We start from the raw sequence: 115,343 nt of genomic DNA on the forward strand, positions 1-115,343 counted from the left end.
TTTCTGAGAGGTAGGGCAGGAGGTTATCCACAAAGCCGCTAGCGTCTGGCACGAGTGGCCACGCTAGTAGGTTGAGTACTACCGGTACGCTGATGCCGGTCGCGAGACTGCGCCATTGTAGCTTGACCAGGGGCAGGAAGAGCAACGGCGCAAATTGCGGCTTAATGACAATGGCCAGACCAATGGCCACGCCTGCCACCCAGCCCATCCATGGGGTGCGCTCGGCGCGCAAGAAAGACCACAAGAACACGGCCATGCATAGCAAGAGAATGCCGTTGATATTGGTAAATGCGAGCGTATTGGTCACCGATTCCGTGACAAAGGCCAAAGCGATAGATACTGGCCACACTGCCGAAGTAAGTGTGCGGCCCACCGTAAGGGTGAGCACCGCTAGCGCTGCCACGATTGCAGCCGCGTTGGCGACGATGAATAGTCCCCGTGCCAACGAAAAATCCATGTGCGCTAGTGGTGCGAGCAGCAACGTGGCTCCCGGGGTATACAGGTACAGCGGGTCAACGTGGTTATAAGCCTGCTCATAGACCGGCTGGCCAGTGGCCATGCGTATCACAGCGTTATACACGGTGGTGAAATCATCCGTCGGCGTGCCATTGCGCGCGATGATGAAAACGCGATGCACAACAAGCAGGATGGCCACGGGCCAGGCGGCGGCATTGATTCGGGAATTCACGGCCCCTTAGTCTACGGCCTAGCGGGCGCGGGAATACCGCAGAAACACCGTGCCATCCTGATCAGCCGCGACATTTTCTAACTGCATGCGGCGATGGGAATGCTCGCCCTTAAAGGTCGCCATGGGAGTTTCCACGCCGGTAGATAGATGTGGGTCCAGGGTCAAATACATCTGGTCGATGGCATCGATGTCTACCAGCTGCCCTATCATTCCTGGCCCGCCCTCGCACAGCACGCGCTTAAACCCGCGGTCCTGCAAGACGGATATGTAGTCCTGCACGGTTCCTTCGCCAGCATCGCAGACTTCCGCGCCTGTGGATTCGACGGTCGCAATGCGCTTTGCGAGCTCTTGATCGTCCCTGCTGCTATGGGGGACCAGGATGATGGGAGGGGTAGTAAAATCCGTGAAGAAGTCCGAGGTGACATCAAACTCAAGGCTGCGGGAAGGCACCGCAATCGGAGCCGGCCGCGAACCATCCCCGTTAGGTTCTACTCCGGAGTAGTCCTCCGCGCGCACCGTTTGCGCACCCACCAGCACGACGTCTGCCCAGTTACGTAGCGCAGCAAAAAGCTGCCCATCAGTGTCATTTCCCATGGCTTCGGAAACGTGGTTCATGGTTGCCGATCCAGTTAGTGTGCTGACCATATTTGTGCGGACGGTGAATACTTCACCGGAATCGGGGCCCAATAGCGAAGAGATATCCATGTCTTCCCAGCCTAGTCAAGGCACCAGATACCCAGCACGGCAAAGTACCGGGCATAGCCACAGGAGTGGGGCTTACACCAGGCGGATGAGTATTACGCCAACCAAGATCACTGCAATGCCGGCTACCTGGCGCATTGCGACTCGCGCACCCCGCAGGCGATCAATGAGCACGGACCCCACCATGGAACCGAGAAGGGTTGCCACCACAGTAAGCCCAGTGCCAATTTGTGGTACTAAGGCCGCGTTGCCAAAGACAAACATGGCTCCCAAGGCGCCGCCTGCCCACATCCACCACGGATTAGCCTTACCCTCGGGACGCTCAATGCGAGGGTGCCAGCGCAAAGCAATATTGAGCACTACCAGCGCGGAAACGCCAATGCTAAAAGAAACCAAAGCCGCACTAACAGGCGACCCGGTGATCTGACCAAGGTGGCCGTTAATGGCGGATTGGCTTGCGGTAAAGCAACCAAAGACAAAGCCGGCGAGGCGCCAAAGCCACAACGCCATAGCGCTGTCTTCTAGCTTCGTCGGCGCGCCGGGGCTGGCGACGATAGAAATCACTCCACCGAGAACAACCAGTGCCCCAAGGGCGCGAACCAGGGACAGTGGGGAAGTGGGGGAGTCAAACAGCCCAAAGTGGTCGATGACAAGGCCCATCATGATTTGGCCCGCGATGGGAAGGACTACGGTCTGAACCGCACCCAGATGAGGAAATAGCAGGATATTTCCAGTAAGCGCAACCACGCCGAGCAGACCACCGAACCAAATCCACAGCGGTTCCCCAAAGGCACGGGAAATGCCAAACTCGCCGCCGGTCACGGCTGTTGCAATGACAAGCAACGTCAACGTGCCCACGGCAAACGAGATGAGCGAAGAGGAAAACGGTGTGCCAGTAGACGCGCGAAGGCGCGTATTAACCAGGGTCTGAACGGGTAGAACGAGTCCGGCGATAATGCCTAAGAGAATCCACAACACGTCGGGACACTTTACAGACATATAAAGAAACCCGCCCAAGCCCCTATGGAGTGGAGCAGTGGGCGGGATATTGTGGTCCTAACTGGGATTGAACCAGTGACCTTTCCGGTGTGAACGGAACGCTCTCCCACTGAGCTATAGGACCTTGCGGTGGCTAAATCTACACCGCACCAAATTCAAACACCTAATTGGCTGGGCAGTGGTGCACATCAGAGGGAGGCGGCCTGTGGTCCACTGCCTTCGGAGAATCACACCAGTGTGTTTTGGGATGGCCCGAATGTGAAAAACGGGTGCCGGAAAGAATGCCGCTGGGCTGGGGATTTGGAAACTGGCGCGGAGCACGATAATGTTTCTTCTCGCACCGCAACGGTACAAAGTTTGCGGGGCAATGCGGATGTAGCGCAGTTGGTAGCGCATCACCTTGCCAAGGTGAGGGTCGCGAGTTCGAGTCTCGTCATCCGCTCCACGCTTTTCTAAGGGTTCGCCTGTGAAGAGTGATTCTAAATGAATAGCGCGCGATTAGCTCAGTGGGAGAGCGCTTCCCTGACACGGAAGAGGTCACTGGTTCAATCCCAGTATCGCGCACAAGGACTTTGTCCTAGAAACCGGGCTTGGTTTCGTATGCGGATGTAGCGCAGTTGGTAGCGCATCACCTTGCCAAGGTGAGGGTCGCGAGTTCGAGTCTCGTCATCCGCTCCAACACTGTATTGTGTGAGGCGGTATCGCCACGGTGGAATGGCCGAGTGGTGAGGCAACGGTCTGCAAAACCGTGCACACGGGTTCGATTCCCGTTTCCACCTCAACTTCTTAATGCCTTCGGGCATTAAGCGCGATTAGCTCAGTGGGAGAGCGCTTCCCTGACACGGAAGAGGTCACTGGTTCAATCCCAGTATCGCGCACGAGAGTCCTCTTTGGGACTCTGCAACAAACTCCGGTTTGTTATGCGGATGTAGCGCAGTTGGTAGCGCATCACCTTGCCAAGGTGAGGGTCGCGAGTTCGAGTCTCGTCATCCGCTCAGGTCAGCCGCCCTAGAAATAGGGTGGCTTTTCGCATGTCTAGCTAGGATCGCAGGGTGACCAGCGGGTTAAGCGACAAAATGTGTGTCTGCTATCGGCGTGTCGCGGGGTTAGATGTGGCCTTTTTGGATGCCGATTGAGTGTGTGTACTCGGTATCGATACCGTTGTCGTAGAGGGCTGGTTGTCCTGTTTCATAGTCGGCTTGGTTCTCGTTTCGGGTCAGGGTTGTAACTTTGGCGAGTTGGTTCTGGCCCCAGTTGGACTGTCTGGCGATTTCTATTGGATCGCCAGGCAGTTCCGTTTTCAGATACAGCCACCAATCCAGCATTTTGCGTTGGTGCTCACCGCGTCTGCCGCGATGAGTTCTTGCAAGGAGCTTCAGCTGGGCGTTGATGCCGCCTTCAAGACTGTTGGTGGTGGATTTGATCCGGTGCGGCTCGAGCACACCTTTCGGGGGCTTGAGGTAGACAAACAGCAGGTCATTGCGCCACAGGTGGTTGAGACTGTTGTAGGCCTTGCGCACGTTGACATGGGTCCACACGAGTGTGTCTTTTGCTGTTTTCGGGTCTTTGACCTGTGTCTTTTCGTTGAGCCAATCCTTGTAGAGCGTGTGAAACTCTTGCAGTTGTGCACCCCATTGTGCAGCCTCGTCCAGGGTGGTGATGCGGGTGAGTTTCAGCGCGAGTCGGTAGATGGTGCGGCCAGCATCAGTGCGTGGTCGTGAGGTGGTGTAGCGGCGTACTCTGCGTTGGGCGTGCACGAGGCAGCGTTGGATTTTGGTGTTTGGCCAGCACGTTTTAATTGCGCTTGTGGCTCCTCGGCCACCGTCGATCACAGCGATCAACGGTGCTTCGATGCGCTCGAGCAGGCGCTTGTAGTCGTGTGTGGTTTCTTGTTTGCACCAGTGCCAGGCGATGACGTGGTCGAGCGTTGCCGCCACGATCAGACAGCCACCTGCGGTGTAGGTGCCGTCGATGAAGATCTGGTCGTAGACCCTGCCTGTATGGCCGATGGTCGGGTCAGGCACGTCAACCAGCCAAAAGGCATCGAATTTGCGCTGCAGCGTACGTGTCGAGCAGCTCATGTTGCCGGCGATCGCCGCAAGACTGGTCCCGGCGGTCAGGTGCTGGATGAACGCACGAAATAGGGCTGCGTTGGTGATATCGCTGCGCTGCTTGGTCAGTGAAGCACCGCAGATTTTGCACCGCCACCGGGTCGTCCCGTTGCTGGTGGTGCCGTTTCGTTTCATATCGCCGCCACAATGGCAGCGTGGTCGGTTCTTTGGCATTGGGCAACCGAACCACCGCTCCGTAGCACACCATGGCAGCCACACCGGGGATTTTCGCAAGAGAGGGCCAATATATGCTTTTGGAGCATATATTTTCCGCAAACGCGGAGTTCAGAGCATGAAAATCAACGATTCCGGACACACATTTTGTCGCTTAACCCTGACCAGCTGTTGGTTGCAGTAGCCACAGTGGAAGGGGTAGCGATGTCACGCAATGTTTTAGTTCCGCTACTGGTGGGTGCCTCAGGCTGCCTGTCACTCTTGGTAGGAAGCGCACTATTTGCTGTGGGGCTATCGGAGGCGGATACCGGTGGCAATTCCGGTAACGCGATTTGGCCCTGCGCTCTCATCGTTGCAGGTACGGTTTCGATAGTCACTGCCTTGATGCTGACTGGTCCTGCATTTGAAAGTAGGCGTGCTGGGGAATGCTGAGGGAGGCAGCTCCAATTATTGAGTTGGCATTCCTTAAATAGTGATAAATGCCTCTTTTTATTCAAGGCGGGGAACTTGTGCGCACTACAGCCCGACATATGACTCGACGCGCTACTTATCGCGATTGCCGCTCCGGCAAACCGCGCGGCTAGTATGTCTGACAATTCAACTTGTGCATTTTCAACACAAAAGGAGCTATATATGGGCTACCGCGTACCTCGGCTGCGCCGCACAGCGGCAGCAGTCGGCACTGCAGCACTGGTTCTGGGCGGGTCGATGCCTGCCGCATTCGCGCACGACTCCGTTATTGGCGGTTCGGTCAAAGACGGCGACCAACTCGACGAGTTTCCGAAGGAAATCACCCTCGAGTTTTCTGGTATCCCCAAAGAAGACTTCAATACCTTTGCCGTGACCAACGTGGATACTGGTGAAAAAGTCTTTAGCCAGGAACCAAAGCTACATGAGCGGGATCTCACCATTGAAACTCCTGCGGATGTCCATCCTGGGCCGGGTAATTACCAGGTGGGCTTCCAGATCACGTCTTCGGACGGACACGCTACCCGCGGGGGAGTGGAATTCTCCGTCAAGGGTGACTCCACCGAGAGCACCGAGGCGGCTGAAGCTGATTCGGCGTCCCAGGATGGGGATGAGGGCCTGCCGACCGCGCTAAAAATCATCCTGGGGGTGGGCGGTGTTTTGGCAATCGCCGCAGTAGTTGCCCTATTTATTGCCAAGTTTCGTCGCATTGATTCGGAAGGTGAAAAATAATGTCCAAGATTTCTAGCATCGCCCTTGTGGGCTTGACTGTGGCCGGCCTCGCCCTGGCGGGTTGCTCACCACAAAACCAAAATGACTCCACCGAGTCGAAGGCAGATGCTTCCACTAGTGTCGGGAAAACATCCTCCGCTGCGGAATCTAAAGAACTGACCTTTGAGGACGCTGTCGTGCGAGCCAATGAGGACAAGGACATGACCGCCATCTTTGGCACCTTGGTCAACCATTCCGATAAGGACATCACCATCACTGGATTTTCCACCAGCCTCAATGCCAAGGTGAACCAAATGCATGAGACTGTCGATGGAAAGATGCAGGAAATGTCGAGTCCGCTGGTAGTCAAAGCTGGCGAGTCCCACGAGCTGGCACCTGGTGGTGACCACTTCATGCTCATGGAGATGGAAAACCACATCGCTCCCGGCGAATCCCTTGACCTCAAAGTGGAACTAGAGGGCGGCGAAGAGCTCGATCTGGGCGAGATTCAAACGCGCAGCATGCCCGCCGGCGATGAGGACTACGGCGATATGAAAGACCACCAGATGGAGGGACACGAACACTAGCTATGTCTGGATTCAGCAGAAGGGGGTTTCTCACCGGCGCTGCGGTATCGACCAGCGCCTTCGCGTTGGCTGGCTGCGCTGATCAGGGCTCTTCCCCGGATGCTCAGGCGCAGGATGGGCCTGCGCTTGCCGACGCCCTCGTGGCATTCGACGGTAAACATCAAGCGGGTATCGCTACCGCAGCGCAGGCCCACCTGAATTTGGTGGGGTTTGACCTTAAAAGGGACGTCGACAAGCGGGGGTTCGCCAGCCTCATGAAGCTGTGGACCGAGGATGCGCGCGCGCTGTGTACGGGGGAGGCGCCGCTGGGCACTTTAGAGCCGGAGATGGTGCAGCAACCCGCCAATCTAACTATCACCTGCGGTCTAGGCGAAGAGGTTTTTAACCTGCTCGGAGTGGACAAGCCCCAGTGGCTGGGAGATGTGCGTTCCTTTCAACGCGATGCGCTGGAGCCCAAGTGGGGACAAAGCGATATCGTCTTGCAGATCTGCTGCGATGATCCACTGATGAATACCTACGCCCTGCGGCACATGGTGCGCGCAGGTGAGCACTATGCCAGCGTGAAGTGGTTGCAGCAGGGCTTTATTAACGCCTACGGCAGCCAGGAAAAGGGCGCCACCGCGCGCAATATGTTCGGACAAAAGGACGGCACTGTTAACCCGCGCAGCGAGGAGGACTTCGCGGCCCAGGTGTGGATCGATAAGGGCCCGCAGTGGGCCAATGGGGGAACGGCGATGGTGGTACGCCGCATCCGCATGAACGTGGATACATGGGAAAAGCTGGATCGCTCTTCCCGCGAGAACGCTGTCGGCCGCAAGCTCGATACCGGTGCCCCACTTACCGGTAAGGATGAATTCGACGCTGCGGACTTCGATGCGGTAGATGACTATGGACTGCCGGTTATCGATAAGAACTCACACATGGCCGTGGCCGCCCCGCCCGCTGACCACCCAGAGCAGCGCATCCTACGCCGCCCGTATAACTATGAGTTAGCTCCCGATGGCAAGGACGGGCAGCTATCCAATATTGGGCAGGTTTTTATCTGCTACCAGCAGGATCCCACCAAACAATTTGAGCCTATCCAGGAACGATTGGATGAATCTGACCTAATGAATGAATGGCTGACCCATATTGGCTCCGCTATGTATTTCTGTCCGCCGGGCACCCTTGCTGCCGATGGGCGTGAATCATGGTGGGCAAAATCGCTCTGCGAGCATGCAGGGTTGTAGAATAGCTATCCGTAAATTTAAATAGCGGACGCGGCCAGGTATGCCGCCGACGCACGAGCGCATAAAGGAGCGCGATTATGGCGGAACTCATCCCCGCAGTACCGGTCAATTACGATTCCTTCACCGTGCCCGCCGGCCAGGCCGTGGGCGCAGCAATGCGAGAGCTCAACCTTCCTAATAAGGGCCCTGAGGCTGTCGTAGTCGTTCGCGGTGAGGACGGCACTCTCTTTGATTTGTCGCACACCCCAGACACGGAGTCCACCTTTACCCCGGTTGCCGCCAGCGAGGAAGACGGCCGTGCCGTCATCCGCCACTCCTGCGGCCACGTTATGGCCCAGGCCGTGCAGGCCGAATTCCCCGGCACCAAGCTGGGCATCGGCCCGGCCATTGAGAATGGCTTCTACTTCGATTTCCAGACCGCCGAGCCTTTCACACCGGAAGATCTCAAGGCGATTGAAAAGCGTATGAAGAAGATCATCAAGGGCGGCCAGCGCTTCGAACGCCACGTCTATGAATCCGCGGAGGAAGCGGAAAAGGCCCTCGCCGAGGAGCCTTTCAAGCTCGAGCTGGTCCAAGACAAGGGCAACGTTGACCCTGACTCCGACGAGGCCGCAGAAGTCGGTTCCGGCGATCTCACTCACTATGACAACATCAACCCGCGCACCGTGGAAGTAGAGTGGTTCGATCTCTGCCGCGGACCGCACGTGCCGACCACCAAGTACATCCCGGCTTTCACGCTGACCCGTTCTTCAGCTGCCTATTGGCGCGGTGACCAGTCCAAGGCTGGCCTGCAGCGCATTTACGGCACCGCTTTTGAGTCCAAGGAGGCGCTGGAGGCCTACCAAACCATGGTGGAAGAGGCTGAAAAGCGCGACCACCGCCGCCTGGGTCAGGAACTAGATCTCTTCTCCTTCCCAGATGAGATTGGCTCCGGCTTCCCGGTATTCCACCCGAATGGTGCGACCGTTCGCATGGAGATGGAAAACCACTCTCGCAACCGCCACGTACAGGCTGGGTACTCCTTTGTTAATACCCCGCATATCACCAAGGGTGACCTATTCAAGAAGTCTGGCCACCTGGACTTCTACGCCGACGGCATGTTCCCGCCGATGCAGCTCGATGGCGAATATGACGAAGAGGGCAATACCGTCAAGGAACCGCAGGACTACTACGCCAAGCCCATGAACTGCCCGATGCACAACCTAATTTTTGCATCCCGTGGCCGTTCCTACCGCGAGCTCCCGCTGCGTCTGTTTGAGTTCGGTACCGTCTACCGTTACGAAAAGTCTGGCGTGGTCCACGGCCTGACCCGTGCCCGCGGCTTTACCCAGGACGATGCTCACATCTACTGCACCGAAGAGCAGCTGGAAGAGGAGCTGACCAAGGTCCTCGACTTCATCATTTCTTTGCTGAAGGACTACGGACTGTCTGACTTCTACCTGGAGCTTTCTACCAAGGACCCGAATAAGTTCGTCGGTTCTGATGAGATCTGGGATCGCTCTACTTCTATCCTGCAGTCGGTCGCAGAAAAGTCCGGCTTGGAGCTGGTTCCGGATCTCGCAGGTGCAGCCTTCTACGGTCCGAAGATTTCTGTGCAGGCTCGCGACGCCATCGGCCGTACCTGGCAGATGTCTACCGTGCAGTTGGACTTCAACCTGCCGGAGCGCTTCGAGCTGGAATACACTGCGTCGGACGGCACGAAGAAGCGCCCAATCATGATTCACCGTGCGCTCTTCGGCTCCATCGAGCGATTCTTTGGCGTCCTGCTGGAGCACTACGCCGGCGCCTTCCCAGCATGGCTGGCACCGCACCAAGTGGTGGGCATTCCGGTGGCTGACGAATTCTCCCCGCACCTCGAAGAGGTTGCCGCCCAGCTGCGTCAGAAGGGTATCCGCGCCGATGTGGATACCTCTGATGACCGCATGCAGAAGAAGATTCGCAACCACACCACCGGTAAGGTTCCGTTCATGTTGGTGGCTGGCGCGCGCGACGTAGAAGCTGATGCCGTGTCCTTCCGCTTCCTCGACGGCACTCAGGTCAATGGTGTGCCGGTAAAGGAAGCTGTGGAGCTCATCGCCGCATGGGTAGCAGAGCGCAACAACGAGCAGCCGACCGAAGAGCTCATCAGTGCCCGACGCTAAAGAGACACACGAAACCGACAGCTCCGCCGTCGCTGAAAACCACGCTGCGGAGGAGACCTTCGTTGACTCAGGCGCTGGCGAGCCGGACCGCCTAGAGCGGTTATGGGCGCCTTATCGCATGGCCTATATTGCCAAGCGTTCTAAGGACCCCTTCGTCGAAGCGCCACAGGGTAGCGACGAAGACGGGCTCATCATTGCTCGAGGCAAGTCCGTCTATGCATTGCTGAACCTGTTTCCGTACAACGCCGGGCACCTCATGGTGGTGCCGTATCGCAAGGAATCGCAGCTGGAGAACCTCACGCAAGAGGAATCTCAGGAGTTGATGGCCTTCGCGCAAAAGGCCGTCCGGGTGCTCAAGCGGGTTTCACACCCAGAAGCCATCAATGTGGGCCTGAACCTGGGTCGCGCTTCGGGCGGCTCGGTGGGAGATCACCTGCACCTGCATGTGGTGCCAAGGTGGCCCGGGGATAGTAACTTTATGACTGTCCTCGATGGGACTAAGGTATTACCGCAGCTTCTGCAGGATACGCGCCGCGTGCTGGCAGAAGGATGGCGCGAGATGGAAGAGGAGGATTCGCGTGCTTAGCGTGCATGGGCGAAAGCCCGCCGCCGTGGTGGTGGAACCTATAGCGAAGGCCTTTTTAAAGCTGGGCTTGACCCCGAATGTGGTCACGGTTGTGGGTACCATAGTCACCATTGCTATTTCGGTGATCCTCATTCCTACCGGCCACCTTTTTTCCGCTGCCGTTTTGTCCGGCCTCTTCGCCGCTTTCGACATGCTCGATGGCACCATGGCGCGCTTGACCGGCAAGGCTACTGCCTTTGGTGCGACCTTGGATGCGTCCTGTGATCGCATCACCGACGGTGCCTTGTTCAGTGCTATTGCCTGGTGGCTGATTTATTCTGCGGATTCTTCCCGCATCACGGTTATTGCGTGCTTTGTCACCTTGGTATGTTCTCAGGTCATTTCCTATATCAAGGCTAGGGGAGAAGCGTCCGGATTCAAGATGGTCGGCGGCCTGATTGAGCGTCCCGAGCGGCTTATTTTGGGCTTGGGCGGCATCGGCCTCGAAGGCTTGGGAGTACCGCATGCCATTGAGGTAGCGCTGTGGATCTTGGCCGTTGGCTCCGTCTTCACCGTGTGCCAGCGTTTGGTTATTGCTGCCCGCCAAGAGCAGCAGTAACTCGTACTGCACCACCTAAAATCAGGAGGTTGTGACACCATGTGGGATAGAGAAGACCTCTCCGCGGCGGGTTACCTCGCGGGGTGGAAGGTGGTGCGCCGTCTGCCCGAGCCCATGGCGCGCACACTTTTTCGCTGGGGTGCGGACTACGCAAGTGGCAACGGTCGGGGAATGGAGGGCTTGCGCCGCAACCTAGCGCGAGTGGTGGGCTCGGAAAACGTTACCCGCGCGTTGGTGCGGGATTCCGTGCGCTCCTATACGCGCTATTGGATGGAGGCGTTCCGCCTGCCAGCTATCCACCGTGATGCCGGGCTGCATGAGCGCTTGCTCAGCGGCTTGGAAGGCCTTGAGCATTTTGATGCTTCGGCTCAATCCGGCCGCGGCACCATTTTGGCATTGCCGCATTCCGGTAATTGGGATATGGCGGGTGTCTTCCTCGTCGGCCATTATGGCCAGTTCACTACCGTTGCAGAGCGCCTTAAGCCCGCAGTGCTTTTCGACGCCTTTGTGGACTACCGCGAAACCCTTGGCTTTGAGGTTCTCCCCCTCACCGGCGGCGAAGCCTCGCCTTTCGCCCGTCTCAAAGAGGTGCTGGAAACCGGTGGCGTGGTCTGCCTGCTGGCTGAGCGCGACCTCACCCGAAGCGGCGTTACCGTGGATTTCATGGGGGAAAAGGCCAATATGGCCGCCGGTCCCGCACAGCTTGCCCTAGAGACTGGCGCCGCCCTGCACGTGGTGCACTCCTGGTTTGCAGGCGAGGGCTGGGGGCTCTCTGTGTCTCCTGAGCTCGAGGTAACGGACTTGCAGGAGACAACGCAGCGCATGGCCGATGGCTTCGCCGCCAATATCCGCCGCCACCCGGAGGATTGGCATATGTTGCAGCCGCAGTGGAATGTGGACATAGAGAGGCGTCGGCAAGCGCGGGCGGCCGAAAATGCCCGCAATGCCCGCCACACTGGGCCATCGCGGGAAGGGGGGAGCTAGTGCGCATAGGAATCGTATGCCCCTACTCTTTCGATGAACCAGGCGGGGTTCAAGCCCATATTCTTGACCTAGCGACTGTCTTCATTGAGCAAGGGCACCATGTACAGGTCATTGGCCCCGCTGCGGAATCCACCCAGCTCCCGGATTTCGTAGTCAAGGGAGGGCCGGCTTTCCCCATCGCGTACAACGGGTCGGTGGCGCGCCTGTCCGTGGGGCCCCATGTAACACGCAAGGTAAAGCAATTCATCAAGGAGGGCGACTTCGATGTCTTGCACATCCATGAGCCGAACTCCCCGAGCTTTTCCATGACCGCGTTGGCCGTGGCCCAAGGCCCACTGGTGGCGACGTATCACGCTTCTGCGTCTAGCTCCCTGGTGCTGACCCTGGCCAAACCTTTCCTCGTTCCCTTCTTGGAAAAGATCCGGGGTGGCATCGCGGTATCCGACATGGCGCGGCGGTGGCAGGTGGAGCAATTGGGCGGAGACCCGGTCCTCATTCCCAACGGCGTGGATACGTCGGTCTACGCCCAGGCTCGGCGCCGCAGCCCGGCCAAAGCCTCTGGCGATCCCCTGGAAGTTGTCTTCTTGGGACGTTTGGATGAACCGCGCAAGGGCCTCGATATCCTGCTGAGCGCGCTCCGCCAAGTACACCACGATATCCGCGTGACCATCATGGGCGGCGGCCGCGCCCGCGAGGTCGAGAGTGTGGATTTTGTAGGCCGGGTCAGCGACGCCGAAAAGGCAGAAATCCTGGGCCGTGCCGATGTCTACGTGGCCCCAAATACCGGTGGCGAAAGCTTCGGCATCGTGCTGGTAGAGGCCATGGCCGCCGGCGCAGCTGTCGTTGCTTCCGATCTTGAAGCCTTCCGTGCGGTGTGCAATGCCGATTCCGACGAGGTGGCCGGCGCACTTTTTCGCAATGAAGACAGCGAGGATTTGGCTCGCGTCCTCAACGAGGTACTTGATGATGCCGAGTATCGGGCCCAGTTGGTGCGCAATGGCGTCCAACGCGCCAGCACCTATGACTGGGACCATGTAGCGGCGGCCGTGATGCAGGTCTATGAGACTGTCCAAGACGGTACCAAGGTGAGAGTAAAGCGTTGATGGCCATTGAAATTGCTCTAGTCCTCTTCCTACTTATCATCGTCGGTTTGTGGGCGCTTTTTACCGCCCAGCGGCTTAACTCACTGCACATCCGCACTGATGCCTCGCTGGCCCAGCTGCAGGCGGCTCTAGACCGCAGGGCAGCGGTGACAGCGGCCGTAGCACCAGAGCTTGCGGCGATAGCTCAGCGAGCGGAATCTACCGAGCTCTATCAGGGTCATTTCGAACCACGCACGATGGCCGAGCGGGAACTATCTGCCGCCATAGTGAGGGAGTTTCCGGCGGACCGTCGCCCTGCCGCGCTTGCCGACGCCGAGGGCCGCATCCAACTTGCCCATCGCTTCTACAACGAGGCGGTCAGTGACACTCGCGCGCTGCGCTTGCGCCCTGCGGTACGGCTCTTTCATCTGGGCGGCACCGCAAAACTGCCGGAATATTTTGACTATATGCTGGCCGAGTAGCCAGCAGATCTACCTCAAGTTTCAGGAGGCAAGTGCGTGCCGGCCGCGTCGGCGACGGAATACCGGCTGTGCCTCGGTGCTAGCAGCCGCGCCATCGGCCGGGGAGGAAGGAGGCTGTCGCTGCTGCACATCTGCCCGCTCGATCTTCGAAGCCAGAGCCACCTCGACTGCAAACCAAACAAGTCCGATGATAGCCATGACAACGATGAGGATATTGCGGGCTACCAATAGGTAGACGGCGAACATGTTCTCGCCCACGTGGTTCCAGATGTAGTCATAGTTGAATGGGTAGACCAAGGTGCCCAGCACGGCGGCGATGATGGTGCAGGACGCTAACAAGGCTTGGAAATTCCGCAGGGAGGCGAATCCTTGCGGCAGGCGCTGGCGGATCACCACGGCAAGCAAGGGGCCCAGCCAGACGATGTATTGCGGGGAGAAAACCTTATTCGTCGCGATAAGAAGCAGGACCATAACGGTAAAAAACGCCATGGTCGTGCGGGTGGTCCATCCGCCGGCGCACAGGCGGTACAGCGCCCAGCCCACTGCGAAGAGGAGCATGGCAATGGTGGCAATAGTGCTCCACGTCATTGCGGTATCTACGCCAGGCCCGGAAATTTCAAAGCTCTTGGACGGCGCGTAGCCCAGGTGCCACCGCCCCGGAGAGCGATGTGCCTGCAGCAACAGGAACGTCGCCGGGATGGACTCCAACTGGAGACCGCGCACGCCCTGATAATTCAGCGGTGAAAGCAGGCGCTCGGTGCCAGAGGCAGTAATCGTGACGGTGCAGACCGCGACGATGGTGCAGAAAAACGCGAGTAGGCGCTGCCAGGTTGCGGAGCTGTTGAAGCGGCTCACCAAGCCGGCAGCGAGGACTCCTGGCCATAGCTTCATCGTGGTGGCAAATCCCAGTACCGCTGAGGCGATGAGCGGACGGGTAGCTAGAAGTGCAGCTGCCCCGGCCACGGCTAAGGCGGGGAATATATCGAGACGCCACACAAAGGTGTGGCCAGCTGCGGTGCCGAAGAGGACCCAGAACCAGGCGGCCTGGAAACTGCGCGGTTGAGTCGGGTGGTGGCGCAGGAGGAGGGCTAAAAAGGCGGCGTCAACAAGCAAGGTCATGATGGTGAAGCCGATATAGAATGCGGTGATATTCTCGCCGGTGAGCCATCCCAAAAGCACCGTGGGCCACGTGCCCGAGTGGGGGTATTCGGTCATCGTTGTCGGGTCATCGCCAAAGAGCCCGGCAAAATAATATGCGACATCGCCCCTGGGATTGTGGTTAATCTTGAGTAGGTAAATAAGGACGAGGCGGGCGATGACCCACCCAATCCATACTGCTGGAACAGAAGCGATGCGTTTCACTCAAAAGACTTTATTCAATGCGCGCCTACTTCGGTAGCGGACATAGTTTCTTCTAGAAAATTCCTCCACTTTTGCTCCCAGAAGTGGGGGACGAATTGAAAAACAAACTGACGGCTCGTCCAGTGAGTAGTGTGGACGGTAATTGCCTAGAAAGTGATGTAGGACATAGGGAGTGTGCAGATGGCATCTATTCGCGAGGTTCTGGCCGTCGAGGAAACGAAAGTGGCAGATGTCTTTAAAGGCCCTGCTGTGGAGTCGCGGATTGAACGTACCTTCGGCGGGCAGATTACTGCTCAAGCAGTGGCCGCAGCCCAGCGCACTGTGTCCGGCAAAGATATCCACTCCCTGCATGGCTACTTTGTCGGCCCTGGCGATGCGAGCCGGCCAATTGAGATCCGGGTCGAACGCATTCGGGAGGGGAGATCCTTTGCTAATCGGCAGGTGCGTGTCTACCAAGGTGACGTGCTCCTTTTTACTCTCATGGCTAGTTTTCACCGCGACGGTGACTATGGTCCGCAGCATCAGGACGCCGCGCCGAAGGTACTAGGGCCCGAGGAGGCAGCTCGGATGGGCGGTGGGGCCCCGTACTCCACCCGGATTATCCTCAAAGAGTGGGAGGAATGGGATATTCGCCTCGTGCCAGAAGAAGGACGCGATCCGGTGGCTGCAGAGCGCACCGGTGCAGGCTATCGGTATATCTGGTTCCGCAACACAGGTCATCTCCCAGCGGATTCTGCCTTTCACTGCGCTGCGCTGACTTATATGTCAGATATGACGCTGATTCGCTCGGCCCTTATTCCGCATCAGGGAGAAAAAGTGCAATTGGCCAGCCTTGACCATGCGATATGGTTCCTGCGCCCATTCCGCGTGGATGAGTGGTTGTTGTATGAGCAGGTATCACCCGCGGCGTCGAACGCAACGGCGGTTGCGCGTGGCAAAATTTTTACAGAGCAGGGTGAATTGGTGGCGTTGGTAAATCAAGAGGGCCTTACACGTTACTTAGATGAAAATTTGGGCAGCGGCTCTGCCCATGGCAATTGGCACAATGTATAAGAATGTCCCGCTTATAAGGGGGTCGCTTTCACGCGTTCGTGCAGCACACGTATAATTGCCACCAGTTTCAGCACCCGATTAGAAAGGGACTACATGTCAGGCCACTCGAAATGGGCAACTACCAAGCATAAGAAGGCTGCCAACGATGCCAAGCGTGGCAAGGAATTTGCCAAGCTGATCAAGAATATCGAAGTGGCGGCTCGGACCGGCGGTGGTGACCCAGCGGCTAACCCAACCCTTGATGACATGATCAAGAAGGCCAAGAAGGCCTCCGTCCCCAATGACAATATTGAGCGTGCTCGCAAGCGCGGTTCCGGTGAAGAAGCCGGCGGCGCCGACTGGGAAACCATCATGTACGAAGGCTATGGCCCGAACGGCGTAGCTATGCTTATTGAGTGTCTGACGGATAACCGCAACCGTGCGGCGACCGACGTGCGTACCGCGATGTCCAAGAACGGCGGCAACCTGGGTGAGTCCGGCTCTGTGGCCTACATGTTCACCCGTACCGGCTACGTCTTGGTAGAAAAAGGCGAGCTGACGGAGGATGACGTCTTGATGGCCGTGCTGGAAGCAGGCGCGGAAGAGGTTAAGGACCAGGGCGAGAAGTTTGAGATTGTTTGCGCACCGACAGATGTGCAGGCAGTCAAGGACGCGCTCAAGGACGCCGATATTGAGGTCGATGACTCCGACAATGACTTCCGTGCTTCTGTCGAGGTGCCGCTGGAGGCCAATGACGCCAAGAAGATTTTCCGCCTCATTGATGCCTTGGAAGACTCCGACGATGTGCAAAACGTCTACACCAATATGGATCTCTCCGATGAGGTTCTAGCCGAGCTGAACGAGGACTAATCCTCTTTAGCAGGAACGAATCTTAGCGCCGGTAGCGCTCCGTGGGGATTGCCCGCAGGAGACGTTGCCGGCGCTTTTCCATGGGTTGACTGGATGCTACGCTTGTAGAACACCTGTGTGTAGTCCATAATGGGGCGGTAGGCAGTGCACGGTAGTGCCGACATGACAATGGGGGAGAGATGAACCTAGAAGGAATGCGCGTGATGGGAATTGACCCAGGCTTGACGCGCTGCGGACTTTCGGTGGTTCAGGCTGGTCGTGGCCGAGCAATCCTTCCCGTTTCTGTCGGCGTGGTGCGCACCCCGAGCGATAAGGACTTGACGGAGCGCCTCCTGCGCCTTTCGGTGGCGGCGAAAGAGTGGATGGATGACTATTCGCCAGATGTGGTTGCGATCGAGCGCGTCTTCGAACGCGGCCAGGTATCCACAGTCATGCAAACGGCCCACGTCGTAGGGGTGCTGGTGCTGGCTGCGGCTGAACGCGATATTCCGGTGTACATGTACACCCCGTCGGAGGTGAAAAAGGCCATCTCAGGGAACGGACGCGCAGATAAGAAGCAGATGACCACCATGATTACCCGTATTCTGGGGTTGACTGAACCGCCCAAGCCTGCCGACGCCGCCGACGCTCTTGCGTTGGCAGTGTGCCACTGCTGGCGTGCCCCGGCCATTGTGCGGATGGACCATACCGGGCTCGGGCTTGGTGCTAAGACCAGCGGCGTGCGCGGCCAGGGCAACAAGCGCTAGGGAATTTTACTGAGAGTGGAAGGATAAGAAGCCAATGATTGCTGCACTGCGTGGAGAGGTAATCCATATTGGACTCGACCATGGGGTTATCGACTGTGCAGGCGTGGGGTACAAGTTTCTGGCTACCCCAAAAACACTGGGCACCTTGCGTCGCGGAGAACAGGCTACGGTTCTTACCAACCTGGTGGTCAAGGAAGATTCTCTGACTCTTTATGGCTTCAGCGCTGATGAGGACCGCGAGATGTTCCAAGTGCTGCAATCCGTGTCTGGCCTAGGGCCTAAGCTGGCCCTGGCGGCGCTGTCGGTCATGGGGGCAGGGGAACTTGCTGCCGCAATTGGCGCGGAAGATGTGAAGGCCCTGCAGTCTATCCCGGGCGTCGGCAAGCGTATGGCCCAACGCTTGGCTCTGGAGCTGAAAGATAAGGTAGCGGCCTTTGCGCCAAGCGAGCCCGCCGCCGCAGGCTCCGTTGATACCGCCATCGCGCCGGCCGGTGGTGCCGTGGTTGAAAGCGTGACTGAGGCGCTTGTTGGCCTTGGGTTTAGCGATAAGGCAGCGCGCCCCGTGGTGGAATCTGCCTACGCGGAAAATCCCGATGCCGATACGTCCTCTCTCTTGCGTGCGGCGCTGGCGCAGCTGGGCAAGAAGAAATAACCGGCAGGAAGGCTGACAATCATGTCCGATATTGAGCGCACCGAGTTCAATCTCTCTGAGAGCGTCGACGCGGCACACGCCACCCAGCGCAATAGCGATGTGGATGCCACCGCGCACTCCGAGGAGCATGATATTGAACGCTCCTTGCGTCCAAAGTCGCTCGAGGAGTTTATCGGCCAACCCAAGGTACGCGAGCAGCTTTCCCTTGTGCTTAAGGGGGCAAAGAACCGTGGGGTGACGCCCGACCACGTTTTGCTTTCGGGGCCGCCCGGTTTGGGCAAGACCACAATGGCGATGATTATTTCCCAGGAGCTGGGCACCTCGCTGCGTATGACTTCCGGGCCCGCTTTGGAGCGCGCCGGTGATTTGGCCGCAATGCTTTCCAACCTTATGGAAGGCGATGTCCTGTTCATCGATGAGATCCACCGCATTGCCCGGCCAGCAGAAGAAATGCTGTACATGGCAATGGAGGACTTCCGCATTGATGTCATCGTGGGCAAGGGGCCCGGTGCTACTTCCATTCCGCTAGAGATCCCGCCTTTTACCTTGGTCGGTGCGACTACGCGCGCCGGCATGCTCACGGGCCCATTGCGCGACCGCTTCGGTTTCACCGCGCAGATGGAGTACTACGACACGGCTGATCTCACCCAGGTGATCAAGCGCGCCGCCCACATCTTGGACGTGGAAATTGACCACGATGCGGCGGTAGAAATTGGCTCTAGGTCGCGCGGAACCCCGCGTATTGCTAACCGTTTGCTGCGCCGCGTTCGTGACTATGCCGAGGTCAATGGCACCGGGCTGATTGATCTCAGCGCGGCCCAGGGAGCGCTCGAAGTCTTTGACGTAGATGACATGGGACTTGACCGCCTCGACCGAGCGGTGCTCAATGCCCTGATTAAGGGGCACGGCGGCGGACCGGTGGGCGTGAGCACACTGGCCATCGCAGTGGGCGAGGAGCCCTCGACGGTAGAGGAAGTGTGTGAGCCTTACTTGGTGCGTGCCGGGATGGTTGCGCGCACGGGACGCGGCCGTGTAGCTACCGCTGCAGCATGGCGACACCTAGGGCTTACTCCGCCGGAGGGCGCGGCCGGGCTGTTTTAATTTAAGGGCTAGCCTGCTTGGCGATGCCCCCTTGGGGTTTCTGTGCGCACCGCCGTCTGGCACACTAGGGAGCTATGGAAATCATCATTCTCATCATTATTGGCATCCTCTTCGTCGTTCCCTCGTTTATGGCCATGCGAAAGCAGCGCCAGCGCCAAAATGAGATGCAGGCCCTCCAGAATTCCCTGCAGCCGGGCGACGCCATCGTTACGGCGGGCGGCGTGCACGGCGTGGTGCGCAGCACTGGCGACAAGGATGTGGATCTAGAAATCGCCCCTGGTGTGGTGGTTACTTTTGACAAGATGGCCGTCATTCGCACGGAGGAGGAAGCCAATAGCCTTGAGCGCCCTGCTGCTGGGGACGCCAAGAATGATGCGGCAGATAACCTGCCAGATGAGGAATATCCTCCGTTTGACGGCCAGGAGAAGAAATAGGCCGCTATTTCCTAAGAGTTGCCTTAACGTTTGCTAGGTGGGTGGGGCCTTCGGGGAGCGTAGACCCCATCACACTTTGAGTCTTTTCCGGACCTCGTTAAGGAAAATTCCGCTTGATGACGTACGATTGTGCGTTGTTAACGTGCCTGCGCCATGTGGCTGGGCCGTATTTAATGTTTAAACACCCTGTTATAAGCAGCACAGGAGATTATCGTTGTCCGCAAAAACCCGTGGCGCTATGAAAAATAGCAAACGCCAATGGCCGAAGCGCGCGATCGCGCTCTTCGTTCTCATTGTGGTTGTTATCTACGCGCTTATCTTTTTAACTGGTAACCGTCAAGGCACCCCGAAGCTCGGCATCGACTTGCAGGGTGGCACCCGCGTAACGCTGGCGCCGCAAGGCGAGGAACCCACCCAAGACCAACTCAAGCAAGCACGCAACATTTTGGAACAGCGTGTCAACGGCATGGGTGTTTCTGGTTCCGAAGTTGTCATCAACGGTAACACCTTGGTCATTACCGTTCCGGGAGAAGATGCCTCCCAAGCGCAGGCCGTCGGCCAAACCTCGCAGCTGTTCTTCCGTCCGGTGGCTAAGCCATCCATGCCGGATATGGAAAAGCTCAATAAGGAGCTGGAAGATATGGCCAACCGCTGGGTGAAGTACGACGTACTCAGCGCAGACGAGGCCAACAAGCAGATGGAGCAGATGACCCAGGCCATCGCCCAGCAAGAAGCGCAGATGACTGGTAAGGAGCCGAAGAAACAGAAAGCTCCCAAGGTCAGCGCCAAGCCGCTTGGGGAGCCAAGCAACTCTATTGAGCAGACTAAGCGTCGCGATGAAGTAACGGAAATGCTGCTGAAGGACCGTCAGTCCGAGGATCCGACCACCCAGGCTGCAGCTTCTGCGCTGATGACCTGCCAAGGCAGTACCGATCCCCTGGCCGGAGCCGACGATCCTGCCAAGCCATTTGTTACCTGTGACTACTCCAACGGCAACCCGTACGTACTGGAGCCAGCACCGCTTCTCAATGGCATCAAGGACGAAAACGGTACCCGCCTCACCGGTAACGAGATCGATACCAATTCTCCGATCGAAGGCGGTCTCAACGGCCAGTCTGGCCAGATGGAGATCAACTTCTCCTTCAAGACCGGTGATGGTCCGAACGGTTCTCAGACTTGGGCAGACCTGACGCAGGAACACCTTAAGGACCAGGTTGCCATCACGCTTGACTCTGCGGTTATTTCCGCACCGGTTATCCAGAGTGCAACCCCGGTAGGCTCTGCCACCTCCATTACTGGTGACTTTAGCCAGGAAGAGGCACAGAGTCTGGCAAATAACCTGAAGTATGGCGCACTGCCGTTGTCCTTCGCAGGTGAAAATGGCGAACCAGGCGGCACCGTCGAGTCCATTCCGCCCACACTGGGCAAGGCCGCACTGCAGGCCGGCCTCATTGCAGGCCTCGTTGGCCTAGTACTAGTGATGGCATACTCGCTGTACTACTTCCGCGCGCTTGCCGGCGTATCCCTCATCTTCCTCATTGCCTCTGGCCTCCTGACCTATGGCTCCCTGGTTCTGCTGGGCCGCTGGATCGGTTACTCGCTGGACCTTTCCGGCATCGCCGGTCTGGTCATCGGTGTGGGCGCAACCGCTGACTCCTTCGTGGTCTACTACGAGCGCATCAAGGATGAGCTCCTCGAGGGACGCACGTTCCGCTCCGCTACGCAAAAGGCGTGGGAGCGCGCTCGTGCCACCATTGTGACCGGTAACGCGGTGACCTTGATTGGCTCTGTTGTGGTCTACTTCCTCGCCATCGGCGAGGTGAAGGGCTTCGCCTTTACCTTGGGCCTTACCACGGTATTTGACCTGGTCGTATCCTTCCTGGTCATGGCGCCGCTGATGCAGCTGGTCGGCCGCCGTCCGGCTGCTGCTAAACCTTCGATGAACGGCCTCGGTGGTATCTACGCACTGGTGGAAGAGCGCCGTGAGCGCGGCTACTTCGGCTCGGGACGTCGTCAAGCACACGCTGCTGAGTCCGCGAGCGCGAAGGAGTCAGCCACCAAAGCAACGGCAGGAGATTCTGCCGCAAGTACCGCACGTCCCGTAGATGCTGCGGAAGATGAGGAGAAATAAGCATGGCTGTTTCGACTAAGCATAAGATTTCCCGGATGGACCGCCTCTACGAGGACGAGCGCGGTTATGACTTCATCGGCCGTACCAAGCTGTGGTACGGCATCACTGCAGCACTTATCGTGGCCGCAGTGGCCGCGATCCTCATTCGTGGTTTCTCGCTCTCTATTGACTTCGAAGGCGGCACCACGTTGTCGATGCCGGCAGGCGACCTCAAGGAAGATGAGGTAAGCCAGGTCTTCGAAGACTCCACCGGTGTAGAGCCCGAGCAGGTTCACATCGTGGGCGCTGGCGATTCCGAAACCTTGGAAATCGTTTCTGAGCGCTTGAGCCAAGAGGATGTGAATGCGGCCCGCGCGGCTATCTATGACAACTTCCAGCCGAAGGATGAAAACGGCAAGGCCACCCCAGACGCCATTGGCTCGTCCACGGTATCCGAATCCTGGGGTTCTTCTATTACCCAGCGCATGCTCATTGCCATGCTGGTCTTCTTGGTGGCTGCGACCGTCTACGTGGCCATTCGCTTGCAGAAGAACATGGCTTTCGCCGCGATCATCGCACTGATTGCAGACGGCGTAATCATCGCCGGCATTTATGCCCTCTTTGGCTTCGAAGTTTCCCCGGCTGTCATCATTGGTCTGCTCACCGTCCTGACCTTCTCCATGTATGACTCGGTCATCGTCTTTGACAAGATCAACGAGAATACGGAAGGCCTCGAGGGCCAACGCAAGAAGACCTATGCTGAGCTGACAAACTTGGCTATTAACCAGACCGTTATGCGCTCGATTTCTACCTCGGTTATTTCTGCGCTGCCTATCATCGCGCTCTTCGTGGTAGCTGTGTGGCTTATGGGTATCGGTACCCTCCGCGATTTGGCGCTCATCCAGCTCATCGGTGTGGTCGAGGGTATTTTCTCCTCCATCTTCTTCGCTACGCCTTTGGTTGTGACCTTCGCCAACATGTCTAAGAGGATCAAGCGTCACAACAAGCGGGTCACGGACTACCGTGCTGGCAAGGACGAGAATGCCGCGGCAGAATCTGGCGCAGCATCCTCCGCCCGCACCGTGGTCTCACCAGTGAGCGCAAAGTCCACCCAGGCTGAGATTGAAGATGATCCGTCCGAGTCCACTGGGCACCCTGGCGCAACCTGGCGCCCGGGCCGGTAACCTCCGGTAGTACAATTTTGGCGGACTTGTAGCTGAAGCGAGGGCAAATTACGGTGCTTAAATCAAAGAGCAGTTCTAGAAATCGACACTGGGGAAGGAAGGCTATTGCCTCGTGCGTTTCAGCTCTAGCTCTAGCTGCTTCTGCCTGTAGCGGGCAGGGCAGCGAGGAGGACTCATCTAGTGCTCCCCAGGAGCCAGAATCTTATGGATACTTTGGCTACCAAGTAAATTCCCGCCTGGCCACCACAAATGCTGGCACGTCTTTTGGTGATGCTACCTCCGCCGGTTTGTTGTCAACGCGGCTCTATCCGGGCCTTTTTGTGCCCGGCCCGTCCGGCGAGCTGATTCCCAATGCGGATCTAGTGGAGACGGAAGAGCTTCCGCCTGTAGCCGGCAGTGACCAGCGCAGCGTCCAGCTCACTTTGGAGGAGGATGCCGTCTTCTCCGATGGTGCCCCCGTTACTTGTGACGACTACTTCCTGGCGTATGTGGCCGGTACCCATCCAGCTGAATTTGCCTCCCATATGCCGTTGATGAATGACATCGCAGATTTTAGCTGTGAGCCCCAAAGCAAAACGTTCACCTTGACCTTTAACAAGGATCAGGGACAGCGCTGGCGCCACATGTTTGGCGCCGGCACGATCATGCCGGCCCATGCCCTAGCCAAAAAGCCCGGGTTGAGCGTTAAGGAACTCAACGCGGCGCTGACAGTAGAAGACATGCAGGCGCTCGCGCCGGTTGCTGAGGAATGGCGCTATGGCTTTTCCGTGGACAAGGATCAACTAGATCCCGAGCTGCAGGTCTCCTTCGGACCCTATGTCATTGACAAGGTAGGCGACGAAGGGGAGATCATTCTTAAAGCAAACGAAAAGTACTTCGGAGACGCCCCCGCCGAGGAACATGTTGTGGTCTGGCCTTCGGATGCTGACGCACAAAAGCTCGCAGATAATGGCGCGTTGCGCGTAGTGGATGCTGCAAGCGAAAATCCTGACTGGCTGGACAGCGCGAAGGATGAGTCAGGGGAGTCCCCCTACGAGGTCACTCCAATGGTTGGCGAGCTTACGGACACTCTCACGCTATCTGAAGCTGGAATATTCGCGGAGCCGTGGGCACGCGAGAGCTTTGCCGCTTGCGTCGATCAGCAGGCCGTTGCGCAAGCAAGCTCAGCGGCCTCAGGCGTGGAGGTGCCACCGGCCTACCTGCGTACCGTTTCCGCGACCAACCCGGTCGCCGGCGGTCTAGACAAGGTAGGTAAGGAACACCAAGGCACCGATTTAGCCAAGGCCGGCGACCTCAACGGTACAACCATCAAGGTCGGCTATTTGGGGCCAGACAAACGCTACGCCGCCATGGTGGAACAACTGCGAGCATCCTGTGAGCCGGCTGGTATCACCATCGAGGACGCGTCTGCGGAGTTCATGTCCCAGCACTACTTGGAAATGGATCCGGAAACCTGGGCGCCTACCGTCGATGCCTTCCTCGGACCGGTCGATCCCCAGACGGAGTATTCCACGGTGGAGTCGAGCATGAAGAACTCTGCGGAGCTGAAGAAAACAGAAGAGGCTCTGTGGAAGGATGTGCCATCCATTCCGCTCTCCGCGCAGCCGCGCGTCTTTCTCGTCCGCCGCGACGTGGAGGGTGTCCTGCCGTACACTGGCGTCTCGGGTATCGGTTGGAATATGGACCGCTGGCACAGCACCGTCCCAACGGACAAGGAATAGGCCCCGAATATCGGGCGTTTATGACCTCTCGCAATTATTTCTCAAGGAAGATTATGAGTTCGCACTACGAATCAGCAGCACAGGCACTCAAGGACAAGGTCCGCCTCGTTCAAGACTTCCCAGAGGAGGGCATCCTCTTTGAGGACCTCACCCCAGTCTTGGCGGACCCAGAGGCATTTCGCACCGTAGTGGACGGCTTGGCGGCCGCCTGCGAGGAATTGGGCGCAGATATGATTGGCGGCCTAGACGCCCGTGGATTCCTCCTCGGCTCGGCCGTCGCCTACAAGATGGGCCTGGGTATCCTGGCCATCCGCAAGAAGGGCAAGCTTCCCCCTCCGGTATATACCGAGGAATATGAGCTGGAGTATGGCTCTGCGGCGCTGGAGATTCCAGCCAGCGGCGTCGACATCAAGGGCAAGCGCGTAGTGCTTGTCGACGACGTCTTGGCCACCGGTGGCACCCTCCACGGTGCCAAGCTTTTGCTTGAGTCCGCAGGTGCCGAAGTCGCTGGCAATGTGGTGGTGTTGGAAGTCAAGGGTCTCAACGGTCGTGAGCGCTTATCCGGCCCGCCGCTCATTGTGTTGAATGCCACAGACTAAGATGGGATGCCTAAGCTAGATTCCACGATCTAGATGGACATGAGGCCACAAGGCCCGTGGCACTGTGAAGGGCGGTAGATTTGGCCATGGACAAACCCGTAAAGCGCCAGTCCGGCGGCGGAATGCGCAGCATGTCGGCTCGCCTCGCTCGTTCGCTTACCGGCGGTCGAGTCAAGGTGAATCCGGTGCTGGACCCGTTGATGTCCATTCACCGCAAGTTTCATCCCAAGGCCGATGCTGATTTGCTCAATCGCGCCTATGACACCGCGGAGCGGCTCCATGAGGGTGTCTTTCGCAAATCCGGAGAGCCGTATATCACCCACCCGCTCGCCGTGGCGACGATCGCGGCGGAGATCGGTATGGACACCACCACCATCGTCGCAGCACTGCTGCACGACACCGTGGAGGATACGGACTATTCGCTAGAGGACCTCACCCGAGACTTCGGTCCGGAGGTGGCTCGCTTGGTCGATGGCGTGACCAAGCTGGACAAGGTGGCACTGGGGTCGGCCGCAGAGGCCGAGACCATTCGTAAGATGATTGTCGCCATGGCCACCGACCCCCGAGTCCTGGTCATTAAGGTCAGCGACCGCCTGCATAATATGCGTACGATGCGGTTCCTTCCGCCCGAAAAACAGGCTAAGAAGGCGCGGCAAACCCTCGAGGTTATCGCGCCGCTAGCTCACCGACTCGGCATGGCCAGCGTGAAGTGGGAGCTGGAAGATCTGTCCTTTGCCATCTTGTATCCAAAGAAGTACGACGAGATCGTGCGCATGGTGGCAGATCGCGCCCCCTCGCGCGATCGCGCGCTCAAGGAGATCATTAGCCAGGTCAGTGGGGCGCTGAAGGAAAACGGCATTGAAGCCGAAGTTATGGGCCGACCAAAGCACTACTGGTCCATCTATCAAAAGATGATCGTACGCGGCCGGGACTTCGCGGAGATTTTTGACTTAGTGGGCATCCGCATCCTAGTAGAGGACGTCAATAGCTGTTATGCCGCAATTGGCGTGGTTCACTCGATCTACCAAGCTCTGCCCGGGCGCTTTAAGGACTATATTTCTTCGCCGCGATTTGGCGTCTATCAGTCGCTGCACACCACCGTGCTGGGCAATGGTGGCGCGACGCTAGAGGTCCAGGTACGCACCCACGAGATGCACTACAACGCTGAGTTCGGTGTGGCCGCTCACTGGCGCTACAAAGAAACCAAGGGCAAGAACTCGGGCCACCAGGAAGAAGTGGACCAGATGGCTTGGATGCGCCAACTTCTGGACTGGCAGAAGGAAGCCGCCGATCCCAACGAGTTCCTCGACTCGCTGCGCTACGACCTGACCGCCAAGCAAATCTTCGCCTTTACTCCGAAAGGCGATGTGGTGAACCTGCCTGCCGGTTCAACTCCGGTGGACTTTGCCTACGCAGTACATACTGAGGTGGGGCACAGGTGTATCGGCGCCAAGGTCAATGGCAAGCTCGTCGCGCTTGAATCGAAGCTAAAGTCCGGCGACAAGGTGGAAATCTTTACCTCCAAGGATCCCAATGCTGGTCCGTCCCGCGATTGGCAGGATTTCCTCGTGTCCGCTCGCGCCAAGACCAAGGTGCGGCAGTGGTTTGCCAAGGAACGCCGCGAAGAACACTTGGAAGCCGGCCGCGATGCCCTGGCTACCGAAGTCCAGCGCGGCGGCCTGCCTATGCACCGCCTGTTTACCGCCAGCTCCATGAAGCAGGTAGCCGAGCAGCTGCACTACGCCGACGTCGATTCGCTGTATACCGCCATCGGCGCGGGCCACGTTTCTGCTCAACACGTGGCCAACCAATTGGTTGCCATGTTCGGCGACCAAGACGATGCCATTGACACCCTGGCCTCGCGCACGCCACTGTCTGAGATTGAGCACTCCCGCGCCCAACACACTGAAGACTCGGCATCGGGCACTGGCATCTTGGTGGAAGGCAGCCCCGATGTGATGGCAAAGCTTGCCAAGTGTTGCCAGCCCGTGCCGGGCGATGCCATTTTCGGTTTCGTTACCCGTGGTGGGGGAGTCTCCGTGCACCGAGCCGACTGCACTAATGCGGAAAAGCTCAAGGCAGAACCAGAGCGCATGTTGGAGGTGGCCTGGTCTTCTGGTACCTCCGCAACGGGCGCTTTCTCGGCGACGCTGCAATTGGAAGCCCTCGACCGTCAGGGCCTCCTTTCGGAGCTCACTCGGGTAATGAGCGATGAGAACATCAACGTTTTGACCATGAACTCTAATCGTGGCGATGACCATATTGCGACGGTAAGGTTCACATTCTCCGTTTCGGATACCAAGCAATTGGGAACCTTGATGACCACACTGCGCAATACCGAAGGCGTCTTTGACGTTTACCGCGTAACCGCCTAAGGCGCTGTGCCCCACCCTCAAGGAGGGGCGGGGCAAGCAACGCAAAGGCATCGGGGAGGTTACTTGTGTGTGAATTCTTGACTGCTGCAAGGTAAAGCTCCAGCAAGCAAGCTTAATTTCTCCTGCCAAGTAGTTAGCGAAGCGATATAAATTATCCTGTCGCTTTCTACTATCTAGGAGTACTTCAATGCAGTTCCGTCGCATCGGCCAGCTTGTGGCCGCCACTACCGTTTCCGCTGTTGCTCTCTCCGGCGCGCAGGCGGTGGCACAGGAAAACAAGACCACCATCTCCGTCACCAATATCACCGATATTCACGGTCACTTGGAAGACAAGATTGGTGACCCAGCCAAGGCCGGTGATGAGATCGGCGTAGCTCGTCTGCAGACCCTCATTAAACAGGTAAATGAGGATCAGGAATTCAACCTGACCTCCTCGGGCGATAACGTGGGTGGCTCCGCCTTCGTATCTGCAATTTCTGATGACAAGTACACCCTTGAGGCTCTCAATAAGATGGGCATGAAGGTGTCAGCGGTGGGCAACCACGAGTTCGATAAGGGCACCAAGGATCTCACCGAGCGCATTCAGCCGAGCTCCACGTACCCCATCCTGGGTGCAAACGTGCTTAAGGATGGCCAACCCTTGCTCAAGCCTTCTCACGTTGAAGAGGTGGACGGCGTCAAGGTGGGCTATGTCGGAACCGTGACGGAAAATACCAAGTACAAGGTATCCGCGGCGAAGATCCCGGGCGTTACCTTCACGGACCCAGTAAAGGCAACGAATGAAGAGGCCACCCGCCTGAAGGAATCTGGCAAGGCGGACGTCGTCGTCGCGCTCTTCCACGAGGATGCCCAAGAATATGCCGAGGGCTTCAATAAAGACGTAGACGTGCTCTTCGGTGGCGATACTCACCAGCGCACCAAGGGCGAAATCCCGCGCGAAGGTGCCCTTCCATTGCAGTGGGCGCAGGGTCATGAGTATGGCAAGTTGCTCAACGACGTCGACATTACCTTTGACAAGTCCGCCAAGAAGGTAACCGAAATCAAGCTCAGCCAGTACGATGCTACGGATGCTGCCGATGTTGGGCCGGATGCCGAGATTGCGGACGTCGTTGAGAAGGCACAAAAGGAAGCCGAGGTAGAAGGCTCTAAGACTGCAGGAACCGTCAAGCAGGACCTGTTCCGTGGCTCTGACGAAGGCGCAGAGGCAGGCTCCAACCGTGGCGTAGAATCCACCCTCAATAACTTCATCGCAGAAGGCCAACGCTATGCCATGAGCAAGCAGGTAGGCAAGGATATCGAGATCGGTGTGATGAACGCCGGTGGTGTGCGGGCCGACTTGAAGGGTGGTGACGTTACCTACAAGGACGTCTTTGAGGTGCAGCCGTTTGGCAACTCCGTGATTACCGCAAAAATTTCCGGCGAGGAGTTCATCAATGCTTTGGACAACCAGTGGCAGGAAGGCAGCCGTCCACGCCTGGCCATGGGCCTTTCTAATAATGTTCAGGTTGTCTACGACCAGAAGGCTGGCAAGGGCGAGCGGGTAAAGTCCGTGACCATCAACGGTGAACAGATTGACCCGAAGAAGGATTATTCCATCGCGCTGTCTTCGTTCCTTGCTTCCAGTGACGAAGAAGCCGGCGGTGACGGCTACTTCAACGCTGGTTCCATCAAGGACAAGAACGATGTGGGCTACATGGACACTCAGGCCATGATTGATTACATCAAGTCGGGTGAATCGGAGATCCGCACGGGCCAGGGCCAGATCGGTGCACACATTGAGGGTGACGTGAAGCCGGGTGAAGAAATCACCGTCAATCTATCTAGCCTTAATTACTCCACCGAGGGCGAACCGATGGCCAAGAAGGCAACCGTGAAGCTGGGTGACGCTGAGCAGACCGTCGACATCGACAACGCTGCGCAAGAAGGCGATGCGCAATTTGGTGAGCGCGGTCGCGCAACGGTAAAGCTCACCGTTCCAGAGAACCTGAGCGGTACCCAGAACCTAGAAATCACCACCGACGCCGGAACTAAGGCAACTTTGCCACTCGAGGTAAGCGGCGAGGGCTCCGAAGAGCCGGGAGCTAAGCCTGCGCCAAAGGGCTCTTCCTTGTCCTCCAACGGCTCTTCCGTGGGCGGCGCAGTATTTGCCATCGTTGCAGCGCTGGTAGCTGGCGTTGCGGTTGTGGGCATGAACCCGCAGATTCTTCCTGCCCCAGCTCGCAAGATGATTGAGGACCTGCGCAAGCAGTTCCACATCTAGGACAGCACAGCACTAGGCGGAGCGGCTCTTCCTGAACGGGGGAGTGACGCTCCGCCTTTTCTGTATACCTCGCGGCTGCCGGGTAACCTAAGCAGTCGTGGATACTCTAGAACTCTTCCTGCGCGAGATTACTTATCAGCTGGGTATTGAATGGCACCGTATTCCCGTTGTCGTGCTGGCGACTTTGGGTATCTACCTATCCTTCATGATTTTGGTGAAGGTATTTGGCTCTCGCGTCCTTACCTCTATGACGGCCTCAGATGCCATCATCATCATTATGTTTGGCGCGGTTGCAGGCCGTGTCATTGTGGGTAATCCACCGACCCTGGCCGCCGGCGTCATCGGCTTGACTACCCTGATGGCTCTAGAGGCCGCGTTTGGTACTATCCGCAAAGTGGTGAAGTGGACTCGCTTTCTTGACCGGCGCCCAGTTCTCCTAGTCTTTCGCGGGAAGATGGTTGAGGAGAACTTAACCCTGGCACATATTACTAAGTCAGATATTTATTCTGCTGCCCGCAAGGCAGGCATTAGCCGCATGCAGGACGTCCAGATTATGATCCTTGAGCCCACGGGTCATATCTCTGTCATCAGGGTCGGTCAAATAATCGACCCAGAGCTTTTCAAGGATCTCGTAGGGGCCGAGTACATTGAGGACGCCAAAGAGTCCTAGATGAGTCTCTAGACCTTGAAAAACAAGCGTCGGGCAATACTTCCGATTGCTCAAAAGCCTATGAAAAAGCCGCTGCACTCCCTATTGGAATGCAGCGGCTTAAGAATCGCTATGAAGCGATGACCTTACTTGGTGCCGAAAGGCAGGTCGAGGTACTTGTTTGCGAATGCGAACAGGGTGCCCAGAGCGCCGATGACGGCGGTGAATACGCCAATCCAAGCCTTGATTTCATTTGGATCCAAGTCCTTGATGGAAGAGCCTTCCTTTGGCTCCTCAGACGGCTTGGTCTTGGTCGGGGTGCTTGCCGGCTTAGCCTCTACGGACTCGGTAGCAGTGGTTGGCTCAGCAGCGGTAGCTACAGTGGTGCCAGCAAAGGTCATGGACAGAGCGGTTGCGCCAGCAACAAGTGCCTTGCGGGAGAAAAGCTTCATTTTTTGATTCCTAACAAGCTTGGTGTGTTCAAAGACGTTTCAAATACTAGACAGGCTGACAGGCTTCCGCAACAGTATCGGCAGGTTTTTGCTCATTGGCTGAACTAGCTGAAAGCCCGCTGTGTGCTGCGTGTTTACTACTGTGATTCTTGTGATCTAGAGGAATTTTAGTGTTCTCCTGTTTCTGCAGCTTAACCCTCATAATCGGGCTCAGCATAATTTAAGGAAAGGATAAGCCCCGGCGCATTCATCTACGGAATGTGTGGTGAATGGCCGGGGCTTTGTGCCCGCCCCCGTTAGAGGGTGTGGTGCGGTGGGGCAAAGGGGGGCGTCGCCAAGCAGGGTTTTCCGCCGCTTAAGCCTTGACGGTTGCCTTCTTAATCTTGACTTCCTTTGCTGGCTTGCCATCTGGCTGGCCGCCTTCGACGCCGTTCTTGGCAATCTTATCCATCGTCTTCATGCCCTTGTCGGTGATGGTGGCGAAGTAGGTGTAGCTCGGGGCCAGCTCAGAATCGTCGTAGTTGAGGAAGAACTGGGAACCATTGGTGTCCGGGCCGCTGTTGGCCATGGCGACGGAGCCGCGCGGGTAGACAACAGGGTTCTGTGCGTCCTTCTCGTCCACCTCGTCGATGGGGTACTCATCGGGGAAGCTGAAACCAGGACCGCCGGAACCGGAACCGGTTGGGTCGCCACACTGCAGTACGTTGAGTCCGCCTGAGGTCATACGGTGGCAGACGGTGTCGTCGTAGTAGCCCGACTTGGCCAGCTCAGAAATAGCGTTGGTGGTACATGGCGCCTTGGCGCGGTCCATTTCCATCTCAATGGTGCCCTGGTTGGTTTCAAAGGAAACGGTGACGGTGCCCTTGGTGGAAATATCCTTGCCGTTCGGCTTCTTTGCGCCGTTGGATTCTTGCCCGTTGTCCTCATACTTACAGGTCACAGTATCCGGCAGGGCCTTAGCGCGCTTGTCAGCGATGGGCTGCGCCTGTGGGGTTTCCTGCGAGGTCTCAGCTGCGGAAGACTCCTCAGCCTGTACGTTTTCATCGTCGCCTTCGCGGGTGGACAAGAAGTAGATTCCGCCGACGAGGGCGAGAATTACTACGAGGGAGGCGGCAACAACGCCGAGCGGGCGTGCCTTTTGCTTGCGTTCGCGGGATTTCAGCTCGCGCTCGAGCTTGCTCAGCGCCTCTTCGCCGCGCTTTTGATTATTTGGCACCGGGAGTCAACCTTTCTAGCGATTATCGGTGGCATGATTCAACCTGACCGATTCTAGCGGTTGGATACTCTCGTGAGGGCGTCGGCATGAAAATAGGGCAAGTTAATAGCTTTTAAGCCCAATCATAAGTACTCTGGTTTCTATGGCTGAACCAGATTTCTCCGATCTGCCAACGCCCACCGTTGGTGAACTTCCCGCAGTGGGAGACCCGCTGCCCGAATTTGAACTTATCGGTACCGACCTGCGTCAGATTACCAATGAGACTTTTGCGGGCACGCGCCTTGTTATTTCCATCTTGCCCTCTATCGAAACCCCTATCTGTCAAGATCAGCTGCGCCGTTTTCATGAGCAGGTTTCGCAGCTAGATAACACTAAGCTTCTTTCCGTTTCTCTCGATTTGCCCTTTACCCTCAAGCGCTTTTGCGCGGCTGACGGTATTGATGATGTCATCGCTGCCTCCGCATTTCGCTCTGACTTTGGTGAGAAGTTCGGCGTGACTGTGCGCGATTCCGTCCTGGAAGGCCTGCTTGCCCGCTCCGTGGTGGTGGCTGATGAAAACCACAAGGTGATCCACACCCAAATGGTTCCAGGCGTTGTAACCCAGCTTGATTACGACAAGGTTTGGGATATTATGCGCTAAGCCTTCAGGCGGTTGCCGGCCTCTACTCATCCAGAAGATGGGGGAGACCGGCTCTTTTTCATGTGGGCAGCTAGGGTAGTGGGTATGGAAATTTACGGTTTTACTGGCGGTCCGTTTCAGACGAATACCTATGTAATTGCGGAAGGCCGCCGCGCCTTCATAGTCGATCCCGGCATGGATGCAGCGGGAAAAGTCCTTGAGCATGACTTGGACTATGAGGCCATCGTGCTCACCCACGGCCACATTGACCACACCCGGGATGCCGGCACCCTGGCGGCAGAGCTCGACATCCCTGTCTATATTCATCCCGCTGACAAGTTTATGCTCGACAGCGGCGAAGGAGTCTCCCCCCAGGCGCAAGAGCTTTTCGACGCCGCCCATATGACCCCCATCTCCGACCTCCGCGAGCTCCCTGACGGCGAAACCGTGGAGCTTATCGGTTATACCTTTGAGCTCAAACACGCGCCTGGGCACTCGCCGGGATGCGTGATGATTGTCTCCGAGGACTTTGCCCTCACCGGTGACGTGCTCTTTGCCGGCGCCATTGGACGCACCGACTTACCTCACTCGGACCCTAATGCCATGCAAAAATCTCTTGCCGGCCCGGTGTGGAGTTTGGCAGACAACCTAGACATTCTGCCCGGCCACGGTCCCACCACCACCATGCGCAAGGAGAGGGCGACCAATCCCTTCTTCGCAACATTGAGGGAGGTACTGTAATACCCGTGAGTAATAAGAAGCAGTTCCAAGCCCTGTCCGCCCCCAAAGGTGTCCCAGACTATTTCCCGCCGCAGTCGTCCGCATTCTATAAGGTGCGTCAGACCATGGTGGAGCAGGCACATCTCTCCGGCTTCCAGCACATCGAGCTGCCGATTTTCGAAGACACCGCGCTCTTTGCCCGTGGCGTGGGCGAGTCCACCGATGTGGTGTCAAAAGAGATGTACACCTTTGCTGATCGCGGCGACCGCTCCGTAACTTTGCGTCCGGAAGGTACCGCCGGCGTAATGCGCTCGGTCATCGAGCACAATCTGGACCGCGGCCAGCTGCCCGTGAAGCTCAACTATTTTGGCCCTTTCTTCCGCTATGAGCGTCCCCAGGCTGGCCGCTACCGCCAGCTACAGCAAGTCGGTGTAGAAGCTATTGGCGTGGACGATCCTGCGCTAGACGCCGAGGTCATCGCTTTGGCGGATCGCTCCTTCCGCGCGCTGGGGCTTAGCGGCTTCCGCCTTGAGCTCACCAGCTTGGGCGATCGCAATTGCCGCCCGGCTTACCGTGAGAAGCTGCAGGAATTCCTCTTTAAGCTCAACTTGGATGAAGAAACCCGCCACCGCGCAGAGATCAATCCTTTGCGCGTACTGGATGACAAGCGCCCGGAAGTCCAGGAGCAGCTTGCCGACGCCCCCTTGATGCTCGACCACCTCAATGACGAATGCCGTGAGCACTTTGAAACCGTTACCGGCATGCTGGACGATATGGGCGTAGCCTACGAGATTAATCCACGCATGGTCCGTGGCTTGGACTACTACACCAAGACCTGTTTCGAGTTCGTCCATGACGGACTTGGTGCTCAGTCCGGCATCGGCGGCGGTGGCCGCTACGACGGGCTGATGGCCCAGCTAGGAGGCCAAGACCTGTCTGGCATCGGCTACGGTCTGGGTGTCGACCGCGCCCTGCTGGCGCTGGAGGCTGAGGGCATTACCCTGGATCGCGTAGAGTCCCGCGTGGACGTCTTTGGCGTTGCACTGGGTGCTGCCGCCAAGCGCACCATGAGCACTCTGATCAATGACCTCCGCAAGGCCGGAATCTCTGCGGATATGTCCTTTGGAGACCGCGGCCTGAAGGGCGCGATGAAGGGCGCCGACCGCGCCGGTGCACGCTTCGCGCTGGTCTTGGGTGAGCAGGAGCTAGAAAATAGCACGGTTGCGCTCAAGGACCTTGCCGCCCATGAGCAGCACGACGTAAAGGTTTCTGACCTAGTATCCGTACTTGCTCGGGAAATGCACGTCGAGGCATAGATTTCTTTGGCCGGTGGGCATCGCGCTTAGGCGCGGTGCCCACTTTTTATGCCCGCCAAAAAGAGGTCAATTATCTTTTCCTGAATATCCGGCTGGTTGGCCTCAATATCAACCTCGCGGGGTCGCGCCAGGCTTAGCAGTCCCACAATGAATTGGAGGTGGGTGACCCCGGGGCCAATCTCGCCTTGCTCTTGGCCTAGCTCAATAAACCGTCGGCCGTTGCGCTCTAGGAGGTCGCGCTGGGCGGTTAATTCAGGGCTAAGAGAGTCCAAATCCTGAGGGACGAACGCAGGAATGAGTGTGTCTAGTCCCATGGTCAGGATATGGGTGGCGTAGGTCCGGACGTAGTCTTCTCCAGAATGCGTGGAGTTTTCAAAGTCCGCGATGAGGCGCTGTTGAAACTTGGCAAAGGCATGACCCATATATTCCGCGCACGCGCGGATAAGGCTCGCGCGGTTGGGGAAATTGCGGTAGACCGTAGCCACACTTACGCCAGCCTGTGTAGCTACTTTTTCCAAAGCGACATTATCGCCGTGGGTACGAAAGAGCTGGCAGGCCGCAGCGATAATGGTGGTGCGGCGGTGAAGAGCATCTGCGCGCATGGAGTCCTTTTTAGCACTCTACCTGCGAAACGCTAAAGCCCATGGTCTTGGCCAATCCGCCGAGGGAGGTCTCCTTGTACTTAGAGAGCATATCGCGGCCGGTTTCAGCCATGGTTTGTACTGCATTATCCAAGGTCACGTGGTGAGTGCCTTCGCCCATTTTGGCCATACGCGCGGCGTTGATGGACTTTACCGCGCCAATGGCATTGCGCTCGATGCACGGAATCTGCACCAATCCGCCGACTGGGTCGCAGGTAAGGCCTAAATTATGTTCCAAAGCAATCTCCGCGGCGTTTTCCACCTGCGCCGGGGCTGCACCCAGCAGTTCCGCCATGCCTGCGGCGGCCATAGCGGAGGCGGAACCCACCTCGCCTTGGCAGCCAACCTCGGCTCCGGAGATGGACGCGTTTTCTTTGATAATCATGCCAATGGCACCGGCGGTCAATAGGTACCGACGGGCAGTGGAACGGGTGAAGTCTGCGCGGAAATCGCGCGCATAATGCAGTACCGCTGGAATGATGCCGCACGCGCCGTTGGTAGGTGCAGTAATGACGCGGCCACCGGCAGCGTTTTGCTCATTAACCGCCAGGGCGTACAGGTTAACCCACTCCATGGCGGAGAAACCGCAGCTGGTATCGTCTTGGTTTTCTAGCAACTGGGCATACATCTTCGGGGCACGGCGTGGCACACGCAGGCCACCTGGAAGAAGGCCCTTGGTGGAAATACCCTCAGTCACACATTCACGCATGATGTCCCAGACCAAATCAAGGTGGCGCAGAACGTATTCCGCTCCGCCTTCATCGCGGTGCAAGGCCTCCTCGTTGGCAAGGACGAGGTCCCAAATTGCTTTGTCATGAGCCTCGCAGAGGTTGAGCAATTCTTCGCCCGTGGTGAACTTATAAGGAACGGAGTCATCTACATGGGCGGCGGCTACGCCGGCAGGAACCTCATTGCTTTCGGCGACTTCCGCATCGAGCTCGGCGCGGGAGAGAATAAAGCCGCCGCCGACAGAGAAGTACTCTTCCTTCTCTGCTAGGAGGTTGCCGCTGTCATCCCAGGCGCTAAAAATCATGCCATTCGGGTGCTGGGGCAGCGGTTCATTATCAAAGACGATTTCATAGTCCACCGTGCCCCGGGGACCAGAAATGGTTCCCTCGCTAGGGATAAAGCCGCCCGCGTGAGGTTCGGCGTCGATAGGCACGCTCAGCGGATCCCAGCCGGCGAGCCCAAGGATGACGGCGCGATCGGAAGCGTGGCCACGGCCGGTGGCGGAAAGCGAGCCGCGCAACTCCGTATAGACCTTAGCTGGGTGCTTCTCTAAGGAATCGAGGAATTGCCTAGCCGCGCGCATGGGGCCGACGGTGTGCGAAGAGGAAGGGCCAATGCCGATGGAGAAGATGTCCGTGACGCTAATTGTCATAATTAAGCTGTGCCGAACCTTTCTGAAGGGATAGCTATCGGGTGCTTGCTGTGCCGCTATTGCGGTCGAAGCTGGATCCAAAGGGTAGAGGCAGATTTTATATGACCAGGGTAGCGAAAGTCACACCTTCTATCAATCGTCGTCTATGCGTAGCACTGCTAGCGTTGTCGCTTATTTGCCGTACCCATTCAGGAGCTTGTCAAGGGGGATGAAGTTCTCCTTTGCTAGCCGGACGGTGGAGCGGCCTCCCAGCCCGGTGAGATCGCCGGCAATTCCGGGCACCCTGTCCTGCGGGGCAACTATCTGGTCAGCCAGCTGGATGGCAGAGCGCTCAATGCGGGCAGCAATGCGCTCTCCTTCCGGAGTTCCTAGATCTTCTGTGGCCTGAAACACTCCCGTCGGCACGACGTTTGCGTGGAGCTGGTTAAATAGCGGGCGCAGTGCGTAGTCCAAAATGAGGACATGGCGTGAAGAACCAGCCGTAGCTGCGATGATGGTGGGTAGGTTGTCGAGGCCATGGGGCTCCAAGGTGTCAAAGAACATCTTGAAAAGGCCCGAATAGCTGCCTTGGAATACAGGGGTGACGGCGATCAGGCCATCGGCATCGGCAACTTGCTGCTTGGCTCTAGCCAAAAGGGGCGTTTGCGCAGTTTGATCGGTTATGGCGGTAGCTAATTCGAAAGCGAGATCGCGAACCTCAATGACATCGATTTGGGCTCCTTCACCGCGCGCAGAGATTTTGGCGCGCGTGGCTTCTGCGAGCCTGTCTGCCAGCCTGCGAGAAGAAGACGGCTGCGATAGGCCAGCTGAGATAACGAGGAGGGAGCGCATAACTAGTTCTCCTTTCCTGGGCTGACTTGAAGGTGTGAAGGTTTAGGCTCAGAGAGCAAGCTTGCGTGCGTCGGCGGATCAGAAGGTACGTGGCTCGGACGGCGCTGCTCAAAGCGGCGTCGCAGCTCGGGGACAACCTGCGTGCCGAGGATTTCTATTTGTTTGAGAACTACTTCTTGTGGAAGTCCCGCGTGATCGATGAGGAATAGCTGACGCTGGTAGTCACCGGCCCAGTCCGCAAAGCTGAGGGTCTTTTCAATTACCTGCTCCACGGTGCCAACGGTCAGTGGAGTCTGCGCCGTGTAGTCCTCGAGGCTTGGCCCGTGGCCATAGACTGGGGCGTTGTCGAAGTAGGGGCGGAAGAAGTCTTTAGCTTCTTGTTCGGTTTCGCCAATGAAGACTTGGCCACCAAGTCCGACGATTGCTTGGTCCGCTTGACCATGGCCATAGTTTGCAAAGCGACGGCGGTAGAGATCCACCAACTGAGCGGTGTGCTCCTTATTCCAGAAGATATTGTTGTGGAAGAAGCCATCGCCGTAGTATGCCGCTTGTTCAGCGATTTGCGGTGAACGAATGGAGCCGTGCCAGACAAACGGCGGAATTCCATCCAGCGGTGCCGGAGTAGCGGTAAACCCCTCTAGTCCCGCGCGGAACTTTCCTTGCCAGTTAACAACGGGCTCGCGCCAGAGCCTGCGCAGCAGGTGATAGTTCTCAATAGCCAAAGGAATGCCCTGCTGGATGTCTTTGCCAAACCAGGGATAGACTGGGCCGGTATTTCCGCGGCCGAGCATGAGGTCTACGCGGCCGTTAGCAAGGTGCTGCAGAAAGGCGTAGTCCTCCGCGATCTTTACCGGGTCATTGGTAGTAATCAGCGTGGTGGCAGTAGATAGATGCAAGCGCTCCGTCTGCGCGGCGATATAAGCCAGGTGCGTTGTAGGAGAGGACGGTACGAAGGGTGGGTTGTGGTGCTCACCGGTGGCAAAGACGTCAAGGCCAACCTCTTCGGCTTTGAGGGCAATTTCCGTTAGATTGCGGATGCGTTCAGCCTCAGTGGGTGTCTTTCCTGAGATGGGGTCAGTAGTGAGATCCCCGATAGTGAAGATGCCGAATTGCATGGTTGCCTTTCTATGCGGTGCACAGGAGTGAAGATAGACGCAGTGCTGGCTGCAAGAGAAGCCGGCTGCGGGAGAATTATTCCCATTCTAGGGCATCAAAAAGAGCTGGTAGATCGGCCGGTGCAACGAGGCGCAGGGGTCTCTCATTGACTTTGCCGTGTTCTGTGATGACCGCTGCGCAAGGGCGGTGCCCTTGGCTATCGGTTTCTGAAAGAGCATCCACCGTCTCTTGCACGCTTACTGCGCGGGCAAGAAAGATAGCGCGATCACTGGGTTCTTTGTATTCCACAATGTCTGCGATGTCCGCGGCATCGAGCATGTGGTTATCGCTGAGGTCTCTTGCTACCCATCGCGCAATAGTGTTGGTGGTTAACAAAGCGGTGAAGCGGCCTTCATCGTAGATAGGGATTTGGGAAAAGTCCTTATCCTTTATGACGTTAAATGCCTCTATGATTGATGTGGCAGACGTCAAGGTGAATACCTTTTGTGGCTGCAAGACGCGGAGGGTGTCGGGCGGGGAAACCACTATGTCTCGGAGAGCGGAAATCTGCTTAACCACGGCCTCGTTCGGTTCTGCAATGGGCTCTGATTTGTAGTAGCGACCGTGGGCAATGGCATTGCGTAGGTTAGAAAAATCTTTGAGCGCTTCGGCTTGCTTACTGGAAAGCACGTGCTTGTCTCGTGCCTTGTCTACGATCCACCAGAAAGAATCTGAGTTCTCAGCGTTGAGAGCCGAGCGCAAGTGTTGTTCTATGTCGTTGAATGCAGCCAGGAATGCGGTAGCTCGGTGCGCGGTCATATGGGCCAGTGTAGAGAAGAGGGCGTCGCCAAGCAGGGTGTTTGTCCAAGCTACCCAATGGAAAACCCGCTAGCCCCGGCGCAATGGTCGGTGAGACTAGCGGATGTGGCGAGCTTGCCGAGGCTGAACCGAGAGGGACTGCCGTTAGAAGACTACGCGCAGTACAGACACGGTAATGGCGGCGATGACTGCGGCGGCTGGGAGCGTAATAACCCACGCCAAGGCGATAGGCTTCATCAGGTTCCAATTAGCTGCCTTGTTGACAATGCCCACGCCCAACACGGCGCCGATGAGGATGTGGGTGGAAGAAACCGGAAGGCCCAAGATCGATGAACCCATCACCACAGCGGCGGCGGCAAGCTCAGCAGCAAAGCCGGAGGAAGGGTGCATTTGGGTAAGGCCTGAGCCCACGGTCTGAATCACGAAGCGGCCGATGAACCACAAGCCAGAAATCAGGGCGACACCCATGGCAATCATGACGGCAACCGGCACGGCAGCCTCATCGTTTACTTGGCCGGTCTTGAGGACGTCAATAACCGCAGCGAAAGGGCCAATGGCATTGGCAATGTCGTTGGAACCGTGGGAGAAGGCGAAGGCCGAAGCGGTAAATACCTGCATCCAAGAAAAGAGAAGGAAGGTGGACTTAGCCAGCGACTTCTTCTTCAGGGAGCGGGCGAAAATGAAGACGGCCATCCACACCACTGCGCCGACCATGCCCATGACCAACAGGTTCTGAAGGACGCTGAAATCGAGTCCGGTGTGCTTGAGACCCTTGAACATCACCATGGCGGAGATGATGATGGCACCAATGGCGGCTAGTACCGGTACCCAGCTCTCCAGGGCGCGGTGAGCCTTGACATCATCCATGTCCTTGTTGAGGTTATACAGATCGCGGTAATACTCAGATTCCAGCTGATCCGGATCAAAGTCTTCTTCTGCCACCAAGGCGGCGTCCCGGGCCATGGCGTTGGTGTAGCTGATCTGCTGGATTTCATTGAGGCGAGCAAAGCGAGACTTGTGCTCTTGGCGCAGCTCCGCGCGGCGGGTCTTGATTTCGCGCAGCTTCTGGTCTGCTTCCTCGTTATAGACCAAGATGGAGGTCTTAATCCATTTGAACAGGATAAACGCGGCGAGACCGCCAAGGACAGGGGAGAGCACCCACGAGATGGCAATGGTGCCTATTCCGCCCCACTGCACCATGTCCAAGCCGCCCTTGCCGGTGACAAAGCCAACGGTGAGCGCGGCGCCGACGATGCCGCCAACGATGGAGTGGGTGGTAGACACCGGCCAGCCCATACGGGTGGCAACGAGGAGCCAGATGGCCGCACCCAAAAGGGACGACATCATGATGTAGACGAACTCCATGGGGTCGAGCCCATCAATGGCGTCAAGGTCGACGATGCCGGAACGCACGGTATCGGTAACCTCGCCGCCGGCGAGGATGGCACCGGAGACCTCGAAGATGGCGGCGACAACGAGGGCCTGCTTCATGGATAGCGTTCCGGCACCCACGGAAGTACCGAAGGAGTTGGCAACGTCATTGCCGCCAATATTGAAGGCCATGAAAAGGGCGAAGAGAATGGCGGTGCCAAGGAGAATGGGCTTAGAGCCATCGACGTAGTCGTGGCCCCAGATCATAAAACCGATGAGGGTAACGGCGGTAAGGCCGCCAAAGATGGCGTGCCAAATCCAGTCGTTGCCCTTGCCATTGACGGCCTCAATGTCCGTCATCTGGGTGGTAGGGGTAGACACAGGAAGAACCTTTCAGGAAAGCGTGCACGAGGGGTATGGCCGCGCTTGTCAGCGTGGTTAAGGGGATTCTCAAAAGAAATTCTTATGTAGAGAACGCACGCTCAGACTAAAGGCCCTAGGTTTCGGGAAAGTGAATTCAAGATGTGGAGTTCGTGAAAGCAATGTGGCTATTCGCGAACATAGTGGCCGCCGCTCTTGGTGACGGCCACGTTGTGAGTATTAGCCGCGGTAGGCGCCGCGCTCAAGGGTGTCGCACTGGGACATCTTGCCAGAGTTATATCCAGCAAGGAATGCCTTCTCACGCTGTTCGGAAGAACCATGCGTCCAGGAATCGGGCTCGACCTGGCCGCCGGAGCGGCGCTGGATATTGTCATCGCCCACCGCCTGGGCGGCCGCGACGGCGTCCGAGACCTGTTCTTTGGTGATTGGCTCAAGCAAGGGGTTATCACCCTTATCGGCATAGGAAGCCCACAGGCCTGCGTAGCAGTCAGCCTGCAACTCGATCTTTACCGCGTTGGAATCGGCGCCTGGGTCGTTATAGTCCGACAGGCCGAGGGTGCCCTCAAGGTTTTGAATGTGGTGGCCGAACTCGTGCGCCACGATGTACATGCGGGCCAAAGGAGCATTATCCGCGCCGAAGTTGCGCAGGGAATCAAAGAACGCGGTGTCGAAATAGGCGGACTCGTCGCGCGGGCAGTAGAAGGGGCCAGTAGATGAAGTCGCGGCGCCACAGCCGGTATTAACGCTGCCGTGGAAGACCACGCGCTCCGGTTCGGTGTATTGGATATCTGCCTGTTCCGGCAAGACCTTGGACCAGACGTTATCCACGCTGCGACCGGTGAACTCTACGAGGCATTCATCCTTGGTGTTGCCATCTTCTGCAGTTTCGCATTCGGGGCTTTCGCCCTGTGCAGCACCGTCAGATTGGGTCTGCTCGCTGCCCAGAATCGCTCCCAAGTCTGAGGGATTGCCGCCCAACAGGAGGAAAAGGCCTACTAGAACAATTGAGCCGACGCCACCGCCAATGGCGATGCCACCGCCACCGCCACCCGAACGCGCTTCTTTGCCGCCGAAATCGGCACCTGATCTAAAAGTCATGCCTAAATAGTGCCACATGGCCCCCTCATACACAGGATGAAGCTTGCTGGAAAGAGACTGAAGCAGGGAAACGGTGGCTCTTGTGCGGTCTTAGAGGTTAGCTAGCGCCTACCTTACTGCGCTCCGCGTACCGGTAGGGATGTAGAATTGTGCGCGTTCCTAGTCTTGTGCTTGGTTTGGCGCGCGCTGTTTACGCGTGGCGGGACCCGCAAGTGACACAATTTTTAGAAGGGATTGAACATCAGTGCTGCGTACCCACTTAGCAGGTGAGCTCCGCAAAGAACTCGCAGGAGAGACCGTCACCCTAACCGGTTGGGTTTCCCGCCGCCGCGATCACGGTGGTGTGATCTTCATTGACCTGCGCGATCGCTCCGGCATCGCTCAGGTTGTCTTCCGTGAATCTGACGTGGCGGAGCGCGCCCACGACCTGCGTTCCGAATACTGCGTTAAGGTCACCGGTACCGTGGAGCCTCGCCCAGAAGGCTCGGAAAACCCCAACCTGCCGTCCGGTGAGATTGAGGTCAACGTCGCGGATCTTGAGGTTCTGAATAAGTCCGCAGCGCTGCCATTCCAGATTGATGATCCTTCCACCTCAGGTGAGGTAGGCGAGGAGACTCGTCTGAAGTACCGCTACCTGGACCTGCGCCGCGAGCGCCAGGCACAGGCGCTGCGGCTTCGTTCTGCTGCCAACCGCGCGGCCCGCAAGGTACTGGATTCGCATGATTTTGCAGAGATCGAGACTCCAACCCTGACTCGTTCCACCCCGGAGGGCGCACGCGACTTCCTGGTTCCAGCGCGTTTGAAGCCAGGCACCTGGTATGCACTGCCGCAGTCCCCGCAGCTTTTCAAGCAGCTGCTCATGGTCTCCGGCATGGAGCGCTATTACCAGATCGCGCGTTGCTACCGCGATGAGGACTTCCGCGCTGACCGCCAGCCGGAGTTTACCCAGCTGGACGTGGAGATGTCCTTCGTAGACCAGGACGATGTCATCGCCTTGGCGGAAGAAATCGTCACCGAGCTGTGGAAGCTCATCGGCTACGAGATCAAGACTCCGATCCCGCGCATGACCTACGCCGATGCGATGAAGTACTACGGTTCCGATAAACCGGACCTGCGCTTTGACATCAAGATTGTGGAGTGCACCGAGTTCTTCAAGGACACCACCTTCCGCGTCTTCCAGAACGAATACGTCGGCGCCGTGGTTATGGAAGGCGGCGCCTCCCAGCCGCGCCGTCAGTTCGATGCTTGGCAGGATTGGGCTAAGCAGCGTGGCGCCAAGGGGCTGGCCTACATCACCGTGGGCGAGGACGGCACCTTGGGCGGTCCGGTGGCTAAGAACATTACCGACGCCGAGCGCGAGGGCATTGCAGAGCACGTCGGCGCTAAGCCGGGCGACGCCATCTTCTTTGCCGCCGGTGACACCAAGTCTTCCCGCGCCCTCTTGGGCGCTGCACGTGGCGAGATTGCAAAGAAGCTGGACCTTATCAAGGAAGGCGACTGGGCCTTTACCTGGGTTGTAGACGCTCCGCTTTTTGAACCTTCCGCTGATGCGACCGCTTCTGGTGACGTCGCACTGGGCCACTCCAAGTGGACCGCGGTTCACCACGCCTTTACCTCCCCGAAGCCGGAGTACCTGGACAACTTTGACCAGAACCCGGGCGAGGCGCTGGCGTACGCCTATGACATTGTCTGCAACGGCAACGAGATTGGCGGCGGCTCCATCCGTATCCACCAGGAGGACGTGCAGAAGCGCGTCTTCGACGTCATGGGAATCGGTGACGAGGAAGCTCAGGAGAAGTTCGGCTTCCTGCTCGATGCCTTCCAGTACGGCGCCCCACCACACGGCGGCATCGCCTTCGGCTGGGACCGCATCGTCTCCCTGTTGGGCGGTTTCGACTCCATCCGCGACGTTATTGCGTTCCCGAAGTCCGGAGGTGGCGTGGATCCGCTTACCGACGCCCCAGCGGCAATCCCAGCCGCACAGCGTAAGGAGACCGGCGTAGACTACAAACCAGAAAAGAAGAAGGAACAGGACAAGGCCGGTTCCACCGCGGCAGAGACCGCTGAGGAGAAGTAAGCGGGTAGCTTAATCCTCAGCCTTTAAGACACACCGTGCGGGGCACATCGTTGGTCGCGGCAATTTCGCTGCGGGCGAACTTGTGACCCCGCTTTGGTGTGAGGGGGCATACTGGATAGAACTATGGTTGATAACGAAGCTGTGCTATCACCCGAGGATGTCATCAAGGCCGCCTCGGAGATGTTGTCGCGCCGTTTTGGTGGCACCCCGGAGATGTCGAGCGTGGAGCGCTTGGACGGTTCCGGCAATGCAATGGTTCTGCGCGCCAGGATTGCCCCTGGAGCCTTCCTGCCGCACCGCTCGGTAGTTATTAAGTACAACCCGGTTACCGGCTATGCTGTCGATGATGCTGCGATGCTGCGCGAGGTTGTGGCATATCAATTCACCACCGCGTTATCTGAGGACGTGCGGCCCGGCCCCGTGCTTCTTGCCCACGATCTGGAGCAGCGGATTATTGTGTTGACGGACTTGGGTGAGGGCGAAACGCTTGCCGACGTCCTTGTACAGTCCACCGATGACGACCGCGTGCGGGTATTGCGCTCGCTAGGCAGTGCGTTGGGGCACATGCACGCTGGAACCGCGGGCCATGAGCAAGATTATGAAACCCTGCTCAATAGGATGCTGCGCAAGAATCCGGACTTGGCCCCGCACCAGTCCGTGCGCGATGAGGCGCTGGAGCGCTCCATTGGCATCGGCCTCGACTTGCTGGATAAAGCCGGGCTTGAGGCACCGGCCAGCTTCCGGGAGCTAGCGGGTCAAGCCGCTCGATCTCTGGCATCCGGCAAGGACCGGGCATTTACTCCCTTCGACCTTTCGCCGGATAACATCATTGTGTCTCATCGCCTGCACTTCTTGGACTATGAATGGGCAGGATTCCGCAATGTTGGCTTCGACGTAGCCTGCGTTATCGCCGGATTCCCACAGTTCCTGTTCTCCAAGCCGATCACGGACGAAGAGGCAGATATCTTCATCTCTGCTTGGTCTCGTGCCGTATCTGAGGTGTGGCCGCTATTTTCTAATGCGGAAGAAATCCACGGCCTTATCGTGGCGTCGCTCATTGGCTGGGCGCTATCGAGCGTGACCACGATGCACGCCGGCGGCATCGAAGGGCTGGTTGCCCTAGCCAGGGGAGAAGCCGAGGTCGTCCATGATCCGCAGCGCTCCATTTTGCGTCCGGCCGACCACGGCCCGTTTACGGAAGATGAATTGCTTGTGCGCCGCGACCTCTATGAAACCTTTGAGGCGCTATCCCGATATGCCGCGCGCTGCGATGGACCCGCCTGCGCGCCCATCGCAGAATTTGGCAGCGCCATTGCGCGCCGCTTGGACGACGAATAGACAATCACGGTGTGCCCGCACCCTTATAGGAGGTAGCTTTCCAGTGTCTCAAGACTCATTATTTGGCGGGCCCACTTCGGAGCGCAGCGCGTCGCCGCTGCCCGGGAAGAACCTTTTCGCCACCCACGCCGGGTCCCCACTGGCGGCGCGCATGCGTCCCCAAAACCTAGATGAAGTGGTCGGGCAAGACCATCTCTTGGCCCCCGGAAAGCCATTGCGTCGCCTCGTGGAAGGCTCAGGCGAGGCCTCCGTCATCTTGTACGGGCCGCCGGGCACCGGCAAGACCACCATTGCCTCGCTCATCGCCAGCCAAATGGGGCAGAACTTCGTGGGCCTCTCCGCCCTCGATTCGGGCGTCAAGCAGGTCCGCGAGGTCATCACCCACGCCCGGCAAGAGCTCATTCAAGGCCGACGGACCGTGCTCTTTATTGATGAGGTGCACCGCTTTTCCAAAACCCAGCAGGACGCACTCCTCGCAGCCGTGGAAAATCGCACGGTATTGCTCGTAGCGGCAACTACGGAAAACCCTTCCTTCTCCGTCGTCGCGCCGCTTTTGTCGCGTTCGCTGCTGTTGCAATTGCATTCGCTAAGCGATGATGACCTGAGGGGCGTCGCTAAGCGTGCGCTCGAAAGCGACCGTGGCCTAGGTGAGCGCAACATTCGAATCACCGATGAAGCCTTGGACCAGTTGGTACTCCTCGCCGGCGGCGATGCGCGGCGTACGCTGACCTATCTTGAGGCCGCGGCCGAAGCGGTTGACGCTGGCGGGGAAATTACCCCACAAACGGTCACGGACAACGTCAATAAGGCAGTGGTGCGCTATGACCGCGACGGCGACCAACACTATGACGTGGTTTCTGCCTTTATTAAGTCCATCCGCGGCTCCGACGTGGATGCTGCGCTGCATTATCTCGCCCGTATGGTAGAGGCTGGAGAGGATCCGCGCTTTATTGCCCGGCGGCTCATTGTGCACGCCTCCGAGGACATCGGCATGGCTGATCCAACCGCGCTCCAGGTGGCCGTGGCGGCGGCCGAGGCCGCTCAGCTCATTGGCATGCCAGAAGCCCGAATCCCGCTCGCGCAAGCCACCATCCACCTGGCCACCGCGCCAAAATCGCCCTCGGTCATTTCTGCCATCACGCAAGCGCAAACCGATGTAGCCGCTGGCAAGGTCGGCCACGTCCCACCGCATCTGCGCGATGGGCACTATGAGGGCGCCAAGCGGATGGGAAATGCCGTGGGCTATGTCTATCCCCACGATGATCCCCGCGGCGTAGTGGAGCAGCAGTACCTGCCCGATGAGCTGGAGGGTTCGGTTTACTATGAACCCACCGATCACGGGGCTGAGAAGCGAGTTTATGACTATATTGGCCGCTTGCGCAGCATTATTCGTGGCAAGCGCGGCCCAGGCAAAAACGCTCGCCGGCCTCGCTGATCCCCACTGATGGGAAATCGCTGTGCAGCGAAGGGTAGAGTTGGGCGGGTTAGAAACTTCTTGATAGAAGATGAAAGCTCAGACAGTTAGGATTGTTGCTCGTGAAGACTCATGAGATCCGGGAACGGTTTACCCAGCACTTCGTCAATTCTGGTCACGAGGCAGTACCAAGCGCCTCGCTGATCCTGGATGACCCTAACCTGCTTTTCGTTAATGCCGGCATGGTTCCGTTTAAGCCCTATTTCTTGGGCCAGCAGAACCCGCCCTTTGCCAAGGGCCTTGCCACTTCCATCCAAAAGTGCGTACGTACCTTAGACATTGATGAGGTGGGTATTACCACCCGCCACAACACCTTCTTCCAGATGGCCGGCAACTTCTCCTTTGGCCAGTACTTCAAGGAAGGCGCCATCACCAATGCGTGGACCTTGCTTACCGGCTCCGTTGATGAGGGCGGCTTTGGCCTAGACCCAGAGCGCTTGTGGGTCACGGTTTACCTGGATGATGATGAGGCCGCCGAAATTTGGCGCGACAAGATCGGTGTTCCAGAAGAGCGCATTCAGCGCCTCGGCATGGAGGACAACTACTGGTCCATGGGTATCCCTGGGCCCTGTGGCCCGTGCTCCGAGATTTATTATGACCGCGGTCCGGAGTACGGCAAGGACGGCGGCCCGATTGCCGATGACAACCGTTACATGGAGATCTGGAACCTGGTCTTCATGCAAAATGAGCGCGGCGAGGGCATTGGCAAGGGCAACTTTGAGATCGTCGGCGAGCTGCCGAAGAAGAATATCGATACGGGCCTGGGCATCGAGCGCGTGGCCTGCATTTTGCAGGACGTAGACAATGTCTATGAAACGGACCTGCTGCGCCCAGTTATTGACGTAGCCGAGGAGCTTACCGGTGCCACTTATGGCGATAACGCCTCCCACGAAGACAACATCCGCTTCCGCGTGGTAGCTGACCATTCCCGTACCGGCATGATGCTCATCCTGGATGGCGTGACCCCTGGCAATGAGGGCCGCGGGTATATCCTGCGCCGCCTGCTGCGTCGCATTATCCGTTCCGCCAAGCTGCTGGGCGCTAAGGGCGCGACTATGGAGCGCTTCATGAATACGGTCATGGACACCATGACCCCGTCTTACCCGGAGATTGCGGACAACCGCGAGCGCATCCTGCGCGTTGCCGTGAATGAGGAAAAGGCCTTCCTGAAGACTCTCGAGTCCGGCACCCGCCTCTTCGATGATGCCGTCCAGGAACTCAAGTCCACTTCCCGCGCGAAGACCGCAAAGGTGCTACCGGGTGAGAAGGCCTTTGAGCTGCACGATACCTACGGTTTCCCCATCGACTTGACCTTGGAGATGGCCCAGGAAGCCGGCCTTGAGGTCGACATGGATGGCTTTAACGACGCCATGGGCGAGCAGCGCCGCCGCGCCAAGGCCGATAACCAGGCCAAGAAGCACGGCCACACCGACCTTTCTCTCTACCGCGACTGGGTAGACAATAACCCCACCGTCTTCACCGGCTTTGAGGAGCTTACTTCCGACGCCCGCGTGATCGGCCTCGTCCGCGGCGGCGAAAAGGTCGACCAGGTGCACGAGGGCGAGCAGGTTGAGGTCATCTTGGACCACACCCCGCTGTACGCCGAAGCGGGCGGCCAGATGGCAGACCGCGGCCGCATTATGGCCGGTGAGTCTTTGCTGGAGGTCAACGACGTTCAAAAGATTGGCAAGAAGCTGTGGGTACACAAGGCCACGGTTACCGCTGGCGGCCTTGACTTGGGTATGTCCGTTGAAGCGGCCGTCGACGAGCAGTGGCGCCACGGTGCTACCCAGGCACACTCTGCTACGCACCTCATTCACGCCGCACTGCGCCAGGTGCTTGGCCCCACCGCCGTCCAGGCCGGCTCCATGAACCGCCCAGGCTACCTGCGCTTTGACTTCAACTACACCGAGCAGCTCAGTCAGGCACAGCTGGAGGAGATCGCTTTGATTACCAACCAGGCAATCGATTCCAATTTTGCGGTCAACACCATTGAGACCTCCCTGGAGGAGGCCAAGGCCATGGGAGCTATGGCACTATTCGGTGAGAACTACGGCAAGGAAGTCCGCGTAGTAGAAATCGGCGGACCGTTCTCCATCGAGCTCTGCGGCGGTACCCACGTTGGTTCCTCCGCTGAAATCGGACCGGTATCCGTGCTGGGTGAGTCCTCCGTTGGCTCTGGTGCTCGCCGCATCGAGGCCTACTCCGGTTTGGATGCCTTCCGTTACTACTCCAAGGAAACTGCCTTGGTAGAAGGCGTGTCCCGCGAGCTCAAGGTGCAGACCGAGGATTTGCCGGATCGCATCGCGCAGCTGTCTGAAAAGCTCAAGGCAGCGGAGAAGGAAATTGAAACCCTGCGCAAGCAACAGCTGGCTGCGCGTGCCACCGAGTTCGTCAGCGCAGCCAAGGACATCAATGGATTCAAGGTCATTGCTCTGACCTTGCCGGAAGGCACCACCGGCGGGGACCTGCGCACCGTTGCTACGGACCTGCGCAACCGCCTGCGCGAGGAAGAAGCCGTTATCGTCTTGGGCGCCGAGGATAAGGGCAAGTTCCCGTTCATCGCGGCGGCTACGGACAAGGCCGTTGGACGCGGCGTGAAGTCCGGGGACATTGTGAAGCAGTTTGGCCAGTACGTCGACGGTCGTGGCGGCGGTAAGCCGGATATGGCTCAGGGCTCTGGTTCTACTGCAGCCGGTGCTGAGCGCGGCTTTGCAGCCGTCAAGGACATGCTCGAGTCCCTATAGGAGTTCGACCGTGGCAAAAGTGGAACCAGATACCCCGGGAGTTGATGACCCGGGGCAGGGCCGCCGGATCGCACTCGATGTCGGTACGGTACGTATTGGCGTGGCAGTGTCCAATAGGGAAGCCACGCTTGCCACTCCAGTGGAGACCGTGCACCGGGAAACCGGGTTCAAGGATCGCGATAAGGGCGATATTGACCGCATCTTGGAACTCATTGATTCCTACGATGCAGTTGAGGTCATCGTAGGGTTGCCGCGGGACTTGCAGGGAAATGGGTCCAAAAGCGTAAAACATGCTAAAGAAATTGCGTTTCGCATCCGCCGTCGGTTGAATCGAGATGCAAATATAGATAAAGTTCCACCACCAATACGTTTGGCTGATGAGCGTCTGACTACCGTGGCAGCAACCACCGCGCTGCGCGCGTCCGGCGTGTCCGAGAAGAAGGGCCGTAAAGTCATCGACCAAGCAGCAGCGGTGGAGATATTGCAGACTTGGTTAGATGGGCGCGCGAGCGCGCTACGCTCCTATGCTGCAATAGACCAGCCTTCAGACTCAGGAGACTAAAACACGTGAGCCGTAACCAAGAACGCCTTGGCCGATCGATGGAGCCGAAATACGTCAAGCGCCGCCAGCGCGGCATTGCCGTTGTCATTGCGTCCATCATCGTTATCCTTGGCGCCCTTATCTACATCGGATTCCGCCTCGGCAATACCTCCGCCGATTATGAAGGAACCGGCAACGGTACCACCCAGCTGGTGGAGGTGCCGGAAGGCTCGTCCATGTCCGAGCTCGGACCTGCATTGGTAGAAAAGAATGTGGTGAAGACGAAAGACGCTTTCGATTCTGCTGCGTCGATGAACCACAGTGCGAGCCAAATCCAGCCGGGTTTCTACCGTCTGCAGGAAGAAATGAGCGCAGACGCAGCGGTCGAGGCATTGCTGGATGAGAATAACCGCGTGGACATGCTCGAGGTGCAAGGTGGTGCCACCTTGGAGGACGTCAAGGTTGTGGGCGGAGACGTCCGCTACGGCATTTACTCCCTGATTTCTGAGGTCAGCTGCAACGATGGCAACTGCCTGAAGAAGGAGGACCTGGAAAAGGTTGCCGCCGAAACCGACCCAGCCGAGCTGGGCGCACCGCAGTGGGCCTTGGACGCTATTAATAAGCGCGGCAATGACCCCAAGCGCATTGAGGGCCTTATCGCGCCAGGCCAGTACGTCTTGGACCCCAATATGGAGGCCAAGGATATCCTCAAGGATCTCATCACCCGCTCCACCAAGCGTTACAACGAAACCAATATTGAAGAACGCGCAAAGGCCATTGGTCTGAGCCCATACGAGCTGCTCACCTCCGCTTCCTTGGTGGAGCGCGAGGCGCCAGCGGGCGAGTTAGACAAGGTTGCCCGCGTTATCCTCAACCGCTTGGACGAGCCAATGCGCCTGGAGTTTGACTCCACCGTGAACTACGGCTTGGAAGACGTTGAACTGGCCACCACCGATGAGGCCCGTGGGGAGAAGACCCCGTGGAATACCTACGCGAAGGAGGGCCTGCCGGATACCCCGATTGCTTCTCCTTCGGACGATGCAATCAAGGCCATGGAAGAGCCGGCTGAGGGCAACTGGAAGTTCTTCGTCACCGTGGACCAGGAGGGCACCACCGTATTCTCCGATACTTACGATGAGCACTTGGGCCGCGTCGATGACGCCATCCGCTCCGGCGTGCTTGACTCCAAGCGCGAAGGCGAGGGCGCTGGTTCCGGCAACGGTGACGCCGCTGCCGAGCAGCCCGCCCAGTAGAGCCACGACGACCACAAAGAGGTAGAACACCATGCCACGTGCGGCCGTCCTTGGTAGCCCCATCGAGCACTCCTTGTCTCCGGTGCTTCACAATGCTGGCTACGAGGCCGCCGGGCTGGCCGGTTGGGACTACACCCGCTGTGAAACATCGGCGGAAGGGCTTCCGGAACTGGTGGCGGCAAGCGACTCAGAGTTTGTTGGTTTCTCCGTGACCATGCCCGGAAAGTTTGCCGCCCTCCGCTTCGCGGACAGTGTAAGTGACCGGGCCCAACTGATTGGCTCGGCAAATACCTTGGTGCGCAGGGCCGACGGTTGGTTTGCAGATAATACCGATACCGAAGGCGTACGCGGTGCGCTCGGCGAACTTCTGGGGGATAATCCAGCAGCTCATGCGCTGCTTATTGGCGCTGGGGGCACCGCTCGTCCCGCGTTGTGGGCGCTAGCTGAGCGCGGGGTGAAAAAGGTTACGGTCCTCAACCGTTCCGACCGCAGCGCCGAACTTTTGCCGCTCGCCCAGAACTTAGGGCTGGAACTTTCCTTTGTCAGTTTCGACGGGGACTTATCCGCGCTGGCTCGCACTGTCGATGTCATTGTGTCCACCGTTCCAGCCGCGGCGGTGGAAGACTATGTCTTTGCCATTGCCCACGCACCGGTGCTGGACGTCATTTATGATCCTTGGCCCACGCCGCTGACCATGTGCGCGGCGGCCAATGGGTACAAGACCGTCGGCGGGCATGTCATGCTCGCGCACCAAGCATTTAGCCAGTTCGAGCAATTTACCGGGGTGGCGGCCCCGCGGGAAGAGATGCTGAAGGCATTGAACCAGGAGCTGCAGAAGCGGTCGCAGACAACTAAGTAGGAGGGGCGTCGGCAAGCGCGGCCTGCAACTCCTGTGCAGTAGAAGCTGCAGAATTCGCCATGTAGACAAAGGCGCCCAGCGTTTGCTCACAGCGTGCCTTAGTGTGATCCCTGTGCTAATAGTCGGGGGAATTATCTATTGTTTGTGGGCAGCAGCCCTGTGCTGGTGGGATGTTCGGCAGCGCCGATTGCCAGATTGGCTGACGCTTCCAGCTGCGGTGCTGTCGCTTGTCGTGGCCAATTGGAGTGGGCTGTGGTGGCCGGGGATCTACCTCGTGCTGGGGCTGGCCCATGCAGGCGTGGGTGGAGGCGACATCAAACTCGCCTGGCCCCTGGGAATGCTGGTGGGGCATGTGGCTGGGTTTATGGGTGTGGTAGCAGCAAGCGGCAGCGCGTCCCTTCTGACGCTTTTGTGGTCGGCGTGCAGTGGGCAGAAGGAGAGCCCGCATGGTCCTGCAATGCTGCTAGCGGCAACGGTCGTTATCGCATGTGCGCACCCTCTTTGAGGGGGTAAAAGAATTTATTGCGGGGCCAAGTTGGTACTGGATTGGCCAGGCCGTGCGATAATACCCGCATGCTTCGTTGGACTACTGCAGGTGAATCCCACGGCCAAGCTCTTATTTCGATGTTGGAGCACATGCCCGCTGGGGTCCCCATTACCCGCGCCGATATTTCCCATCAGCTTTCCCGGCGCCGCCTAGGTTATGGCCGCGGTGCCCGTATGAAGTTTGAGGCTGATGAGGTCACCGTGCTGGGTGGAGTCCGCCATGGACTCACCTTGGGTAGTCCCATCGCCATCATGATTGGCAATACGGAGTGGCCCAAGTGGACCACCATCATGTCGGCCGATCCTCTGGATATGGACGATGAGGACACTATTAAAGCGATGAACTCCGGCCGCGGTGCCGCCTTGACTAGGCCGCGCCCCGGGCACGCTGACTTTGCCGGAATGGTGAAGTATCGCCACAGGGAAGCGCGCCCCATCCTGGAGCGCTCCTCTGCGCGTGAGACGGCAGCGCGAGTGGCCGCAGCTACCGTTGCGCGCAATTTCCTGCGCGAAACCTTGGGCGTTGAGGTTCTCTCCCACGTGATATCTATTGGTGCTTCCGAGCCTTATCAGGGGCCTGCACCAGCGTTCGCGGACATCGAGGCTATCGATGATTCGCCGGTCCGCGCCTGCGATAAGGCAGCTGAAGCCTCCATGATTGCGGAAATTGAAGCCGCAAAGAAGCAGGGTGATACCTTGGGCGGCATCGTTGAAGTTGTGGTCGATGGCCTGCCTATCGGGCTAGGCTCGCACATTTCCGGCGATGACCGCTTGGACGCACAATTGGCCAACGCCTTGATGGGCATTCAGGCCATCAAGGGAGTGGAAATTGGCGATGGTTTTGCCGAGGCCCGTCGTCGCGGTTCCGCTGCCCACGATGAGATGGTGCGAACCGAAGAAGGCGTATCCCGCCTCAGCAACCGTGCAGGGGGACTCGAAGGCGGCATGACGAACGGACAGCAGCTGCGCGTGCGGGCGGCAATGAAGCCGATTTCTACGGTTCCGCGTGCCTTGCGCACTATTGATATGGAGTCCGGCGCTGAAGCTACTGCCATCCACCAGCGCTCAGATGTGTGCGCGGTTCCGGCGGCGGGCGTCGTTGCAGAAGCAATGGTTGCCCTCGTTCTTGCGCGGGCCGTGCTAGAAAAATTCGGTGGCGATAGCCTCGAAGAAACCTCTGCGGCCATCGCCGCGTATGATAAATACGTTTCGGACCGCCTTGCTTTTGACCAGGAGTAAGTTATGACCACCCCAACCGCCGTTACGGGACTGCCCCGTCCACGCGTTGTTTTGGTTGGCCCGCCAGGTGCGGGTAAATCCACCATTGGCCGTCGCCTTTCCCACGCCTTGAGCTGCGAACTGGTGGATTCGGATCACCTTATTGAACAGACTAAGAATAAGCCGTGCGGGGAAATTTTTAGCGAGCTAGGTGAACCTGACTTTCGCGCGCTCGAAGCCGAACACGTTGCTGCGGCACTGCGCACTGGTGGAGTAGTCAGCCTCGGCGGCGGGGCAGTGTTGACAGATTCCACCCGTGAGCTGCTGGAGCGCCATACCGTCATCTTTTTGGATATCTCCCCCGAAGAAGGCGCACGGCGTACATCCGGGGATAGCAATCGGCCGGTGCTTGCGTCCGACAATCCACTCGAGCACTACCGCAACCTCGTGGAGGTGCGGCGCCCGTATTACCAGGAGGTGGCAGATTACCGGGTACGCACTGATGCTCGGACCCCACAGCAGGTGGTGGGCGATATCCTGGGCTTCCTCGATACCTTGTAGATTCCCCGCCGCGCTAACACTAGTTCCTCGCCCCATTGGCTCGGCGGTGAACGGAAAGGACCACCATGCCCAGCATTGCCGTTAATGGACCACAGCCCTATGAAGTTCGCATTGGCACCGATCTCAACTGGGACATCGCGCAGCGCTGTGCACAGATTGGTGCAGTCCAGGCGGGCATTATCTGCCAGCCGCCGCTGCGTGCCGCGGCCGAGCGCTTAGCAGAACTCGTTGCCGCTGAAGGGGTGGAGCCTACGCTTATCGACGTCCCCGATGCCGAGGCCGCCAAGCAGCTCAACGTCATCGGCGGCGTGTGGGATCAGCTGGGGGAGAAGGGCTTTAATCGCCGTGACGTCATCATCGGCCTCGGCGGTGGCGCCACCACCGATTTGGCTGGGTTCGCCGCGGCCGGGTGGATGCGCGGCATCAAGGTCATTCAGGTGCCCACCACGCTATTGGCCATGGTTGACGCGGCCGTCGGCGGCAAAACCGGCATCAATACCGCAGCCGGCAAGAACCTCGTTGGCGCCTTTCATGAGCCAGATTCTGTGTTTGTGGATCTCGAGCGCCTCGAAACCCTGCCCGCGGCGGAAATTGTCGCTGGTTCGGCAGAAATCATTAAAACCGGATTCATCCATGACCCGGTGATCCTTGAGCGCTATGACAGTGACCCCGGCGCATGCGTGGACCCGCAGGGCCATCTTCCAGAATTGATTGAGCGCTCCATTGCGGTGAAGGCTGCGGTGGTGGGCGAGGATCTCAAAGAATCGGGCCTGCGTGAAACGCTGAACTACGGCCATACCTTTGGCCATGCTGTGGAGCGCCATGAACATTATGAATGGCGCCATGGCCACGCGGTGGCGGTGGGCATGATGTTTATCGCCCACCTAGCGCATGCGCGCGGCCTCATTGACGCGGAACTGGTGGAAAAGCACCGCCGGATCCTGCACAGCATTGGGCTGCCGACTACGTATAGGCCAGGGCAGTTCGCGGACCTGTATGAGGCAATGACCCACGATAAGAAGAACCGCGATGGACAGATCCGGTTTGTAGCCTTGACCGGGGTGGGCGAGACCACCCGTCTCGAAGGCCCCAGTACGGAAGAGCTAGAAGCGGCCTACGCCGCGATTTCGGAGTAGAAATGAAGATTATTGTCCTCAACGGCCCGAACTTGAACCGCTTGGGAAAACGGCAACCGGATGTCTACGGCTCCACCACCCTGGCGGATGTAGAGAAGATAGTCTCCTCTCGCGCCGCCGAGCGCGGGGCAGAAGTAGAGTGCTTCCAGTCCAACCATGAGGGTGAGCTCATTGAGAAGGTGCATGCCGCCGCGGATGCGGGACACCCCGTAATAATTAATCCCGGCGGATTTACCCATACCTCAGTGGCCCTGCGGGATGCCCTGGCAGAGGTAGCCGATGGCGCCGGATTCGTAGAAGTGCATATTTCTAATGTGCATGCGCGCGAGCCCTTCCGCCATCACTCCTATCTCAGCCCTATTGCCAGCGGCGTCATCGCGGGGTTGGGTGTCTTCGGCTACGTGGCGGCAGTGGACTACCTCTGCCAATAAGCCCCCACGAACGGGCTGGGCGGCAGCCGGCTAGAAAGAAATCCGCCCATCTGCGGTGGCAGGGTCGATATACTGGGTGGATACTTTCTACACCGCAGTCGACCCAGAAGGATGAAATCATGGCTTTGGCAGATACCCGTTTTAGTGACCGGCGCCGCAAGCTTGCCGCGGAACTAGCCGGCCAGCGCATCGATGCCGTTCTGGTGATCCACCTCACGCACGTGCGCTACCTTTCGGGATTCTCCGGCTCGAATGGCGGGCTACTTTTGCGCAAAGACCTTACCGCGCAGGTTGCTACCGACGGCCGGTATACCACGCAGATTGCCCGCGAAGTTCCTGATCTAGAGGCTGTCCAAGGCCGCGCGGTAGGAAAGGTACTCCTGCAGCAGTTTGCAGATGTCGAGGGGCCGGTTCGAGTCGGTTTTGAAGCCGACTACCTCTCGGTCTCTGAGCTGAAGGACCTGGAAGAGTCCGCCCCAGAGTCAGTTACCTTGGTTCCCATCGCCGGTGTCATTGAAAAAATTCGCTTGGTGAAGGATTCGCTCGAGCTAGAAAAGCTGGAAGAGATTGCCGCGCTGGCTAATCAGGCGCTGGAGGATCTACTCGCCGCTGGTGAGTTGCGTGCCGGCCGCACCGAGCGCCAGGTGGCCGCCGATTTGGAGTACCGGATGCGCATGCTCGGCTCGGAGCGGGTGAGCTTCGATACCATTGTCGCTTCTGGCCCGAATTCGGCGATGCCGCACCATGGTGCCGATGACCGGGTCATCGAGAACGGCGACCTTGTGACCATCGATTTCGGTGCGCACCTGCGCGGGTTCAACTCCGATTGCACCCGCACCTACGTCGTTGGCACGGCGAATGATTTTGCCAAGGAAATCTATGATGTGGTGCTCCGCGCCCAAAAGGCGGGCGTGGCAGCCTCGGTACCGGGCGCTAAGCTTGCCGACGTCGACGCCGCCTGCCGCGATGTCATCTCCGCCGCGGGCTACGGCGACTACTTTGTGCACTCGACAGGCCACGGCGTGGGCCTCGACGTCCACGAGGCTCCGTTCGCGGCACAGACCGGTAAGGGCGAACTCGCCGCCGGCATGACCCTGACCATCGAGCCAGGTATCTATGTGCCAGGCAAGGGCGGCGTGCGCATCGAAGATACGCTCATCATTACCGATGGCGCACCGAAGATCATTACCGCCGCGACGAAGGAATTTACTGAACTGCCCGCCTAGTGAGCCAGCACCTTGGAGTTAAGCAGCTGGGCGACGTTGCGGTTGCCCAGGTGCGTGAGGTGATTAAAGAGGTTGTGCGGTACGGAGTACTCCCACTTGCCGGAAATCCAGCGAGTGCTGTCCGGCGCGCACATGCCGTGATCAATGGAGTCGGCACGTAGGTTGTAGTACTGCACGCCGTTTGCGCGTGCTGCCTTGTACATGGCGCTATTGACGTGGTCCTCACCGGTGCGAACCAGGCCCGCGTAGTCCATGTTGAACCCGGCTTCAGAGGAACCCGGTGCGGAGGTACGCAGCGGGCATACCGCGCCATTGCGGGCGGAGATAGCGGGATAACCTACAACGGTGATGCGGGCATTCGGGGCGGCGTGGCGAATCCGCTGGATCGAATGCTTCATTCCGTCGTAGTAGGGGTTGGAAGAAGAAAGAGATGGGCGCACGATTTCCTGGAAATCATTGGCGCCGAACTGAATTAAAACATTTTTGGTGGCACCATTGAGATCATTATTGGCAATGGCTCCGTTGATCTGTTCCTGGAAGTCCTTGCGGTGCGAGTGGCCGGCGGCCTTCGCCGCAGAGCATGCATAGTTGGCTACGTGCTGACCTGAAACGCGCCCCAATTCGCGGCCAACATTACTCTGACCCTGCGGGCAACCCTGTGGGGACGGCGCGCCAGGAGCGTCTTCGATGCCGTGGGTGGCAGAAGAGAGCGTAGTGCTTGCCGAAGGGGACAGGCTCGAGGTAGTACCAATTTGGCCATAGGTTGGGTTGGCAAAGACAGAATCGCCGAACATCACAGTCTGGGCGTCTGCCGCCATGGCCTGCGGGGCGGAGAGTGCTGCTACGGCTGCGCCAGTAGCGGTAGCCGCGGCGTAAAGCTTCTTGAGAGGCATCGCAAAAATCCTTGGTAGATATGTGAAAAATTAATAAAGCAAAGTCTTATCGTACAGCGAGTTATTGCTGGATAAAAACCTTTGATTGCTCCCGCGTGTATCCGCTTTGGGCAGGCGAAAGGCCCCGAAAGCCACTCCGCAGAATACTGTGGGGCAGAAACGGGGGACCGGTAATACCCCAAGGGGCAGTTGTCCGGTAGGCTTAAACATTGTTTTCAACCTTTAGTCCACAATTTTCGGGAGTTTAACCGCAATGGCTGATACTACTGATTTCAAGAACGGCCTCGTTCTGAAGATCGACAACAAACTGATGCAGATCGTTGAGTTCCAGCACGTGAAGCCGGGCAAGGGCCCAGCCTTCGTGCGTACCAAGCTCAAGGATGTTGTCTCCGGTAAGACCGTGGACAAGACGTGGAATGCTGGCGTAAAGGTAGAGACCGCTACCGTGGACCGCCGCGATATGACCTACCTGTACAACGATGGCACCAGCTACGTTGTTATGGATGAAAAGACCTTCGAGCAGTTCGAGCTCCCGCCGGAGAAGTTCGGCGATGCCGCTCGCTTCCTGCTGGAGAACATGCGCGTTCAGGTTTCCTTCTACGAGGATGAGGCACTCTTTGCAGAACTGCCTATCTCCGTAGACCTCAAGGTAGAGCACACCGAACCTGGCCTGCAGGGTGACCGTTCTTCCGGCGGTACCAAGCCCGCCACCCTGGAAACCGGTGCTGAAATCCAGGTTCCGCTGTTTATTGAGATCGGCAATGTTCTCAAGATTGATACCCGTACCGGCGAGTACCTCTCCCGTGTTAACAACTAGGGCATTTAACTGTGTCTGATAACACCCCTAAGCGCGATATCAACTACAAGCGGCACACCGCGCGGTACCGTGCACGTCGTCGTGCCGCGGACATCCTGTACGAGGCTGAGAATCGAGACATCGATCCCGTAGCCATCGTGGAGGATCGCATCGCCTTGGCACGTGAGGATCGCAATGCGGTAGCGCCTGTGGCCGAATACACGCAGGTGATTGTCAAGGGCGTCGCTGAAGAGCTGGATGCCATCGATGACACCATCTCTCGCTTCCTTGCGGAGGACTGGGAGCTGCACCGTATTCCCGCAGTAGACCGCGCTATCCTGCGCGTTTCGGTTTGGGAGCTACTCTTCAATCCCGATATTCCTACCGCTACTGCGGTCGTGGAAGGTGTGGAAATCGCCTCTCAGTACTCCAATGAGCAGGCAGCACCGTATATCCACGCGGTATTGGACGATGTGGCGCAGTCCCGCTCCGCCGAAAGCCCGATGTCTGCAGAACACCAGGGCCTAGAGGAAGAGGAACACGATGCTGCTGCGGCTAAGGACACGACGGATGCCGTTCCACCAGCCGAATCGGCAGAGACTGCGAGCAACGCAACCGCGACTGATGAGGATTCTGAATCTGCGGAAGACTCGGCCGAGTAGCACCGTCGAGTAGTACTCGCGCCCTTTTATCGTGAGCCAATTTTCCGCCTGCGGTCGGCTTGGTAGAAACACCAGGCTGGCGGCGGGCGGTATTTTGTACCATGGCAGGCATGGGCAAATTCAAGATTCATGATGCGCTGGGTCTGAGAGCAGGGAAGAACTTCCGCCTCGCTGATGTAGACCCTGCCGCTACGCCAGGTTTTAGTGGCTCTAAGGCCGATCTTGCTGCTCGCTTTGCACGTTACGACGAAGAGCTTTATGAGCTCCAAGAGCGTCTTTTTGCTAATGGCCGCGCGCATGAAGGTAGCGCGCCGTCTTTACTGGTGGTTTTGCAAGGGATGGATACCTCCGGCAAGGGCGGCGCCATCCGTAATGTCTTTTCGGTCTTTGACCCGCAAGGCACCAAAACTGTGGGCTTTGGCAAACCGACGGACGAGGAATTGGCGCACGACTTTTTGTGGCGCATTCGCAAACATGACCCCTTGCCGGGCCAGATTGTGGCGTTCGACCGCTCCCATTATGAAGATGTGCTCATCCAGCGGGTACATAAATGGGTAGACGAAGACGAAGTGGACCGCCGTTTTACAGCCATACGGGACTATGAGCAGGAACTTGCCGGCCGCAACGTTAAGATTTTAAAGATATTTCTGCATATCTCTCCGCAGTTCCAAAAAGAAAACCTCCTGGAGCGCACCGAACGCGAGGACAAATATTGGAAATACGATCCATCCGATATTGAGGAGCGCGGATTTTGGGACGAGTACATGGCTGCTTATGAAGATGCCATTCGCCGAACAGATGAAATCTGGGCACCGTGGTATGTCCTCCCCACGGACAATAAGAAATACGCCCGCATGGCGTTGAAATTCCTCATCGTGGACGCGTTGCGCCACCTAGAGCTTTCTTGGCCTGCACCGGATTTTGATCCTGAGCAAGAACGCCAACGCATTCTCGACGCCGAGTGAATGTCCACAAGAAAAGCTCCCTTTCTGCCGCCCAATCCCGCATGAGGAATGGAAGGCTAAGGGAGCTTGTTTCTTAGGCGGCGTTAGTTAACTCGTGGCATCTCCAGCACCGGAGTTATTGCCTTCCGTGCCGGCTTTGCCAGCAGTTTCGGAGCCAAGCTTGGCCATTTCTTCCGCAGCAGAGACCATGGCGTCCTGTCCACGGATTACGCCGTCTACTGCAGATTTCAAGGCTGCCTGCAGCTGCTCATCGGTCATGCCGGCAGCGGCAGGGATATCGCGCTCGGTGCGCACCACGAGCATGTCATCGTGCTCCGAGATAACTGCACGCGCACCGAAGGCGACGGAGTTGATCTGGTTAGCCGCGAGAAAGAGGCCGGCGTCGGCCTTGGAATAGGCGGCGTCGGTAGGCACATCGCAACGGACAATAACCACAGAATCAAGGACCGCGAACATAGTGGGCAGGCCATTGAGGTTGGCGGTAGCTGCCTCAATATCGCTGTCCATCTTGGTCAATTCGATATCGAAGCTGCGCATGGCCTCGACAACGCGGTCAAGGGTAATCTCCGGCAGGTTGTTTTCGGTAGAGGCATTAGTCATGGTTGTGCTCCTCCCAAGTCACGAGCTGTGGGTAGTGTTCTTCCACGAAGGCGAACGACTGCAGCATAGAATCCAGCGTGGACATCACGAAGGCGCCGATCTGATTGCGGGACAAACCGTGGGCAATGTTGATCTCGCGCACGCCGGAAACGGCGAGGTTATTCTCGGCAGCTTCAAAGAAGCGCAGGGTCGGCGCGAAGTGCTGCTGGTTCCACTGGTTGAGCATCGTCAACAGGGTTGGTCCCTCAGAAGAAGGCACATTGCCGCGCCAAACGGAATCCGCCACGAGCACATCATCGCGCACCTGCATGGCGATGGCGACGTTGGAGAATCCCGTGCGCAGAATCTGCACGGTCTCTTCCTCGCTCACTGGCTGCTCTTCGAGGCGGTATTCCAGGTTCTCGGATTCAAAGATCTCGCCGATGCGCTCGAGAGTTACGGGCTCTACCGGCGTATCGGGATACAGGGTTGGTTCTTCAGACACTTAAGTAGTCTCAATCCATGTACTAATCGGGGATAAAGGTCAACCTTTACTAGTTTACCTAACTGAACTGATGCTTTCCGCCCGTCCAGGAATGCCGCGGGTCTTGTCCGTCACTCGGCTCACAACTCGACGTGGCCGACGGCCGATTGAGCCGGGCCGCAGTTTCCCATTCCGCAAGTCCAGTGGTGCACATACGTGTTAGTGGACTGCCCAGCTGAGGACGGACAGCGGTCAAACGCATGGCAATCACTAGGCTCGAGCATCTGAGCGAGACAAACCACAGTGGAGCCCACCCTCGCTGCTACCTCGGAGTCCATGAGTCTCTCCGATTTCTCTCAGCTCGTCCCCCGGCGTGATCATTTCCTGCCGTGACGAGCACTGGCTGGTCAGCAACGTCGCGCTTACCGCTGATGGTTTCCGAATTCGTGCGCGTGGTGTGAGTGATTACGTGCGTGATACAACGGCCACTTTCTTCACCGCACTTGATGATATTGCGGTTTTCGACCCGGCCAATGTCGCGGTGACCCCGGGTGAGTCTTCGCTTTTTCGGCATATTCGCTTGTGGTTGGAGTCGACGCTGCGCCGCACGCCGGTGCCGCTGTACCAAAAGCAGCTGGAGGTGGCCACGCAGATGCTGGCGGACCCGCTGGATTATCAGCTGTCTGCGGTGAAGTTGGCGCTTTCAGATGAGCGCCTGTAGAGGCAGGAGGAGGATGCCGGCGCCCATGGCTGTCCCAAACAGCGCGAGCACCCAACTCCAGGCGGGGCCTTCGGACTTGGTGGCTGCACTGCTTATCCGCGCCGACCCTGCCCACTATCGCCGGTGCCATTTGCGTGGGGCTTGGAACTAGTCATCGATTCTACTTTCTAAAACTCCACCTCGTTGCGGAAATCGAGCGGGTCATACAGTGGCTGCAGTCCCGGCCGCGACCGAGCTCGTCCGAGCCAATCGCTAATATTTCTATGACTGCGGCTCTCAATTTCTTAGTGATGCTTAGTGGTGCAGTTTGGCGACAAGCTCCTCATGGTGCCTCTTAGCTTCATCTCCTCACAGGATATCGTCGAAAAGCAGCTCTCTACGGTTGCTCGGTGTAAGCCGCTCATGCGCGCGCTCGGTACACGCCCCATCGCCCGGCGGAGCTTGCCAACGCCCCGTCCCTCCACCACTGCGACGACTCTAACGGTGGCGGGCATCGCGGCCCGCTAGCGAGTCGGGGGTATAACTTGGGGTGGGATGGTGCCTCTGCGCGAATTTTAGGGTTCGGGGCGTGAGGGTGTAGGTACGGCGTGCAGCGCACGGGGGGGAGTAAGGCGTTTCTGCTACTGAGAATCGAAGTCCTCAACGATGAGGCTTGCAGCATGCTCGCGGAGGTAGTCGCGCATGTATGGCAAAGCGAAGTCGACTTCGCCGTGGCCGGTGGTGGTGATCATTTCGGCGTCGAGAAGCCGGCGGCGGTAGTTGCCCACATAAGAATCTGTTTTATTGAAGCGAGCCTTGATATCCGATATTTTGGTGGGGCCATCATTTTGGGCCATGTAAACCAAGAAGCTTCGGTCGACGTTCGAGAGGTCCGATAGTGCCGGCTCGTGGACAAGCTGGCCGAGCTTGCGCTGCGCAGTTGCGACTGCTCGCTGAGCAGAGTCAATGGAGATTTCGGAGCCGTCATCCGAAATGCGTTCTTTTTCCCTAAATGAGCATTGGCCAACGAGTTGAATCATGAATGGGTAACCATGACATGCCTCGACTGCGGTTTTAAGAGCGTCCTGTGACCATGAGGTTGCGGCGCTGTGGAGGGGCTCTTCCAATGCTTCACGAACATCCGAATCGGAGACTCTACCTAGCTCAATGCGGTTTGCGCGGCGAAGGAAAGTGACTGGATTGGCATCGCCGTGGCTGTTTATCTTCCCGGAAAGCAGCGGCCTGATTGAAGATGGGATGCCCGCCATGACTACGGAAATGTCTTCACCCTCACGGATGAGGTGCTGTATTGTGGCCCCGAACTCTATGAGCTCTTGGCTGCGTTGGTGGTGCATCTCATCCAGAGTTACGAGCACTCCGCCGGGCTCCTGGCGGGCTTTCCGGTCCAGTTCGCGTTTATAAGCCAGCAGATCCTTAAGCGCATTGCGTAGCGAGTATGTTGATTCCGCGATAGCGCGGGTATCCCAATTAAGTCCGCCGCCAATGCCGAGGATGGAGACGTTGAGCCCCTTGAGTTGCTTCCTGTCCTGGGACAGGCGTTGGATAATGCTGCTGCGGAAGCGCTCAACAAAACCGGTTGTTGCAGTATCGCTGAGCGTGAGCCAGCCGCGCGCGAGTGCTTCATCTTCGAAAGCGTTGAGCAGGACGGTTTTCCCGATGCCGCGGGGGCCAATGATGAGAGAGATTCTCTCATGGGCGCCGGGTCCCTCATCGAGTGCAAAACCGAAATCATCAATGGCATCGCTGCGACCAACCAGCAACGGGGGAGTCGCGCCAAGGGTGGCTGTAAAGGGATTGGTGTGCTTTGGCTTCATGCTCTCACTATAAGCCACAAGGTTTTTGAAGTCTTGTGAAGTTTATGAAGTTTTTGAAGTTTGTGAAGTTTATGAAGAGCTTTGAAATTTGAAAGAGGGGCCGCGCCGCTAAGCAACGAGAAGTGGTGGCGCAACTCCAGAGCGATAGGGAAGCAAGGAGGATTCCCAGCCTTCTGCGTAGGGGCTTCCTTAAAGGTCGTAGGGGCGTCCTTAAAGGTTGGGGACGACCGGACGTTAGTGTGAATTGTTGGCGCAGCCGGAATAACTGTGTGGCTTCGACGACCTTTCCATCGACGATACGGAGGACAGCGGTGCCGCTGAATCGGATAGTTCGTCCTGTCGCGGAAGGTCATGCGTTATCCAGAAGCTCAAGTTGCAGACCAGTTCAGTCAGGTAAAACCTGAGGTCCAACTTTCTAGAACAGTCGCCAACCTCGTAATCCCGGCCGGCTCCTCAAGCTCTAATAGGAATCGCTTACAGTCGAGTCCACCCCCATATCCGGTCAACGATCCGCCCGCACCGACCACGCGGTGGCAAGGGGCCACGATGCTCACCGGGTTACGCCCAACTGCCTGGCCGACGCATTGAGCGAGCCTGCGGTTGCCCAGACGCTCCGCGAGTACACCGTAGGTCGTGGTCTCGCCGTAGGGGATCGCGCACAGCATGGCCCACACTCGCTCCGAAAACTCGTCCCCCTGCGTCCGCACCGAAAGATCGAATGTCTTGCGTTCACCGGCGAGATATTCGTCCAGTTCTGCCTTCGCAAGCACAAACACGTCATCCGTGTCCGCGTCGACACGCTCTCCGGACAATGAAGCCTCTGGAAGATGCCAATGCTTCGGAAAATACAACCCAGTCAACTGTTCGCCATCCGCGACCAATGTCAGGTCACCCAGCGTCGTCTCAATCTGTGTGTGGCGTAGGTGCGTCATGGTTATTACCTTTCCTCATTCACCGTGAAGACGCTCTAGGAACAGAAAACGTGAGATGACATCTACTATTACTCACTTGATCATGCTTTGCCGTCCTCAACGGAAGGAGCAATTCGGCACTGGCAAACGCAGCCGCAGTGTAGAGGCTAAGGACCCGCACAGGCGCTTTCGGATGCTGAGCGTGTGCCCATGCTGGAGAAAGTAAATGTCAAGTTGCGTGGGGCTGCGAAATATTTTGTGGAAGAGACAGGCTGGTGAACCGCTTCGCGGACTACTTGTAGACCAAGCCCCCGCACACAAAGAATCGGACACTCTCCCCTCTGGACTATGCTACTGCGATTCTGGAAGGCACTGAAAGGGTGGACTCCGAAGAAGACGTGGATGAGCTCACCGGATACCATTCAGTGCGCCAGGGACCGGCACCCATTGTGCTGCATTCGACCTCCAAGGCGGAGGAAGCTGCAGTACTTGCCGCGCATATCAAGGAGTGGACCCAAGGCGAGGAAAACGTCTCAATCGGTGTGCTCACCCGCACTAATCAGCGTGGTGAAGAAATTGCCCGCCAGTTGGGCGAGCACGATGTCGCTGTCAGCGCTGGCCGCCGTACCTCCACGGAGCGCCCGGTGGCGGTCATGACGATGCACAACGCCAAGGGCTTGGAGTTTACCCACGTCATCCTCCTCGATGTTAATGCCGAGGCTCTCCCGCAGCGCTACCTGTTTAAAGGGCTGGCCCCCGCCGAGGCTGATGAGGCGCTCCAGCGCGAGCGCGCACTGCTCTACGTTGCGGCCTCGCGTGCGCGCGATATGCTGCTGGTCAGCGTGGTGGGGGAGGCATCGGAATTGTTGCCTGCGTAGCGCATCTCCTCTATCCCCCTTGGGATGTGGGCTGCGCGGCGGGTCAGCTGGAGTACTCGAATTGCCCGTACCTACAGCAAGCTTTCACCACCCAATTCATGCGCCAAGGCGGCGTCGATGGTGGGGTAGCGGAACGCATGCCCGATGTTTTGTAGAACCGTGGGGCTGACGCGTTGTTGCGCCAAGGCCAACTCTTGGGCGCCCTCCTCGCCCAGCAAGATTGCAGGGCCGAAGGGCGGAACGGGGAGCAATGCCGGACGGTGTAGCTCTGCACCAAGGGCTTTGACGAAGTCCTTGTTGAGCACCGGGTTAGGCGAGGCTGCATTGACCGGGCCTTCCAACGAGTCGTCCACGATGGCGCGGAAGTAGGCATGCGTCAGGTCATCGAGGGCGACCCAGCTGAACCAGAACTCACCGTCGCCGAAAGGTCCGCCCAGGCCGGTGGAAAAGAGGGCGCGCAGCAGTGGCAGGAGGCCGGAGCCGCCCGACATAGCGATGCCGGTACGAATATTGACCACGCGGGTGCCCGCGGCGCGGGCGGGCTCGCAGGCGCGCTCCCAGTCGACTACCACGTCTGCTAGGAAGCCCTCGCCAGGTGCGGATTCCTCGTAGAGGACCTCATTGCCGCGGTCCGCACCGTAGTAGCCCACTGCAGAGGCGCAGACCATGGTGTGGACGGAATCCGTAGTGCCCGCTAGTCGCGCTAGGTGCTCGGTCGGGCCAACGCGGGAGTCGCGGATGGCGGCCTTGTGCTCGTCGTTGAATCGGCCGAAGATGGGCTCGCCTGCCAGGTGGACGAGGACGTCGACGCCGTGCAGGAGATCGGGATCGGGGTGCTCCGGTCGCCAGGTGCGCTGACCTTTGCTTGCCGTGCCGCGCACAAGTTGGATCACCGTGTGCCCGGCGGTGTGCAATTGTGCGGTAAGCGCTGCACCCACGCTGCCGCGCGAGCCAGTCATGGCGATGGTTAGTGGTTGGGTGTTTAAGGAGGCGTCGGCAAGCCGCTGGAGAAAGGAAAAATCCTCAATAAGCTGGTGCTGCCGATAAGCAAAGACCGATTCCAGCGCCGCCGAAGGGATGCGGGTAGAGACTTCATCGCGAACGAGCGTGCCGTCCGGGTGATCCGCAAAGGTGTGATGGTGCTGCGATTTAGCGAATCTGCGAATGGGGGAGTTTACGCAGACATCGGTGAACTCATAGCCCTCGCGGAACTGGGCGAGCTTATGCTGAGCGGTCCAGCGCAGACCGCCCGGTAGGCCCAGGGTGGAGGTGCCATCGCCGAGGCTCTGGGCCTGCTGGATGGGTTTCATGAAGGCAAAGGGCGCGTTCAGACGAGTTAAAGCGCCTTGGCGGGTATGCCATTGTCAGACCTGCTCGCGCGGGGCGGGCACTAGGTGTTCGGCGGAAAAACTCACTGTGTGAAGTGCCTCCTTTTTTAGCCCTCACCCAAATGGTGGGGAAGGTGCTAGAGTATTTTGTGTCTAACAGCATAGACATTTTTGAGACCATCAACCGGCATCCTTTAAAGACCGCACCGTGAGGCGGGGAAGGAGGTCACGATGAGTGGAACTGACGCTACCGCGAACAAGCTAGAGCTTTTAAGCTCCGATGATGTTTCGCGTACCGTTGCACGCATCGCGCACCAGATTATTGAAAAAACGGCGCTCGATTCCGCGGACGCACCGCGGGTCATTCTCCTTGGCATTCCCTCTGGTGGCGTGCCACTTGCACAGCGCCTAGCGCACAAAATTGAAGAATTTTCTGGGGTTGCAGTCCCATGGGGCTCCCTCGATATCACTCTTTACCGCGATGACCTTTTGAATAAGCCGCATCGCGCACTCCAACCGACGACGATTCCCACCGGCGGCATCGATAACTCCACCGTCATTTTGGTGGACGATGTGCTGTACTCAGGCCGCACTATCCGCGCCGCCTTGGACGCGTTGAGTGACGTGGGCCGTCCGGACATCATTCAGCTGGCCGTCCTCGTAGATCGCGGCCACCGCGAGGTTCCTATCCGCGCCGACTATGTGGGTAAGAATTTGCCCACAGCGCGAGAAGAAGATGTCACCGTATACAACAGCGAGATTGACGGCCGCGACGCGGTCGTATTGACCCGAGCCGCCGCTACTACTAGTGGAGCTGGCTCTGAAACGGGGGAGGCATAACCATGAAGCACCTCATCGATATGGCAGAGCTAGACCGAAGCGAAATTATTGGTCTAATGGATGAAGCGGATCGCTTCCGCGAGGCCCTGGAAGGCCGCGAGGTAAAGAAGCTGCCGACCCTGCGGGGCCGGACCATCTATACCCTCTTTTATGAAAACTCCACCCGCACCCGCTCCTCCTTTGAAACGGCCGGCAAGTGGATGTCCGCGGACGTCATCAACCTATCCGCCTCCAGCTCCTCGGTAAAGAAGGGCGAGTCCCTGAAGGATACGGGCCTTACCTTGGCCGCCATTGGCGCCGATGCGATCATCATGCGCCACCCTTCCTCTGGTGCGCCGCAGCAGCTGGCCCAGTGGGTAGCGCCTAACGGCAAGGGACCTTCGGTGATCAACGCGGGCGACGGCGCGCACCAGCACCCAACCCAGGCGCTGCTCGACGCCGTCACGATGCGCCAACGCCTAGGACTGCACAGTGAGGAAGGCTTTGCCGGCCTGAAGGTAAAGATTGTGGGCGATTGCCTGCACTCGCGCGTCGTGCGCTCCAACGTAGATTTGCTCACCACTCTCGGCGCTGACGTAACCCTCGTAGGCCCAGCCACCCTCATGCCCTTTGGAGTAGAGAATTGGCCGGTGCGCGTGTCGTATGACTTTGATGCGGAAGTCGCAGACGCCGACGTCATCATGATGCTACGCGTACAGCAAGAGCGCATGAACGGCGGCTTCTTCCCCTCCCACCGCGAATACGCCAACCTCTTTGGCCTGTCCAAGGAGCGCGCGGCAGCCATGCACAAGGACGCCATCGTCATGCACCCAGGCCCGATGCTGCGCGGCATGGAGATTAACTACGGCGTCGCAGATTTGGACAAAACTGCGGTCCTACAGCAGGTACACAACGGTGTGCACGCCCGCATGGCGGTGCTGTTTACCCTGCTGACCAATGGCGAAAACGCCGGCATCTAAAACCGCGACCCACACTCAACTTTAGGGAGAGACAATGACTACTTACCCGGAAACCGGTCGCCTTTCCGCGCCGGCGGAATCCCCACTGGTGATTAAGAATGTGCGCCTGTACGGCGAAGGCGAGCCCACCGATGTCGTGGTCAAGGACGGCATCATCGCTACCATCGGCACCACGGCAGAAGCCGAGGATGCACAGGTCATCGACGGCCAGGGCAACGTGCTCTTGCCAGGTCTGGTGGATATGCACGTGCACCTGCGCGAGCCCGGTCGCGAGGATACCGAGACTATCGAGACCGGCTCCAAGGCTGCCGCCAAAGGCGGTTTCACCGCAGTGTTTACCATGGCTAATACCAACCCGGTGACCGACCAGCCGATCATCGCTGAGTCCGTATGGGCCAAGTCGCAAGCACTGGCGCTGTGCGACGTCCACCCGGTGGGCTCCATTACCAAGGGCCTGGAAGGCAAGACCCTTACAGAGTTCGGCATGATGGCTCGTTCGGACGCCAAGGTGCGCATGTTCTCCGATGACGGCAAGTGCGTCCAGGATCCGCAGCTAATGCGTCGTGCTTTGGAGTACGCCAAGGGCATGGACGTGCTGTTGGCTCAGCACGCCGAGGATGACCGCATGACCGGTGGTGCTTCCGCCCATGAAGGCGAGACCGCAGCCAAGTTAGGCCTGCGCGGGTGGCCGCGCGTGGCGGAGGAGTCCATCGTGGCCCGCGACGCCCTATTGGCGCGCGACTACGGCAACCGCGTACACATCTGCCACGCCTCGACCCAGGGCACCGTGGAGCTACTGAAGTGGGCAAAGGAGCAGGATATTCCTCTCACTGCCGAGGTAACCCCGCACCACCTGTTGATGACCGATGACAAGCTGCGCACCTACGATGGCCTTTTCCGCGTCAACCCGCCGCTGCGCGAACAGCGCGATACCGAGGCCCTGCGCGAGGCGCTGCTCAATGGCACCATCGACTGCGTCGCCACCGACCACGCCCCGCACGGCTCCGAAGACAAGTGCGTGGAGTTTGAAAATGCCCGCCCTGGCATGTTGGGCCTGGAATCTTCTTTGGCCGTTATCGCCAAGATCTTCGTCGAGACTGGCTTGGCCGATTGGCGCTTTGTTGCCCGCGTCATGTCCGAGCGCCCTGCAGAAATCACCCGCCTGCCGGGCCACGGCCGTCCCATCGCAGAAGGCGAGCCAGCTAACTTGACCATTGTGGACCCAGACCACCACTGGGTTTCTGATTCCTCCACGCTGGCCTCCAAGTCCGAAAACAACCCGTACGCTGGCGAAGAATTTGGTGCCCGCGTTACCCACACCATTTTGCGAGGCGCCGTCACTTTTGACTTGGCAGCCTCCGAAGAAGACTAACCTTGCACACTGAAACCACCTATATGGCAGAGAAAGGCCACGACGTGACTGATAGAACCCCAGCAATCCTCGTTCTCGCGGACGGGCGCACCTTCCGCGGTTATGGCTTTGGCGCCACCGGCACCACCTTGGGCGAGGCCGTATTCACCACGGCGATGACCGGTTACCAGGAAACCATGACGGACCCGTCCTACCACCGCCAGATCGTGGTATCCGCCGCGCCGCACATTGGCAATACCGGTTGGAATGATGAGGACAACGAGTCCCACGGAAACCGCATCTGGGTTGCTGGCCTCGTTATCCGCGACCTTGCACAGCGCGTATCCAACTGGCGCGCAGAGCGCAGCTTGAGCGAGGAAATGGAAAAGCAGGGGGTCATTGGAATTCGCGGCATCGATACCCGTACCTTGGTACGCCACCTGCGCAACTACGGCTCCATCGCTGCCGGCCTGTTCTCCGGCGAAGACGCTCAGCGCCCAGTAGAGGAGCTGCTTAAGGAAGTTAAGTCCCAGGACTCTATGGAAGGCGCCGATCTCGCCGCGGAGGTATCTACCGACAAGCCGTACACGGTTGAAGCCGTAGGGGAGAAGAAGTACACCGTCGTTGCCTTCGACATGGGTGTTAAGACCGCAACCCCGCGCCACTTCTCCCAGCGCGGCATCGAAACCATCGTCGTGCCCGCAAATACCTCCTTTGACAAGGTGAAGTCCTATAACCCGGATGGCGTCTTCGTCTCCAACGGCCCGGGCGACCCGGCTACCGCCGACGAAATGGTGGGCATCATCAAGCGGGTGCTCGAAGCCAAGATCCCGTTCTTCGGTATCTGCTTTGGCAACCAGCTCCTGGGCCGCGCGCTTGGCCTGGACACCTACAAGATGAAGTTCGGCCACCGTGGCATCAACGTGCCGGTGCGCAATAACGTGACCGGCAAGATCGACATCACCTCCCAGAACCACGGCTTCGCGCTGAAGGCGCCGGAAGGCTATGACCTAAACAGCAACGACGCCGAGTTCGCCACCGATTTCGGCCCCGCGCAGGTCACTCATATCTGCCTCAACGACGACACCGTGGAGGGCGTGGCATTGCGCAACGGCATGGCTTACTCCGTGCAGTATCACCCAGAGTCCGCGGCGGGCCCGCACGATGCCAACCCACTATTCGATCAGTTTGAAGAACTGATGGCTAACCACACCCCAAATAAGTAGACAACCAGGAAAAGGAAGAATAACTATGCCAAAGCGCAACGACATCAACCACGTCCTGGTCATCGGCTCCGGCCCAATCGTCATCGGCCAGGCTTGCGAGTTCGACTACTCCGGCACCCAGGCCTGCCGCGTGCTCAAGGAAGAGGGCCTGCGCGTAACGCTGGTCAACTCCAATCCGGCCACCATCATGACCGACCCTGAGTTTGCGGATCACACCTATGTCGAACCCATCGAGCCGGACTACATTGAAAAGATCCTGGTCAAGGAGCGCGAAGAGGGGCACCCCATTGACGCTGTGTTGGCTACCTTGGGCGGCCAGACTGCGCTGAACGCCGCAGTTCAACTTGACCGCCAAGGAATTTTGGACAAGTACGGCATTGAGCTCATCGGCGCCGATATTGACGCCATCGAGCGCGGCGAGGACCGCCAGAAGTTCAAGGACATCGTCGCCTCCATCGGCGGTGAGTCCGCCCGCTCCGCCGTGTGTCACAACATGGAAGAGGTCCACGAGACCGTCGACAAGCTTGGCCTGCCTGTCGTAGTCCGCCCGTCCTTCACCATGGGTGGTTTGGGCTCCGGTCTGGCCTTCAATAATGAGGACTTGGACCGCATTGCCGGCGGCGGCTTGGCCGCATCCCCCGAGGCCAACGTGCTCATTGAGGAATCCATCCTGGGCTGGAAGGAATACGAGCTCGAGCTCATGCGCGATGGCGACGACAACGTCGTAGTTGTTGCCTCCATCGAAAACGTCGACGCCCTCGGCGTGCACACCGGCGATTCCGTCACCGTCGCCCCGGCGCTGACCCTCACTGACCGTGAGTTCCAGAAGATGCGTGACTTGGGCATTGCCATCATCCGCGAGGTCGGCGTCGATACTGGCGGCTGCAATATCCAGTTCGCGGTCAACCCGGATGACGGCCGCATCATCGTCATCGAGATGAACCCGCGCGTGTCCCGTTCCTCCGCGCTGGCATCCAAGGCCACCGGTTTCCCGATTGCTAAGCTGGCGGCCAAGCTCGCCATTGGCTACACCTTGGACGAGGTGCAAAACGACATCACCGGCGAGACCAAGGCTGCCTTCGAGCCGACCCTGGACTACGTCATTGTCAAGGCCCCGCGCTTTGCTTTTGAGAAGTTCCCGGGTGCCGATGACACCTTGACTACCACCATGAAATCCGTGGGCGAGGCCATGGGCATCGGCCGTAACTACATCGCGGGCCTGAACAAGGTCATGCGTTCTTTGGAAAACAAGCCGAACGGCTTTTGGACCAAGCCGGATGAGTACTTCGCCGGCGAGCGTGCCACCGACCTGCAGGCGGTGCTCAAGGACCTGGAGCGCCCAACCGAGGGCCGCATGTATGACATCGAGCTGGCCCTTCGCCTCGGCGCTTCTGTAGATGAGGTACATGAGGCCTCCGGTGTTGATCCCTGGTTCATCGCTGAGCTGGCTACGTTGGTGGACTTCCGCCAGGAGCTTATCGACGCCCCAGTGCTCACCGAGGAGCTTTTGCGCGAGGCCAAGGTCTTTGGGCTTTCCGACGCCCAGATTGCCGCCCTTCGCCCCGAATTCAACGGCGAGGATGGCGTACGTAGCCTGCGCTGGCGCATGGGTATCCGCCCCGTGTACAAAACCGTAGATACCTGTGCCGGCGAATTCGAAGCACAGACCCCGTACCACTACAGCTCCTATGAGCTTGACCCGGGTGCCGAGACCGAGGTTCGCCCGGCACCGGAAGGCTCCAAGGGTAAGGTCATCATTTTGGGCTCCGGCCCGAACCGCATTGGTCAGGGTATCGAGTTTGACTACTCCTGCGTTCACGCGGCCCTTGAGCTCTCGGAGCAGGGCTACGAGACCGTCATGGTCAACTGCAACCCGGAGACCGTCTCCACCGACTATGACACCGCAGACCGTCTCTACTTCGAGCCGCTGACCTTCGAGGACGTCATGGAGGTTTACCACGCGGAGGCCGCTTCTGGTGACGTTGCTGGCGTGATTGTCCAGCTGGGCGGCCAGACTCCGCTGGGCCTTGCTGCCCGCTTGGAAGAGGCAGGCGTTCCGGTCGTGGGCACCAGCCCGGCAGCTATCGACTCCGCCGAGGACCGCGGCGAATTTGGCAAGGTCCTCGATGAGGCAGAATTGGCAGCACCGGAATACGGCACCGCCACTTCCTTCGCGGAGGCCCGCGAGGTTGCTTCCTCCATCGGCTATCCAGTACTGGTTCGTCCGTCCTACGTGCTGGGCGGCCGCGGTATGGAAATCGTTTACGACGAAAAGGCGCTGGAAGACTACATCGAGCGTGCCACCGAGCTGTCTACGGACCACCCGGTTCTGGTGGACCGCTTCTTAGACTCCGCCATCGAGATTGACGTTGATGCCCTGTGCGACGGCAACGAAGTCTACCTGGGCGGCGTCATGGAGCACATCGAGGAAGCCGGCATCCACTCGGGTGACTCTTCCTGTGCTCTGCCGCCGATGACCCTTGGACCAGAGGACATTGAAAAGGTTCGCACCTCCACCCGCTTGCTCGCTGAGGGCATTGGCGTCAAGGGCCTGATGAATGTCCAGTTCGCCTTGAAGGATGACATCCTCTACGTCATTGAGGCCAACCCACGTGCTTCCCGCACCGTGCCGTTTGTCTCCAAGGCCACCGGCGTACCACTGGCTAAGGCAGCCTCTCGCGTCATGATGGGCTCGAGCATCGCGGATCTGCGCGCCGAAGGCATGATTCCTTCCGAATATGACGGTGGTTCTCTGCCACTCGAGCACCCGATTGCCGTCAAGGAAGCAGTCTTGCCATTCAACCGCTTCCGCCGCCCCGATGGCAGCCTGCTCGATACGCTGCTCTCGCCAGAGATGAAGTCCACCGGTGAGGTTATGGGCTTGGCTACCAACTTTGGCGCAGCCTATGCCAAGGGCGAAATCGCGGCCTTTGCCGTACCACCCACGGAGGGTACCGTCTTCGTTTCCGTTGCGAACCGCGACAAGCGCACCCTGATCTTCCCGATCCAGCGCTTGGCTCACATGGGCTACAATATCGTCGCCACCGCCGGTACGGCGCAGATGCTGCGCCGCAACGGTATCGAGTGCGAGGTTGCTGCCAAGGTCTCTGAGGCCAAGGACGGCGAAGAGTCCATCGTGGATAAGATCTTCAATGGCGAGATCGACTGGATTCTCAACACGCCTGCTGGCTCTGCCGGTGCACGCCACGATGGCTACGATATCCGCGCCGCCGCCGTGCACATGGAAATCCCACTGGTGACCACCGTGCAAGGCGTAACCGCAGCTGTCCAGGGCATCGAAGCGATGCGCATTGGAAACCTGCAGGTACGCGCACTCCAGGAGCTTGAGCATGGCCCACAGCACTAAAGGATTTGGCGAGCGGCTAGAAGAAGCCGGTCAGGAACGCGGGCGCCTGTGCGTTGGCATCGACCCACACCCATATCTCTTAGAAAAGTGGGGGTTGGGGCCTACCGCTGATGGTCTGCGGACCTTTAGCATGCGCTGCGTTGAAGCCTTTAGCGATTCCGCCGCCTTGGTAAAGCCACAGGTTGCCTTCTTTGAACGCTTTGGCTCCCAGGGTTTTGCGGTTCTCGAAGAAGTCCTGGCTTCCCTGCGGGACGCGGGGTGCCTTACTGTTGCCGATGCCAAGCGCGGCGATATTGGCTCCACCATGGCCGGCTATGCAGATGCGTGGCTCGGCGATAGTTCGCCGCTGCGCGCAGATTCCGTGACCGTGTCGCCCTATCTAGGCGTTGGCGCACTGGGGCCGGTTTTCACCAAGTCCGAAGAAACCGGCCGCGGTGTATTCATCCTGGCGGCTACTTCCAACCCGGAGGCGCGTGCCATCCAGTCGGTCCCGGTGGGCAAGGAGAGTACCATCGCTCAGGGCGTCGTCGATGAATGCGCCGCGTTCAATGTCGAGGCGCACAAGGCTGGCAAGCCTGGCGATGTCGGCGTAGTCGTCGGCGCTACGTTGAACAATCCGCCGCGCCTCGATGCGCTCAATGGTCCGGTTCTTCTGCCCGGCGTTGGCGCCCAGGGCGCTGGTCCAGAGCAGGTGCACGGCATTGTTTCTGCTCATCCATCGCTGGGATTCGCCAATATGTCCCGAGCAGTGCTGGAGCAGGGGCCTGACGTCGCTGACCTGCGCAAAGTGGTTGCTCAGGTGGCGGCAGAGTTCCGGGACTAATAGGGGCGGCGTGGCTGATTATCGGCCGCGCCGTTTACCTGGTACTTTGTTTAAGGTATGTGCGGTGACGTGCTAAAATAGGCGTGCTTTTGGACCCGCTAATCGTCGCCGTTCAATGAGTAGTGCTAGGATTGCCAGAAGTCGGTTTGCTCGAAGGTTATTAATAACTTTCCGCGGTGTATTAACTGTGTTAGGCAACCGTAATCTGGTACCAAGTACTAGACGTAACAGAATCAATCTAATGAATCGGAGGAAACCCGTGGCCCTTCCAAAGTTGACTGATGAGCAGCGCAAGGAAGCTCTCGCAAAGGCCGCTGAGGCCCGCAAGGCTCGCGCCGAGCTCAAGGCTGCGCTTAAGCGCGGCGAGACCGACCTGAAGGACGTGCTCGAAAAGGCCGAGACCGATGAGATCATCGGCAAGACCAAGGTTTCTGCACTCCTCGAGGCTCTGCCGAAGGTCGGCAAGGTCAAGGCTAAGGAAATCATGGAGGACCTGGAGATTGCTCAGACCCGTCGTCTGCGCGGCCTAGGTGAGCGTCAGCGTCGTGCTCTCCTCGAGCGTTTCGGTTACGGCGAATAGTCACAACCATGGCTGACGCAACTGCACGCGGGCGCCTCGTCGTTCTGGCGGGGCCTTCCGCAGTGGGAAAATCCACCGTAGTTTCGCGTCTGCGCAGTGACGTCGAGGGGCTGTACTTCAGCGTGTCTATGACCACGCGCCAGCCCCGCCCCGGGGAGCAGGACGGTGTCGACTACTTCTTCGTCACCCCAGAAACCTTCCAGCAGCGAATCGATGCCGGGGAGATGCTCGAATGGGCTGATATCCACGGAGGATTGCAGCGCTCTGGAACACCCGCCCAGCCGGTAGAGGAAGCTTTGGCTGCTGGCCGGCCGGTACTCGTTGAGGTTGACCTCGCGGGTGCTCGGAGTGTTAAGAAAGCGCTGCCGGAGGCAGACCTGGTCTTTTTGGCACCCCCGTCATGGGAGGTACTTGTGGAGCGGCTCACCGGCCGTGGTACCGAGCCGCAAGACGTCATTGACCGTAGGTTGCAAACTGCGCATGAGGAACTAGCCGCACAGGACGAGTTCGATCACGTCGTTGTGAACGAGGATCTGGACGAGGCAGTATCTGCCATTAGTGATATCCTGCGGGCATAGACCTCCTTTTTGACCATCTTCAATCAAAGTAAAGGTGCATGTGACTAACGTGACCACCCCTTCTAACACTGAAGCCGCAAAGGCGGAACCAGTATTTGATGATCCGATCGGTATTACTGATCCCCCGATCGATGAGCTTTTGGACAAGGTTTCCTCTAAGTACGCTTTGGTCATCTTTGCCGCTAAGCGCGCACGCCAGATCAATAGCTACTACCAAGAGCAGGATGAAGGTGTCTTTGAGTTCGTAGGCCCGCTGGTTACCCCAGAGCCAGGCGAAAAGCCTTTGTCCATCGCATTGCGCGAGATTGATGCTGGCCTGCTTGACCACGAGGAAGGCAAGTAGCTAGCACTAAGCGTGTAATAGCTTTAAGGCTCCACGCGCCGCCACGGAAGTGCATTCCCGAATTGGGGTGTACCTCTTGGTCGCGGCGGGTGGAGCCTTTCTCTATGTCGGCAGGTACCATCGTGCGGTGTGACTGATAAAGATTCCTCTCGCAATATTGTTCTGGGCGTCGCCGGCGGCATCGCGGCCTACAAGGCGTGCCACCTCGTGCGCAATCTCAAGGAAGCGGGCGATGACGTCCGCGTTGTCCCCACGGAAAGTGCACTGAACTTCGTGGGTGCGGCTACGTTTGAGGCTCTATCCGGCCACCCCGTCGCCACGAGCGTGTTTGAGGCCGTGGATGAGGTGCAGCACGTCAACGTAGGACAGCGTGCGGATGCAGTGGTCATTGCGCCCGCCACCGCAGACCTTATCGCGCGCTTGGCTGCAGGCCGGGCAGACGATTTGCTCACCGCCACCGTGTTGGTCGCGACGTGCCCGGTTATTGTGGCCCCGGCCATGCACACTGAGATGTGGCATAATCCCGCTACGCAGGACAACGTGGCTACTTTGCGACGCCGCGGTATCACCGTCATCGAGCCCGCCCACGGCCGCCTTACCGGCAAGGATTCTGGTCCAGGTCGTTTGCCGGAGCCGGAACAGATTGCGGAGATTATCCGTACTGAACTGGCAGGCTACCGAGTACAGCACACCTGGCAGGGCAAGAAGGTCGTCATTTCAGCCGGCGGTACCCAGGAAGAACTGGATCCGGTCCGATACCTGGGCAATCGCTCTTCCGGCAGGCAGGGATTCGCGCTCGCGGAATGGTCCGCCCAGATGGGGGCCAAGGTCACCCTCGTTGCGGGTAATACCGCCCAGCTTCCTGTGCCGAGCGGCGCGAAACTGCGGCACATTGTCTCCACCCGCGAGTTGGAGAACGCCATGCGTGAGGAGTCCCGCGATGCGGATGTGGTTATCATGGCCGCTGCAGTCTCTGACTTCCGTCCGGCGGAGGTCGCCGAAACAAAGATGAAGAAGGGGCAGGCAGACGATGCACTCTCGACGCTCCATCTAGTGGAAAACCCGGATGTGCTCAAAGGGCTCGTTGCTGCGCGCGAGCGCTCGGAAATCCCTGCCGAATGCGTAATTGTGGGCTTCGCCGCCGAAACTGGTGATGCTCAGAAGTCCGCCTTGGACTATGCCCAGGAAAAGTTTGCGCGTAAGGGCTGCGACGTGCTCATGGCCAATGAGGTCGGGCGCGGAAAGACTTTTGGCCAAAAGTCCAATGAGGGGTGGATCTTGCGTCCGGATTCCGCGCCGCAACGCGTGGAGCATGGCTCGAAGCAGGTTGTCGCCGCTCAGATCCTTTCGGCCGTGAATGAAATGTTTCAGGGGTAGACAACTAAAATTGCGTTTATAGACCGCTTGGTCTAGGCTTGCGAGGTATTAGGCTTGGGCGTAGAAAACCCACAGCATCGAATCAACAGTGAGAACAAAGGAAGTTTTTGTGACTGATAACGCTGCAGTGGCAACTCGTCTTTTTACCAGCGAGTCCGTTACGGAAGGCCATCCCGATAAGATTTGTGACGCCATTTCTGACGCCATCCTTGATGCCCTGCTGGAAAAGGATCCGGAATCCCGCGTGGCCGTTGAGACGTTGGTAACCACCGGCCAGGTCCACGTGGTGGGCGAGGTTCGCACCGAGGCATACGTAGAAATCCCGGCGCTGGTGCGTGACACCCTTAAGTCCATCGGCTTCACTTCTTCCGAAGTCGGCTTTGATGGCAACACTTGCGGTGTGAATATCGCTATCGGCGAGCAGTCCCAGGAAATTGGCGCCGGAGTAGACAACTCCACTGAAGCCCGCGCCCATGACGAGGACTACGACGCCGAAAACGATACCGCTGGCGCAGGCGACCAAGGTCTGATGTTCGGGTATGCCTCCAATGAGACCGCTGAGTACATGCCGCTGCCCATCGCCTTGGCGCACCGCCTGTCCCGCCGCCTGACGCAGGTACGTAAGGAAGGAATCGTCGATCACCTCCGCCCGGATGGCAAGACCCAGGTGACCTTTGCCTACACCGACGACAATGAGCCGTCCCATCTGGATACCGTGGTCATTTCCACGCAGCACGATGCCGATGTCGATAGTGCTTGGTTGGAAGGTCCCTTACGTAGTGAGGTCCTTGAATGGGTTATCAAGGACGCCGGCTTGGAGAAGTACTACACCGAAGACACGACCTTGTTGGTCAACCCTTCCGGTTCCTTCATCCTCGGCGGACCAATGGGCGACGCGGGCCTTACCGGCCGCAAGATCATCGTCGATACTTACGGCGGCATGGCTCGCCACGGCGGCGGCGCTTTCTCTGGCAAGGACCCGAGCAAGGTGGACCGTTCCGCTGCTTATGCCATGCGCTGGGTGGCTAAGAATATCGTCGCCGCGGGCTTGGCAGATCGCGCTGAAGTCCAGGTGGCTTACGCAATCGGCCGTGCCAAGCCGGTCGGCTTGTACGTGGAGACCTTTGGTACCGCAAAGGAGGGCCTGAGCGATGCAAATATCCAGGCTGCGGTGAATCAGGTATTTGACCTACGCCCGGCCGCTATCATTCGCGAGCTCGACCTGTTGCGCCCCATCTATGCGCAAACTGCGGCCTACGGACACTTTGGCCGCACCGACATTGAGCTGCCGTGGGAGCAGTTGAACCGAGTAGAAGCATTGCGTGCTGCCGCTGGTCTGTAGAATCGAGGCCTATGCCTAAGAAAACACCCGCCACCCGGAAGCCGGTTGCGCGGGTGTTGCCTCTTTTAGGGGTTGCGCACTTAGACCGAGGATTTGATTACCTCGTAGAAGAGGCAGACACGGAAGAAGTCCAACCGGGGATTAAGGTGCGCATCCGCTTCAACGGGCGTTTGGTGGACGCGATTGTTTTAGAACGCCGGCATGATTCTGAATTTGGCGGCAACCTGCGCTTTATCGAGCGCATCATCTCACCCTTCCAGGTTTATCCGCCGCAGTTGGCCCGGCTGGTCGACGCCCTGGCAGACCGCTACGGCGGCGTGCGCTCAGACATTATCCGCTCCGCCATCCCGCCGCGGCACGCCAAGGCGGAAGAATCCGATTTAGAGACCCCGTGGGAGGAGCTCGGCACCACGAGCGAGCCCGACCTATCAGGATGGTCGGCCTATCAACATGGCGAGGCTTTCGTTGATTCGATTCTGGCCGGCAAGCTCGCCCGTGCCGCCTGGCAAATCGCCCCGGGCGATGATTGGGCACATGCGCTGGCTGCACTCGCTGCCAAAGTGGCGCTTGGCGGAGGAGGGGTTCTCCTCGTTGCCCCAGACCAGAAGAGCGTTGATGCTTTAGACGCCGCGCTTCGCCAGGTACTTGGGGCAAAGCAGATAACAGTGCTGACTAATAGCATGGGCCCGCAGGCGCGCTACCGCCGCTATCTTTCTGCACTAGTAGGCCAAGCGCGCGTGGTCGTTGGCACCAGGTCCGCCGCCTTTGCCCCGGTCAAAGACCTGCAACTGGCGGTGATCCTCGATGATGGCAATGATAATTTGGTCGACAACCTCAAGCCCTATGTTCATGCGAGGGAAGTACTTACCACCCGCTCCGCTTTCGAAGGCTGCAGCATGGTTTTGGCCAACCATTCGCGGACAGCAGAGACACAACTGCTCGTGGAATCAGGATGGGCGCACGACGTGGTGGCCAAAGACCAAACCATAACGGCGCGTTGCCCGGCTATCGAGGCGGTCGGGTCCTTTGGGCTATCGATCGCCCGCGACCTCCAGGGCGGCACCACAAAAGTACAAGCACAGGCCTTCCAAGCTGCTCACCAAGCGCTGGATAGGGGAGAGCCGGTGCTCGTACAGGTACCGCGCAAGGGTTATGCGCCCATTTTGGCCTGTGGCCAGTGCCGAGCGCCGGCTCGCTGCCGGCATTGCAATGGGCCATTGGGGCTGCCGCCCAAGGGGGCGTCGGCAAGCGCGGGCTCCGACGAAGCGGGAATGCCTACCTGCCGCTGGTGTGGCCGAATCGAGGCACGGCATCGGTGCACCGAATGCGGGTCTCCGCGCCTGCGGGCCATCGTGTTGGGCTCGGAGCGCACTGCGGAAGAAATGGGCCGGGCCTTTCCCAATACGCGGGTGGTGGTCTCGGGCGGAAATAAGGTGCTCGATGCGGTGGACAATGCGCCGGCGTTGGTCATTGCCACCCCTGGTGCGGAACCAAGAGTAAACGATGGTGCCTATGGCGCGGCGTTGCTCTTGGATGCCGGTGCATTGCTCAACCGGCAAGACCTACGCGCCACGGAGGACACCCTAGCGAAGTGGGCACAGGCGGCTACCTTGGTGCAGCCACATTTCAAGGGGGGTCGAGTAATCCTAGCCGCCGATGAGTCGCTTACCGTAGTCCAGCATTTCCTGCGTTGGGATATGGTGGGCGCGGCCGCGGCAGAGCTTGCTGCCCGGCGCGAGGTGCGCTTCCCACCCGCGGTGCATTTTGCTGCCATCGACGGTGCGGACGCATCCCTGGATGGCTTTGCCGAGCTTGCGGATCTTCCAGACCACGCGGAGGTATTAGGACCAGTTCCCCTTCCGCCGGGGCAAAGCCTGCCTGGTGACTACGATAGCCAGCGCTTTGGCCCACCGCAGCGGTTGGTCGTGCGCACCCCGCTGGGGCCGCGTTCCCAATTGGGGCGGGCTTTGCGCAGCGCCAACGCCGCACGCAGCGCCCGCAAGGATGACCTTCCTTTGCGCATTGTGGTTGACCCTATCCACGTGGGTTAGCCATATCGGGGCCATAGGCGCTCATGCGCTAACCTCGACGAAGGAAGCCGCCACCGCCGGCCGGATTGGGCTCGGTGCCATGAGAAAGGTGTGATTGCCATGTCCCTTCGAGAGCTGCGTATCTACGGTGACCCAGTCTTGGGCAGCCGCGCGGAAGAAATTAGTAGATTTGATGCTGGTCTGCGCGCTCTGGCGAGCGATATGCTCGAGACCATGGATAAAGCCGGGGGAGTAGGGCTAGCGGCTAATCAGGTGGGGATTTTGAAACGAATCTTCGTCTACGACTGCTCGCATACTCAATCCGGGCTGCGCGGGGCACTTGTCAACCCGGTCTGGACTCCGGTGGGAGAGCAGCAGCAAACAGGCCCGGAAGGATGCTTATCCATTCCGGGAATTAGCGCGGAAACCACGAGGTTCAACCAGGTCTTTGTGTCTGGCCAGGATATAGAGGGGCGCCCTGTGTCCATGGTGGCCTCAGGACTGATGGCTCGGTGCATTCAGCATGAGACGGACCACCTCGATGGGGTGCTCTTCCTACAACGCCTGGAGGCGCCAGTGCGCAAGGAGGCCATGCGCGCCATCCGTGAATCCGAGTGGTTTAACGCCTCGTAGCCCACTCGCTGTGGCGGCAACGTTGCGGCGTTGTAGCCTAGTATTTTGAACGATATTAAGAGGAGAGTTTCCCGCATGCGGATTATTTTTGCCGGTACCCCTGAGCCAGCCGTTGTGGCCCTGGAAAAGCTGCTTGCCTCGTCGCACGAGGTGGTGGCGGTAATCACTCGCCCAGACGCGAAGAAGGGCCGCGGCCGCACTCTTCATCCGAGCCCAGTGAAGGCGCTCGCCCAAGAACATGGCATTGAAGTATTGACCCCAACCACCCTGCGCCCTGACTCGGAGGACGGTCAGGCGCTGCGTGCACGCTTAAAGGAATTGCAGCCGGAGGCGATTCCGGTGGTGGCTTACGGCAATCTGGTGACAAAGGACCTGCTGGAATTACCACAGCATGGTTGGGTAAACCTGCACTTTTCTTTGCTTCCGGCATGGCGCGGTGCGGCGCCGGTGCAGGCTGCCATTGCGGCAGGCGATGATGTTACCGGCGCATCAACCTTCCGCATTGAGGAGGGCCTTGATACCGGCCCGGTGCTTGGCACCGTGACGGAGGAGATTAAAGGCACCGATACTGCTGATGACCTGTTGACGCGCCTTGCCTATTCCGGTGGCGACCTGCTCGTGGCCACCATGGATGGCTTAGCGGCGGGGCAGCTGGAGGCGCAACCGCAGCAGGGGGAGGCTACCTATGCGCCGAAAATCTCTACCGCGCAGGCCCGCGTGGAGTGGTCACAGCCTGGCTTCGCTATCGATCGGCACATTCGCGCATACACGCCTGGGCCGGGTGCATGGACCATGTGGGACGAGGCCCGCGTGAAGATTGGACCAGTCAGCCTCATAGAAGAGGTGGCGGTTCCACAGGAACTAGAACCAGGGCAGCTGCACATTGCCAAGAACGCCGTATGCATTGGTACCGGTACGCAGCCAGTCCAACTGGGTAAAATCCAGCCTCCGGGAAAGAAGATGATGAATGCGGCCGATTGGGCCCGCGGACTAGGCAAGGATGCCGAGGTGAAGTTTCAATGAGTGGTGGTTTCCGTTCCCGCAGCAAGTCCGGGGATAAGTCGCCGGCGGGTAAGCCGCAGGACTCCCACAAATCCACTGGTGCGAAGGGCCGAGATGACCGCCCGCAACGGCAGCAGCGTGGCGGCCGCGGTGGGCAGCATAGGGGCCGGCAGTCTGCTAAGGGCCAGCGTCCCGGCAAGCGCCAGGAAGGCGGTCTGATTCAGGCCGCGCTGGCCGCGGGCGTGGATGCGCCGCGTGCGGTCGCCTTCGACGTGGTGCGCAGGGTAAGCGATGACGATGCCTTCGCTAACCTCATTTTGCCCAAGGCACTGCGCAAGCAAAAGCTCAAGGGGCGCGACGCCGCCTTCGCCACCGAAATCACCTACGGCACGCTGCGCACCCTTGGCGTAGTTGATGCCGTCATCGCAGAGTGCTCCTCTCGCGGCCTCGAGGCCATTTCCCCAGCCGTAGTTGATGCCTTGCGCCTGGGCACTTATCAGGTTCTCTATACCCGCGTGGAGCCACACGCGGCGGTTGATACCACCGTTCGTTTGGTAGAAGCCGCCGGTGAAGTCAAGGCCAAGGGCTTTGCCAATGGCATCATGCGCACCATTACGCGGACGCCGGCCAAGGCTTGGCTGGACAAGCTCGCTCCACAGGGGGAGATCGCCGGCATCGCCTTTAAGCATGCCCACCCCACCTGGATTGCGGAATCGTTTAGCCGCGTGTTGGGCCTAGGGGAGTTGGAGGCTGCCCTGGCGGCGGATTCGGATCGACCTTCGGTTCATCTGGTGGCGCGTCCCGGGGAAATCTCGGCCGAGGAATTGGCCCTGATGACCGGCAATGAGGAGGGGCGTTATTCCCCTTATGCGGTGTACATGGAATCCGGTGACCCCGGCCAATTGGAACCCGTGCGCCAAGGATTGGCGGCCGTCCAGGACGAGGGCTCGCAGCTGATTGCCCGCGCGGTATGCGAGGCGCCCCTCGAAGGCGAGGACACCGGCCGGTGGCTGGATCTCTGCGCCGGTCCCGGCGGTAAGGCGGCCTTGATGGGCGCGCTTGCCCGCATCGACTCCGCGCATGTTGATGCAGTGGAGGTATCTCCGCACCGAGCGGCGCTGATTGAAAAGACGGTGAGCGACTTGCCCGTAGACGTTCATGTGGCAGATGGCCGCAATCCCGGCGTGGGAGAGGGCTTTGACCGCGTGCTTGTCGATGCCCCCTGTTCCGGCCTCGGCGCTCTCCGTCGCCGCCCAGAGGCGCGGTGGCGCAAGTCGGAGGCCGATATTGCCGAGCTTAACCAGCTGCAATTCGAGCTCTTGTCCTCCGCATTACACCTAGTGCGTCCGGGTGGCGTGGTCATCTACTCCACGTGTTCGCCAGATCTGCGCGAAACCCGGGGCATTGTCGACCGCGCCGTGCGCGAACTCGGCGCCGCAGAACTCGACGCACATGCTCTCATTCCTGATATGAGCGATGTAGGCCACGAGAAATCCGTGCAGATGTGGCCGCATCGCCACGGTACCGACGCCATGTTCTTTGCGGCCCTTCGCCGCGCAGCCGATTAATCGCGATAGACTGGTGGGCATGTCCGCACCGATTATTTCCCCTTCCATCTTGGCCGCTGATTTTTCTCGCTTGGGCGAGGAGCTAGCGGCGATTGATACCGCAGACTGGGTCCATGTGGACATTATGGATGGGCACTTTGTGCCCAACCTGTCTTTCGGCCCAGATATCACGGCCACGGTCCATAGCAACACCGATAAGCCACTAGATGTCCACCTCATGATTGAGGAACCCGAAAAGTGGGTTGAGACCTATGCCAAGGCGGGCGCGCATACGATTATCTTCCACGTGGAGGCCGTGGCCGATGACCAGGCGGCAGTGGACTTGGCCCAGCGCATCCGCGAGTTGGGCGTGCGTGCGGCCTTTTCCATCAAGCCAGGCACCGCCATCGAGCCGTGGTTGGATAAGCTGCACCATTTCGATGAGGTGCTCGTGATGTCTGTGGAGCCTGGCTTCGGCGGGCAAAAGTTCATGCCAGAAATGCTAGACAAGGTCCATAAGCTGCGCCGCAGCATTGATGAGCAGGGCCTTGACACCATCATCGAGATTGATGGCGGCATTTCACCAGAGACCATCGAGGCAGCCGCCGAGGCGGGCTGCGACGCTTTCGTGGCAGGCTCAGCCGTATTCAAATCGGACGACCCAGCCGGCATCGTGCAGCAGCTGCGTGATCTGGCGGCTGGTGCCTGATGAGCGCGGAGCTACAAGACAGCACCATCTCCGCAGCGCTGTTGCGCGCGATGGCCGCGGGTGCTGAAGTCCGTGGAACCACGAGCCCTAACCCACCGGTAGGCGCGGTCATTGTGTCCCCAGCTGGGGAAATCGTGGGTGTTGGCGCCACCCAGCCCGTGGGAGGCGCGCATGCCGAGGTCATGGCGTTGCGCGAGGCCGGAGATAAGGCACGCGGCGCTACGGCCGTGGTCACCTTGGAACCCTGCGCGCATACCGGCCGCACGGGTCCCTGCGCGCAGGCGCTTATCAATGCCGGCGTGGCTCGCGTGTACTACCTCCACGCCGATCCCACCCCGCAGGCTGCGGGTGGCGCAGAAGTGTTGGCGGAGGCTGGAGTGGACGTCGCCAAGCTAGAAAAGCCCCCGCACGTCGAGGATGCTTTGGTGCCATGGCTATTCGCCGTGCGCACCCAACGGCCCCACGTCACCTTGAAGTTCGCGCAAACGCTGGACGGTTTCACGGCCGCGGCCGATGGAACCAGCCAATGGATTACGGGCGAGGCAGCGCGCGACTGGGTGCATGCCGATAGGGCGCACCGCGATGCCATCGTGGTAGGTACCGGCACGGCGCTGGCTGATAATCCCTCGCTCACCGCGCGCTTGAGCGACGGCAGCTTGCGCGCGCACCAGCCACGCCGGGTGGTCATTGGCAAGCGTGATTTGGCATCGGCGAGCGATGCAGCAAGCCACCTGCGCGAGTTGGGGTACGAGCAGTACGACAGCATCGAAGAAGCTCTCTACGAGCTCTACGCCACCGGTGCCCGCGACATCCTCGTGGAAGGAGGCGCAGGCCTGGCCAGCAGCTTCCTCAAGGCTGACTTGGTGGATGCCATCTCCGCCTATATTGCGCCACTTTTGCTGGGCGAGGGCCGTGGCGTGCTCGCGCACCCCGTGACCCAGACACTGGCAAAGGCCACCCGTTTCCACAGGGTGGGGATGAAGGCGCTGGGTGAGGACGTTCTTATTGAGTACGTGCGCTAGACGCTGGACACAATAGTGAGCGAGAAAGGTTGGAAGTGTTTACTGGGCTAGTACAAGAGTTGGGCACCGTGGATGCAATGGAGCCGCACGCAGACGCTCTGCGCCTGAGCATTCGTGCCCCGCGTACCGTTGCGGGGGCCGCACTGGGTGATTCCATTGCCATTAACGGCGTATGCCTTACCGTGGCGGATCTGTCGGCGGATACTTTTTGTGCGGATGTGATGCAGGAGTCCCTCGACCGCACCGCACTGGGGCGCCTTGCCGAGGGCGATCCGGTCAATGTCGAACCGGCACTGCTTCCCACCACCCGGCTGGGCGGGCACATTATGCAAGGCCACGTGGACGGCACCGCTACGCTGCAGAGCCGAACTAACTCCGAGAACTGGGATGTGCTGCGGTTTAGCTTGCCGTCGGAGCTTTCCCGATACGTCGTGGAAAAGGGCTCCATTGCCGTGAGCGGCACCTCGCTGACCGTGAGCGCCGTGGGCCCAGACTGGTTCGAGGTATCTCTTATCCCCACCACTTTGCGCGATACCATTCATGGCGCCTTGCCGGTGGGAGGAGAGGTAAATCTCGAGGTGGATGTGCTGGCCAAGTATGTAGAAAAGATGCTTCACCCCGAAGCTCAACCCCCTGAGGCTAAGGACTAGACTGCTACCTTATGAGCGCGAGTGATAATTCCATCCGTCTAGATTCCATCGAACAGGCCATCGCGGATATCGCCGCTGGTAAGCCGGTTGTTGTCATCGATGATGAGGATCGCGAAAACGAAGGCGATCTGATTTTCGCCGCGGAGCTAGCCACCCCAGAACTCGTGGCCTTCATGGTGCGCTATTCCTCTGGATATATCTGCGCACCCTTATTGCCAGACGATTGTAATCGGTTGAACCTACCGCCGATGCTGGCGGTCAACCAAGATGTACGCGGCACCGCCTACACGGTGACCGTGGATGCAGCAACAGGTAGTACCGGTATTTCTGCCACCTCGCGCGCAGAAACCATCCGCCGCCTGGCAGACCCCAGCACCACTCCAGGAGAGTTCACCCGTCCAGGCCACGTGGTGCCGCTGTGTGCTCGCCCGGGCGGCGTACTGGAGCGTGACGGCCATACGGAGGCATCCATTGATCTCGCCCGATTGGCGGGCCTGCGCCCAGCCGGTGTGCTGTGCGAGATCGTCTCTGAGGATGACCCCACGGATATGGCGCGCTCGCCAGAGTTGCGTCGCTTTGCCGATACGCATGGGCTGTCCATGATCTCTATCGCGCAGCTCATCGAGTGGCGCCGCCATAATGAAACGCAGGTCACCCGCCAGGTTGCCACTGAACTACCCACCGAATATGGTCACTTCACCGCCATCGGTTACCGCCATGAGGTAGACGGGCAGGAACACGTTGCATTGGTCGCAGGGGAACCATCCGAACTGCGCGGCGCACGCGACGTTATGGTGCGTGTCCATTCCGAATGCCTAACCGGTGATGCCTTTGGCTCACGGCGCTGCGATTGCGGGCCCCAACTGCATGAATCCATGCGCCTTATCAGCCAGGAGGGCCGCGGTGTGGTCATTTACCTGCGCGGTCAGGAAGGCCGTGGCATCGGCCTTTTGCATAAGTTGGAGGCCTACCGCCTGCAGGATTCGGGCATGGATACCGTCGATGCCAACCTGGAGCAGGGACTGCCCGAGGACGCCCGCGAGTATTCCGTGGCCGGGCAGATCCTTCGCGATCTCGGCATAGAATCCGCAAACCTCTTAACCAATAATCCGCATAAGGGCGAGGGGCTAAGTGGCTTTGGGGTGGACGCCAGCCACCACACGCCGCTGGCAACCCCTGCCCACGCGGATAATATTGACTACTTGCGTACTAAGCGCGACCGCATGGGCCACGACCTTCCGCAGGTTGCCCAGTGGGACGCCGAACATAAGTAGAACTTTAACGTGCGATTGAAAGGATAGCGATGAGTAAAGAAGGCCTGCCTGATATTGCCCAGGTTGATGGCAGTGGACTGCGCGTTGCTGTGGTTACTGCTACGTGGAACGCAGAAATCTGCGACCAGCTCCATGCCCAGGCGGTGCAGACTGCTACCGATAATGGTGCTGAGGTTGCCGAATACCGAGTGGTAGGTGCCCTGGAACTTGGCGTTATGGTCCAAGCAGCAGCCCGCTCCTACGATGCCGTGGTGGCACTAGGCTGCGTTATCCGTGGCGGCACCCCCCACTTTGACTACGTATGCGACTCCGTCACCCAAGCGCTGACCCGTATCTCACTCGATGAATCCACCCCGGTAGCTAATGGCGTTTTGACCGTTAACGACCAACAGCAGGCTATCGACCGCGCCGGTTTTGCAGATTCGGTAGAAAACAAGGGCGCCGAAGCTATGATCGCGGCTTTAGACACCGCGCTGCAGTTGCGTACACTAAACGCAGCACAAAAATAACCTCTAGCAATGCGTCAGCGCCCAACGCTTGACCACCAAGGTGGCCGGCGGGGCGCGCCCCAAAGGAGTATGCACATGAACGAGGCGCAGGCCCCAAAGAATCCGCAGCACAGCCGCCAGCTTAGCGACGCCGAAGTATTGGCCTATACCAGCGCCGATCCCTTCGCACAGACCACGTCTAAACCATGGGAGTTCACGGCGACCTCGCCCTTCCTGCGCAAGGTGGCTATCGCCTGGGTGATTCTCGTTCTGGCCATCCATATTTTCATGGGAGTCACCTTGGATGTGTCTTTTACCGGTGCGCACGTGACCACCATCGACAAATTCGCCTTCCCTGGCGTTGGTGTTCTCATTTCCGTTCTGTCCTGGATCGCTCTTAACCGTCCCCGCTTGCGCGCCAATGAGGATGGGGTAGAGGTCCGCAATATCGTGGGCACCCGCTTTTATCCGTGGCAGGTGGTCTACGGACTTTCCTTCCCCGTGGGCCAACGTATGGCACGCCTTGAGCTGCCCGAGTTCGAGTTCGTTCCCGTCTGGGCATTGCAGTCCGGCGATAAGGACACCGTCATTGACAACGTCCGCCGCTTCCGCGACGTGGAAGCCAAGTACATGCCCCAGGATTAACAATTGGCTGACCCCACCACCTACCGCCCGGCTCCGGGAACCATTCCCACCGACCCAGGCGTCTATAAGTTCCGCGATGAAAACCGCCGCGTTATCTACGTGGGCAAAGCCAAGAACCTGCGCGCTCGGCTGTCTAACTATTTCCAGGACATCACGCAACTGCACCCCCGTACTCGCCAAATGGTCCTCACCGCCAACTCGGTGGAGTGGACGGTAGTTGCCAGCGAGGTGGAAGCCTTGCAGTTGGAGTACACGTGGATCAAGCGCTTTGATCCACACTTCAACGTCATGTACCGCGACGATAAGACCTATCCTATGCTCGCGGTTTCGGTCGGAGAGACGGTCCCTCGCGCCTTCTTCTACCGTGGACCGCGGCGCAAGGGCGTACGCTATTTCGGCCCCTATTCTCATGCTTGGGCCGTGCGCGAAAGCTTGGACTTGCTTACCCGTGTCTTTCCCATGCGTACCTGCTCCAAGGGAGTATATAACCGGCATGAGCGGCTAGGGCGTCCGTGCCTTTTGGGATACATCGGCAAATGCGATGCACCCTGCATTGGCCGAGTAAGCAAGGAAGACCACCGCGAGACGGTCAACGATCTCGTGTCCTTCATGAATGGCAACACCGGTTCAGTACGCCGCAAACTTACCCAGGACATGGAGCAGGCCGCCGAGAACCTAGAGTTCGAGCGCGCGGCGCGCCTGCGCGATGATTTGGGCGCTATTGACAAGATTATGGAACAGCAGGCCGTGGTCTTCACAGACGGCACGGATGCTGATCTCATTGCTTTTAACTCCGATGAACTTGAGGCAGCGGTACAGATTTTCCACGTTCGCGATGGGCGCATTCGCGGTCAGCGCGGTTGGGTAGTCGAACGCGCCGGCGATCAGGCGAGTTCAGAGCCCTTGGAAGAAGGAAAACCTGATCCCGCGCTGCCCGCGTTGGTACAAAACTTCCTCATCCAGTTCTATTCCGATGCAGTAGAGCGCGAGAAACAAGAGGCGCGCGAAGATGCTGCGCTCGCCGCGGACGTGAAGCGGCGCGGGGTGGACCAAGAATCGCACATGAAATCCCGCCGCGTGCAGGTTATTCCACGCCAGATTTTGGTTCAGGCCCTGCCGGATGAACCGGAGCAGGTCATCGAGTTGTTGGAGGAGCTGCGCGGTGCCCAGGTGGACCTGCGTGTTCCCCAGCGCGGCGATAAAAAGCAGCTTATGGCCACGGTGGAGAAAAACGCTAAGGAGCAGTTGCGTCAGCATAAGCTCAAGCGGGTAGGAGACCTCACCGCACGTTCGGCGGCATTGCAGGATATTCAAGAAGCCCTAGGCATGGAGCAAGCCCCATTGCGCATCGAATGTACCGATATCTCGCATATTCAAGGCACAGATGTGGTTGCTTCCCTGGTGGTCTTTGAAGATGGTTTGCCCAAGAAGTCTGACTATAGGCGCTACCGCATCAAGGAGGCGGCAGGTGATGGCCGCTCGGATGACGTTGGTTCTATCGCAGAGATCACGCGGCGTCGCTTTAAGCGCCATAAGCAAGATAAGCTGGCCCATCCGGATGAGGAAGTAGAAGAGTCTTCCTTTGCAGAGGAGAAGGTGGCGGAAGAATCTGCCGAAGCGGGACGCCGCTTTGCGTATCCACCGCAGCTTTTTATCGTGGATGGCGGTGCGCCCCAGGTAGCCGCGGCTCAAGAGGTATTTGATGAGTTAGGCATCGTGGATGTAACCCTAGTGGGCTTGGCCAAGCGCCTCGAGGAAATCTGGGTTCCCGGCGATGATGAGCCGGTGATTTTGCCGCGAAACTCGCAAGCACTCTTCCTCCTGCAGCAAGTTCGCGATGAAGCCCACCGCTTCGCCATTACTTACCACCGGCAGCAGCGTTCAAAGCGGATGCGTTCCTCGGTACTCGATTCCGTTCCGGGATTGGGGCCGCAACGGCGCACCGATCTGGTCAAGCATTTCGGTTCGGTGAAAAAGCTCAAGGCCGCCACTGTGGAAGAGATCTGTGAGGTAAACGGATTTGGTCCCAAACTGGCCCAGACCGTGTACGAGAGTTTGCATGATTCTGCGGGCAATTAAGTGGCGTTCTCCTAGAGGCAGCGAATCTTGAAGCGCTAGACTGAAGAGCATGACGCATTTCGAAACTCCACCCATCTTGATAACCGGTATGTCCGGCGGCGGGTTGAGTTCCGCTGCCAAAGTATTTGAGGACAAGGGCTACTACGTGGCCCACAATATTCCGCCTCGCGCCATTGTTGACCTGCTCAAGCTGTGCAACCAAGAGGAAACTCCAGTGGGCAAGGTAGCAGCCGTAACGGATGTGCGCTCGCGCATGTTCCCAGGGTCTCTGTTGGAGATTATGAATGAGCTTACGGAACTAAATATGAAGCCCACCGTGCTCTTTTTGGATGCTCGCGATGATGTGCTTATCCGCCGGTTCGATTCGGTGCGGCGCACCCACCCGCTGCAGGAGGGGGACACGCTCAAAGTCGGAATCCAACGCGAGCGCCGGGCAGTGGCAGATGTGCGTTCCCATGCGGATATCATTATCGATACGACGAACCTATCCATTCATGATCTCCGCCGTGCCATTGAGGCCGCCTTTGGTGAGATGCAAAATGAAAAGCAGCATGTCACCGTTGAATCCTTTGGATTTAAAAATGGCTCGCCCCGCGATGCCGACTTAGTGGTAGACGTGCGGTTCCTGCCCAACCCCTATTGGGTTCCAGAACTGCGAGGATATCGCGGCACGGATGAACCGGTTGCCCACTATGTGCTCTCGCAGCCAGCGGCGCAGGAATTCGTGGACAATTTCTTGCAGATGTTTTCTACCATGCTGGATGGCTACCGCCATGAGGGCAAGAACTTCATCACGGTTGGCGTCGGTTGCACGGGCGGTCACCACCGGTCCGTTGCCGTCGCAGAGGCTATTGCGGCGCGCCTGCGGGACAATGACACATTAGACGTCAGCACCCTGCATAGGGATATCGCTCGAGGCTAGAGCACAGGAGTTTAAACGCTTTTATGACCAATCCTTCACACATGGTTTGCCTTGGCGGCGGCCATGGACTTTATCAAACCCTTCTGTCCGCACGCTTTAGCGAGGCGGCCGATATTTCTGCCATTGTTACGGTCGCGGATGATGGCGGCTCCTCAGGCCGTTTGCGCCGCGAGCTGGAAATCATTCCACCGGGTGACTTGCGCATGGCGCTGGCCGCCTTGGCCAATAGCGACCCAGTGGGGGACTTGTGGGCACGAACCTTGCAACACCGTTTCGGTGGCAATGGCGCGATGGCAGGGCATGCGGTGGGCAATCTGATGATTGCGGGATTGACGGATGTGCTCGGCGATTATCAAGCCGCCCTGGATACCATCGCAGAACTTACTAATTCCCAGGGGCGAGTCTTCCCAGTAGTCAACCAGGCCTTAGAGATTGAAGCTGACGTAGCCGGGCTTGACGACGACCCCCGTGTCATGCGCCAGGTCCGCGGCCAGGTTGCCGTCGCTTCCACGCCGGGCCAGGTGCGTCGCGTGCGCATCGTGCCCGAACGACCCAAAGCGAATCCGGATGCCCTCGATGCCATCCAGCGCGCGGATCTCATTACTATCGGACCAGGCTCATGGTTTAGTTCGGTTTTGCCGCATACTCTCGTGCCGCAGGTAGTGGATGCGATTTCTGCTTCCGATGCGCTGCGCGTCGTCGTATTGAACCTTTCGCCCGAGCCGGGCGAAACTCATGGCTTCTCCGCAGAGCGTCACTTGCATGTGCTCGCTCAACACGCCCCTGATCTGCGAATTGACCGCATTTTGGTGGACGAGACGGCTTTGCCTACCGATAGTGAGCGCGTCTATATTCAGCGTGCCGCGCAGTCCCTAGGCGCTCGCGCTACCTTCGCGGACGTGAGCCAAGTTGATGCCAATGGTCGCAGCATCAATAAGCACGACCCTGAAAAGCTGTCTACAGCACTTCTGGACCTTTATTCGGACTATCGCAGCACTAGCGATTAGAACTGGCACCTACTCTTCAGGCTATCGTGCGGCCGCTCGCGCTCGACCGACTGCGCGGCGACCAAGCGTGCGCGGTATGATGTCAGAAATCCTTTCACCGCACTGGGCTGGGAGCAATGGCTCTAGCCGCTATGCGTATTTTGTGACTGTGAGAATAGAAATGGGGCGAACTAGGTGACCACACCATTGACCGACCAGGTCAAAGAAGAATTGACGGCTGTCGTTGTGCCACGCCAGTCCGCTCGTGCTGCCGAACTCGCGGCGATGTTGCGATTCGCCGGCGAGCTAGATATTTCCGGTGACAGCATGTCCTATGAGTTAGAGCTAGAAAGCCACGCCATTGCGCGGCGTTTCATGAACGCTCTTGATGACCTCTATGGGATCACTGCCGATAGCCATGTCGTCGGCCCGGCAGGAACCACCAAGAAGACTCGCGTAACGGTTCGCATCTCCATCGGCGCGAAAGAGCTGACCCGTCGGCTGGGCCTTATCACCCGCTCCGGCCATGCAGTAGTGGGGCTGCCGCCGCAGGTCATCTCCGGCACCGTGGCCGATAGCGAAGCAGCATGGCGCGGAGCCTTCCTTGCCCATGGCAGCCTCACGGAGCCAGGCCGCTCTTCCGCGCTGGAAGTTACCTGCCCGTGCCAAGAGGCTGCGTTGGCACTGGTGGGCTGTGCCCGCCGCCTTGGTATCTCTGCGAAGACCAAGGAAACTCGCGGTGAAGATCGCGTCGTTGTACGCGATGGTGATGCTATCGGGGCGCTTCTTACGCGTATGGGCGCTCAGGAGACTCGATTGAGCTGGGAAAAGAAGCGAGTTAAGCGGGAGGCGCACGATACGTCTCGGCGCTTGGACAATTTTGATGACGCCAATCTTCGGCGTTCTGCCCGCGCCGCGGTTACCGCGGCAGCGCGCGTTGACCGCGCCATGGAGATATTAGGTGACGATGTTCCTGAGCACTTGGCAGACGCGGGCCGCTTGCGAGTTCAGCACCGCGAGGCTTCGCTCGAAGAGTTGGGCCGCTTGGCCGATCCTCCTATGACCAAGGACGCAGTAGCCGGGCGTATTCGCCGCTTGCTGTCGATGGCCGATAAACGAGCCGAGGAGCTCGATATCCCCGATACCAACCAAGCGATTACGGATGACCTCTTCAACGAATCCTGACGCTCGGAATCACCTACATTAAAAGAACTCCCCGCAGTGCGGATACCAAAGAGGTAGGCGCAGCTGCGGGGAGATTTTTAGTGCCTTCCTGGCGGCTAGCAGGTACGCAACCGGCTAGCCAGAAGCGTTAAAGAACTAGGGAACTAGGAACCCTAGGACGTTGGTCATCAAGAACACGATGACACAGACAAAAGCCAGGAAGGCCACGGAGTAGCCCACTACGTTCTTCAGGATGACAGATTCCTTGCCCTCCATATTGACGGCGGTAGCCGCAATTGCAAGGGACTGCGGGGAGATCATCTTGCCCACGACGCCGCCTGCGGTATTGGCCGCGAGCATGAGGTCAGGGTTTACGCCAATTCGTTCTGCCGCTGCTACCTGCAGGTTGGCAAAGAGGGCATTAGCAGATGTATCGGAGCCAGTAACCGCGGTACCAATCCAGCCCAGGACTGGGGCGAAGAGCGCAAAGATGCTGCCGGCAGAAGAGACGAACTCACCAATAGTAATAGTCTGGCCGGAGTAGTTCATCGTATAGGCCAAGGCCAGCACCAGGATGATGGTAAGAGCCGAGAACTTCATGCGGCTGACGACGTCCCCAAAAGCGCTCACTGGTTGCCCAAAGCTTAGGCTGTAGCGGCCATTTTCATTGAAGAAGTGGTAGACAACCGCAACGATAATGCCCGAGAGCAGCAGGAGCGTACCTGGGTTGCCAAAGACATTGAAGCTGAAGCTAGTATCCATGAGGTTGCCGTCGGCGTCGACAATTGCGTCATCAAGCAGAGGCCAGGCAAAGTGAAGCTTGAGGAATCCGAAGACAGCGGGGGCGGCGGTTGCCACGGCAAAGACAACGGTCACTACGGCGTAGGGAAGCAGCGCCATCCAGATACGGCGTCCGTTGAGGTCGGTGGTGGACTCGGCGGCAGGCAGCTCGAGACGCTCGCGCAACTCCTTGACGCCCTTCGGCTTCCATACCCGGAGGAAGGCGAAAGCACAGCCCAAGGAGACGATGCAGGCGATGACGTTGGTGAGCTGGTACGCAAAGAAAGTCGCGGTCAACCACTGAGCGAACGCGAAGGAAATGCCCATCACGGCAGCGGCTGGGGCAGTTTCCTTGACACCGCGGAAGCCGTCCAAGATGAAGGCGATAAGGAATGGCACGATGGCGGCGATGAGCAGCACCTGCAAGGAAATAAGCGCTGCGATGTCGTGGGTTTGCTCGGCGCTGCGACCGGCTACCTCGCCAGCAGTGGTTACCGGGATGCCAACCGCGCCAAAAGCAACCGGAGCGGTATTAGCAATCAGAACTACTGTTGCCGCGCGCAGTGGCTTCACACCAAGGGCCATGATCATGGTCGCGGTAATGGCCACAGGGGCGCCGAAGCCAGCGAGGGCCTCCAACAGACCGCCAAAACAGAAGGCAATGAGGATAGCCTGAATGCGAATATCGCCATCACCCAAAAGGTCAAAGGTCTTGCGCAGATCCTCGAAGCGCCCGGAAGCTACGGTGATTTCATAGAACCAAATTGCCGTAATGATGACCCAGACGATGGGCAGGAGTCCGAATAGACCGCCACGTACGGCGGAGGACAAGGCCATATCTACCGGCATGGAGAAGCCGACGATGGCAATAATGAGGGATACTGCCAGGGCAACGGCGCCAGAAGTATGCGCGCGTGCCTTAACGCCTAGCAGCATGATAAAGAATGCAATGAGCGGGAGAATCGCCACCAGGGCGGTAAGCCCGAGGCTGTCACCCACAGCAGAGGTATTTATTTCGAACAAGAGAAGTCCTTGATTTCTACGGTGGTTTTGCCCGTAGGAAATTACGGGCACATGAAGCATTCTCACGGTGACCAACGGTGGCGCTAGAGCAGGCAGGGTTGCCTTAAACGCTTTGTGAGCCAGTGAGTAAGGAAAGCATATCGTGCGGTGGGCGTCACGGAAACAATACGGTCGTCTTGATAGGGGTTAGCGGCAGCATTTCTCAATGTCCGATCGGACAGAGGCGGACGCAACCCCTGAAGCTCAACAGTGATATATCTCACGTTAACGGGGTAAACCCAACACAAACCCACGTGTTCGGGCCTATCCAGCGGGTTTGTATGTGGGAAATAAAAAGGATCGGAAAGAGTGTACGCGCTTTTGGAAAATCTGTCATCCACTAGTTCTCAAGGCCGCTGGGAGCCTGCGCTGACAAAAAACGCTCGGTAGTATCGGCAATGTAAGGGAAAACGCTCGGGCGCTTCTCAAACACAGACTTCATTGAAGGACCCGCGCACATACCCGTACACACATTTACTCGACTCTTTGAGGAGAAATACAGTGACTATCCGCGTAGGTATCAATGGCTTTGGCCGCATCGGCCGTAACTTTTTCCGTGCAGTCGCTCAGGGTGACAACAACCTCGAAGTTGTTGCAGTAAACGACCTGACCGACAACGCCTCGCTGGCTAACCTGCTGAAGTACGACTCCGTACTGGGCCGCTTCGATGGCGAAATTACTCACGACGATGAGTCCATTACCGTTAACGGCCACCGCATCGTGGTAACCGCAGAGAAGGACCCGAAGCAGCTCAAGTGGGGCGAGTACAACGTAGACCTCGTCATCGAGTCCACCGGCCGCTTCACCAACGGCAACGACGCTAAGGCTCACCTCGAGGCTGGCGCCAAGAAGGTCATTATTTCCGCTCCGGGCAAGGAAGTAGACGCAACCTTCGTCTATGGCGTCAACTCTGACACCTATGATCCGGCAAACCACAACGTCATCTCCGCAGCATCCTGCACCACTAACTGCCTGGCACCGATGGCAAAGGTTCTCAATGACAAGTTCGGCATTGAAAAGGGCCTGATGACCACCGTTCACGCTTACACCGGCGACCAGCGCATCCAGGACGCTCCGCACAAGGATCCGCGCCGCGCCCGTGCCGCTGCAGTAAACATGGTGCCTACCTCCACTGGCGCTGCTAAGGCCGTATCCCTGGTTCTGCCTGAGCTCGACGGCAAGCTGGATGGTTACGCAATGCGCGTCCCGGTTATCACCGGCTCCGCTACCGATCTGACCTTCACCGCTTCCCGCGATGTCACCGCCGAGGAAATCAACGCCGCCCTGAAGGAAGCTGCTGAGGGCGAGCTCAAGGACACCCTCGCATACACCGAGGATCCGCTGGTTTCCACTGACATTGTTACCTCCCCGCACGGCTGCATCTTCGACTCCGGCATGACCAAGGTTTCCAACGGCAACCTGGTCAAGGTTCTGGGTTGGTACGACAACGAGTGGGGCTACACCTCCCAGCTCGTTCGCCTCACCAACCTGGTGGCAGACAAGCTCTAAACTAGAGCTCTAGCAATGAGGAACCGGCCTGATGCAAGCCTTCACGGCGCTGCGTCGCGGCCGGTATTCTTATATCTATAGCCTTTTAACCCGTCCGAATTATTTAAGGAGTAATTAATGGCTTTCCAGACACTTGACGATCTTCTCAAGGAGGGCGTCGAATCCCGCCACGTCCTCGTCCGCTCTGACTTCAATGTTCCACTTGATGAAGAGGGAAACATTACCGATCCCGGACGTATTAACGCTTCTCTTCCGACCATCAAGGCACTGGTAGAAGGGGGTGCAAAGGTCATTCTTTCCGCACACCTGGGTCGTCCAAAGGGTGAGGTAAACTCTAAGTTCTCTTTGGCTCCAGTAGCTGAAGCGCTGTCTGAGGCGCTTGACCAGTACGTTGCCTTAGCCGGCGACGTCACCGGAGAAGACGCTCATGAGCGCGCCAACGGCCTCAACGACGGTGACGTGATGTTGGTTGAAAACGTCCGCTTCGACCCCCGTGAGACCTCCAAGGACGAGGCCGAGCGCGGCCAGTTCGCTGACGAGCTCGTTGCTCTAGCAGCCGATAACGGCGCTTTTGTTTCTGATGGCTTTGGCGTTGTCCACCGTGCGCAGGCATCTGTGTATGACGTCGCTAAGCGCCTACCGGCTTACGCAGGCAAGCTCGTAGAAAAGGAACTGTCGGTGCTTTCCACTGTAGCTAAGGAGCCGGAGCACCCGTACGTGGTTGTCCTCGGCGGCGCCAAGGTTTCGGATAAGCTCGGCGTGATTGAAGCACTGGCCGGCAAGGCAGACAAGGTCATCATTGGTGGCGGCATGTGCTACACCCTGCTGGCTGCCAAGGGCTATAACGTCCAAGAGTCCCTGCTGCAAGAAGACCAGATCGAAAACTGCAAGGACCTGCTCGAACGCTTTGGCGACAAGCTGGTGCTTCCGGTTGATCTCACTGCTGCAAGCAAGTTCGCGGCGGATGCAGAGACCCAGGTAGTCGAGCTCGATAGCATCCCTGAGGGCTGGATGTCCCTGGATATTGGACCAAAGTCCGTGGAAAAGTTTGCAGAGGTTCTTGCTTCCTCCAAGACCGTCTTCTGGAACGGCCCGATGGGCGTATTCGAAATGGAAGCTTTCTCCAAGGGCACTGCTGGTGTAGCGCAGGCTATTATCGACGCCACCGCAAAGAACGGTTCCTTCTCCGTCGTTGGTGGCGGCGACTCCGCTGCCTCCGTGCGCATGCTTGGCTTGGATGAGGATGGCTTCAGCCATATCTCCACCGGCGGCGGTGCCTCCCTCGAGTACCTCGAGGGCAAGGAGCTTCCGGGCGTATCTGTCCTGGAAGCCTAAAACTGCCTTCTTAATTTGCCAGAAAGAGAGGAAAAATTCATGGCACGCACCCCACTTATCGCAGGTAACTGGAAGATGAACCTCGACCACGTCGAGGCCATCGGCTCCGTTCAGAAGTTCGCCTTTTCCCTGCCAAAAGACTACTACGAGAAGGTTGACGTGGCCTACATGGTCCCGTTTACTGATATCCGCACTATCCAAACGCTGGTAGAGGGCGACAAGCTGCAGGTCACCTACGGTGCGCAGGACATTTCTAAGCACGAGTCCGGCGCATTCACTGGTGAAGTATCTGGCAAGATGTTGGCCAAGCTCGGCTGCAGCTGGGTGGTTGTGGGCCACTCGGAGCGCCGTCAGTACCACGGCGAGACCGATAAGCTCGTTGCAGAGAAGGCAGCTGCAGCATTGGACAATGGCATCAGCCCCATCGTGTGCGTAGGCGAGCCGTTGGCTGTACGCGAGGCCGGTACCCATGTGGACTACGTGGTTAACCAGACCCGCAATTCTTTGGCCGGCCTGAGCGCAGACCAGCTTGCCAAGACTGTCATCGCCTACGAGCCAGTTTGGGCGATTGGCACCGGCAAGGTTGCCTCCGCAGACGATGCCCAAGAAGTCTGCGCCGCCATCCGTGAGCTCGTAACGGAGCTCGCAGGCGAGGAGGTTGCTGCAGGTATCCGCATTCTCTACGGTGGTTCCGTCAAGGTTGATTCCGTTGCAGAGATCGTCAGCAAGCCTGACGTCGACGGCGGCCTTATCGGTGGCGCTTCCTTGGTCGGCGAGGAGTTTGCCAAGTTGGCTGCCAACGCAGCTAATGCCCTGAGCTAACAGCAGTTATCACCCGTCACAGGTTCGCGCTAAGGCGCGGGTTGGAATGGTTCCAGCCCGCGCCATCGTGTACAGTGGGCCGGTGTGATTGCTTCGCTGTACGCGAAGCCTAAAAGTACGATTCCGCGCTAGCGGGTGGCGAGAGTCAACCGCAGGGCGCACGTTAGAAATAAGGATTATCCTCATGGTCTTGGCACTGGAAATCATCTTGGTCATCGCAGCTATTTTGATGTCCATCTTCGTGCTGCTGCACAAGGGCAAAGGTGGTGGCCTGTCCAGCCTCTTTGGCGGTGGCGTGCAGTCGAACCTGTCCGGCTCGACCGTCGTGGAAAAGAACCTGGACCGTTACACCGTGGTCATGGTAATTATCTGGCTTGCGTGCATCGTAGGCCTCAACCTCATCCAAGCATTCGCTTAAGCCACCAGCTGGAATAGCGAAAGCGCCGGTATCGGCTTCCAACCTCCTGGTTTCCTGTAGGAACTGTAGGTGGGGAAGCGGTACCGGCGCTTTTTGCGTGGCTCCGAGCCCAAAAGTTCAGCTCGGCTACGCTCTAGGCTGACGTGCCTAGAGCTCGGATGCGGCGTCATCGGCAAGGAAGAGGATGGTTTCTTCCTTACCGTGCACGCCTGCAGCTGGCCATTCTTCAGGCTCAGCGCCTTCAACGACGTGCTTGGCAGCTTCCGCCTTGGCCTCGCCTGCTACAAGAAGCCAGATCCGATCAGACTTGTTGACTGCGGGAAGAGTAAGGGTGATGCGCTCGCTCGGCGGCTTGGGAGAGTCATGAACGGGAACAGCTAGCTCTTCTTGCTCCCGAACCGCCTCAGAATGGGGGAACAAGGAATTGATATGGCCCTCTTCGCCCATGCCCAGCAGATGGAGATCGAAGCCGTTCGGGGCAAATTCCTTCAGCTCTGGCTCATATGCACTGGCCGCGGCTTCCATGGACACCGCGCCCAGATCAAAACCGTGAATATTCTGGTCCGGAATATCTACGTGATTGAGCAGGGCACTGCGTGCTTGACCCTCATTAGAATCTGCGTCAGAGACGGGCACATTACGCTCGTCGCCGAAAAAGACGTGAACGCGCGACCAATCGATGCGCTGGGCTGGAAAATTCTCGCCTTGCTGCTGTGCCGCGAAATCCAAACGAGCTAGCTCGTGGAGAACGCCAATTCCAGCGCCACCGCCGGTTAGGACAACTCGCGCGACCCCATCGTGGTGGAGCCCGCCACCGGCGGCTTGGATACGGGCTACGGTATCCACGAATTTCAGCGCGGCCTGGGAGATAAGTTCATCCACATCGCTTACGCGGTGAAGAGTTACCATGAGGTATCGCTATCCTTTGCAAAGAATCGGAGTTAAGCCGTTTTAGTGCTTACTGTAGTCTACTTGGGCGAGCGCACGGAGCGCTTGCGCATAAGTCTTATCGGCATCCAGATGGCGCAATTCTTCAGAGAGAACCTCAGCTTGGGAGCGCTTGCTAAGGCTCACCAAGGAATCCGGGGAACCTGGAACGCACACACGCACCGTGCGCTCGTCGACGACATCAACGTCGACGTGGCTCGTTTCCCGATTAAACCGCAAGTGGGTCACTGGGAAGTGCGGCTCCTGAGAGTCGGTCACAGCGCGGTGGACGGGGACTGCCAAACGATCGAGGATCCATCCAGCCGCGAAGTCTGGAGCTGGGTGGCCCGCAGGGCCCGCCACCTCGACGGATTGCACGGGCTCGTGAGGATGGCGGTCCAATGCGGAGGCCACGACGCCGCGCCACAAAGTGATGGCGGCCCAGGACATATCGGAATCGCCCGGCGTGTAACCGGCGGATAAGGTGCGCAGATCTTCGCCAGTGACGCGTCCGTCATAGGCAACGTTGGTGATGCGGCGTTGAGCCAGTTTACCCACCGAGCTGGAAGCTGGGTCAGGCGGGCACAAGGTAGGCCACCAGGCGACCAAAGGGGTGTCGGGAAGCAGCAGTGGAGTAACGACTGCCTCGTCCTGGTTTGCTAAAGCGCCGTGCAACTTCATGATGACCATCTCAGAAGCACCCGCTTCACCGCCCACGCGCAGCTGCGCATCTAAGTGGGTATCTGCCTGCGGGTCGCCCGTCACAACGACCAGAACGCGCGACGGGTGCTCGTGGGAGGCATCGCGCACGGAGGCCAAGATGTTTTCCAAATCATCGTCCTCGCGGGCAGCCACGATGAGGGTGAGTACTCGGCCGGTAGTAAGGGTGTAATGCTCTTGGGCCTCTACTAGCTTTTTGGAGATTTCACGAGTAGTGGTGTTGGGCAATGGAATAATCATTGTCTGCGTCCCTCCTATGGGCGGCGCCAGGAATGCCCCCGGCGGCGCAACATTCTATCGGCGGATTCTGGGCCCCACGTGCCAGCGCGGTATTCCTCCGGTTGGCCTGCTTCGGACCAGTAATCGATAATGGGATCCAAAATCGCCCAGGAAAGTTCCACCTCTTCGTTGGTGGGGAAGAGCGAGGACTCATCGAGGAGGGCATCCAAAATCAGGCGCTCGTATGCTTCCGGAGATTCCTCGGTAAAGGCCTCAGCATAAGCAAAGTCCATATTGACGTCGCGGACCTCCATGGTGGAGCCGGGCACCTTGGAACCAAAGCGCATGGTGACACCTTCATCCGGCTGCACGCGGATGACTACGGCGTTTCGTCCCAGCGCTTCGGTCTGGCCATCAACGAATGGTTGATTTGGCGCTGCCTTGAATACCAGCGCAATCTCGGTCACGCGGCGGCCCAAGCGCTTGCCCGTGCGCAGGTAGAAGGGCACTCCTCCCCAGCGGCGGGAGTTTACTTCCAAGGTGCAAGCTGCATAGGTCTCCGTCGTGGACTCCGGGCCGAAGCCTTCTTCTTCGCGCAAGCCCTTGACAAACTCGGAGCCTTGCCAGCCGGCGGAGTACTGGCCGCGAGCAGTCGTTTTATTGAGTGGATGCACGGCGTGGGTAGCGCGCAGCACCTTGACCTTTTCTGCCTGCAGGGCCTCAGGCTCGAAGGAAGACGGTTCTTCCATCGCAACTAGAGCCAAAAGCTGCAGCAGGTGGTTTTGGATGACGTCTCGAGCCGCACCGATGCCGTCATAATAGCCAGCGCGGCCGCCTAGGCCAATATCTTCGGCCATGGTGATTTGGACGTGATCGATGTAGTGGGCGTTCCACATGGGCTCAAAAATTTGATTCGCAAAGCGCAAAGCCATGATGTTTTGCACCGTTTCTTTGCCCAAATAATGGTCAATGCGGAAGACCGCGGACTCGGGGAAGACGGCGTTGACAATCTCATTGAGCTTGCGGGCAGACTCTTGATCGTGGCCGAAGGGCTTCTCAATGATTACTCGGCGCCACGAGTCTTCCACGGAGTTGGCCATGCCCACCCGCTCCAGCTGGTGGCAGATATTGGAGAAGAATTCCGGGGGAACCGAAAGGTAGTATGCCCAGTTGCTGCCGGTGCCGCGCTCGCGATCTAGCTCGCCCAAACGCGCCGAGAGGCGATCGAATCCAGCATCGTCGAAAGAGCCTTGCACAAATTCGATTCCCTGGGATAAATGCTGCCAGACATCTTCATTGAACTCGGTACGTGAGCTAGCGATGACGGCTGAGCGAACGTAGTCACAGAATGCGACCTTGTCCCAGTCACGGCGACCATAACCCACAAGGGTAAAGCCAGCGGGTAGGAGGCCACGGCTCGCTAGGTCGTAGATTGCGGGCAGTAGCTTTTTATATGCTAGGTCACCGGTAACGCCGAAGATGACCATGCCCGCGGGTCCTGCGATTCGCGGCAATCGCTTGTCGCTGGCATTGCGCAAGGGGTTGACCCAAGCGGCTGAGTCGGTCACGAAGAATCCTTCCTGAGTTTATGGGCTTTAAGCTCGCTAATATTCTAGCGGCAGAATGCCCCGCCGAATTCTCGGCGGGGCACAAGTCACACGGCTAGTTTACGCGAGTCGCTCCTTAATGGAAGCAAGCAGTTCCTCCCACGCAGCGACAAACTTATCAACGCCCTCGCGCTCCAGCACTGCAAAGACATCATCGAAATCAATGCCGACCTCTTCTAGCTGGGCAAAGACGCCTTCTGCAGCCTCGCGGCTATCAGACAGGGCGTCGCCGTGGAGGTTGCCCTCGGAGAGAACCGCATCGATGGTCTTTTCCGGCATGGTGTTGACCGTGTGCGGGCCAGCCAGCTCCGATACGTACAAGGTGGCTGGGTACTCCGGATTCTTTACACCGGTAGAAGCCCACAGTGGACGCTGGAGGTGGGCGCCTTCGGGCAAGTCGGCGTCGTTAAGCAGGGCATCCTGGAAGAGAGCATAGGCGCGCTGTGCATTGGCGACGCCCGCCTTACCGCGCAGCGCCAGAGCACTCTCGCTGCCAATAGCTTCCAAGCGCTTATCCACTTCGGTATCCAACCGGGAAACAAAGAAGGAAGCCACGGAGTGAATGGTGGAGACGTCCTTGCCTGCCTCGGCGGCACGCTTGAGACCAGTACGGAAAGCCTCAATGACATCGCGGTAGCGATCCACGGAGAAAATAAGAGTGACGTTGACGCTGATTCCCTCCGCCAAGGCATCTTCGATGGCAGGAAGGGAACCGGTGGTGGCCGGAATCTTGATCATCACGTTGGGACGATCAACCTTGGACCACAACTCACGCGCTTGTTTAAGGGTGGCAGTAGCATCATCAGAAATGCGTGGGTCGACCTCGATGGACACGCGGCCATCTGCACCGTTAGTAGAGGAGTAGATATCCGCAAAGAGGTCGCAGGCATTCTTGACGTCCTCGATGGCCAATGCGTACACCGCTTCATCGGCAGCGGCCTTGGTCTCCTTCAACGTGGAAAGCTCGGCATCGTAGGCGGTGCCGTTGGTCATCGCCGCGGCGAAAATTGCCGGGTTGGTGGTAACTCCCACGATGGACTTAGCGGAAATTATCTCCTTGAGATTGCCCGAAACTAGGCGCTCGCGAGAAAGGTCATCGAGCCAGGTTGAGGTTCCCAGCTGGCGTAGTTCGGAAATGTGGTTCATGATTACTCCTTATCCAGTCCTGGAGGTTTACTTCTTCGCAGCAGCCAGCGATTCTTGGGCCGCTTCAACAACCGCTGTAGTGGTGAAGCCAAATTTCTCAAAGAGTTCGCCCGCAGGAGCAGAGGCGCCGTAGTGCTCGATGGAAATGTTCCGGCCGAAAGAACCGGTGTACTTGTGCCACGGCATAGCGATGCCGGCTTCGATGGAGACACGGGCCTGCACCTCGCTAGGCAGCACGGACTCGCGGTATGCGTCATCCTGCTCATCAAACCACTCAAGGCACGGTGCGGAGACAACGCGGGTGGCTGTTCCGGCGGCCTCAAGTTCCTTAGCGGCGGCGACGGCAAGCTGCACCTCAGAACCGGTAGCGAGGAGGATCACGTCCGGCGTTTCCTTGGACTCTTCCACCAGAACATAAGCTCCGCGGCGCACGCCATCATGAGCCTTTTCCTTGGTGCCTTCCAGTACCGGTAGTCCCTGGCGGCTCAGCGCCAGGCCCTTTGGTGCGGCCTTGTACTCGAGAGCTGCGGCCCAAGCCTGTGCGGTTTCGTTGGCATCGGCCGGGCGAATAACGGACAGGTTCGGGATAGCGCGAAGGGCAGAAAGGGTCTCTACCGGCTGGTGGGTTGGGCCATCCTCGCCTAGGCCGATGGAGTCGTGGGTCCAGACATAGTAGGTATCGGTAGACATTAAAGAGCCCAGGCGGACAGCCGGGTACTGGTACTCGGAGAAAATAAGGAAGGTACCACCGTAAACGCGGGTATTGCCGTGCAGAGCAATACCGTTCATGATCGCAGACATCGCGTGCTCGCGAATGCCAAAGTGGAGGTTGCGGCCATACGGCTGAGCCGACCACATATCGGTGGTAATGGTTGCGGGGCCGAAGGAGTCCGCGCCCTTAATCACGGTGTTATTGGAGCCGGCAAGGTCAGCAGAGCCACCCCACATCTCAGGAAGGGAAGCGGCCAAGGCCTGGATGGTGGCCTCAGAAGCCTTGCGGGTGGCCAAGGATTCACCCGGTTCCCACACCGGCAATTCAGCGTCAAAATCTTGCGGCAATTCGCGCGCCTGCATGCGGTCAAAGAGTGCCTTATTCTCCGGATTAGCTGCAGCCCATTCGTCGAACTTCTTCTGCCACGCGGCGTGCTTCTCGGCGCCGCGCTCGCGCAGCTTGCGGGTGTGCGCGATGACCTCGTCGTCGATGTGGAAGCTGCGTTCCGGATCGAAGCCTAAGACCTCCTTAGTGGCAGCTACCTCGTCATCACCCAGTGCAGCGCCATGAACGCCGCCGGTATTCATCTTATTCGGGGCCGGGTAGCCAATGACGGTCTTCACGCGGATGAAGGAAGGGCGCTCGGTTTCTGCCTGAGCTGCCTTGACGGCCTCCTCAATGGCTACGACGTCTTCGCCGGATTCGACCGTTTGGACGTGCCAGCCGTAGGCCTCGTAGCGGGCGACCACGTCTTCGTTGAAAGCAATACTCGTATCGTCCTCAATAGAGATGCGGTTATCGTCCCAGAAGACAATCAAGTTGCCCAGCTTTTGCGTACCCGCCAGGGAAGAAGCCTCAGCGGTAACGCCCTCCTGCAGGTCACCATCGGACGCAATGGTGTAGACGTAGTGGTCGAAGGGAGACTCGTCGGCCGGTGCCTCTGGATCGAAAAGGCCGCGCTCTTTCCGTGCCGCCATGGCCATGCCAACGGAGGAAGCAAGGCCTTGACCAAGGGGGCCAGTGGTGATTTCCACGCCATCGGTGTGGTGCACCTCAGGGTGGCCAGGCGTGCGCGATCCCCAGGTGCGCAGCTGCTGGAGATCGTCCATCTCCAAGCCAAAGCCGCCCAGGTAGAGCTGGATGTACTGGGTGAGGGAAGAGTGACCAACCGATAGAACGAAACGGTCGCGGCCGGCCCAGTGCACATCGGCGGGATCATGGTTAATGACGCGCTGATACAAGGTGTAAGCGAGGGGGGCGAGGGACATTGCGGTGCCTGGGTGGCCGGAACCGCATTTTTGTACAGCATCTGCGGCTAGTACTCGCACGGTGTCGACGGCGCGGGTGTCAAACTCCGACCAATCCTCCGGGTAACGGCGTTCGACCATAGTTTGGAGTTCTGGGGACAACTTATCTTTCGACACTGGAAAGCCTCGCTTATGTCTAGGCAAAAAGTACTTAACTTTATTCAGTCTAGTAATTTTTTAACCGGTGGTGCGCAATTATAGAAAGCTAGGCATAAACGGTATGCTGGCATGGCTAAGTGGAGTGCGCGTAGGCGCTAAGCGCGCACTGAATCTAGCGGCCATAGGCCTGTTGTCTTTCACCCCGGCGCCGAAAACTGTGAGTGAGAGAACTGGAACTTTTTCACGGGCATGTGCGACCGCTAGGGGTGACCGCGCGCAGGAAGTGCGCGGGACACAGTTCACCAACGTTCAGATAGTGGAGGAATCCCTTGGAGACCATCAAGGCCTATTTTGCGCTAACGAAACCGAGGATCATTGAACTCCTCCTCGTGGCCGCAATCCCGGCGATGCTCCAAGCGCAACGCGGCGTGGAGGCCGTTTCAGACAATATCTGGCTTATCGTGTCGACCATTTTCGGCGGTTGGATGGGCGCTGCTGCCGCCCACACGTTTAATAACGTCGTGGACTACGAGCTGGATCAAAAGATGCAGCGCACGAGAGCCCGCCCGTTGGTAAGGGCCAAGATTTCTAAGCGAAACGCAGCAATTTTCGCCTGGGTAATGCTCATCCTTTCCGTGCTGTGGTTGGGCGTCCTCGCTCATTCCTGGCTGGCGGCCTTCTTCGTGATTTTGACGAACTTTTTCTATGTCTTCGTCTACACCAAGTTTTTGAAGATGCGCAATGCTCAAAATATCGTCTGGGGCGGCTTGGCCGGCTGCATGCCGGCGATGGTCGGCTGGGCGGTTATCCGGGATAACGCTCCTGTTGGAGAGCCTGACCGCTGGTGGCAGGCAATCGTGCTCTTCCTCATTATCTTCTTCTGGACTCCGCCACACACGTGGGCGCTGGCCATGAAGTACAAGGAAGACTACCGCAAGGCCGGCGTGCCGATGCTGCCCGTAGTGGCTGATGAGAAGGAAGTCACTCGACAGATCGTGTGGTATACCGTGGGCACGGTTATCGTGACCCTACTTATCGTCCCCGCTGCATCGTGGATTTACTTGGTCGCAGCTCTTGCCTCCGACGCGGTATTCCTATGGATGGCTATACGCCTGCACAAAGGAGTCAAGAACGGTGCCAAGGTTAAGCCGATGCGCCTGTTCATTTACTCCAATAACTACCTGTCGGTGCTCTTTATCGGGTTGTCCATCGACGCAGTATTGGGTTGGGAGCCACTAGGCAGGATGCTCGGCTGGTCGGCCACGTTATTCTGACTGCGCCCAGATACCCAAGGATAAGAAGGCGAAAGCGCGGGAAGGCAAATGCGTTCCCGCGCTTTCGGCGTGTGTGGGTGGGTTTAGGTTTTATCGCCAGCTTGGACGCGCAGCACGATGGAACCGGTAGTCTTGCGCTCCTGGAGGTCGCGGTGCGCCGCAGCGGCATCTTCCAGTGGATAAGATGCCGTGACGTTGAAGCTCAGATCGCCGTCGATAACAGCTTGGACGACCGCCTGGGCACGCATCTGGAACTCGCCTTCTTGGGCTGTCCATGCGCCGATGGAAGGCCGAGTGAGGAAGATAGACCCATGCTTGTTTAGCAGCTGCGGGTCGATAGGCTCAACTGGGCCAGAAGCGGCGCCGAATAGCGCGACGGTGCCACGGGGGCGTACTGCTTCGAGGGACTCGTGGAAGGTAGCCTTGCCGACGCCGTCGTAAACCACGTCAACGCCCCTATCACCGTTGTAGCGACGGACCTGCTCGGCGAGTGCGTCGCCATAGCGAAATACCTTATCCGCACCGGCTGCGTAGGAGAGCTCCTCCTTTTCGTCCGTGGAGACCACCGTATAAACGGTAGCGCCGAGCGACGATGCCATTTGGGTGAGGATCTGGCCTACACCGCCGGCGCCGGCAGTAATCAGACAGGAAGCGCCTTCACCCAGTTGATAAACGCCATGCGCCAAATAGTGTGCGGTAATGCCCTGCAGCAACATAGAGGCAGCGACTTCTGGCTGGAAATCATCAGGGACCGCCACTAGTCCCTCGCGTGGGACGCAGACCTGTTCGGCGTAGGAGCCAAAAGCCTGGTTCCATGCCACCATCGTGCCCTCGGCAATTTCCCCCTTGGGGTCGTGGACAACGCGTCCGGTACCTTCGAATCCGGGGATGAACGGGGTGGCCGCGTTATAGATACCCTCACGATAATAGGTATCGATGTAGTTGACGCCAGCCATGATGACGTCGACTAAAACCTCGTCGTCATTAGGGGCGGGGGCGGGAACTTCGGTATAGCGAAGTACTTCTGGTCCGCCGGTTTCTGTGACCTGAATTGCGTGCATATAGCCAGGCTAGCGCAAAAAGCCGGCCGAGTGCAGTTCCTCGGCCGGCCGTAAGAATTATGTGCTAAGCAGTCGCTCGCTCTTGTTCAAGAGAGGTTTGGCGCGCCGCGTACTTCTCATCGCCGCTGGGAGAGCCGGTGATGAGATCCGCGGTGCCGTCGGTGCGGCGTACACCGTGTGCCCATAGCAGGGCGGTATACGCGGTGACGAAGGAGGAGAGGCCAATATGGAAGGGGACAGTCCAGCGCGGAATGCTCATGTAGAACTGGTAAACGCCTACCGCCCACTGAATGAGGATGCATACAACGAGGACCCAGCCAGCCTTCTTAGCGTCTTGAGGTGCGCGGTTCTTGTAAAGCAGGAAGACGGTAATAACCGTAAGCGTCAGGTAGACGTACATGCACATGGCGTGGGTGACGGCCATGGCTTCGGTATCTACCTGCAGGCGGCCTTCCATTCCCACCCCGGAATCGCCAGAGTGGACGCCCGAACCGGTAACCATCGTGCCGGTGATGAGCACAATGCTCAAGGCAACGGTAGCGACCGCTGCAAGGAGGCGAATCGCTTGAGGGAAGCGAGCGCGTGGCGTTCCGTCATCGGGTTCCACAATGCGGGAATAAAGCATTGCCGCCAGCCATACCAAGAGCATCGAAGGTAGGAAGTGCAACGCCACGGACCACCAGCGGAGGTCTAGGTGGACAGAGATACCGCCGATGACCGCTTGCAGTACGATGCCAGCGACGTTGAGCCATGCGTACACCTTGAGCTCTGCGCGGCGTCGCGCCATACGCATGGCAATGACGGCGGCGATAGCCGCTGCGGTTACGACGAAAGTAAGCAGGCGGTTACCAAACTCGATGGCCTGGTGGAGAGCAGGCGCAGCGCCTTCCATAGGGACAAGGGAGCCTGGTTGGCATTCCGGCCAGGTGGGACAACCCAATCCCGAGCCGGTCACGCGGACAATGGAACCAGACACGGTGATGCCACCCTGGCACAAGAGGAGGATGAGCGCGATGAGGCGCTGCTGTTGCAGTGTAGGGGCGGCTTCCTTAAAGAAGCGCTTGATCTTCGTCCAGTAATTCACGCATAGCATCCTACTAGTCGGAAGATTTCGGGCATAAAAATTCCTCTCGTTTCGAAAGGAACCGGATAAAAGTCACATTTAGCCATCGAAGCGGAACCAACGGACCGCAGCGAACGACGCCACCGCAAGCCACGCCAACAAGGATAGGAGCTCGAGGCCGGGGAAGATGGAATTAGAGGCGTCGGTAAGCGCGCCTGCTAGGGCGACGGTCGGCACCGCGTTGAGGATGCCATTATCGCCCAGGCCCTGGGAGTAGAGGGTCCATCCGACTACGCCGAGGAGCAGGAACCAGATGAGATTGGCCAGTGCGAGTACCACCTCAGAGCTGAGGGTGCCGCCGAGCAGCAGCCCCATGGCGGTAAAAGCAGCAACGCCAAAAGATAGCGAAAGAATCATGAGCAGCACCCCGCCCAGGCTGATACGGAGACCCAGGATATAGGCAGCTATGCCCAAAACGAGGATTTGGAATACCACCATGGTGAGCACGCCGAGGATCTTGCCGCCAATAATGGCCCATGCGGGCACACCGGACGCGCCGGTGCGTTTAAGGGCCCCGTAGCGCCGGTCAAAGGCAAGTGAAATGGCCTGACCGGTAAAGCCTGCGGAGGTGGCCGCTACTGCAAGCACCATGGGAAAAACCTCGTGCAAGCCATGTCCGGTGAGCGACTCTAGGTGGGCCGCGCCAATGAGCAGGGCCAGCGGTATGATGACGCTCAGCAATTGCTGTTCGCCGTGGCGCAGCATGAGTTTTGCTTCCATCTTTCCTTGCGCGAGCAACATGGCGCCGGCGCTAGCCCGTTTGGGGGCGGGGGTAAAGGTTCCAGGGTTAAAGGTAGTGCTCATGTGGTGGCTTCTTTCCGCAACGCAGTTTATTGAACTCGATCCTGGTGGAGGGCGCAGCTAGCTGCGCAAATGGCGCCCGGTAAGGTCAAGGAAGACCTCCTCTAAGTTGCGGTGGGCTGCGTCTAAGCGCCGCAGCAGGACTCCTTGGCGGGCAAGTTCGGCGCTCAGCGCGGCAATCGTCTCGGGTGTGCCGGCCTGGGTCAAGCGGTAATGCAGCGGCCGGGATTTGATCGCTCGAATTCCGGCCTCAGCCAAAGCCTCCATATCAACATCGATATCGGTGCTGAAACTAAGCCCTGCCGAGTCCGACTGGGCGGTAAGTTCCGCGGGGGAGCCGTGGGCTACCAGCTCGCCATGATCCATGATTGCCACTCGGTCCGCTAGTGACTCCGCTTCATCCATGAGGTGGGTGGTAAGAACAATGGTGACTCCATCGCGCCTCAGGGCTCGAACAAGGTCCCAGACCGCCAAACGGGATTGTGCATCCATGCCAGCGGTGGGCTCATCGAGAAAAACTAGTTCAGGCCGACCGATGATTGCTAGAGCGAGGGAAAGGCGTTGTTGCTGCCCGCCGGAGAGTCTGCGATAGGGAGTCCGGGCTACTCCTTCCAGCCCGAGCGTTTCCAGTAGCCAGTGCGGGGGGAGGGGATGGGCGCTGTAGCTAGCGGAAAGTTCTAGCATTTCCAGAACGCGGATGCCGGAGTAGGAACCACCACCCTGCAACATGATGCCGACCTTTTCGCGCACCTTGTCCGGTGCGGAACTCGGGTCTAGCCCGAGGACGTCGATTGTGCCGCTGGTGGGGTGGATAAAACCCTCTGACATCTCAATCGTCGTGGACTTCCCGGCGCCATTGGGGCCAAGGAGGCAAAAGACCTCACCTGTGGCAACGCTAAGGCTTAGACCGTTAACGGCGGTGGTGGAGCCATATTTTTTCACCACGTTGTCCACGGTGAGGGCTGGGCTATCGGCTGAAATGGAATTCACGTGGGATTAGTTTAGGACACGGATTCCGCTGCGCCGCACTGCAACCCACCACAGGGTGGCGATGACGGCGAAAGTGCAGGCTGCCGACACGTAGATGATGATGATAGTGCTGGGCGGCAACCCGAGGCCGCGCGGCAGTACAAAGAAGCTCATAGCTGCCGAATAGGCCACGACGCAAAAACGGAATATAAGCCGGTTGGCCCATGCGGCCAAAGGCAGTACCGCCCACAGGATGTACCACGGATGGACGACGGGAAAGAAGATAACCAGCACTAAGGAGGCGGTGCCGAGTCCTCCCACAGGGTGAATGCGGCCGCGCAACGTTGCAAAGAGCATGCGGGCCATGAAAGCTACTGCCACCAGCACGCCAAAGGTACGGGTTACGGTGAGAATAGCTTCGGTGTGGTCACCTAGACCCAGCAGCATTCCGATGAAGCCGGTGCCCACGCCTACGGCGGTGGAGGTAGAAAGCCACGAGCGGATGGAGGCCGCGCCGCCTTGTCCCGTGATCCACCCCAGGCCAATGCCGGTCAAGGCGCTAATGAGGGCAATGGTTGCAATTAAAATAACTAGCTGCAGGGCAATGGCGTAGGCCAAGGCCTTCCAGCGTGGTGCACCGTCCTTGTCTATCAGGTGGCGGGCATAGGCCATCCCTACAAAACCTAGTCCAATAAAGCCGGTTACCTTGACCATTCCGGCGCAGGACAGACAAAATCCAGAAGCAATTAGTGCTAGGTAGGCACTGCGCGTGGATTTTTCCAGCTTGTCGACGCCCCGCAGGCCCAGCTCCATACCCACTAGGAGCAGGCCCAACATGATGGACTCATTATGGATTCCGCCCACCAGGTGCAAGATAGTGAGTGGGTTGAGAATGCCGAGCCATAGGGCGGATTCTGGAGATACCCGGCAGCGCCGCGCGAGACAGCTAATTGCCCACCCAGCAACCATTATGCCGGCGATGGATAAGAGCCGGTGGGCGATTACTCCCAAGAGGATGGAATTTGAGGTAACTGCGCTCACCACTCCAGCGAGCCCGAGCGCTACGGGGCCATAAGGGGAGGGGGAGTTAGCCCAGATAAACGGTACGGATCGGGCGAGCTCATCACCCGCGCCAAGCAATTGCACTGGTCCTGCAGAATACGGATCCATGCCCTGCATCACGATGGAACCGTTGGCCAAGTAGGAGTAGATGTCCTGGGTAAAGAGCGGGGCGGTAAATATCAGCGGGATGACCCAGCCGGCCCACGTGCGCCACAGCTGGTGTGTGGTGACGAGCCGGCGGGCGCGCGTTGGGGTGAGGGCACCTTCCTGGGGTTGGCGCAGCGGAGTGCCTACAAAAGGGGCCAGGAAAACCCAGGCGGCCACCAACAGGCCCACTCCCACCATGACTAGGGCAGAAGAGGTCTGCAGCATGCGGGACATGAGGGAGCCAAAAGGCACGTTGTCATAAGGGTTTCCCACTACTGGGAGAGCGCCGGC

103 protein-coding genes, 7 tRNA genes and 1 pseudogene (2 of these 111 cut by a window edge) are annotated in these 115,343 nt (G+C 58.6%); 79 read left to right on the plus strand and 32 right to left on the minus strand.

Annotated elements, in window-relative coordinates:
- The 4 genes from LG376_RS08755 to LG376_RS08770 form a co-directional block, all read right to left on the minus strand.
- A protein-coding gene (locus tag LG376_RS08755) for a glycosyltransferase family 87 protein (protein WP_225746866.1) crosses the window boundary here: on the minus strand, window positions 1-688 show its 5' portion. The gene continues 464 nt to the left of window position 1, outside the view; only the first 688 of its 1,152 coding nucleotides appear in the window; its start codon is at window positions 686-688; its stop codon lies beyond the left edge, outside the window.
- A gap of 18 nt (window positions 689-706) precedes the next feature.
- Window positions 707-1,393 carry a pyrimidine reductase family protein gene (locus LG376_RS08760; RefSeq protein ID WP_225746867.1) on the minus strand — a complete coding sequence of 229 codons (687 nt, stop codon included), beginning with the start codon at window positions 1,391-1,393 and terminating at the stop codon, window positions 707-709.
- 72 nt (window positions 1,394-1,465) lie between these two features.
- Entirely contained in the window at window positions 1,466-2,368 is a 903-nt protein-coding gene (locus LG376_RS08765; protein ID WP_225747376.1) for a DMT family transporter, read from the minus strand.
- A gap of 73 nt (window positions 2,369-2,441) precedes the next feature.
- Window positions 2,442-2,513: transfer RNA gene (locus tag LG376_RS08770), tRNA-Val, on the minus strand.
- Between the two features lie 245 nt (window positions 2,514-2,758).
- On the opposite strand from LG376_RS08770, the gene LG376_RS08775 reads away from it, so the two are divergent.
- From LG376_RS08775 to LG376_RS08800, 6 genes are all read left to right on the plus strand, one after another.
- Window positions 2,759-2,834, plus strand: a tRNA-Gly gene (locus LG376_RS08775).
- A gap of 47 nt (window positions 2,835-2,881) precedes the next feature.
- Window positions 2,882-2,953, plus strand: a tRNA-Val gene (locus LG376_RS08780).
- A 38-nt stretch (window positions 2,954-2,991) separates the two neighbouring features.
- A tRNA-Gly gene (locus LG376_RS08785) sits at window positions 2,992-3,067 on the plus strand.
- 30 nt (window positions 3,068-3,097) lie between these two features.
- Window positions 3,098-3,168 (plus strand) — tRNA-Cys (locus LG376_RS08790).
- A 27-nt stretch (window positions 3,169-3,195) separates the two neighbouring features.
- Window positions 3,196-3,267, plus strand: a tRNA-Val gene (locus LG376_RS08795).
- 44 nt (window positions 3,268-3,311) lie between these two features.
- Window positions 3,312-3,384, plus strand: a tRNA-Gly gene (locus tag LG376_RS08800).
- A 111-nt stretch (window positions 3,385-3,495) separates the two neighbouring features.
- On the opposite strand, the gene LG376_RS08805 is transcribed toward LG376_RS08800, so the two are convergent.
- A complete protein-coding gene (locus tag LG376_RS08805) occupies window positions 3,496-4,674 on the minus strand; it encodes an IS256-like element ISCre1 family transposase (protein WP_013887464.1) in 1,179 nt (392 codons plus the stop codon).
- A 633-nt stretch (window positions 4,675-5,307) separates the two neighbouring features.
- On the opposite strand from LG376_RS08805, the gene LG376_RS08810 reads away from it, so the two are divergent.
- The 9 genes from LG376_RS08810 to LG376_RS08850 all read left to right on the plus strand — a co-directional run bounded on the left by LG376_RS08810 (window position 5,308) and on the right by LG376_RS08850 (window position 13,542).
- Complete coding sequence (locus tag LG376_RS08810) at window positions 5,308-5,874, plus strand: copper resistance protein CopC (RefSeq protein WP_225746868.1); 567 nt, start codon at window positions 5,308-5,310, stop codon at window positions 5,872-5,874.
- A complete protein-coding gene (locus LG376_RS08815; protein ID WP_225746869.1) occupies window positions 5,874-6,440 on the plus strand; it encodes a copper chaperone PCu(A)C in 567 nt (188 codons plus the stop codon). The genes LG376_RS08810 and LG376_RS08815 overlap by 1 nt, the downstream gene beginning before the upstream one ends.
- Window positions 6,441-6,442: 2 nt before the next feature.
- Window positions 6,443-7,669: a Dyp-type peroxidase gene (locus tag LG376_RS08820; protein ID WP_225746870.1), complete on the plus strand. Its 1,227-nt coding sequence runs from the start codon at window positions 6,443-6,445 to the stop codon at window positions 7,667-7,669.
- A 77-nt stretch (window positions 7,670-7,746) separates the two neighbouring features.
- Entirely contained in the window at window positions 7,747-9,810 is a 2,064-nt protein-coding gene (thrS, locus tag LG376_RS08825) for a threonine--tRNA ligase (RefSeq protein ID WP_225746871.1), read from the plus strand.
- Complete coding sequence (locus LG376_RS08830; protein WP_049378270.1) at window positions 9,797-10,396, plus strand: HIT domain-containing protein; 600 nt, start codon at window positions 9,797-9,799, stop codon at window positions 10,394-10,396. Before thrS ends, LG376_RS08830 begins: the two co-directional genes overlap by 14 nt.
- The gene (gene pgsA, locus LG376_RS08835) at window positions 10,389-10,994 is read left to right on the plus strand and encodes a phosphatidylinositol phosphate synthase (protein WP_049378269.1); all 606 of its coding nucleotides are present in this window, start codon (window positions 10,389-10,391) and stop codon (window positions 10,992-10,994) included. The genes LG376_RS08830 and pgsA overlap by 8 nt, the downstream gene beginning before the upstream one ends.
- A 39-nt stretch (window positions 10,995-11,033) precedes the next feature.
- Window positions 11,034-11,978 carry a phosphatidylinositol mannoside acyltransferase gene (locus LG376_RS08840; RefSeq protein ID WP_225746872.1) on the plus strand — a complete coding sequence of 315 codons (945 nt, stop codon included), beginning with the start codon at window positions 11,034-11,036 and terminating at the stop codon, window positions 11,976-11,978.
- On the plus strand, window positions 11,978-13,081 hold the full coding sequence (locus LG376_RS08845; RefSeq protein ID WP_049378267.1) for a glycosyltransferase family 4 protein: 1,104 nt from the start codon (window positions 11,978-11,980) through the stop codon (window positions 13,079-13,081). Before LG376_RS08840 ends, LG376_RS08845 begins: the two co-directional genes overlap by 1 nt.
- Window positions 13,081-13,542, plus strand: coding sequence for a hypothetical protein (locus LG376_RS08850; RefSeq protein WP_225746873.1), 462 nt, complete (start codon window positions 13,081-13,083; stop codon window positions 13,540-13,542). Before LG376_RS08845 ends, LG376_RS08850 begins: the two co-directional genes overlap by 1 nt.
- A gap of 21 nt (window positions 13,543-13,563) precedes the next feature.
- On the opposite strand, the gene LG376_RS08855 is transcribed toward LG376_RS08850, so the two are convergent.
- On the minus strand, window positions 13,564-14,904 hold the full coding sequence (locus LG376_RS08855) for a DUF2029 domain-containing protein (RefSeq protein ID WP_225746874.1): 1,341 nt from the start codon (window positions 14,902-14,904) through the stop codon (window positions 13,564-13,566).
- Window positions 14,905-15,084: 180 nt separating this feature from the next.
- On the opposite strand from LG376_RS08855, the gene LG376_RS08860 reads away from it, so the two are divergent.
- From LG376_RS08860 to LG376_RS08920, 13 genes are all read left to right on the plus strand, one after another.
- Window positions 15,085-15,957 (plus strand): acyl-CoA thioesterase II, encoded by an 873-nt coding sequence (locus LG376_RS08860; protein ID WP_225746875.1) that lies wholly within the window; start codon window positions 15,085-15,087, stop codon window positions 15,955-15,957.
- A 93-nt stretch (window positions 15,958-16,050) separates the two neighbouring features.
- Window positions 16,051-16,806 (plus strand): YebC/PmpR family DNA-binding transcriptional regulator, encoded by a 756-nt coding sequence (locus LG376_RS08865; RefSeq protein ID WP_005324988.1) that lies wholly within the window; start codon window positions 16,051-16,053, stop codon window positions 16,804-16,806.
- 179 nt (window positions 16,807-16,985) lie between these two features.
- Complete coding sequence (gene ruvC / locus LG376_RS08870; protein ID WP_198493156.1) at window positions 16,986-17,552, plus strand: crossover junction endodeoxyribonuclease RuvC; 567 nt, start codon at window positions 16,986-16,988, stop codon at window positions 17,550-17,552.
- A 34-nt stretch (window positions 17,553-17,586) separates the two neighbouring features.
- Window positions 17,587-18,204 carry a Holliday junction branch migration protein RuvA gene (ruvA, locus tag LG376_RS08875; protein WP_225746876.1) on the plus strand — a complete coding sequence of 206 codons (618 nt, stop codon included), beginning with the start codon at window positions 17,587-17,589 and terminating at the stop codon, window positions 18,202-18,204.
- Window positions 18,205-18,225: 21 nt separating this feature from the next.
- Complete coding sequence (gene ruvB, locus LG376_RS08880) at window positions 18,226-19,305, plus strand: Holliday junction branch migration DNA helicase RuvB (RefSeq protein WP_225746877.1); 1,080 nt, start codon at window positions 18,226-18,228, stop codon at window positions 19,303-19,305.
- Window positions 19,306-19,379: 74 nt separating this feature from the next.
- The gene (yajC, locus tag LG376_RS08885) at window positions 19,380-19,739 is read left to right on the plus strand and encodes a preprotein translocase subunit YajC (protein WP_049378262.1); all 360 of its coding nucleotides are present in this window, start codon (window positions 19,380-19,382) and stop codon (window positions 19,737-19,739) included.
- A gap of 238 nt (window positions 19,740-19,977) precedes the next feature.
- The gene (secD, locus tag LG376_RS08890; RefSeq protein WP_225746878.1) at window positions 19,978-21,870 is read left to right on the plus strand and encodes a protein translocase subunit SecD; all 1,893 of its coding nucleotides are present in this window, start codon (window positions 19,978-19,980) and stop codon (window positions 21,868-21,870) included.
- Window positions 21,871-21,872: 2 nt separating this feature from the next.
- On the plus strand, window positions 21,873-23,033 hold the full coding sequence (secF, locus tag LG376_RS08895; RefSeq protein ID WP_225746879.1) for a protein translocase subunit SecF: 1,161 nt from the start codon (window positions 21,873-21,875) through the stop codon (window positions 23,031-23,033).
- Window positions 23,034-23,323: 290 nt separating this feature from the next.
- Window positions 23,324-24,754: an ABC transporter substrate-binding protein gene (locus LG376_RS08900; protein ID WP_225746880.1), complete on the plus strand. Its 1,431-nt coding sequence runs from the start codon at window positions 23,324-23,326 to the stop codon at window positions 24,752-24,754.
- A 53-nt stretch (window positions 24,755-24,807) separates the two neighbouring features.
- On the plus strand, window positions 24,808-25,353 hold the full coding sequence (locus LG376_RS08905) for an adenine phosphoribosyltransferase (RefSeq protein ID WP_005324978.1): 546 nt from the start codon (window positions 24,808-24,810) through the stop codon (window positions 25,351-25,353).
- An 86-nt stretch (window positions 25,354-25,439) separates the two neighbouring features.
- Window positions 25,440-27,728 (plus strand): bifunctional (p)ppGpp synthetase/guanosine-3',5'-bis(diphosphate) 3'-pyrophosphohydrolase, encoded by a 2,289-nt coding sequence (locus LG376_RS08910; protein WP_198493150.1) that lies wholly within the window; start codon window positions 25,440-25,442, stop codon window positions 27,726-27,728.
- A 187-nt stretch (window positions 27,729-27,915) separates the two neighbouring features.
- Entirely contained in the window at window positions 27,916-29,988 is a 2,073-nt protein-coding gene (locus LG376_RS08915) for a bifunctional UDP-sugar hydrolase/5'-nucleotidase (RefSeq protein ID WP_225746881.1), read from the plus strand.
- 97 nt (window positions 29,989-30,085) lie between these two features.
- Window positions 30,086-30,658 (plus strand): DUF421 domain-containing protein, encoded by a 573-nt coding sequence (locus LG376_RS08920; protein ID WP_198493148.1) that lies wholly within the window; start codon window positions 30,086-30,088, stop codon window positions 30,656-30,658.
- Between the two features lie 125 nt (window positions 30,659-30,783).
- Here LG376_RS08920 and LG376_RS08925 read toward each other — a convergent pair whose 3' ends face one another.
- Window positions 30,784-31,089, minus strand: a complete 306-nt coding sequence (locus LG376_RS08925; RefSeq protein WP_049378256.1) for a hypothetical protein — start codon at window positions 31,087-31,089, stop codon at window positions 30,784-30,786.
- Between the two features lie 355 nt (window positions 31,090-31,444).
- Window positions 31,445-32,305 carry a peptidylprolyl isomerase gene (locus LG376_RS08930; protein ID WP_198493147.1) on the minus strand — a complete coding sequence of 287 codons (861 nt, stop codon included), beginning with the start codon at window positions 32,303-32,305 and terminating at the stop codon, window positions 31,445-31,447.
- Window positions 32,306-32,447: 142 nt separating this feature from the next.
- Here LG376_RS08930 and tpx point away from each other — a divergent pair, with 142 nt between their 5' ends.
- The 3 genes from tpx to hisS all read left to right on the plus strand — a co-directional run bounded on the left by tpx (window position 32,448) and on the right by hisS (window position 34,960).
- Window positions 32,448-32,945, plus strand: a complete 498-nt coding sequence (tpx, locus tag LG376_RS08935; RefSeq protein ID WP_225746882.1) for a thiol peroxidase — start codon at window positions 32,448-32,450, stop codon at window positions 32,943-32,945.
- An 84-nt stretch (window positions 32,946-33,029) separates the two neighbouring features.
- On the plus strand, window positions 33,030-33,665 hold the full coding sequence (locus tag LG376_RS08940) for an MBL fold metallo-hydrolase (RefSeq protein ID WP_225746883.1): 636 nt from the start codon (window positions 33,030-33,032) through the stop codon (window positions 33,663-33,665).
- A 5-nt stretch (window positions 33,666-33,670) separates the two neighbouring features.
- On the plus strand, window positions 33,671-34,960 hold the full coding sequence (gene hisS / locus LG376_RS08945; protein ID WP_225746884.1) for a histidine--tRNA ligase: 1,290 nt from the start codon (window positions 33,671-33,673) through the stop codon (window positions 34,958-34,960).
- A gap of 26 nt (window positions 34,961-34,986) precedes the next feature.
- On the opposite strand, the gene LG376_RS08950 is transcribed toward hisS, so the two are convergent.
- The 7 genes from LG376_RS08950 to LG376_RS08980 form a co-directional block, all read right to left on the minus strand.
- Window positions 34,987-35,562, minus strand: coding sequence for a TetR/AcrR family transcriptional regulator (locus LG376_RS08950; RefSeq protein ID WP_198493144.1), 576 nt, complete (start codon window positions 35,560-35,562; stop codon window positions 34,987-34,989).
- Between the two features lie 10 nt (window positions 35,563-35,572).
- Window positions 35,573-36,982, minus strand: coding sequence for an L-serine ammonia-lyase (locus LG376_RS08955; protein ID WP_225746885.1), 1,410 nt, complete (start codon window positions 36,980-36,982; stop codon window positions 35,573-35,575).
- 171 nt (window positions 36,983-37,153) lie between these two features.
- Window positions 37,154-37,813 carry an FMN reductase gene (locus tag LG376_RS08960; RefSeq protein WP_225746886.1) on the minus strand — a complete coding sequence of 220 codons (660 nt, stop codon included), beginning with the start codon at window positions 37,811-37,813 and terminating at the stop codon, window positions 37,154-37,156.
- Between the two features lie 2 nt (window positions 37,814-37,815).
- Window positions 37,816-38,928: an LLM class flavin-dependent oxidoreductase gene (locus LG376_RS08965; RefSeq protein ID WP_049378249.1), complete on the minus strand. Its 1,113-nt coding sequence runs from the start codon at window positions 38,926-38,928 to the stop codon at window positions 37,816-37,818.
- A 76-nt stretch (window positions 38,929-39,004) separates the two neighbouring features.
- Window positions 39,005-39,727: a hypothetical protein gene (locus LG376_RS08970; RefSeq protein ID WP_198493140.1), complete on the minus strand. Its 723-nt coding sequence runs from the start codon at window positions 39,725-39,727 to the stop codon at window positions 39,005-39,007.
- 144 nt (window positions 39,728-39,871) lie between these two features.
- Window positions 39,872-41,458, minus strand: a complete 1,587-nt coding sequence (locus LG376_RS08975; RefSeq protein ID WP_225747377.1) for an inorganic phosphate transporter — start codon at window positions 41,456-41,458, stop codon at window positions 39,872-39,874.
- A gap of 240 nt (window positions 41,459-41,698) precedes the next feature.
- Window positions 41,699-42,577 (minus strand): neutral zinc metallopeptidase, encoded by an 879-nt coding sequence (locus LG376_RS08980; protein WP_225746887.1) that lies wholly within the window; start codon window positions 42,575-42,577, stop codon window positions 41,699-41,701.
- 244 nt (window positions 42,578-42,821) lie between these two features.
- Here LG376_RS08980 and aspS point away from each other — a divergent pair, with 244 nt between their 5' ends.
- The 13 genes from aspS (at window position 42,822) to LG376_RS09045 (ending at window position 57,984) form a co-directional block, all read left to right on the plus strand.
- Window positions 42,822-44,654, plus strand: a complete 1,833-nt coding sequence (gene aspS, locus LG376_RS08985; RefSeq protein ID WP_225746888.1) for an aspartate--tRNA ligase — start codon at window positions 42,822-42,824, stop codon at window positions 44,652-44,654.
- Between the two features lie 123 nt (window positions 44,655-44,777).
- Window positions 44,778-45,992, plus strand: a complete 1,215-nt coding sequence (locus LG376_RS08990; RefSeq protein ID WP_225746889.1) for a phosphotransferase — start codon at window positions 44,778-44,780, stop codon at window positions 45,990-45,992.
- 43 nt (window positions 45,993-46,035) lie between these two features.
- A complete protein-coding gene (locus tag LG376_RS08995) occupies window positions 46,036-47,427 on the plus strand; it encodes a replication-associated recombination protein A (protein WP_225746890.1) in 1,392 nt (463 codons plus the stop codon).
- Between the two features lie 101 nt (window positions 47,428-47,528).
- The gene (gene alaS / locus LG376_RS09000) at window positions 47,529-50,213 is read left to right on the plus strand and encodes an alanine--tRNA ligase (protein ID WP_198493135.1); all 2,685 of its coding nucleotides are present in this window, start codon (window positions 47,529-47,531) and stop codon (window positions 50,211-50,213) included.
- 10 nt (window positions 50,214-50,223) lie between these two features.
- Window positions 50,224-50,775 carry a Holliday junction resolvase RuvX gene (gene ruvX, locus LG376_RS09005; protein WP_225746891.1) on the plus strand — a complete coding sequence of 184 codons (552 nt, stop codon included), beginning with the start codon at window positions 50,224-50,226 and terminating at the stop codon, window positions 50,773-50,775.
- A 38-nt stretch (window positions 50,776-50,813) separates the two neighbouring features.
- Window positions 50,814-52,007: an endolytic transglycosylase MltG gene (gene mltG / locus LG376_RS09010; protein ID WP_225747378.1), complete on the plus strand. Its 1,194-nt coding sequence runs from the start codon at window positions 50,814-50,816 to the stop codon at window positions 52,005-52,007.
- 31 nt (window positions 52,008-52,038) lie between these two features.
- Entirely contained in the window at window positions 52,039-52,866 is an 828-nt protein-coding gene (locus LG376_RS09015; RefSeq protein ID WP_225746892.1) for a shikimate dehydrogenase, read from the plus strand.
- Window positions 52,867-52,978: 112 nt separating this feature from the next.
- Complete coding sequence (locus LG376_RS09020; protein ID WP_225746893.1) at window positions 52,979-53,371, plus strand: A24 family peptidase; 393 nt, start codon at window positions 52,979-52,981, stop codon at window positions 53,369-53,371.
- Window positions 53,372-53,439: 68 nt separating this feature from the next.
- Window positions 53,440-54,651, plus strand: coding sequence for a chorismate synthase (aroC, locus tag LG376_RS09025; RefSeq protein WP_198493131.1), 1,212 nt, complete (start codon window positions 53,440-53,442; stop codon window positions 54,649-54,651).
- A 3-nt stretch (window positions 54,652-54,654) separates the two neighbouring features.
- A complete protein-coding gene (locus LG376_RS09030) occupies window positions 54,655-55,191 on the plus strand; it encodes a shikimate kinase (protein WP_198493130.1) in 537 nt (178 codons plus the stop codon).
- A 65-nt stretch (window positions 55,192-55,256) separates the two neighbouring features.
- Window positions 55,257-56,327, plus strand: coding sequence for a 3-dehydroquinate synthase (gene aroB, locus LG376_RS09035; RefSeq protein WP_198493129.1), 1,071 nt, complete (start codon window positions 55,257-55,259; stop codon window positions 56,325-56,327).
- A 2-nt stretch (window positions 56,328-56,329) separates the two neighbouring features.
- Window positions 56,330-56,758, plus strand: coding sequence for a type II 3-dehydroquinate dehydratase (aroQ, locus tag LG376_RS09040; protein WP_198493128.1), 429 nt, complete (start codon window positions 56,330-56,332; stop codon window positions 56,756-56,758).
- 119 nt (window positions 56,759-56,877) lie between these two features.
- Window positions 56,878-57,984, plus strand: coding sequence for an aminopeptidase P family protein (locus tag LG376_RS09045; RefSeq protein WP_198493127.1), 1,107 nt, complete (start codon window positions 56,878-56,880; stop codon window positions 57,982-57,984).
- Here the strand turns inward: LG376_RS09045 and LG376_RS09050 are convergent.
- On the minus strand, window positions 57,981-58,877 hold the full coding sequence (locus LG376_RS09050) for a GDSL-type esterase/lipase family protein (protein WP_225746894.1): 897 nt from the start codon (window positions 58,875-58,877) through the stop codon (window positions 57,981-57,983). The two genes, LG376_RS09045 and LG376_RS09050, sit on opposite strands and share 4 nt — an antisense overlap.
- A gap of 253 nt (window positions 58,878-59,130) precedes the next feature.
- Between LG376_RS09050 and efp the strand changes: the two genes are divergently transcribed.
- The 3 genes from efp (at window position 59,131) to LG376_RS09065 (ending at window position 61,300) form a co-directional block, all read left to right on the plus strand.
- Window positions 59,131-59,694 carry an elongation factor P gene (gene efp / locus LG376_RS09055; protein ID WP_023021466.1) on the plus strand — a complete coding sequence of 188 codons (564 nt, stop codon included), beginning with the start codon at window positions 59,131-59,133 and terminating at the stop codon, window positions 59,692-59,694.
- An 11-nt stretch (window positions 59,695-59,705) separates the two neighbouring features.
- Complete coding sequence (nusB, locus tag LG376_RS09060; RefSeq protein WP_198493125.1) at window positions 59,706-60,335, plus strand: transcription antitermination factor NusB; 630 nt, start codon at window positions 59,706-59,708, stop codon at window positions 60,333-60,335.
- A gap of 110 nt (window positions 60,336-60,445) precedes the next feature.
- The gene (locus tag LG376_RS09065; RefSeq protein WP_198493124.1) at window positions 60,446-61,300 is read left to right on the plus strand and encodes a PPK2 family polyphosphate kinase; all 855 of its coding nucleotides are present in this window, start codon (window positions 60,446-60,448) and stop codon (window positions 61,298-61,300) included.
- Between the two features lie 87 nt (window positions 61,301-61,387).
- Here the strand turns inward: LG376_RS09065 and LG376_RS09070 are convergent, their stop codons facing one another.
- Together LG376_RS09070 and LG376_RS09075 are read right to left on the minus strand one after the other, a co-directional pair.
- Complete coding sequence (locus LG376_RS09070) at window positions 61,388-61,900, minus strand: YbjN domain-containing protein (protein ID WP_198493123.1); 513 nt, start codon at window positions 61,898-61,900, stop codon at window positions 61,388-61,390.
- On the minus strand, window positions 61,893-62,384 hold the full coding sequence (locus LG376_RS09075; protein ID WP_198493122.1) for a YbjN domain-containing protein: 492 nt from the start codon (window positions 62,382-62,384) through the stop codon (window positions 61,893-61,895). Before LG376_RS09075 ends, LG376_RS09070 begins: the two co-directional genes overlap by 8 nt.
- A 352-nt stretch (window positions 62,385-62,736) precedes the next feature.
- Here LG376_RS09075 and LG376_RS09080 point away from each other — a divergent pair, with 352 nt between their 5' ends.
- Window positions 62,737-63,084 (plus strand): hypothetical protein, encoded by a 348-nt coding sequence (locus tag LG376_RS09080; RefSeq protein ID WP_225746895.1) that lies wholly within the window; start codon window positions 62,737-62,739, stop codon window positions 63,082-63,084.
- Window positions 63,085-63,704: 620 nt separating this feature from the next.
- Here the strand turns inward: LG376_RS09080 and LG376_RS09085 are convergent.
- Together LG376_RS09085 and LG376_RS09090 are read right to left on the minus strand one after the other, a co-directional pair.
- Window positions 63,705-64,898: an ATP-binding protein gene (locus tag LG376_RS09085; RefSeq protein ID WP_198493119.1), complete on the minus strand. Its 1,194-nt coding sequence runs from the start codon at window positions 64,896-64,898 to the stop codon at window positions 63,705-63,707.
- 389 nt (window positions 64,899-65,287) lie between these two features.
- Window positions 65,288-65,830 carry a methylated-DNA--[protein]-cysteine S-methyltransferase gene (locus tag LG376_RS09090; RefSeq protein ID WP_225746896.1) on the minus strand — a complete coding sequence of 181 codons (543 nt, stop codon included), beginning with the start codon at window positions 65,828-65,830 and terminating at the stop codon, window positions 65,288-65,290.
- Window positions 65,831-66,189: 359 nt separating this feature from the next.
- Between LG376_RS09090 and LG376_RS09095 the strand changes: the two genes are divergently transcribed.
- Window positions 66,190-66,687, plus strand: a complete 498-nt coding sequence (locus LG376_RS09095) for a 3'-5' exonuclease (protein ID WP_225746897.1) — start codon at window positions 66,190-66,192, stop codon at window positions 66,685-66,687.
- A 71-nt stretch (window positions 66,688-66,758) separates the two neighbouring features.
- On the opposite strand, the pseudogene LG376_RS09100 reads toward LG376_RS09095, so the two are convergent.
- Window positions 66,759-68,102 (minus strand): annotated as a pseudogene (locus tag LG376_RS09100) (TIGR01777 family oxidoreductase).
- Window positions 68,103-68,246: 144 nt separating this feature from the next.
- On the opposite strand from LG376_RS09100, the gene pyrR reads away from it, so the two are divergent.
- The 25 genes from pyrR (at window position 68,247) to whiA (ending at window position 95,973) form a co-directional block, all read left to right on the plus strand.
- Window positions 68,247-68,855 carry a bifunctional pyr operon transcriptional regulator/uracil phosphoribosyltransferase PyrR gene (gene pyrR, locus LG376_RS09105; RefSeq protein WP_225746898.1) on the plus strand — a complete coding sequence of 203 codons (609 nt, stop codon included), beginning with the start codon at window positions 68,247-68,249 and terminating at the stop codon, window positions 68,853-68,855.
- Window positions 68,856-68,857: 2 nt separating this feature from the next.
- Window positions 68,858-69,814: an aspartate carbamoyltransferase catalytic subunit gene (locus LG376_RS09110; protein ID WP_198493118.1), complete on the plus strand. Its 957-nt coding sequence runs from the start codon at window positions 68,858-68,860 to the stop codon at window positions 69,812-69,814.
- A gap of 34 nt (window positions 69,815-69,848) precedes the next feature.
- The gene (locus tag LG376_RS09115) at window positions 69,849-71,186 is read left to right on the plus strand and encodes a dihydroorotase (RefSeq protein WP_225746899.1); all 1,338 of its coding nucleotides are present in this window, start codon (window positions 69,849-69,851) and stop codon (window positions 71,184-71,186) included.
- 23 nt (window positions 71,187-71,209) lie between these two features.
- Window positions 71,210-72,391, plus strand: coding sequence for a glutamine-hydrolyzing carbamoyl-phosphate synthase small subunit (gene carA / locus LG376_RS09120; RefSeq protein WP_225747379.1), 1,182 nt, complete (start codon window positions 71,210-71,212; stop codon window positions 72,389-72,391).
- Between the two features lie 25 nt (window positions 72,392-72,416).
- Window positions 72,417-75,758 carry a carbamoyl-phosphate synthase large subunit gene (carB, locus tag LG376_RS09125; RefSeq protein ID WP_225746900.1) on the plus strand — a complete coding sequence of 1,114 codons (3,342 nt, stop codon included), beginning with the start codon at window positions 72,417-72,419 and terminating at the stop codon, window positions 75,756-75,758.
- On the plus strand, window positions 75,742-76,581 hold the full coding sequence (gene pyrF, locus LG376_RS09130) for an orotidine-5'-phosphate decarboxylase (protein WP_225746901.1): 840 nt from the start codon (window positions 75,742-75,744) through the stop codon (window positions 76,579-76,581). Before carB ends, pyrF begins: the two co-directional genes overlap by 17 nt.
- A gap of 259 nt (window positions 76,582-76,840) precedes the next feature.
- A complete protein-coding gene (mihF, locus tag LG376_RS09135; RefSeq protein ID WP_005328460.1) occupies window positions 76,841-77,161 on the plus strand; it encodes an integration host factor, actinobacterial type in 321 nt (106 codons plus the stop codon).
- A gap of 8 nt (window positions 77,162-77,169) precedes the next feature.
- Window positions 77,170-77,739, plus strand: coding sequence for a guanylate kinase (gene gmk / locus LG376_RS09140; RefSeq protein WP_049378220.1), 570 nt, complete (start codon window positions 77,170-77,172; stop codon window positions 77,737-77,739).
- Window positions 77,740-77,779: 40 nt separating this feature from the next.
- On the plus strand, window positions 77,780-78,082 hold the full coding sequence (gene rpoZ, locus LG376_RS09145; RefSeq protein ID WP_005324891.1) for a DNA-directed RNA polymerase subunit omega: 303 nt from the start codon (window positions 77,780-77,782) through the stop codon (window positions 78,080-78,082).
- A 129-nt stretch (window positions 78,083-78,211) separates the two neighbouring features.
- Window positions 78,212-79,459, plus strand: coding sequence for a bifunctional phosphopantothenoylcysteine decarboxylase/phosphopantothenate--cysteine ligase CoaBC (coaBC, locus tag LG376_RS09150; RefSeq protein WP_049378218.1), 1,248 nt, complete (start codon window positions 78,212-78,214; stop codon window positions 79,457-79,459).
- Window positions 79,460-79,568: 109 nt separating this feature from the next.
- Window positions 79,569-80,801, plus strand: a complete 1,233-nt coding sequence (gene metK, locus LG376_RS09155; RefSeq protein WP_049378216.1) for a methionine adenosyltransferase — start codon at window positions 79,569-79,571, stop codon at window positions 80,799-80,801.
- A gap of 11 nt (window positions 80,802-80,812) precedes the next feature.
- Window positions 80,813-82,852, plus strand: a complete 2,040-nt coding sequence (locus tag LG376_RS09160; protein WP_225746902.1) for a primosomal protein N' — start codon at window positions 80,813-80,815, stop codon at window positions 82,850-82,852.
- Between the two features lie 99 nt (window positions 82,853-82,951).
- Window positions 82,952-83,464 carry a peptide deformylase gene (gene def / locus LG376_RS09165; RefSeq protein ID WP_049378213.1) on the plus strand — a complete coding sequence of 171 codons (513 nt, stop codon included), beginning with the start codon at window positions 82,952-82,954 and terminating at the stop codon, window positions 83,462-83,464.
- A 75-nt stretch (window positions 83,465-83,539) separates the two neighbouring features.
- Window positions 83,540-84,487 (plus strand): methionyl-tRNA formyltransferase, encoded by a 948-nt coding sequence (gene fmt / locus LG376_RS09170; protein WP_225746903.1) that lies wholly within the window; start codon window positions 83,540-83,542, stop codon window positions 84,485-84,487.
- Window positions 84,484-86,034 carry an RsmB/NOP family class I SAM-dependent RNA methyltransferase gene (locus tag LG376_RS09175; RefSeq protein WP_225746904.1) on the plus strand — a complete coding sequence of 517 codons (1,551 nt, stop codon included), beginning with the start codon at window positions 84,484-84,486 and terminating at the stop codon, window positions 86,032-86,034. Before fmt ends, LG376_RS09175 begins: the two co-directional genes overlap by 4 nt.
- A gap of 19 nt (window positions 86,035-86,053) precedes the next feature.
- The gene (rpe, locus tag LG376_RS09180; RefSeq protein WP_225746905.1) at window positions 86,054-86,722 is read left to right on the plus strand and encodes a ribulose-phosphate 3-epimerase; all 669 of its coding nucleotides are present in this window, start codon (window positions 86,054-86,056) and stop codon (window positions 86,720-86,722) included.
- Entirely contained in the window at window positions 86,722-87,744 is a 1,023-nt protein-coding gene (gene ribD / locus LG376_RS09185; RefSeq protein ID WP_225746906.1) for a bifunctional diaminohydroxyphosphoribosylaminopyrimidine deaminase/5-amino-6-(5-phosphoribosylamino)uracil reductase RibD, read from the plus strand. The genes rpe and ribD overlap by 1 nt, the downstream gene beginning before the upstream one ends.
- A gap of 35 nt (window positions 87,745-87,779) precedes the next feature.
- The gene (locus tag LG376_RS09190; protein WP_049378207.1) at window positions 87,780-88,394 is read left to right on the plus strand and encodes a riboflavin synthase; all 615 of its coding nucleotides are present in this window, start codon (window positions 87,780-87,782) and stop codon (window positions 88,392-88,394) included.
- 11 nt (window positions 88,395-88,405) lie between these two features.
- A complete protein-coding gene (locus tag LG376_RS09195; RefSeq protein WP_225746907.1) occupies window positions 88,406-89,668 on the plus strand; it encodes a bifunctional 3,4-dihydroxy-2-butanone-4-phosphate synthase/GTP cyclohydrolase II in 1,263 nt (420 codons plus the stop codon).
- Between the two features lie 29 nt (window positions 89,669-89,697).
- On the plus strand, window positions 89,698-90,177 hold the full coding sequence (gene ribH, locus LG376_RS09200; RefSeq protein WP_225746908.1) for a 6,7-dimethyl-8-ribityllumazine synthase: 480 nt from the start codon (window positions 89,698-89,700) through the stop codon (window positions 90,175-90,177).
- Between the two features lie 75 nt (window positions 90,178-90,252).
- Entirely contained in the window at window positions 90,253-90,801 is a 549-nt protein-coding gene (locus LG376_RS09205) for a PH domain-containing protein (RefSeq protein WP_049378201.1), read from the plus strand.
- A 3-nt stretch (window positions 90,802-90,804) separates the two neighbouring features.
- On the plus strand, window positions 90,805-92,880 hold the full coding sequence (gene uvrC / locus LG376_RS09210; protein WP_225746909.1) for an excinuclease ABC subunit UvrC: 2,076 nt from the start codon (window positions 90,805-90,807) through the stop codon (window positions 92,878-92,880).
- A gap of 40 nt (window positions 92,881-92,920) precedes the next feature.
- Window positions 92,921-93,802: an RNase adapter RapZ gene (gene rapZ, locus LG376_RS09215; protein WP_193393084.1), complete on the plus strand. Its 882-nt coding sequence runs from the start codon at window positions 92,921-92,923 to the stop codon at window positions 93,800-93,802.
- A gap of 23 nt (window positions 93,803-93,825) precedes the next feature.
- A complete protein-coding gene (gene yvcK, locus LG376_RS09220; protein ID WP_225746910.1) occupies window positions 93,826-94,809 on the plus strand; it encodes a uridine diphosphate-N-acetylglucosamine-binding protein YvcK in 984 nt (327 codons plus the stop codon).
- A 174-nt stretch (window positions 94,810-94,983) separates the two neighbouring features.
- Window positions 94,984-95,973, plus strand: a complete 990-nt coding sequence (whiA, locus tag LG376_RS09225) for a DNA-binding protein WhiA (RefSeq protein ID WP_225746911.1) — start codon at window positions 94,984-94,986, stop codon at window positions 95,971-95,973.
- A 135-nt stretch (window positions 95,974-96,108) separates the two neighbouring features.
- Here the strand turns inward: whiA and LG376_RS09230 are convergent, their stop codons facing one another.
- The gene (locus LG376_RS09230; RefSeq protein WP_370633379.1) at window positions 96,109-97,755 is read right to left on the minus strand and encodes an L-lactate permease; all 1,647 of its coding nucleotides are present in this window, start codon (window positions 97,753-97,755) and stop codon (window positions 96,109-96,111) included.
- Between the two features lie 540 nt (window positions 97,756-98,295).
- On the opposite strand from LG376_RS09230, the gene gap reads away from it, so the two are divergent.
- The 4 genes from gap to secG all read left to right on the plus strand — a co-directional run bounded on the left by gap (window position 98,296) and on the right by secG (window position 101,878).
- Entirely contained in the window at window positions 98,296-99,303 is a 1,008-nt protein-coding gene (gene gap / locus LG376_RS09235) for a type I glyceraldehyde-3-phosphate dehydrogenase (protein ID WP_198493099.1), read from the plus strand.
- A 117-nt stretch (window positions 99,304-99,420) separates the two neighbouring features.
- The gene (gene pgk, locus LG376_RS09240) at window positions 99,421-100,638 is read left to right on the plus strand and encodes a phosphoglycerate kinase (RefSeq protein ID WP_225746912.1); all 1,218 of its coding nucleotides are present in this window, start codon (window positions 99,421-99,423) and stop codon (window positions 100,636-100,638) included.
- Between the two features lie 39 nt (window positions 100,639-100,677).
- A complete protein-coding gene (gene tpiA, locus LG376_RS09245) occupies window positions 100,678-101,460 on the plus strand; it encodes a triose-phosphate isomerase (RefSeq protein ID WP_225746913.1) in 783 nt (260 codons plus the stop codon).
- A gap of 184 nt (window positions 101,461-101,644) precedes the next feature.
- Window positions 101,645-101,878: a preprotein translocase subunit SecG gene (gene secG / locus LG376_RS09250; RefSeq protein WP_005324856.1), complete on the plus strand. Its 234-nt coding sequence runs from the start codon at window positions 101,645-101,647 to the stop codon at window positions 101,876-101,878.
- Window positions 101,879-102,025: 147 nt separating this feature from the next.
- Here the strand turns inward: secG and pgl are convergent, their stop codons facing one another.
- The 5 genes from pgl to tkt all read right to left on the minus strand — a co-directional run bounded on the left by pgl (window position 102,026) and on the right by tkt (window position 108,597).
- Window positions 102,026-102,787, minus strand: a complete 762-nt coding sequence (gene pgl / locus LG376_RS09255) for a 6-phosphogluconolactonase (protein WP_225746914.1) — start codon at window positions 102,785-102,787, stop codon at window positions 102,026-102,028.
- A gap of 42 nt (window positions 102,788-102,829) precedes the next feature.
- Entirely contained in the window at window positions 102,830-103,765 is a 936-nt protein-coding gene (locus tag LG376_RS09260) for a glucose-6-phosphate dehydrogenase assembly protein OpcA (protein ID WP_198493096.1), read from the minus strand.
- Between the two features lie 14 nt (window positions 103,766-103,779).
- Window positions 103,780-105,312 (minus strand): glucose-6-phosphate dehydrogenase, encoded by a 1,533-nt coding sequence (gene zwf / locus LG376_RS09265; RefSeq protein WP_080970416.1) that lies wholly within the window; start codon window positions 105,310-105,312, stop codon window positions 103,780-103,782.
- A gap of 99 nt (window positions 105,313-105,411) precedes the next feature.
- Window positions 105,412-106,497, minus strand: coding sequence for a transaldolase (gene tal, locus LG376_RS09270; protein ID WP_049378184.1), 1,086 nt, complete (start codon window positions 106,495-106,497; stop codon window positions 105,412-105,414).
- Between the two features lie 27 nt (window positions 106,498-106,524).
- Window positions 106,525-108,597, minus strand: a complete 2,073-nt coding sequence (gene tkt / locus LG376_RS09275) for a transketolase (protein WP_225747381.1) — start codon at window positions 108,595-108,597, stop codon at window positions 106,525-106,527.
- A 347-nt stretch (window positions 108,598-108,944) separates the two neighbouring features.
- Here tkt and LG376_RS09280 point away from each other — a divergent pair, with 347 nt between their 5' ends.
- Complete coding sequence (locus LG376_RS09280) at window positions 108,945-109,889, plus strand: heme o synthase (RefSeq protein ID WP_225746915.1); 945 nt, start codon at window positions 108,945-108,947, stop codon at window positions 109,887-109,889.
- Between the two features lie 83 nt (window positions 109,890-109,972).
- Here LG376_RS09280 and LG376_RS09285 read toward each other — a convergent pair whose 3' ends face one another.
- From LG376_RS09285 to mptB, 5 genes are all read right to left on the minus strand, one after another.
- Window positions 109,973-110,950: a quinone oxidoreductase gene (locus LG376_RS09285; RefSeq protein ID WP_225746916.1), complete on the minus strand. Its 978-nt coding sequence runs from the start codon at window positions 110,948-110,950 to the stop codon at window positions 109,973-109,975.
- Between the two features lie 64 nt (window positions 110,951-111,014).
- Window positions 111,015-112,043, minus strand: a complete 1,029-nt coding sequence (locus tag LG376_RS09290; RefSeq protein ID WP_225746917.1) for a heme A synthase — start codon at window positions 112,041-112,043, stop codon at window positions 111,015-111,017.
- Between the two features lie 69 nt (window positions 112,044-112,112).
- Window positions 112,113-112,877 carry an ABC transporter permease gene (locus LG376_RS09295; RefSeq protein ID WP_225746918.1) on the minus strand — a complete coding sequence of 255 codons (765 nt, stop codon included), beginning with the start codon at window positions 112,875-112,877 and terminating at the stop codon, window positions 112,113-112,115.
- A 57-nt stretch (window positions 112,878-112,934) separates the two neighbouring features.
- Complete coding sequence (locus LG376_RS09300) at window positions 112,935-113,864, minus strand: ABC transporter ATP-binding protein (protein WP_225746919.1); 930 nt, start codon at window positions 113,862-113,864, stop codon at window positions 112,935-112,937.
- 6 nt (window positions 113,865-113,870) lie between these two features.
- On the minus strand, window positions 113,871-115,343 hold the 3' portion of the coding sequence (gene mptB / locus LG376_RS09305) for a polyprenol phosphomannose-dependent alpha 1,6 mannosyltransferase MptB (protein WP_225746920.1). The gene runs 252 nt beyond the window's last position; 1,473 of the gene's 1,725 nt are visible here — the last part of the coding sequence; its start codon lies beyond the right edge, outside the window; its stop codon occupies window positions 113,871-113,873.

The sequence above is a fragment of the Corynebacterium sp. Marseille-P4611 genome (genome assembly GCF_916618765.1).
GTDB classification, from domain to species: Bacteria; Actinomycetota; Actinomycetes; order Mycobacteriales; family Mycobacteriaceae; genus Corynebacterium; species Corynebacterium marquesiae.

What these genes read in the sequence shown, in the direction of transcription:
- carB (WP_225746900.1), top strand. Translation starts at nt 72,417, where the DNA reads ATGCCAAAGCGCAACGACATCAACCACGTCCTGGTCATCGGCTCCGGC.
- LG376_RS08960 (WP_225746886.1), bottom strand. Translation starts at nt 37,813, where the DNA reads ATGCGCTCCCTCCTCGTTATCTCAGCTGGCCTATCGCAGCCGTCTTCT.
- ribD (WP_225746906.1), top strand. Translation starts at nt 86,722, where the DNA reads ATGAGCGCGGAGCTACAAGACAGCACCATCTCCGCAGCGCTGTTGCGC.
- LG376_RS08990 (WP_225746889.1), top strand. Translation starts at nt 44,778, where the DNA reads ATGGTTGATAACGAAGCTGTGCTATCACCCGAGGATGTCATCAAGGCC.
- pgl (WP_225746914.1), bottom strand. Translation starts at nt 102,787, where the DNA reads ATGGTAACTCTTCACCGCGTAAGCGATGTGGATGAACTTATCTCCCAG.
- LG376_RS09195 (WP_225746907.1), top strand. Translation starts at nt 88,406, where the DNA reads ATGAGCGCGAGTGATAATTCCATCCGTCTAGATTCCATCGAACAGGCC.
- secD (WP_225746878.1), top strand. Translation starts at nt 19,978, where the DNA reads ATGAAAAATAGCAAACGCCAATGGCCGAAGCGCGCGATCGCGCTCTTC.
- LG376_RS09065 (WP_198493124.1), top strand. Translation starts at nt 60,446, where the DNA reads ATGGGCAAATTCAAGATTCATGATGCGCTGGGTCTGAGAGCAGGGAAG.
- LG376_RS08915 (WP_225746881.1), top strand. Translation starts at nt 27,916, where the DNA reads ATGCAGTTCCGTCGCATCGGCCAGCTTGTGGCCGCCACTACCGTTTCC.
- LG376_RS08820 (WP_225746870.1), top strand. Translation starts at nt 6,443, where the DNA reads ATGTCTGGATTCAGCAGAAGGGGGTTTCTCACCGGCGCTGCGGTATCG.
- LG376_RS08815 (WP_225746869.1), top strand. Translation starts at nt 5,874, where the DNA reads ATGTCCAAGATTTCTAGCATCGCCCTTGTGGGCTTGACTGTGGCCGGC.
- aroB (WP_198493129.1), top strand. Translation starts at nt 55,257, where the DNA reads ATGCCCAGCATTGCCGTTAATGGACCACAGCCCTATGAAGTTCGCATT.
- yvcK (WP_225746910.1), top strand. Translation starts at nt 93,826, where the DNA reads ATGACCAATCCTTCACACATGGTTTGCCTTGGCGGCGGCCATGGACTT.
- LG376_RS08910 (WP_198493150.1), top strand. Translation starts at nt 25,440, where the DNA reads ATGGACAAACCCGTAAAGCGCCAGTCCGGCGGCGGAATGCGCAGCATG.
- pyrF (WP_225746901.1), top strand. Translation starts at nt 75,742, where the DNA reads ATGGCCCACAGCACTAAAGGATTTGGCGAGCGGCTAGAAGAAGCCGGT.
- def (WP_049378213.1), top strand. Translation starts at nt 82,952, where the DNA reads ATGTCCCTTCGAGAGCTGCGTATCTACGGTGACCCAGTCTTGGGCAGC.
- LG376_RS09205 (WP_049378201.1), top strand. Translation starts at nt 90,253, where the DNA reads ATGAACGAGGCGCAGGCCCCAAAGAATCCGCAGCACAGCCGCCAGCTT.
- ruvA (WP_225746876.1), top strand. Translation starts at nt 17,587, where the DNA reads ATGATTGCTGCACTGCGTGGAGAGGTAATCCATATTGGACTCGACCAT.
- LG376_RS08950 (WP_198493144.1), bottom strand. Translation starts at nt 35,562, where the DNA reads ATGCGCGCAGATGCTCTTCACCGCCGCACCACCATTATCGCTGCGGCC.
- LG376_RS09085 (WP_198493119.1), bottom strand. Translation starts at nt 64,898, where the DNA reads ATGAAGCCAAAGCACACCAATCCCTTTACAGCCACCCTTGGCGCGACT.
- LG376_RS09030 (WP_198493130.1), top strand. Translation starts at nt 54,655, where the DNA reads ATGACCACCCCAACCGCCGTTACGGGACTGCCCCGTCCACGCGTTGTT.
- LG376_RS08760 (WP_225746867.1), bottom strand. Translation starts at nt 1,393, where the DNA reads ATGGATATCTCTTCGCTATTGGGCCCCGATTCCGGTGAAGTATTCACC.
- tal (WP_049378184.1), bottom strand. Translation starts at nt 106,497, where the DNA reads ATGAACCACATTTCCGAACTACGCCAGCTGGGAACCTCAACCTGGCTC.
- ruvC (WP_198493156.1), top strand. Translation starts at nt 16,986, where the DNA reads ATGAACCTAGAAGGAATGCGCGTGATGGGAATTGACCCAGGCTTGACG.
- LG376_RS09285 (WP_225746916.1), bottom strand. Translation starts at nt 110,950, where the DNA reads ATGCACGCAATTCAGGTCACAGAAACCGGCGGACCAGAAGTACTTCGC.
- carA (WP_225747379.1), top strand. Translation starts at nt 71,210, where the DNA reads ATGGCAGAGAAAGGCCACGACGTGACTGATAGAACCCCAGCAATCCTC.
- LG376_RS08955 (WP_225746885.1), bottom strand. Translation starts at nt 36,982, where the DNA reads ATGACAATTAGCGTCACGGACATCTTCTCCATCGGCATTGGCCCTTCC.
- LG376_RS08850 (WP_225746873.1), top strand. Translation starts at nt 13,081, where the DNA reads ATGGCCATTGAAATTGCTCTAGTCCTCTTCCTACTTATCATCGTCGGT.
- LG376_RS09070 (WP_198493123.1), bottom strand. Translation starts at nt 61,900, where the DNA reads ATGACTAATGCCTCTACCGAAAACAACCTGCCGGAGATTACCCTTGAC.
- LG376_RS08805 (WP_013887464.1), bottom strand. Translation starts at nt 4,674, where the DNA reads ATGCCAAAGAACCGACCACGCTGCCATTGTGGCGGCGATATGAAACGA.
- ribH (WP_225746908.1), top strand. Translation starts at nt 89,698, where the DNA reads ATGAGTAAAGAAGGCCTGCCTGATATTGCCCAGGTTGATGGCAGTGGA.
- secG (WP_005324856.1), top strand. Translation starts at nt 101,645, where the DNA reads ATGGTCTTGGCACTGGAAATCATCTTGGTCATCGCAGCTATTTTGATG.
- LG376_RS08810 (WP_225746868.1), top strand. Translation starts at nt 5,308, where the DNA reads ATGGGCTACCGCGTACCTCGGCTGCGCCGCACAGCGGCAGCAGTCGGC.
- LG376_RS08980 (WP_225746887.1), bottom strand. Translation starts at nt 42,577, where the DNA reads ATGACTTTTAGATCAGGTGCCGATTTCGGCGGCAAAGAAGCGCGTTCG.
- mltG (WP_225747378.1), top strand. Translation starts at nt 50,814, where the DNA reads ATGGAGCCGAAATACGTCAAGCGCCGCCAGCGCGGCATTGCCGTTGTC.
- fmt (WP_225746903.1), top strand. Translation starts at nt 83,540, where the DNA reads ATGCGGATTATTTTTGCCGGTACCCCTGAGCCAGCCGTTGTGGCCCTG.
- LG376_RS09110 (WP_198493118.1), top strand. Translation starts at nt 68,858, where the DNA reads ATGAAGCACCTCATCGATATGGCAGAGCTAGACCGAAGCGAAATTATT.
- ruvB (WP_225746877.1), top strand. Translation starts at nt 18,226, where the DNA reads ATGTCCGATATTGAGCGCACCGAGTTCAATCTCTCTGAGAGCGTCGAC.
- LG376_RS09050 (WP_225746894.1), bottom strand. Translation starts at nt 58,877, where the DNA reads ATGCCTCTCAAGAAGCTTTACGCCGCGGCTACCGCTACTGGCGCAGCC.
- LG376_RS09015 (WP_225746892.1), top strand. Translation starts at nt 52,039, where the DNA reads ATGCCACGTGCGGCCGTCCTTGGTAGCCCCATCGAGCACTCCTTGTCT.
- LG376_RS08860 (WP_225746875.1), top strand. Translation starts at nt 15,085, where the DNA reads ATGGCATCTATTCGCGAGGTTCTGGCCGTCGAGGAAACGAAAGTGGCA.
- aroQ (WP_198493128.1), top strand. Translation starts at nt 56,330, where the DNA reads ATGAAGATTATTGTCCTCAACGGCCCGAACTTGAACCGCTTGGGAAAA.
- LG376_RS09175 (WP_225746904.1), top strand. Translation starts at nt 84,484, where the DNA reads ATGAGTGGTGGTTTCCGTTCCCGCAGCAAGTCCGGGGATAAGTCGCCG.
- gmk (WP_049378220.1), top strand. Translation starts at nt 77,170, where the DNA reads ATGGCTGACGCAACTGCACGCGGGCGCCTCGTCGTTCTGGCGGGGCCT.
- LG376_RS09090 (WP_225746896.1), bottom strand. Translation starts at nt 65,830, where the DNA reads ATGACGCACCTACGCCACACACAGATTGAGACGACGCTGGGTGACCTG.
- tpiA (WP_225746913.1), top strand. Translation starts at nt 100,678, where the DNA reads ATGGCACGCACCCCACTTATCGCAGGTAACTGGAAGATGAACCTCGAC.
- LG376_RS09260 (WP_198493096.1), bottom strand. Translation starts at nt 103,765, where the DNA reads ATGATTATTCCATTGCCCAACACCACTACTCGTGAAATCTCCAAAAAG.
- aroC (WP_198493131.1), top strand. Translation starts at nt 53,440, where the DNA reads ATGCTTCGTTGGACTACTGCAGGTGAATCCCACGGCCAAGCTCTTATT.
- LG376_RS08940 (WP_225746883.1), top strand. Translation starts at nt 33,030, where the DNA reads ATGGAAATTTACGGTTTTACTGGCGGTCCGTTTCAGACGAATACCTAT.
- LG376_RS09160 (WP_225746902.1), top strand. Translation starts at nt 80,813, where the DNA reads ATGCCTAAGAAAACACCCGCCACCCGGAAGCCGGTTGCGCGGGTGTTG.
- yajC (WP_049378262.1), top strand. Translation starts at nt 19,380, where the DNA reads ATGGAAATCATCATTCTCATCATTATTGGCATCCTCTTCGTCGTTCCC.
- pyrR (WP_225746898.1), top strand. Translation starts at nt 68,247, where the DNA reads ATGAGTGGAACTGACGCTACCGCGAACAAGCTAGAGCTTTTAAGCTCC.
- LG376_RS09290 (WP_225746917.1), bottom strand. Translation starts at nt 112,043, where the DNA reads ATGCTATGCGTGAATTACTGGACGAAGATCAAGCGCTTCTTTAAGGAA.
- secF (WP_225746879.1), top strand. Translation starts at nt 21,873, where the DNA reads ATGGCTGTTTCGACTAAGCATAAGATTTCCCGGATGGACCGCCTCTAC.
- LG376_RS08840 (WP_225746872.1), top strand. Translation starts at nt 11,034, where the DNA reads ATGTGGGATAGAGAAGACCTCTCCGCGGCGGGTTACCTCGCGGGGTGG.
- LG376_RS09115 (WP_225746899.1), top strand. Translation starts at nt 69,849, where the DNA reads ATGACTACTTACCCGGAAACCGGTCGCCTTTCCGCGCCGGCGGAATCC.
- tpx (WP_225746882.1), top strand. Translation starts at nt 32,448, where the DNA reads ATGGCTGAACCAGATTTCTCCGATCTGCCAACGCCCACCGTTGGTGAA.
- LG376_RS09045 (WP_198493127.1), top strand. Translation starts at nt 56,878, where the DNA reads ATGGCTTTGGCAGATACCCGTTTTAGTGACCGGCGCCGCAAGCTTGCC.
- LG376_RS08975 (WP_225747377.1), bottom strand. Translation starts at nt 41,458, where the DNA reads ATGACGGACATTGAGGCCGTCAATGGCAAGGGCAACGACTGGATTTGG.
- efp (WP_023021466.1), top strand. Translation starts at nt 59,131, where the DNA reads ATGGCTGATACTACTGATTTCAAGAACGGCCTCGTTCTGAAGATCGAC.
- LG376_RS08865 (WP_005324988.1), top strand. Translation starts at nt 16,051, where the DNA reads ATGTCAGGCCACTCGAAATGGGCAACTACCAAGCATAAGAAGGCTGCC.
- rpe (WP_225746905.1), top strand. Translation starts at nt 86,054, where the DNA reads ATGTCCGCACCGATTATTTCCCCTTCCATCTTGGCCGCTGATTTTTCT.
- LG376_RS08905 (WP_005324978.1), top strand. Translation starts at nt 24,808, where the DNA reads ATGAGTTCGCACTACGAATCAGCAGCACAGGCACTCAAGGACAAGGTC.
- thrS (WP_225746871.1), top strand. Translation starts at nt 7,747, where the DNA reads ATGGCGGAACTCATCCCCGCAGTACCGGTCAATTACGATTCCTTCACC.
- LG376_RS09295 (WP_225746918.1), bottom strand. Translation starts at nt 112,877, where the DNA reads ATGAGCACTACCTTTAACCCTGGAACCTTTACCCCCGCCCCCAAACGG.
- LG376_RS08925 (WP_049378256.1), bottom strand. Translation starts at nt 31,089, where the DNA reads ATGAAGCTTTTCTCCCGCAAGGCACTTGTTGCTGGCGCAACCGCTCTG.
- tkt (WP_225747381.1), bottom strand. Translation starts at nt 108,597, where the DNA reads ATGGTCGAACGCCGTTACCCGGAGGATTGGTCGGAGTTTGACACCCGC.
- LG376_RS08965 (WP_049378249.1), bottom strand. Translation starts at nt 38,928, where the DNA reads ATGCAATTCGGCATCTTCACTATCGGGGATCTCACTACTGACCCCATC.
- LG376_RS08970 (WP_198493140.1), bottom strand. Translation starts at nt 39,727, where the DNA reads ATGACCGCGCACCGAGCTACCGCATTCCTGGCTGCATTCAACGACATA.
- pgk (WP_225746912.1), top strand. Translation starts at nt 99,421, where the DNA reads ATGGCTTTCCAGACACTTGACGATCTTCTCAAGGAGGGCGTCGAATCC.